This is a genomic window from Saccharopolyspora sp. NPDC003752, from assembly GCF_053605825.1.
The window spans coordinates 1-115343 of the sequence record NZ_JBSGJZ010000004.1 but is presented as its reverse complement, the minus strand read 5'-3'; the positions used below and the strand labels follow the sequence as shown (position 1 = coordinate 115343).

At 70.9% G+C, this 115343-nt stretch carries 97 protein-coding genes and 1 pseudogene (1 of these 98 running past the window's edge); 45 read left to right on the top strand and 53 right to left on the bottom strand.

Annotation, left to right across the window (positions count from 1 at the left end; all coding sequences use genetic code 11):
- The 18 genes from ACWEV3_RS07485 to ACWEV3_RS07400 form a co-directional block, all read right to left on the bottom strand.
- On the bottom strand, positions 1–1357 hold the beginning of the coding sequence (locus ACWEV3_RS07485) for a MupA/Atu3671 family FMN-dependent luciferase-like monooxygenase (RefSeq protein ID WP_452613074.1). Its footprint begins 2153 nt before the window's first position; the window shows 1357 of its 3510 coding nt (coding positions 1–1357); its start codon is at positions 1355–1357; its stop codon lies beyond the left edge, outside the window.
- Positions 1358–1384: 27 nt separating this feature from the next.
- Entirely contained in the window at positions 1385–2944 is a 1560-nt protein-coding gene (locus ACWEV3_RS07480; protein ID WP_452613073.1) for an acyl-CoA synthetase, read from the bottom strand.
- Between the two features lie 30 nt (positions 2945–2974).
- A complete protein-coding gene (locus tag ACWEV3_RS07475) occupies positions 2975–3676 on the bottom strand; it encodes a DsbA family protein (protein ID WP_452613072.1) in 702 nt (233 codons plus the stop codon).
- A gap of 26 nt (positions 3677–3702) precedes the next feature.
- On the bottom strand, positions 3703–4443 hold the full coding sequence (gene fabG, locus ACWEV3_RS07470; protein WP_452613071.1) for a 3-oxoacyl-[acyl-carrier-protein] reductase: 741 nt from the start codon (positions 4441–4443) through the stop codon (positions 3703–3705).
- Entirely contained in the window at positions 4440–5321 is an 882-nt protein-coding gene (locus ACWEV3_RS07465; protein ID WP_452613070.1) for a 3-hydroxyacyl-ACP dehydratase FabZ family protein, read from the bottom strand. The genes fabG and ACWEV3_RS07465 overlap by 4 nt, the downstream gene beginning before the upstream one ends.
- On the bottom strand, positions 5321–5581 hold the full coding sequence (locus tag ACWEV3_RS07460; protein WP_452613069.1) for an acyl carrier protein: 261 nt from the start codon (positions 5579–5581) through the stop codon (positions 5321–5323). The genes ACWEV3_RS07465 and ACWEV3_RS07460 overlap by 1 nt, the downstream gene beginning before the upstream one ends.
- A 42-nt stretch (positions 5582–5623) precedes the next feature.
- The gene (locus ACWEV3_RS07455) at positions 5624–6733 is read right to left on the bottom strand and encodes a beta-ketoacyl synthase N-terminal-like domain-containing protein (RefSeq protein WP_452613068.1); all 1110 of its coding nucleotides are present in this window, start codon (positions 6731–6733) and stop codon (positions 5624–5626) included.
- Positions 6734–6777: 44 nt separating this feature from the next.
- On the bottom strand, positions 6778–7170 hold the full coding sequence (locus ACWEV3_RS07450) for a hypothetical protein (protein WP_452613067.1): 393 nt from the start codon (positions 7168–7170) through the stop codon (positions 6778–6780).
- Positions 7171–7172: 2 nt separating this feature from the next.
- Positions 7173–7580 (bottom strand): hypothetical protein, encoded by a 408-nt coding sequence (locus tag ACWEV3_RS07445; RefSeq protein WP_452613066.1) that lies wholly within the window; start codon positions 7578–7580, stop codon positions 7173–7175.
- A gap of 1 nt (position 7581) precedes the next feature.
- A complete protein-coding gene (locus tag ACWEV3_RS07440; protein WP_452613065.1) occupies positions 7582–7908 on the bottom strand; it encodes a hypothetical protein in 327 nt (108 codons plus the stop codon).
- A 30-nt stretch (positions 7909–7938) separates the two neighbouring features.
- Complete coding sequence (locus ACWEV3_RS07435; RefSeq protein ID WP_452613064.1) at positions 7939–8943, bottom strand: hypothetical protein; 1005 nt, start codon at positions 8941–8943, stop codon at positions 7939–7941.
- 41 nt (positions 8944–8984) lie between these two features.
- On the bottom strand, positions 8985–9743 hold the full coding sequence (locus ACWEV3_RS07430) for an alpha/beta fold hydrolase (RefSeq protein ID WP_452613063.1): 759 nt from the start codon (positions 9741–9743) through the stop codon (positions 8985–8987).
- Between the two features lie 86 nt (positions 9744–9829).
- Complete coding sequence (locus ACWEV3_RS07425; protein ID WP_452613062.1) at positions 9830–10774, bottom strand: beta-ketoacyl synthase N-terminal-like domain-containing protein; 945 nt, start codon at positions 10772–10774, stop codon at positions 9830–9832.
- On the bottom strand, positions 10774–11916 hold the full coding sequence (locus tag ACWEV3_RS07420) for a beta-ketoacyl-[acyl-carrier-protein] synthase family protein (protein ID WP_452613061.1): 1143 nt from the start codon (positions 11914–11916) through the stop codon (positions 10774–10776). The genes ACWEV3_RS07425 and ACWEV3_RS07420 overlap by 1 nt, the downstream gene beginning before the upstream one ends.
- Positions 11917–11947: 31 nt before the next feature.
- On the bottom strand, positions 11948–13183 hold the full coding sequence (locus tag ACWEV3_RS07415; RefSeq protein WP_452613060.1) for a beta-ketoacyl-[acyl-carrier-protein] synthase family protein: 1236 nt from the start codon (positions 13181–13183) through the stop codon (positions 11948–11950).
- Between the two features lie 96 nt (positions 13184–13279).
- A complete protein-coding gene (locus ACWEV3_RS07410) occupies positions 13280–13531 on the bottom strand; it encodes an acyl carrier protein (protein ID WP_452613059.1) in 252 nt (83 codons plus the stop codon).
- 194 nt (positions 13532–13725) lie between these two features.
- Positions 13726–14520, bottom strand: a complete 795-nt coding sequence (locus tag ACWEV3_RS07405) for a hypothetical protein (protein WP_452613058.1) — start codon at positions 14518–14520, stop codon at positions 13726–13728.
- 47 nt (positions 14521–14567) lie between these two features.
- Positions 14568–15398: a hypothetical protein gene (locus tag ACWEV3_RS07400; RefSeq protein WP_452613057.1), complete on the bottom strand. Its 831-nt coding sequence runs from the start codon at positions 15396–15398 to the stop codon at positions 14568–14570.
- Positions 15399–17127: 1729 nt separating this feature from the next.
- Between ACWEV3_RS07400 and ACWEV3_RS07395 the strand changes: the two genes are divergently transcribed.
- The gene (locus ACWEV3_RS07395) at positions 17128–18687 is read left to right on the top strand and encodes an FAD-dependent monooxygenase (RefSeq protein WP_452613056.1); all 1560 of its coding nucleotides are present in this window, start codon (positions 17128–17130) and stop codon (positions 18685–18687) included.
- 160 nt (positions 18688–18847) lie between these two features.
- On the opposite strand, the gene ACWEV3_RS07390 is transcribed toward ACWEV3_RS07395, so the two are convergent.
- Together ACWEV3_RS07390 and ACWEV3_RS07385 are read right to left on the bottom strand one after the other, a co-directional pair.
- On the bottom strand, positions 18848–19600 hold the full coding sequence (locus tag ACWEV3_RS07390) for an amino acid ABC transporter ATP-binding protein (RefSeq protein WP_452613055.1): 753 nt from the start codon (positions 19598–19600) through the stop codon (positions 18848–18850).
- Positions 19600–20517 (bottom strand): amino acid ABC transporter permease, encoded by a 918-nt coding sequence (locus tag ACWEV3_RS07385; protein WP_452613054.1) that lies wholly within the window; start codon positions 20515–20517, stop codon positions 19600–19602. The genes ACWEV3_RS07390 and ACWEV3_RS07385 overlap by 1 nt, the downstream gene beginning before the upstream one ends.
- A 507-nt stretch (positions 20518–21024) precedes the next feature.
- Here ACWEV3_RS07385 and ACWEV3_RS07380 point away from each other — a divergent pair.
- Entirely contained in the window at positions 21025–21942 is a 918-nt protein-coding gene (locus ACWEV3_RS07380; protein ID WP_452613053.1) for an ABC transporter substrate-binding protein, read from the top strand.
- Between the two features lie 70 nt (positions 21943–22012).
- Here ACWEV3_RS07380 and ssuE read toward each other — a convergent pair whose 3' ends face one another.
- Both ssuE and ACWEV3_RS07370 read right to left on the bottom strand, forming a co-directional pair.
- The gene (gene ssuE, locus ACWEV3_RS07375; protein ID WP_397527927.1) at positions 22013–22573 is read right to left on the bottom strand and encodes an NADPH-dependent FMN reductase; all 561 of its coding nucleotides are present in this window, start codon (positions 22571–22573) and stop codon (positions 22013–22015) included.
- Between the two features lie 292 nt (positions 22574–22865).
- Positions 22866–23852, bottom strand: coding sequence for an Acg family FMN-binding oxidoreductase (locus ACWEV3_RS07370; protein ID WP_452613052.1), 987 nt, complete (start codon positions 23850–23852; stop codon positions 22866–22868).
- A gap of 324 nt (positions 23853–24176) precedes the next feature.
- Between ACWEV3_RS07370 and ACWEV3_RS07365 the strand changes: the two genes are divergently transcribed.
- The 4 genes from ACWEV3_RS07365 to ACWEV3_RS07350 all read left to right on the top strand — a co-directional run bounded on the left by ACWEV3_RS07365 (position 24177) and on the right by ACWEV3_RS07350 (position 29191).
- Complete coding sequence (locus tag ACWEV3_RS07365; RefSeq protein WP_452613051.1) at positions 24177–25439, top strand: aminotransferase family protein; 1263 nt, start codon at positions 24177–24179, stop codon at positions 25437–25439.
- A 456-nt stretch (positions 25440–25895) separates the two neighbouring features.
- Positions 25896–26405, top strand: coding sequence for an ATP-binding protein (locus ACWEV3_RS07360; RefSeq protein WP_452613206.1), 510 nt, complete (start codon positions 25896–25898; stop codon positions 26403–26405).
- Between the two features lie 661 nt (positions 26406–27066).
- The gene (locus tag ACWEV3_RS07355) at positions 27067–28890 is read left to right on the top strand and encodes a transketolase (RefSeq protein ID WP_452613050.1); all 1824 of its coding nucleotides are present in this window, start codon (positions 27067–27069) and stop codon (positions 28888–28890) included.
- Between the two features lie 103 nt (positions 28891–28993).
- Positions 28994–29191: a DUF2795 domain-containing protein gene (locus ACWEV3_RS07350; RefSeq protein ID WP_358493869.1), complete on the top strand. Its 198-nt coding sequence runs from the start codon at positions 28994–28996 to the stop codon at positions 29189–29191.
- 26 nt (positions 29192–29217) lie between these two features.
- On the opposite strand, the gene ACWEV3_RS07345 is transcribed toward ACWEV3_RS07350, so the two are convergent.
- A complete protein-coding gene (locus ACWEV3_RS07345; protein WP_452613049.1) occupies positions 29218–29496 on the bottom strand; it encodes a DUF3040 domain-containing protein in 279 nt (92 codons plus the stop codon).
- Positions 29497–29722: 226 nt separating this feature from the next.
- Entirely contained in the window at positions 29723–31588 is a 1866-nt protein-coding gene (locus tag ACWEV3_RS07340) for a collagenase (protein WP_452613048.1), read from the bottom strand.
- A gap of 199 nt (positions 31589–31787) precedes the next feature.
- Here ACWEV3_RS07340 and ACWEV3_RS07335 point away from each other — a divergent pair, with 199 nt between their 5' ends.
- Together ACWEV3_RS07335 and ACWEV3_RS07330 are read left to right on the top strand one after the other, a co-directional pair.
- A complete protein-coding gene (locus ACWEV3_RS07335) occupies positions 31788–32744 on the top strand; it encodes a LysR family transcriptional regulator (protein WP_452613047.1) in 957 nt (318 codons plus the stop codon).
- A gap of 147 nt (positions 32745–32891) precedes the next feature.
- Positions 32892–34136, top strand: a complete 1245-nt coding sequence (locus ACWEV3_RS07330) for an MFS transporter (RefSeq protein WP_452613046.1) — start codon at positions 32892–32894, stop codon at positions 34134–34136.
- On the opposite strand, the gene ACWEV3_RS07325 is transcribed toward ACWEV3_RS07330, so the two are convergent.
- Positions 34121–35149: an MBL fold metallo-hydrolase gene (locus tag ACWEV3_RS07325; protein ID WP_452613045.1), complete on the bottom strand. Its 1029-nt coding sequence runs from the start codon at positions 35147–35149 to the stop codon at positions 34121–34123. The genes ACWEV3_RS07330 and ACWEV3_RS07325 overlap by 16 nt on opposite strands.
- Before the next feature lie 576 nt (positions 35150–35725).
- Here ACWEV3_RS07325 and ACWEV3_RS07320 point away from each other — a divergent pair.
- Genes ACWEV3_RS07320 through ACWEV3_RS07305 form a run of 4 tightly spaced genes read left to right on the top strand, consistent with a single transcriptional unit; the run spans position 35726 to position 40692 of the window.
- Positions 35726–37168, top strand: a complete 1443-nt coding sequence (locus tag ACWEV3_RS07320) for an APC family permease (protein ID WP_452613044.1) — start codon at positions 35726–35728, stop codon at positions 37166–37168.
- Positions 37165–38442: a glutamine synthetase family protein gene (locus ACWEV3_RS07315; protein WP_452613043.1), complete on the top strand. Its 1278-nt coding sequence runs from the start codon at positions 37165–37167 to the stop codon at positions 38440–38442. Before ACWEV3_RS07320 ends, ACWEV3_RS07315 begins: the two co-directional genes overlap by 4 nt.
- The gene (locus ACWEV3_RS07310; RefSeq protein WP_452613042.1) at positions 38432–39565 is read left to right on the top strand and encodes an amidohydrolase family protein; all 1134 of its coding nucleotides are present in this window, start codon (positions 38432–38434) and stop codon (positions 39563–39565) included. Before ACWEV3_RS07315 ends, ACWEV3_RS07310 begins: the two co-directional genes overlap by 11 nt.
- Entirely contained in the window at positions 39562–40692 is a 1131-nt protein-coding gene (locus ACWEV3_RS07305; RefSeq protein ID WP_452613041.1) for a M20 metallopeptidase family protein, read from the top strand. Before ACWEV3_RS07310 ends, ACWEV3_RS07305 begins: the two co-directional genes overlap by 4 nt.
- A 38-nt stretch (positions 40693–40730) precedes the next feature.
- Here ACWEV3_RS07305 and ACWEV3_RS07300 read toward each other — a convergent pair whose 3' ends face one another.
- Positions 40731–41582, bottom strand: a complete 852-nt coding sequence (locus ACWEV3_RS07300) for a MurR/RpiR family transcriptional regulator (protein WP_452613040.1) — start codon at positions 41580–41582, stop codon at positions 40731–40733.
- Positions 41583–41739: 157 nt separating this feature from the next.
- On the opposite strand from ACWEV3_RS07300, the gene ACWEV3_RS07295 reads away from it, so the two are divergent.
- Entirely contained in the window at positions 41740–42438 is a 699-nt protein-coding gene (locus ACWEV3_RS07295; RefSeq protein WP_452613039.1) for a FadR/GntR family transcriptional regulator, read from the top strand.
- A 12-nt stretch (positions 42439–42450) separates the two neighbouring features.
- On the opposite strand, the gene ACWEV3_RS07290 is transcribed toward ACWEV3_RS07295, so the two are convergent.
- Positions 42451–43476 (bottom strand): Lrp/AsnC family transcriptional regulator, encoded by a 1026-nt coding sequence (locus ACWEV3_RS07290; RefSeq protein ID WP_452613038.1) that lies wholly within the window; start codon positions 43474–43476, stop codon positions 42451–42453.
- Between the two features lie 117 nt (positions 43477–43593).
- Between ACWEV3_RS07290 and ACWEV3_RS07285 the strand changes: the two genes are divergently transcribed.
- Both ACWEV3_RS07285 and ACWEV3_RS07280 read left to right on the top strand, forming a co-directional pair.
- The gene (locus ACWEV3_RS07285) at positions 43594–45117 is read left to right on the top strand and encodes an AbgT family transporter (RefSeq protein WP_452613037.1); all 1524 of its coding nucleotides are present in this window, start codon (positions 43594–43596) and stop codon (positions 45115–45117) included.
- Positions 45118–45134: 17 nt separating this feature from the next.
- Positions 45135–46391 (top strand): amidohydrolase, encoded by a 1257-nt coding sequence (locus ACWEV3_RS07280; protein ID WP_452613036.1) that lies wholly within the window; start codon positions 45135–45137, stop codon positions 46389–46391.
- 73 nt (positions 46392–46464) lie between these two features.
- Here ACWEV3_RS07280 and ACWEV3_RS07275 read toward each other — a convergent pair whose 3' ends face one another.
- A complete protein-coding gene (locus ACWEV3_RS07275; RefSeq protein ID WP_452613035.1) occupies positions 46465–47097 on the bottom strand; it encodes a TetR/AcrR family transcriptional regulator in 633 nt (210 codons plus the stop codon).
- A 66-nt stretch (positions 47098–47163) separates the two neighbouring features.
- Here ACWEV3_RS07275 and ACWEV3_RS07270 point away from each other — a divergent pair, with 66 nt between their 5' ends.
- The 4 genes from ACWEV3_RS07270 to ACWEV3_RS07255 all read left to right on the top strand — a co-directional run bounded on the left by ACWEV3_RS07270 (position 47164) and on the right by ACWEV3_RS07255 (position 51535).
- Complete coding sequence (locus tag ACWEV3_RS07270; protein WP_452613034.1) at positions 47164–47985, top strand: class I SAM-dependent methyltransferase; 822 nt, start codon at positions 47164–47166, stop codon at positions 47983–47985.
- A gap of 13 nt (positions 47986–47998) precedes the next feature.
- The gene (locus ACWEV3_RS07265; RefSeq protein ID WP_452613033.1) at positions 47999–48832 is read left to right on the top strand and encodes a class I SAM-dependent methyltransferase; all 834 of its coding nucleotides are present in this window, start codon (positions 47999–48001) and stop codon (positions 48830–48832) included.
- An 86-nt stretch (positions 48833–48918) separates the two neighbouring features.
- The gene (locus ACWEV3_RS07260) at positions 48919–50679 is read left to right on the top strand and encodes a WXG100 family type VII secretion target (protein WP_452613032.1); all 1761 of its coding nucleotides are present in this window, start codon (positions 48919–48921) and stop codon (positions 50677–50679) included.
- 13 nt (positions 50680–50692) lie between these two features.
- On the top strand, positions 50693–51535 hold the full coding sequence (locus tag ACWEV3_RS07255; protein ID WP_452613031.1) for a hypothetical protein: 843 nt from the start codon (positions 50693–50695) through the stop codon (positions 51533–51535).
- A gap of 4 nt (positions 51536–51539) precedes the next feature.
- On the opposite strand, the gene ACWEV3_RS07250 is transcribed toward ACWEV3_RS07255, so the two are convergent.
- A complete protein-coding gene (locus ACWEV3_RS07250; protein WP_452613030.1) occupies positions 51540–51764 on the bottom strand; it encodes a hypothetical protein in 225 nt (74 codons plus the stop codon).
- Between the two features lie 42 nt (positions 51765–51806).
- On the opposite strand from ACWEV3_RS07250, the gene ACWEV3_RS07245 reads away from it, so the two are divergent.
- Positions 51807–51983 (top strand): DUF397 domain-containing protein, encoded by a 177-nt coding sequence (locus ACWEV3_RS07245; RefSeq protein ID WP_452613029.1) that lies wholly within the window; start codon positions 51807–51809, stop codon positions 51981–51983.
- An 80-nt stretch (positions 51984–52063) separates the two neighbouring features.
- On the opposite strand, the gene ACWEV3_RS07240 is transcribed toward ACWEV3_RS07245, so the two are convergent.
- Both ACWEV3_RS07240 and ACWEV3_RS07235 read right to left on the bottom strand, forming a co-directional pair.
- Complete coding sequence (locus ACWEV3_RS07240; RefSeq protein ID WP_452613028.1) at positions 52064–52243, bottom strand: hypothetical protein; 180 nt, start codon at positions 52241–52243, stop codon at positions 52064–52066.
- Positions 52244–52298: 55 nt separating this feature from the next.
- Positions 52299–54425, bottom strand: coding sequence for an ATP-binding protein (locus tag ACWEV3_RS07235; RefSeq protein WP_452613027.1), 2127 nt, complete (start codon positions 54423–54425; stop codon positions 52299–52301).
- A gap of 323 nt (positions 54426–54748) precedes the next feature.
- On the opposite strand from ACWEV3_RS07235, the gene ACWEV3_RS07230 reads away from it, so the two are divergent.
- The 3 genes from ACWEV3_RS07230 to ACWEV3_RS07220 all read left to right on the top strand — a co-directional run bounded on the left by ACWEV3_RS07230 (position 54749) and on the right by ACWEV3_RS07220 (position 58491).
- Positions 54749–56446 (top strand): CocE/NonD family hydrolase, encoded by a 1698-nt coding sequence (locus ACWEV3_RS07230; RefSeq protein ID WP_452613026.1) that lies wholly within the window; start codon positions 54749–54751, stop codon positions 56444–56446.
- A gap of 219 nt (positions 56447–56665) precedes the next feature.
- Complete coding sequence (locus tag ACWEV3_RS07225; RefSeq protein WP_452613025.1) at positions 56666–57727, top strand: pyridoxal phosphate-dependent aminotransferase; 1062 nt, start codon at positions 56666–56668, stop codon at positions 57725–57727.
- Positions 57724–58491, top strand: a complete 768-nt coding sequence (locus ACWEV3_RS07220; RefSeq protein ID WP_452613024.1) for a serine hydrolase — start codon at positions 57724–57726, stop codon at positions 58489–58491. The genes ACWEV3_RS07225 and ACWEV3_RS07220 overlap by 4 nt, the downstream gene beginning before the upstream one ends.
- A 274-nt stretch (positions 58492–58765) precedes the next feature.
- Here the strand turns inward: ACWEV3_RS07220 and ACWEV3_RS07215 are convergent, their stop codons facing one another.
- The 6 genes from ACWEV3_RS07215 to ACWEV3_RS07190 all read right to left on the bottom strand — a co-directional run bounded on the left by ACWEV3_RS07215 (position 58766) and on the right by ACWEV3_RS07190 (position 66463).
- Positions 58766–60529, bottom strand: coding sequence for an acetyl/propionyl/methylcrotonyl-CoA carboxylase subunit alpha (locus tag ACWEV3_RS07215; protein ID WP_452613205.1), 1764 nt, complete (start codon positions 60527–60529; stop codon positions 58766–58768).
- A gap of 70 nt (positions 60530–60599) precedes the next feature.
- A complete protein-coding gene (locus ACWEV3_RS07210; protein WP_358582816.1) occupies positions 60600–60848 on the bottom strand; it encodes an acyl-CoA carboxylase subunit epsilon in 249 nt (82 codons plus the stop codon).
- A gap of 28 nt (positions 60849–60876) precedes the next feature.
- Positions 60877–62517, bottom strand: coding sequence for an acyl-CoA carboxylase subunit beta (locus ACWEV3_RS07205; protein WP_452613023.1), 1641 nt, complete (start codon positions 62515–62517; stop codon positions 60877–60879).
- A gap of 292 nt (positions 62518–62809) precedes the next feature.
- The gene (locus ACWEV3_RS07200; protein WP_452613022.1) at positions 62810–64003 is read right to left on the bottom strand and encodes a TetR/AcrR family transcriptional regulator; all 1194 of its coding nucleotides are present in this window, start codon (positions 64001–64003) and stop codon (positions 62810–62812) included.
- A gap of 103 nt (positions 64004–64106) precedes the next feature.
- A complete protein-coding gene (locus tag ACWEV3_RS07195) occupies positions 64107–64970 on the bottom strand; it encodes a class I SAM-dependent methyltransferase (RefSeq protein WP_452613021.1) in 864 nt (287 codons plus the stop codon).
- 116 nt (positions 64971–65086) lie between these two features.
- Positions 65087–66463: a glutamine synthetase gene (locus tag ACWEV3_RS07190; RefSeq protein WP_452613020.1), complete on the bottom strand. Its 1377-nt coding sequence runs from the start codon at positions 66461–66463 to the stop codon at positions 65087–65089.
- A 200-nt stretch (positions 66464–66663) separates the two neighbouring features.
- On the opposite strand from ACWEV3_RS07190, the gene ACWEV3_RS07185 reads away from it, so the two are divergent.
- Positions 66664–67392: a DUF899 family protein gene (locus ACWEV3_RS07185; protein WP_452613019.1), complete on the top strand. Its 729-nt coding sequence runs from the start codon at positions 66664–66666 to the stop codon at positions 67390–67392.
- Here ACWEV3_RS07185 and ACWEV3_RS07180 read toward each other — a convergent pair.
- Both ACWEV3_RS07180 and ACWEV3_RS07175 read right to left on the bottom strand, forming a co-directional pair.
- Complete coding sequence (locus ACWEV3_RS07180; RefSeq protein WP_452613018.1) at positions 67389–68000, bottom strand: FMN reductase; 612 nt, start codon at positions 67998–68000, stop codon at positions 67389–67391. The two genes, ACWEV3_RS07185 and ACWEV3_RS07180, sit on opposite strands and share 4 nt — an antisense overlap.
- Positions 67997–69094 (bottom strand): LLM class flavin-dependent oxidoreductase, encoded by a 1098-nt coding sequence (locus ACWEV3_RS07175; RefSeq protein ID WP_452613017.1) that lies wholly within the window; start codon positions 69092–69094, stop codon positions 67997–67999. Before ACWEV3_RS07175 ends, ACWEV3_RS07180 begins: the two co-directional genes overlap by 4 nt.
- 397 nt (positions 69095–69491) lie before the next feature.
- Here ACWEV3_RS07175 and recQ point away from each other — a divergent pair, with 397 nt between their 5' ends.
- Positions 69492–71342 carry a DNA helicase RecQ gene (recQ, locus tag ACWEV3_RS07170; protein ID WP_452613016.1) on the top strand — a complete coding sequence of 617 codons (1851 nt, stop codon included), beginning with the start codon at positions 69492–69494 and terminating at the stop codon, positions 71340–71342.
- A 50-nt stretch (positions 71343–71392) separates the two neighbouring features.
- On the opposite strand, the pseudogene ACWEV3_RS07165 reads toward recQ, so the two are convergent.
- The 5 genes and pseudogenes from ACWEV3_RS07165 to ACWEV3_RS07145 all read right to left on the bottom strand — a co-directional run.
- A pseudogene (locus ACWEV3_RS07165) lies at positions 71393–72256 on the bottom strand (DUF445 domain-containing protein); the annotation flags it as partial.
- A 124-nt stretch (positions 72257–72380) separates the two neighbouring features.
- On the bottom strand, positions 72381–73916 hold the full coding sequence (locus tag ACWEV3_RS07160) for an acyl--CoA ligase family protein (protein WP_452613015.1): 1536 nt from the start codon (positions 73914–73916) through the stop codon (positions 72381–72383).
- 141 nt (positions 73917–74057) lie between these two features.
- Entirely contained in the window at positions 74058–74555 is a 498-nt protein-coding gene (locus ACWEV3_RS07155) for an XdhC family protein (protein WP_452613014.1), read from the bottom strand.
- A gap of 61 nt (positions 74556–74616) precedes the next feature.
- Positions 74617–75246 (bottom strand): class I SAM-dependent methyltransferase, encoded by a 630-nt coding sequence (locus tag ACWEV3_RS07150; protein ID WP_452613013.1) that lies wholly within the window; start codon positions 75244–75246, stop codon positions 74617–74619.
- A 63-nt stretch (positions 75247–75309) separates the two neighbouring features.
- Positions 75310–76776 carry an MFS transporter gene (locus ACWEV3_RS07145; protein ID WP_452613012.1) on the bottom strand — a complete coding sequence of 489 codons (1467 nt, stop codon included), beginning with the start codon at positions 76774–76776 and terminating at the stop codon, positions 75310–75312.
- A gap of 86 nt (positions 76777–76862) precedes the next feature.
- On the opposite strand from ACWEV3_RS07145, the gene ACWEV3_RS07140 reads away from it, so the two are divergent.
- Both ACWEV3_RS07140 and ACWEV3_RS07135 read left to right on the top strand, forming a co-directional pair.
- Positions 76863–77300, top strand: coding sequence for a MerR family transcriptional regulator (locus ACWEV3_RS07140; protein WP_452613011.1), 438 nt, complete (start codon positions 76863–76865; stop codon positions 77298–77300).
- A gap of 144 nt (positions 77301–77444) precedes the next feature.
- Positions 77445–79931, top strand: a complete 2487-nt coding sequence (locus ACWEV3_RS07135) for an ATP-dependent Clp protease ATP-binding subunit (protein ID WP_452613010.1) — start codon at positions 77445–77447, stop codon at positions 79929–79931.
- Between the two features lie 93 nt (positions 79932–80024).
- Here the strand turns inward: ACWEV3_RS07135 and ACWEV3_RS07130 are convergent, their stop codons facing one another.
- Positions 80025–80390: an arsenate reductase family protein gene (locus ACWEV3_RS07130; RefSeq protein ID WP_452613009.1), complete on the bottom strand. Its 366-nt coding sequence runs from the start codon at positions 80388–80390 to the stop codon at positions 80025–80027.
- Between the two features lie 135 nt (positions 80391–80525).
- On the opposite strand from ACWEV3_RS07130, the gene ACWEV3_RS07125 reads away from it, so the two are divergent.
- The 6 genes from ACWEV3_RS07125 to ACWEV3_RS07100 all read left to right on the top strand — a co-directional run bounded on the left by ACWEV3_RS07125 (position 80526) and on the right by ACWEV3_RS07100 (position 86231).
- Positions 80526–80792: a DUF3040 domain-containing protein gene (locus tag ACWEV3_RS07125; RefSeq protein WP_452613008.1), complete on the top strand. Its 267-nt coding sequence runs from the start codon at positions 80526–80528 to the stop codon at positions 80790–80792.
- Between the two features lie 289 nt (positions 80793–81081).
- Positions 81082–82095 (top strand): ABC transporter substrate-binding protein, encoded by a 1014-nt coding sequence (locus tag ACWEV3_RS07120; RefSeq protein WP_452613007.1) that lies wholly within the window; start codon positions 81082–81084, stop codon positions 82093–82095.
- Between the two features lie 159 nt (positions 82096–82254).
- Positions 82255–83394, top strand: coding sequence for an LLM class flavin-dependent oxidoreductase (locus ACWEV3_RS07115; RefSeq protein ID WP_452613006.1), 1140 nt, complete (start codon positions 82255–82257; stop codon positions 83392–83394).
- Between the two features lie 499 nt (positions 83395–83893).
- Positions 83894–85069: a thiolase family protein gene (locus ACWEV3_RS07110; RefSeq protein ID WP_452613005.1), complete on the top strand. Its 1176-nt coding sequence runs from the start codon at positions 83894–83896 to the stop codon at positions 85067–85069.
- 13 nt (positions 85070–85082) lie between these two features.
- Positions 85083–85454 (top strand): Zn-ribbon domain-containing OB-fold protein, encoded by a 372-nt coding sequence (locus ACWEV3_RS07105; RefSeq protein ID WP_452613004.1) that lies wholly within the window; start codon positions 85083–85085, stop codon positions 85452–85454.
- Between the two features lie 9 nt (positions 85455–85463).
- On the top strand, positions 85464–86231 hold the full coding sequence (locus ACWEV3_RS07100) for a TIGR03084 family metal-binding protein (RefSeq protein WP_452613003.1): 768 nt from the start codon (positions 85464–85466) through the stop codon (positions 86229–86231).
- 16 nt (positions 86232–86247) lie between these two features.
- On the opposite strand, the gene pucD is transcribed toward ACWEV3_RS07100, so the two are convergent.
- On the bottom strand, positions 86248–88599 hold the full coding sequence (pucD, locus tag ACWEV3_RS07095) for a xanthine dehydrogenase subunit D (protein ID WP_452613002.1): 2352 nt from the start codon (positions 88597–88599) through the stop codon (positions 86248–86250).
- A gap of 270 nt (positions 88600–88869) precedes the next feature.
- Between pucD and ACWEV3_RS07090 the strand changes: the two genes are divergently transcribed.
- Positions 88870–89577, top strand: coding sequence for a GntR family transcriptional regulator (locus ACWEV3_RS07090; RefSeq protein ID WP_452613001.1), 708 nt, complete (start codon positions 88870–88872; stop codon positions 89575–89577).
- Between the two features lie 95 nt (positions 89578–89672).
- On the opposite strand, the gene ACWEV3_RS07085 is transcribed toward ACWEV3_RS07090, so the two are convergent.
- A complete protein-coding gene (locus ACWEV3_RS07085; protein ID WP_452613000.1) occupies positions 89673–90662 on the bottom strand; it encodes an amidohydrolase family protein in 990 nt (329 codons plus the stop codon).
- Between the two features lie 374 nt (positions 90663–91036).
- On the opposite strand from ACWEV3_RS07085, the gene ACWEV3_RS07080 reads away from it, so the two are divergent.
- From ACWEV3_RS07080 to ACWEV3_RS07055, 6 genes are read left to right on the top strand one after another with little or no spacing between them, the layout of a single operon-like run.
- Positions 91037–92431: an amidohydrolase family protein gene (locus ACWEV3_RS07080; protein WP_452612999.1), complete on the top strand. Its 1395-nt coding sequence runs from the start codon at positions 91037–91039 to the stop codon at positions 92429–92431.
- 37 nt (positions 92432–92468) lie between these two features.
- Positions 92469–93812, top strand: a complete 1344-nt coding sequence (locus ACWEV3_RS07075) for a nucleobase:cation symporter-2 family protein (RefSeq protein ID WP_452612998.1) — start codon at positions 92469–92471, stop codon at positions 93810–93812.
- A gap of 12 nt (positions 93813–93824) precedes the next feature.
- Positions 93825–95150, top strand: a complete 1326-nt coding sequence (locus ACWEV3_RS07070; RefSeq protein WP_452612997.1) for a nucleobase:cation symporter-2 family protein — start codon at positions 93825–93827, stop codon at positions 95148–95150.
- The gene (locus ACWEV3_RS07065) at positions 95143–95733 is read left to right on the top strand and encodes a UbiX family flavin prenyltransferase (RefSeq protein WP_452612996.1); all 591 of its coding nucleotides are present in this window, start codon (positions 95143–95145) and stop codon (positions 95731–95733) included. The genes ACWEV3_RS07070 and ACWEV3_RS07065 overlap by 8 nt, the downstream gene beginning before the upstream one ends.
- The gene (locus tag ACWEV3_RS07060; RefSeq protein ID WP_452612995.1) at positions 95730–97106 is read left to right on the top strand and encodes a UbiD family decarboxylase; all 1377 of its coding nucleotides are present in this window, start codon (positions 95730–95732) and stop codon (positions 97104–97106) included. The genes ACWEV3_RS07065 and ACWEV3_RS07060 overlap by 4 nt, the downstream gene beginning before the upstream one ends.
- Positions 97103–98086 (top strand): CobW family GTP-binding protein, encoded by a 984-nt coding sequence (locus ACWEV3_RS07055; RefSeq protein WP_452612994.1) that lies wholly within the window; start codon positions 97103–97105, stop codon positions 98084–98086. The genes ACWEV3_RS07060 and ACWEV3_RS07055 overlap by 4 nt, the downstream gene beginning before the upstream one ends.
- 54 nt (positions 98087–98140) lie before the next feature.
- Here the strand turns inward: ACWEV3_RS07055 and ACWEV3_RS07050 are convergent, their stop codons facing one another.
- The gene (locus ACWEV3_RS07050; protein ID WP_452612993.1) at positions 98141–99229 is read right to left on the bottom strand and encodes an alpha/beta hydrolase; all 1089 of its coding nucleotides are present in this window, start codon (positions 99227–99229) and stop codon (positions 98141–98143) included.
- A 157-nt stretch (positions 99230–99386) separates the two neighbouring features.
- Here ACWEV3_RS07050 and ACWEV3_RS07045 point away from each other — a divergent pair, with 157 nt between their 5' ends.
- Complete coding sequence (locus tag ACWEV3_RS07045) at positions 99387–100514, top strand: alpha/beta hydrolase (RefSeq protein ID WP_452612991.1); 1128 nt, start codon at positions 99387–99389, stop codon at positions 100512–100514.
- Here ACWEV3_RS07045 and lysX read toward each other — a convergent pair.
- The 3 genes from lysX to ACWEV3_RS07030 form a co-directional block, all read right to left on the bottom strand.
- Positions 100486–103740, bottom strand: coding sequence for a bifunctional lysylphosphatidylglycerol synthetase/lysine--tRNA ligase LysX (lysX, locus tag ACWEV3_RS07040; protein ID WP_452613204.1), 3255 nt, complete (start codon positions 103738–103740; stop codon positions 100486–100488). The genes ACWEV3_RS07045 and lysX overlap by 29 nt on opposite strands.
- 234 nt (positions 103741–103974) lie before the next feature.
- Positions 103975–104829, bottom strand: coding sequence for a MauE/DoxX family redox-associated membrane protein (locus ACWEV3_RS07035; RefSeq protein WP_452612990.1), 855 nt, complete (start codon positions 104827–104829; stop codon positions 103975–103977).
- Positions 104830–104886: 57 nt separating this feature from the next.
- The gene (locus tag ACWEV3_RS07030) at positions 104887–106779 is read right to left on the bottom strand and encodes an ABC transporter ATP-binding protein (RefSeq protein ID WP_452612989.1); all 1893 of its coding nucleotides are present in this window, start codon (positions 106777–106779) and stop codon (positions 104887–104889) included.
- Between the two features lie 297 nt (positions 106780–107076).
- On the opposite strand from ACWEV3_RS07030, the gene ACWEV3_RS07025 reads away from it, so the two are divergent.
- Positions 107077–107247, top strand: a complete 171-nt coding sequence (locus tag ACWEV3_RS07025; RefSeq protein ID WP_165968588.1) for a hypothetical protein — start codon at positions 107077–107079, stop codon at positions 107245–107247.
- A gap of 354 nt (positions 107248–107601) precedes the next feature.
- Positions 107602–110175: a class IV lanthionine synthetase LanL gene (gene lanL, locus ACWEV3_RS07020; RefSeq protein WP_452612988.1), complete on the top strand. Its 2574-nt coding sequence runs from the start codon at positions 107602–107604 to the stop codon at positions 110173–110175.
- Between the two features lie 38 nt (positions 110176–110213).
- Here the strand turns inward: lanL and ACWEV3_RS07015 are convergent, their stop codons facing one another.
- Both ACWEV3_RS07015 and ACWEV3_RS07010 read right to left on the bottom strand, forming a co-directional pair.
- The gene (locus ACWEV3_RS07015) at positions 110214–112034 is read right to left on the bottom strand and encodes a bifunctional sugar phosphate isomerase/epimerase/4-hydroxyphenylpyruvate dioxygenase family protein (RefSeq protein ID WP_452612987.1); all 1821 of its coding nucleotides are present in this window, start codon (positions 112032–112034) and stop codon (positions 110214–110216) included.
- Positions 112021–112899, bottom strand: coding sequence for a shikimate dehydrogenase (locus ACWEV3_RS07010; RefSeq protein ID WP_452612986.1), 879 nt, complete (start codon positions 112897–112899; stop codon positions 112021–112023). Before ACWEV3_RS07010 ends, ACWEV3_RS07015 begins: the two co-directional genes overlap by 14 nt.
- Positions 112900–113011: 112 nt before the next feature.
- Between ACWEV3_RS07010 and ACWEV3_RS07005 the strand changes: the two genes are divergently transcribed.
- Entirely contained in the window at positions 113012–113662 is a 651-nt protein-coding gene (locus tag ACWEV3_RS07005) for a TetR/AcrR family transcriptional regulator (RefSeq protein ID WP_452612985.1), read from the top strand.
- Positions 113663–113792: 130 nt separating this feature from the next.
- Entirely contained in the window at positions 113793–115145 is a 1353-nt protein-coding gene (locus ACWEV3_RS07000; protein WP_452612984.1) for an MFS transporter, read from the top strand.
- The last annotated feature ends 198 nt before the right edge of the window (positions 115146–115343 follow it).

The window sequence follows — 115343 nt, the reverse complement described above, 5'->3', positions numbered from 1 at the left end:
TCTTCACCGCCAGCTCGTCGAGGTCCTGCCCGAGCAGGTGGGTGAGCACGTTCACCCCGGCCGCCCCTGCGCGCTCGAAGGTCTCCACCGAGCCCGCCGAGGTGAGCCAGATCGGCGGCTCGTCCTGCACCGGCGACGGGAAGACCCGCACGTCGACCTCCGCGCCGTCGCCGCCCCGCCGCCGAACCGGCTCCCCTCGCCAGAGCCGCCGGAACTCGTCCAGCTGCTCGGCCATCCGCTGCTTGCGGCGCGGGAAGTGGTCCGGGAAGAACACGAAGTCGTTGGTGTTCCAGCCGGATGCGAACGCGAGGCCGACCCGGCCATCGGAGAGGTTGTCCACCAAGGACCACTCCTCGGCGATGCGGACCGTGTCGTGCAGCGGCGCGACCACGCTGCCGCACCGCAGTCCGATCCGCTCGGTCACCGTCGCCAGCGCCGCGGCCATGACCGCCGGGTTCGGGTACAGGCCGCCGAAGGAGTGGAAGTGCCGTTCGGGGGTCCACACGGCCTCGAACCCGTGGGCGTCGCCGAACTTCGCGGCCTCCAGCACCAGGCGGTACCCGTCGCGCCGCTGCTCGTCGGCCGTGGCGGCGGCGAAGAAGAACAGGCTGAAGCCGAGCGGGTGCTCGGCGGCGGGAGCCGGGTTCTCGATCAGCCGGTCCCCGGCGATGACGACCTTCGCGCCGCAGGTCAGCGGCCACAGCACGTCCAGCACCCCGGAGTCGAAGGAGATGCTGGTCAACGCGAGGACGACGTCCGATTCCGCGCAACCGATGCGGTCGCGCATCCCGGCGAAGCGGCCGAGCGCGTCGCGGTGCCGGACCACGATTCCCAGCGGGCGGCCGTGCGGTCCCGATGTGTACGTGACGTACGCCGGGCACTCACCGTCCACAACGGACTCCAGTGGCGCGGTGGGCCGCCGGGCGATCTCCGCGGCGTGCGCGTCGATGCGCACGAGGTGGCGGGCGGGAAGCCCCGATGGGCCGGCGCCGCCGGTGATCAGGCAGTGCAGGTCGGCGTCGGATGCGATGAGCGCCAGCCGCTTCGCCGGTTCGGCGGGGTCGAGGGCCACGAACGAGCCACCGGCCTTGAGCACGGCCAACAGCGCCACGACCAGGTCCGGCCCGCGGCGCAGGCCCACGCCGACCGGGGAACCCGGCCCCGTGCCCAGCGCGCGCAGGTGGTGCGCGAGCTGGTTCGCCCTGGCGTCGAGCGCCGCGTAGCTCAGCTCGGACCAGCGGTGCGCGATCGCCACCGCAGCCGGGTTCCGCCGCGCCATTTCCTCGATGACGCCGTGGATCGTGGCCGCAGTTTCAATTGAAACTGCGGTCTCGGTGCCATCACGAACGCCGACCACGTCGCACCCCTCCCGACCTGGCTCGCATCATCGGTCTGCGGCGACCAGTTCGAGCTCGCCGGCCAGCCGCGCCCGCAACCCCGCCTTGTCGACCTTCCCGGTGCCGTTGCGCGGCAGGACGTCGCAGTGGTGCACCGCGGTGGGGAGCTTGAACCGCGCCAACCGCTCCCCGAGGAACGCGCGGATCTCCTCCAGGGTGGCCGCGCCGTCCTGGCACACGACCACGACGGGGGTCTCGTCCCACTTCGGGTGCGGCACGCCCACCACGGCCACCTCGCGGACGCCCGGGAACTCGGCCATCAGCCGCTCGATCTCGGCGGGATAGATGTTCTCCCCACCGCTGATGATCACGTCCTTGAGCCGGTCGACGACGTAGAGGTGGCCCTGCTCGTCCAAGTGCCCGATGTCGCCGGAGCGGAACCAGCCGGCGTCGTCCACCGCCTTGCGAGTCGCGTCCGGGTCGTTCCAGTACCCGGAGATCACGTTCGGCCCGCGGACGCAGATCTCGCCGGCCTCGCCCGGTTCGGTCACCACGGCCCCGGTCGTCGGATCGATCAGCCTGATCTCGGTGTGCGGCATGGGGAAACCCGCCGATCCGGGGTTGCCGTCCACCAACTGCGGAGGCAGGTAGGTCGCCAGCGGCGCGGTCTCGGTCAGGCCCCACGCCTGCTGCAGCTTCACCCCCCGCGCCGAGTAGTCGCGGACGAGCTGGTCCGGGACCGGCGCGCCACCGACGATCGCGGCGCGCAACGCCGACAGGTCGGCCCGCTCGAAACCGGGGGTCCGGGCGATGGCGTCGAACATCGTCGGCACCGCGATCAGATTGGCCACCCGGTGTGCCACCAGGTCTTCCAGGCACTGCTCGGCGTTGAACGCGCGCCGGACCACCAAGGTGCCGCCGTGCGCGAAGGTGCCCATGGTGAAGCCGCTGAGCCCGGCGATGTGGAACATGGGCGCGATGACCAGGGCCGGGTCGCGGAACCGGGTTTCGATCGCGGTCGCCGTGTTCACCTGGTTCCACCACAGGTTCCCGTGGGTCAGCAGCGCGCCCTTGGGCCGCCCGGTCGTCCCGGACGTGTACATGAGCAGGGCGACGTCCGCCTCCCGGACGTGCACCGGTTCGTCGTCCCGGTCCGGCGAAGCCGCCGCCGACAAGCTCTCCCAGCGCGGGTGAGCGGGTCCGGCCGCCGAGTCGAGCAGGAAGCGGCGCACCGGGACCGAGTCGGCGATGCCGTCGACCAACGCCCGCTGCTCGTCCTCGACGACGAGCGTGTGCGCACCGGAATCGCCGAGCAGGAAAGCCACTTCGTCGCTGGACAGCCGGAAGCTCAGCGGCAGGAAGATCACGCCGAGGTGCGCCGCGGCAAGCGCGGTCTCCAGCAGCAGCGCGCTGTTCCGACCGAGGTAGGCGACCCGGTCACCGCGGCGGAGCCCGCCATCGGAGAGCACCGCCGCCAACCGCCGCACCCGGGCGGACAGCTGCGCATAGCTGATCTCGGTGTCCTCGTAGACGATCGCCGTGGTGCTGCCGGCGACCCGAGCCCACCGGTGCACGGCCGCGGCCGAACTTATGTTGCCTTCCCTCATCTCGCCCTCCAGGTCGCGCGGAACGGTCGGTCAGCCGCAGCCACCGGCATGCCCCTGGTCACCACCGAGGCCCGGGTCCAGCTCCGCGGCCGCGACGGGCACCGGTGCGACGGCCGTGCCGGCCACCGACCGGACGAAGGCCGGCAGCCGGTCCACGCCCCAGAACTTGTTGAAGCGGTCCACGAAGAACGGGACCCCGAACACGCCGTCCTCGTCGATGTCGAGCAGTGCCGCGGTCCCCCGCCGACGCAGGTCCTCGTCGTCGACCGCGTTCGAGACGCGGTCCGGCGGCAGCCCGAGCTCGGCGGCGAGCTCCGCCATGGTGGCGCGGTCGCAGATGTCACGCCCTTCCTGCCAGCGGGCGCGGTAGGCGCGGTCCACGAACTCCCGCCCCAGTCCCCCGTCCAGCGCGACGAAGTACGCCAGGTGCGGCACTTCCCACACCGGGTCCCGGTCGACCGGCCAGGTCGGTTCGAGACCGCGCTCCTGGGTGAGCCGGCGCACGTCCTGGAGGATGTAGAGGCTCTTGGCGCGGGACATCGCCACGTACGGGAAGCTGCCGCCCGCATCGGCCAGCATCCGCTCGCTGCGGGCGTCCGGTTCCCAGAACGGTCGCCACTCGACCGCTGCCGCCACCTCGGGGTGCCGGTCCACCAGGTCTCGGTAGGCGAGCCAGGAGTACGGGCTGCGCAACGAGAAGTACCACCTGGGGACGCTGTTCTTCCTGGGCATGACGGGTTCTCCGCTCCTCGGCCGGCTCAGATGACGATGCCGCCATCGATCTGCAGCACGCTGCCGGTCACGTACTCGGCGGACACCAGGTAACCGACCATGTCGGCCACCTCTTCCGGTCGGCCGAACCGCCCCAGCGCGATGTTCGCCGCCGCGGCCGCGCGGGTGCTCTCGGACAGCCCGGCGGTCATGTCGGTCTCGACGAAGCCCGGCGCCACCACGTTCGCGCGGATGCCGTACTTCCCGACCTCCTTGGCGAGCGCCTTGGTGAAGCCGATGATCCCGGCCTTGGACGCCGAGTAGTTGGTCTGCGTGGCGTTGCCGTGGACCCCGGCCACCGACGAGATGTTGACGATGCAACCCCGCTTGCGCTTCATCATCTCGAAGACGACGGCGCGGCAGACGTGGTAGGTGCCGCCGAGGTTGGTGTCCAGGACCTGGTGCCAGTCCTCGTCCTTCATCAGCAGCAGCGGGTTGTCCCGGACGATGCCCGCCGAGGTCACCGCGACGTCGATGGGCCCGAGTTCTTCCTGGGCGTCGGCGACCAGCGCGCGCACCGCATCCGCCCGCGACACGTCCGCCTGCTTGGCGACCACCCGCGCCCCCAGGTCGCCGGCTTCCTTCTCCAGCAGCGCGGCCGCTTCGGGGTTCGACGCGTAGCAGAACGCCACGTCGAACCCGCCCCGCGCCAACCGCAGCACGGTCGCCCTGCCGATCCCCCGCGATCCGCCCGTGACCAGGGCGACCCGCCTGTCCGACTCCGTCATCCGCCCGTCCCCTCCGCTCCGGCCGCCGCCGCGCCGGTCAGTTCGGATGCCGGTCGCAGCGCCATCACCACCTGGTCGATCTCCATCACGACCTCGCCGCCGACCGCGCTCTCCCCTTCGAAGATCGCCGTGTCGGTGAACGTCCGCGCCAAGCGGACCCGGTGCTCCACGACGTCGCCGGGGCGGACCCGCCCGGTGCGGCGCACGCCGGCGATCCCACCGAAGAGCATCACCGTTCCGGTACGCACGTCGGGGTTCGGTTTCGCCCCCGCGATGAGCAATCCCGCCGCCTGGCACCAGGATTCGAGCAGCAGCACGCCCGGGTAGTCGTAGTCCTCGTCGTCGGCGTCGTCCGCGAGCTCCCGGTACCACGGCTCGTTGCAGGTGACCGCCTTCAGCGCGGTGAGCCGCTCGCCGGGGACGAGATCGACGACCCGGTCGACGAGCAGCATCGGGTACCGGTGCGGCAGGATCCGCTTGATCCCGTCGATTCCGCCGCCCCCCGCGGTCGCCGCGCCCGCCTCCGCGAAGCTGATCCGGACCTGCGCGGCGGGCCCGCGCTCGGTGGCGACCGAGGCGGTGCAGGCCCAGCCGGCACTGCGCCGCCGCCATCGGAGGTCCGCGGTCAGCGAGTCACCCGGGAAGACGGGGCTGGTGAAGCGGACCTTGTCGATGCCCGAGAGTTCCCACCGCTGCTGGGGTTCCGGGATGGCGGCCAGCGCACCGCGGTGGACGAACTCGACGATGCTCACCCCGGGGAAGATCGGGAATCCCGGGTAGTGGCCGGCGAAAACGGGTTCGCAGGGCTCGATGACCATCGCGAGCTCCTGGCCCGCGACCTCGATCGCGCCCGCGATCGGGCTGCACGCCGCGCGCATCAGGCGCCCCCCAACTTGGCCGCGAGCAGGTCGTGGGTCTTCGGCAGGGACGTCAGGCCCTGCACCTCGGGCTCGGTGAACTTCACCCCGTACTTCTTCTCCAGCACGACGATGACCTCCAACGCCAGCAGCGAATCGCCGCCGAGGTCCTCCACGAACCGGGCGTCGTCGGTCACGTCGGACACCTCGACGTCGAGCACCTCTGCGACGATGCGCCGCAGGTCCTCCAGGTCGATGGGCGTCGCGTTGGTGTCGGGCATCGTGTGCATCCCTTTCGTGGCGGTACTGCGCTACTTCCCGGATCAGGCGGGGTCGACCAGCTTCAGCAGGGCCGCTCCGACGACGCCGTTCGATTCCGCCGAGGTGACCAGGACCGTCCGGGCACCGCCTGCCCCGCCGTCCTCCGCAAGTGCGAGAACAGCAGCGATCTGGAACGCCGCGGACGCCGCGGAGGTGTCCCCGATGGACTCCGCGCACGGCACGCGCCGGGGCGTGGCGGTGCCGAGCACGTCCGCGATGGCCGCGCGTTCCTCCTCCCCGTCGGCGCCGGGCGCCTGCGAGTCGGCGACCGCCCAGATCTCCTCCGGCGCTACCCCGGACCGATCCAGCAGGCGGCGCAGGCCCGCCCCGAGGACCGGGCGGATCTCCTGCCCGTCCTTGGCGAATCCGAACTCCAGGCCGATGACTTCGGCGATGCCCGGCCTGCCGTTGTCCCGGGCTGTACCGGCGCGCTCCAGCAACCACACCGCGGCGCCCTCGCCCAGCACGTTGTCCCGGCGATCGGTGGCGTGCCATTCGAGCCAAGCGCGCGCGGTCGAGAACTCCTCGACCGCCCCGCACAGCAAGGTCTCCGCCCGCCCGGCCCGCTGCAGCCGCAGCGCGTACTGGAGGGCCAGCAGTCCGGTGGCCCGCCCGCCGGCGATGGTGGTGTTGGGTCCTTTGAGGCGGTGCCAGATGGCGGACTGACCGGCGGCGCAGTTCATCACCGTGTTCGGGAAGCGCGCCGGGTCGACCAGGTAGGGCCGCTCGCCGACCAGCGAGTCCCGGGTGAAGTCCATCATGCTCTGGGCGCTCCCGGTGCTGGTCCCCAGCGCCAGCCCGGTGTCCTCGCCAACGCCCGGCAGCCGCTCGCCGCCGGCGCCGTCCAGCAGCCGGCCGACCGCGGCGACGGCCAGCCCGCTCGCCCGGTCCATCGAGCGGGTGCCGCGCCTGCCCAGCACCGACCTGATGTCGAAGCCGGGCACCAGGTGCGCCTCTTCGAACGGCACTCGCCACTCGCCGCGGTCGAGACGGCCCGCGGGCTTGCGTCCCGAGCGCAGCCCTGCGGCGAACTCGGCGCTGCTCAACCCGAAGGGGGAAATGGTGGACCACGCGGAGATGACCGGGTTGCCGACGGCGGCGGTGGGGGCCATTCGTGTTTCCTCCGGCTGTGACGGGCGGATCGGGGCAGTCGGGCTCAGAAGAACCAGACCCGTTCGTAGTCGGGCCAGCGCGAGGCCGGCTCGTTCGCGGGAACGACGTGCACGCCGGGAACCAGGCGGTCCCGCGCGCTGGGGCCGAGGGCCGCCAGGTCCGGCTCCTCGACCCGGACCCCGACGCCGTCGTCGAGCAGCTGCCGCAGCGAGTGGCGGGGGTCGGGCAGCGAGTCGAGCACCCGGCCGGCGATGCGGATGGCGGGTTCGAACTCGGTGTCCACCGCAAACCCCGCCGCCGGCCCGCGCAGCTCGATGTCGACACCGCCGCTCTGGCGGTGCAGTTCGCGGACGAAGTAGAGGACGTCGGCGAACTGCGACTCGACCGATCCCCGGTAGGCGCGCTCGATGATCATCAGGGTGCTTCTGCTCGCCACGCTCAGCACACCCCCATCGCCAGGACCTTGTCGGTCGCCTGCACGTGCTCCCAGAACCTGGCCGGCGGGCGCTTGCGCACCTCCGGGATCTGCTCGGCCGCGCCGCGGTCCGCGCAGCAGAAGCGGCAGACGTACCAGTCGAGCCGATCCGGGTGCGCGCTCAGCAGCTCGCGCACGAGCCGCGCCGTCGACGGGTGGTCGGCGTGCCGATCGGCGAAGTTGATCGGCTTGCTGTCGCCGAGGCTGACCCGGGTCAGGCCGGTGGCGTCGCCGCACGTCCAGACCTGCACGGATGCGCCGCGGTCGAGCAGCGCATCCGCCAACCGGAACACGCTGGTCACCAGCTCGGTCTGATGCGGCGCGCCGAGTACCTTCAGCAGCACGTCAGTGTGCGGAACCGCGAACACCATCTCAGTGCCACACCGCCCGCAGTCCCGTCTCCAGCAGTTTCCCGGCGACGTCGGCCATTTCCACGACCCGGACGCCGGGGACCAGATCTTCGGCTCGCACGGCCCGCTGCCGCAGGGAGAACGAATCCACCCAGAGTTCGCCGCCGTTGCGCAGGAATCCGTCGATGCTCGGCAACGCATCCCGCACCGCGGCCGGCGCGGCGTCCTCGATGAGCAGGAGCGACACCGCGCAGCCGCCTTCGAGCAACCGGACCGCGTCGCCGACGAACCGGTCGCACCCGGCGCCCGCGCCGGGGCCGCCGCTCTCGATCAGCAAGTACTCGTGCATGGGTCTCCGTTCCCGCGCCGTGTGGACCCGTCAGCCGCCCAGTGCGCGCACCACGCGCTCGTCGAAGTTGACCAGCCGCCAGTCGCTGCGGCTCTCGATCAGGGCGTAGCCGTGGGTGATCCGCCCGGTGGCGGTCTGCACGAGCCGGCCGTCGCGGACGACGTAGCAGTCCATCCGCGAGGTGTAGGTGAAGTCCTTGAAGATGCCCTCGACGGTGTAGATGGTGTAGAGGTCCTCCTCCATCAGGGCCTCGTCCAGGATCTGGATGTTCGAGTGCGGGACGACCGGGATCCACCGCCGGTCGGCCAGCAGCTCGCGGATGGAGATGCCGCGATCGGCGAGGAACAGGTCGACGACCTCCTCCATCTGCCGCAGGTAGCCCGACATCTGCAGCCGCTCGGTGAAGTGGCAGTACGGGTAGGGGATGCGCCACTTCCAGCCGAAGGCGTTCTCCCCGGCGGTGAGCCGCTCCAGCACCGGGTCGCCGCCGGTGGTCCCGCGCCCCTGCTGGAGCGCGGTGTTGTCGGCGGGCTCGACGGTCGCGGTGGGGCGCGCGGCGGGCAGGTGCGCGCCGAGCTTCGGCACCACGAAACCGGCCAGTTCCGCGGGTGGTTCACCTGCGGCGGGCAGGTAGTCGGTGGGGCGCAGCGAAACCTTGACCTTGGCGACCACCGCCTTGGTCGGCTGCCCGGCGCGCTCCAGGCTCAGCGTGACGCGGAAGCCGAGCACCGGATCGCCCGGCTTCGTGACCGAGACGACCTCCGCATCGGCGAGGTCGTCCATGTGCAGCGCGTGCAGGATGCGGGTGTCCAGGTCGACGATGTCCAGCCCCAGGCCGTATGCCTCGAACAGGCCCCGGGCGCCCAGGCCCGCGCTGCGGAAGTGCTCCAGCACGGCCTCCTCGACGAGGTAGTTGACGTGCTTGAAGCCGATCCACGTGCAGATGTTGGAGCCCTCGTAGCGGGGCCGCAGCGCCACGTGGGTGGTGTTGGCGAACAAGGACTTCGTCAGTACCGGCTCGGTGTCGGCGGTCATCGGTTGCGCTCCATGTTGGGTGGACGGGCTCCTGGCGGTGATCAGGCCGACAGGGTGCGGAGGAACGTGTTTGCCAGGTCGGCGAACGACTCCGCCGACGCGACCATCGGGAAGTGCTCGCTGCCCGGGAGGATGTGCACCGAAGCGTCCGGCAGCGCCTTGCCGAGGGCTTCCGAGTCGGCGGGGAACGCGATGGAATCCGACTCGCCGCCGACGACGAGGAACGGCATCAGCAGCCGTTCGGTGCGCACCTCCGGCATCCGCAGGTAGGTGTCGAGGAACCGGATCCAGCCGTAGGGCCCGATGAGGTCGCGCACCTTCACCGCGATGGCCAGCCGCTGCTCGGGCGAGAGGCGCCTGCTGCCCGGCCGCACGCGCATGCCCGCGGCCAGGATCTGGTCGAAGTTGTGCAGGTAGTAGCCGATCGAATCCCAGTCGAAGTCCTCCGGTTCGGCGCGGTAGAGCGGCGAGACGAGGACGACGCCGCGCAGTTCCCGATTCCCGACCGCGATCCGGCCGCTGGGCCCGGTGTCCTGCCGGTCGAGCCAACTGAGCACGGCGTTGGTCCCGAAGGAATGCGCGATGACCACGTCCGGACCACCCGGCAGCTGGGCGACCGCCTGGCCGATCCACTCCTCGACCGGCAGCGATGTCCATCCGGCGATTCCCGTGCCGCGCCAGGGAAGTTCGGCGACCCAGAGCTCGCACCTGGGGTCGGCCAGCGCGACGAACGCGTCCCAGATCGCGGCGTTGCTGCACAGCCCGTGCACCAGGAGGACGCGAATCGGGTCGTCGGGCACCTCCGCCTTCCTAGCGCACCGCACTGCGACCGGTTCTTGGCCGCCGAGAAGGGCTACCTGGCTCGGCGAAGCCGACGTGTCAGCACTCATCGCTCCCCTTTCCCCGCTGACCACAACACCATTCCGGCGACCCCGTCGGCCGCGTCGTCGCCCGCGGTGACCAGCGCGGAACCGGCGCCACCGGTGCCGAGCCAGCCGATCGCGGCGGCGCACTGCAGCACACCGAGCGCACCGGACGCGAGCCCGAAGGCACCCGTGACGTCGTGGCGCGGTGTTCCCGGCGTGACCTCCGGCCGTTCGGCGGCGTCCGGGGTGAACCAGATGCCGGGCGAACCGCCGCCGGCGAGCACCCTGTCGACGCACGCGGCGACGCTGCCTTCCCGGGTGTACTGCCCGAGTTCGGCGACCGCCCGCGCACCGCGCGCTCGCGCCGCCTCGTCGCTCTCCACCACCAGCGCGACCGCGCCGTCCAGCAGGTCGACCTCGCCGGTGAGGGCCTCGACCACGTGGTTGCGCGTCTCCACCCCGACGACGAGGGCGCGCTCGCACCGGCCGGCGGCGACCAGCGCCGCACCCCAGTGCACGGCGTCCAGGCCGGCGGTCGGACCGTTGCAGAGCATCAGGTTCGGGCCGCGCAGGCCGAACTTCATGGCGACCGACGACGCGACGACGTTGCTCGAAGCATTGGGCAGGGCCATCGGGCTGATGCGATCAGTCGACTCCTCGGCGATGGCCGACGCGATCTCGCAGACGGTGTCCAGGTTGCCGAGGTTCGAGCTCGCCACGACGGCGACCGATTCACCGGCGACGGTCAACTCGCCGTCCGCCGCGCGCAAACCGGCGTCGGTCAGCACCTCCGCCGCCGCGCACAGGGCGAGTTGCGAGGCGCGATCCTTGTAGCGCAGGCCGCGGCGCCCGATCCGGGCCCCGGGGTCGACCGGCTCGCCGCGCTGCCCGTCGGTGCGCAGCAGCGCCGCGAGGTCTTCAGCGCCGGGCAGTGCCAGGCCGACACCCGTCACGACGATCCGCATCAGCCGTCCATCCCTTCCACGACGGCGACCGCGTTGACACCGCCGAAGCCGAAGGCGTTGACCTGGGCCAGCCCGAGGTCCGGGTACCGGCGACGGTCGCGGACGAACCGGAAGCGCTCGGCATCGGACGTCGGGTCGGTCAGGCCGGTGGCGGGCGGGATCCGGCCGGATGCCAGCGCCAGCACCGCGACGATCAGGCTCAGCAGCCCCGACCCGCCCGAGGTGTGGCCGGTCATCGACTTCAGCGCCGTCAGCAGCGGCAGCTCGACGTCGGCGCCGAAGACCTCGCTGAGCGCGGTCGCCTCCGCCTCGTCGTTGAGCGGGGTTCCCGTGCCGTGCAACAGGATCAGGTCGATGTCACGCGCTTTGACACCGGCGAGCTCGTGCGCGGCGCGAATGGCGCCGGCGATGCTGTGCGCGTCGGGCGCGGTCGCGTGGCCCGCGTCGCAGTTCATGCTCACGGCGCGCAGCCGGCCCCTGGCCCCGGCCAGTGCCGCGGGATCGTCCCGGCGCAGCACCACGGCCGCCGCTCCGTCGCCCATGAGCGTGCCCTTGCGGGCCCGGTCGAACGGCCGCACGCGGTCCGGTGGATCGAGCTGGACCCGGTCGAGCAGCCCGAACATGCTTTCCGTGACGGTGTCCACGCCGGCGACGACGACGGTGTCGGCGAGCCCGGTGGCGATCATGTCGCTGCCCATCGCCAACGTGTGCAGGGAAGCCGAGCAGGCGTTGGAGAGCGTGTAGGTCCGGGTGGCTCCGAAGCGTTCCCGCAGCGCCGTGCCGAAGTGCAACCGGTCGAGGTCGAACTCGGCGCCGTCGCGCCACTTCAGCTCGACGGACCGCAGTTCGCGCAGCCCGGTTCCGACGAGCACGGGAACGTCGGAGAGGTCTTCGCCGAGACCGGCGTCCCGCAACGCCTCGGCAACCGCTCGCAGCAGCCAGTCCGTGGCGCGCGACGGCACGTCACCTCCCGACGCCGGGCGGTCATCGATCTCGTAGGCGTTCTTGGCGCGGAACTTGTCGCTGTCGAAGCCGCGCAGCGGCGCCAGTCCGCTGCGGCCCGCGCAGAGCGCGTCGAAGACCTCGGCCGCGGTGTTCCCGACGCTCGCCACCGCTCCGGTGCCGGTGATCAGACAGCTCATCGGGAACGCCTCTTGTGCGCGCAAAGTCTTGTCACACCCGCTCCTCTTCGTACTTGCCGTAGATCACGACGGCGTTGTTCCCGCCGAACGCGAGCCCGTTGTTCTGGACGATCCGCGGTTGCGCCTCGACCGCCTCGTTGGGCACGCAGTCGACACCGCACTCCGGGTCGGTCTCGACGTGGTTGATCGTCGGCGGGATGAAGTTCTCGGTGATCGCGAGCACGCAGGCGATCGAGGCGAGCGCGCTCGCAGCGCCCATGGTGTGCCCGAGCATCGATTTGATGGAGATCGTGCGCGGCGCGGTGTCCGCGCCGAACACCCGCCGGATCGCCGAGGCCTCGGTGACGTCGTTGGCCTTGGTCCCGGTGCCGTGCGCGGAGATGAAGTCGACCTCGCCCGGCTTGACGCCCGCGTCGTCGAGGGCGAGCCGCATGCACCTGGCCACGCTGTCCTCGTTCGGCGCGACCGGGTGGAACGCATCGCAGTTGAGCCCGAACCCCAGCACCTCGGCGTGGATGCGGGCCCCGCGGGCCAGGGCGGACTCCAGGCTCTCCAGCACGAGGACGCCCGCGCCCTCTCCGGTGAGGATCCCCTTGCGGTCCTTGTCGAAGGGCTGGCACCGCTCCGGGGCGATGGTCCCGATGCGGTAGAATCCGGTGAACGTCTTGCGGCACAAGGCATCCGCGCCGCCGCAGAGGGCGAAGTCCACGTCGCCGGCCCGGATGGCGTCAAAGCCGTAGCCGATGGCGTAGTTCCCGGCAGCGCACGCGGTCGGAAGCGTCACCGCCTCGACATCGCGCAGCCCGAACTCGTCGGCGACCGCGGTCGAGAGCCGGCCCGCCGGGACTCGCGCGGCCACGGCCGGGTCCATGTCCCCCGGCCCGGACCGCAGTTCGGTCTCGACCAGCTGGTCCAGATCGCGAGCCTCGCCGTCGGTCGTGCCGATCACGCTCAGGCAGCGCCGCTCGCGCAGATCCTCTTCGCCGAGCCCGGCGTCGTCGACGGCCATGCGGGCCGCGGCGACGGAGAACTGGCTCGCCCTGCCGAGATCGTCGGGCGCGATGTTGCGAATCCACCGATGCGGTTCGAAATCATCGATCTCGCAACCCAAGGAGTGCTCGTACCCGCGGGTGTCGAACGCGCTGATCGGTTTGACCGCGCTGTCGCCCGCGCGCAGCCCTGCCAGGAAGTCCGGTACCCCGATGCCGATGCTGGAAACCGCACCGATACCGGTGATGACAACGCGATGGGTCGCGGCGTCGCGCATGGCTTCCTCGCCTCCTGGGCGTCATTGCGTGGGCGTTCGGCAGGAGATTTCCAAGCCGGGAGGAGGATCCCGGCGATCCGGGCACCGCCGGACCCGCTACTTCTCGGCCGCCTCGACGAATACCGAGTACACGCCGTCGAGGTTCACCATCCGGCCCAGCTCGGACTGGTCGATGACGACGCCGAACTTCTTCTCCAGGGCCGCGAGGATCTCGATCGCGCGCAGGGAGTCCGCGTCGTGCTCCTCCTTGAAGAGGCTCACGTCCGTCAGCTCGTCGGGATCGATCTCCAGGATGTCGCAGACGATGTCCTTGATCTCTTCCTTGCGTTCTTCCAAAAGCGCAGCCATAACGCCCCTTTCCGCACCAACTCGTGGTTCGCGACCTCCGCGCGAGCGTGGTTCGACGCTATTGCCGGCCCCGATCGAACAACAAGGCCTGCGGCCACAAGCTGCCACCGGCCGTCGGCCGCGCGCTGCCGGACCACCTGGTTGGCAACCAGCTGTCACTCGATTCCTTTGGTGCACAAGAAGAAATCGAGCAGTCACGACGCGGGCAGCAAGCCGATCTCGGCGGCCCGCACGCCGGCTTGGAAGCGCGAGTTCGCCCCCAGCAACTCCACGATTTCGGCGACGTAGCGCCGGTACGTCCGGACCGACACGGCGAGTTCCCGCGCGGCCACCGCATCGGTGTGGCCGTCGTAGAGCATCTTCAACACCCGCTGCGCGAACTCGGTGTGCGCCCGGCCGCCGAAGTCGACGGGATTCGCCACGGGACGCGCATTGCGCCAGACATCGGCGAAGAGGTCCTCCAGCGCACGGATCACCGGCGCGGCGCGGACGACGACCGCCTGCCCGTCGCACGTCGCGTCCGAACGCACTAGCGCGGTCCGCCCGTCGACGACGACGGCCACCAGCGAACTGATCCGGCCGAACCGGGCCTCGAACGGCGCCCGTTGCTCGTCACCGGCCCGCAAGAGCGAAAGATCGAGAACCGCGGGGGCGCAGAGCAACCTGACCCGCACCTGGTCGCCCGCGAAGCGGGCCAGGTTGCGCAGCACCGAACGCGCCGACATGCGCCACTCCGAGTTCGAGGCGAGCACCACTTCGACGTTGTTCCGCGCCCGGCCGACCAGGTTCGCCATCGCCTCCAGCGCCGCGTCGACGTCCCGGCCCACGACCCGGAACGCCAGGTCCGATGCGGATTTCTCGCGGTGCTCGGCGACTGTGGCCCCGATGAGCGCACGCACTTCCAGCAACGCCTGCTCGATCCCATCCCCCAGGTTCCCGAACGCCGCCTGCTCGCTGGCACGCCCGTGCTCCGCCTGGTCCCCGACCATCGAATGCTCCACCGCGTTCGCCTCTCCTCCCACCCGACCCGAGATGTTCACGAATCCTGCGCCGTGCCCCGCGCGTCCAGCAGGCCCGCTTCGACCGCCAGGGCACCGGCCTGGAACCTCGATTTGGCCCCGAGCTCCTGCATGATGCAGGCCACCTGGCGGCGGTAGGTCCGAAGCGAGATGCCGAGCTTCTTCGCCGACTGGCTGTCGGTGTGGCCGGCCCGCAGGTGCTCCAAGATCCGCCGCACCGGCTCCGCGCTCCGGCGTTCAAGGGGAAGCAGGTGGTCCGGCAGCGGCCTGCCGGTCTCCCAGGAGGCGACGAACAGCGATTCCAGTGCCCGGACCACCGCGGGCAGGCGGATGATCGACGCCTGCCGGTCGGCGGCTCCCGGATTCGACCGCAGCAACGCGAGCCGGCCGTCCACCAGGACGACTCCCTGCAGGGGGCTCCGGGAGAGCTTGATCTCGCATTCCGGCCGACGCATCATCTCCACCGCGCGGTCCACCCGCAAAGCTTGCGGAGCGCTCAGCACCCGGACGCCCACCGCCGGACCGATTCCTGTTGTCCGGCAGAGGAGTTCCGCATCGGAGGGGAGTGAGACCGCGATGAACACGGATCTCTCGGCCCGCGCTACCATCTGTTCCACCGTGCACCGCAGGTCCTCGTCGAGCCCGACCATCACGAAGGAGCTCTGCGACGATCTCCGGCGGTGTTCGTGCACCGCGGTCTCGATCAGCTCGTTCGCCCGCAGCAGCGAACGTTCCAGCCCGTCGTCGACAGCGCCGACGTCGTCGACAGCGCCCCGCCGCGCCCTGGCGGCTATCTCGCGCAGGCCTCCTACCGAACCTTCAGAAGCGAAAGCCAACTCGAACACCATTCGACTCCTGGCCCATCCAAGTCGCATTCGATCAGCACGAACTGCCAACAAGCCCACCCGACCTCCCCGCGAGCAGCAGGAAGGAACCGCTTCGCCGGACCGGCGAAACCACAGAACCGAAAAACCGCCGAACACGCGGGAGAACGGCGCCCGCCGCACACTCCGAGAAGCGGACTACGCCGTCTTGGCCGAGATCTTCAGCCACCCACCTGGGCCAACACTAGCCAGCGAGCGAGAAGCTCACCAACCATCTTTCGCCCCAGGGTGAATCGTCACCGCGCTACCGCTTTCCGGTGCCCATCCTCAAAACCGAACACGAACCGAGGAGCGCGACCGGAACGCGTGCGGGCCGCGCGGCGCCCACCGGGGAGCCGGTCTCGCGGCAGGCTCCTCGGCCGCTCCCACGACGGACGACGCCCCGCTCCCCGCCGCCTGCCGCCCGCCGCACGATGCCGCGGCGGGCGGCGAATTCCTCGCGCGCACGAACATGATCCGCATTCGGAACAGGCGCACCTCCACCGTCCGAATGACACGATCGCCGCCGGAGCGGAAGCTCTTCGGCCGGACGAGCCGACGGCCGCCCGGCGCGCCGGCACCGACGGGATTGCTCATCTGCACACCCCCGACGAATGTGTTTGCGGCCTCAGTGCCGCAAGCGCGATGGTGCTGGCGCTTCTCAAGCAAAAGCACTTGATTGTGATCTGGCACACACACCGCGACCGTCACCTTTCACACTGCCTCGAAAGGATTGCCGGAGCCCGTTCGAGTGATCCAAGCTCGCGTGACCTGGCACTCGGGCAACCGGCGAAAAGACGAGATCACCGGATGAGAGGAATTGACGAGGGGGGACCAAGCGCTGGCGCGATGCGGACCCGGCCGATGCCGCCGCACCTCCGCCATCTCGTCCCGAAACGGCCACGCCGCGCCCGGATCCGATCGCTCCGGCGGATGCACCCTTGCCGCATGTTCCGACCTCCGGTGCAGCGCCCCCGCTTCGGTCAGCCACGCGTCGACGGCTCCGAGCCCTGTCTTCCTCGACCGCCCAGTGCTGCGACGAAACCACCAGCCCTCGGCCACGGCCCTCGGGTCCTTTCCGCTCCGCCGTTCACACCGGTTCACTGTGGACTGCCACGACCCGTGCATTCCGGCAGATCGCACCAACAGGCACCCGGCCATCGAGGCCGAATTGGTGCCGCGATCACCGCGAGGGAGTCGATCGCATCAGTGCACGCCGCCGGCTGAACACCTCGTCCACCATGAACGTCCCCTGCGGTCACCCGCGGCGGCACCGGGGCCGGTGGCAGGTAACTGCCACCCCTCCGAAGCGCCGTCCGCCGGCACTCGCGGCGGTGGCAACTTGGTGTCCCAACGCTTGTGCACAAGATCGCGATCTCCCTACATTCTGCTCATTCTCGCAGGAAATCCGGAAGGAGTGAGTACAGCGGCAGCCGAAGACGGCGCGGAGGACGGACCGAGAACCACCGGCCCCGGCGCGGAGCCCGGCACGCCGATCAGGATCGTCCGGCCGTCAGCGGGACCCGAATCCGGACCCGCCCAGGGCACTCGCCCGAACGGCATGTGAAAAGCGTGACCAACAGCCCTCACCACCGCCCTCCCCGGGCCACCCCCGGGGACGGCCGGCGTCCTCGCGCTGGATCCAGGCCTGGACTAGGTGACGCGAGGGCGATCGTCGCAAGGTCCCGATAAATCACCCCCCGTGGAGCCCAGAATGAGCAGTGAATCAACGACAGACGTGCTGGTGATCGGCGCCGGACCGGCGGGCCTGACGCTCGCCAACTACCTGGCGCTCCAGGGCGTTTCGGTACGACTGATGGACCGGGCCCCCAGCCCGCCCGTGCGGTTGTCGAGCTCGGTGCACGGTCCGGGATCCGAAGTGATGCAGCGGATGGGTTCGCTGGGCAACCTGCCCAACGAGACGCCGCTGCTCACGAGGGCCACCGCCCACCTCGGGCTCCAGCCGATCCGGCTGCGCTACACCACGCCGGGCAAGGAGAACCTGGCTCCCCCGATGCTGATCAACCAGGGCAAGATCGAGGCGGCCATCCGGGAGCACTGGGCCGAACTCGGCGGAGCCGTCGAATGGGACTGCGGACTGGTCGACATCGAGCAGGACCCGAACGGCGTGACCGCGGTGCTCGCCAACGGCGAGCAGGTCCGCGCCCGCTGGCTGGTCGGCTGCGACGGTGCCGAGAGCATGGTCCGGAAGGCCGCCGGGATCGGCTACATCGGCCGCAGCAAGCGCTACCTGCTGGTCGACGCGCACATCGACTGGGACCTCGACCGGGGCGGGCTGACGAGCTGGATCCACCCCGACGGGCGGGTCGGCGCGATGCCGATGATCGACCCGGATGGCGCCAACAACCTGTGGCGCCTCCTGGCCCTCGACCCCGACCAGGGAACCGAGAAGCCCACCGACGACGAGATCGTTTCGCGGGTGCGGACCGTGCTGGCCGAGCGTTCCCCCTACGGCGGCATCGAGTTCCGCGACACGACCACGAAGCTCACGTTCGTCTCGCACGCCAGGATCGTGGACAACTACCGCGAAGGCCGCGTCCTGGTGGCCGGTGACGCCGCCCACCCGCACGTGCCGTTCGGCGGGCCCGCGATCCACACCGGCATGGGCGACGCGGAGAACCTGGCCTGGAAGCTCGCCCTCGTCATCCAGGGCAAGGCGAGCGAGGCGCTGCTGGAGACCTACCAGGGCGAGCGCCGCCCGATCGCGGCCGAGATCGTCCTCGGCAAGACCGCGCCCAGCCAGATCGAGAAGATGCGCAACCCGATCGTGCGGTTCGTGCGGGATCGCGTGGTGGCACCGATCGTCAAGATCCCCGGATTCGAGCAGCTGACCACGTTCTCGCATTCCGAGCTTTGGGAGACCTATCGGGACGGCCCGCTGGGCGGCGGATCCCGGTTCGACGCCAAGCCACGGCCCGGCGACATGGTGGGCGACTTCGAATGCGTTCGCTCGGCGGACCGCCGCCGCACCCGGCTGTACGACGAGTTCCGCGGGCGTTGGGTGCTGCTCGTGCCCGCGGGCGGCGCGGACCCGTGCGTCGACGTGGTCCGGAAGCGGCTGGGCGAGAAGCACTTCGAGGTGCTGGAGCGCAAGGCGTCGAACACCGCCAACAAGAAGGCCCGCGCGGAGGCCGACGAGGTCTGGTTGGTGCGCCCGGACGGTCACCTGGCGTGGCGCGGCGAACCGCAGTCTGCGGGCCTCGACGAGTGGCTGGAAGGCATGCTGCGGTACGGCCGGGCGAAGAAGAAGTGACGCTGCTCCGCGGAAGGGCCGTTGAGCTGACCTTCGCGGCGCGCGACGTCCCCGGGGACACCGCCCCGCGGGGCCGGCTCCTCGCCTGACCGAGGCGCGGCGAATCGAGAAGGGCCTTCGCAGGACCAGTCCTGCGAAGGCCCTTTCGCCATCACTGCCTTCACAGCACGCGTTGCAGGAAGTCCTTGGTCCGGGGCAGCTCGGGGTCGTCGAGGACTCGACTCGGCGGCCCGGTTTCCAGCACCTCGCCGCCGTCCAGGAACACGACGGTGTCGGCGACCTCCCGGGCGAAGCCGATCTCGTGCGTCACCACGACCATCGTCTGGCCCGCCGCCGCGAGGTCGCGCATCACCGCCAGCACCTCCCCCACCAGCTCCGGGTCCAGGGCGCTGGTCGGTTCGTCGAACAGCAGGAGCTTCGGTTCCATCGCCAGCGCGCGGGCGATGGCGATGCGCTGCTGCTGGCCGCCGGAGAGCTGGCGCGGGTAGGCGTCCTCGCGGTCCGCCAGGCCGACTCGGCGCAGCTTCTCCCGCGCCCGCACCAACGCGTCCTTCTTGGACAGACCGAGAACGCCGACCGGCGCCTCGATCAGGTTCTCCAGGACCGTCAGGTGCCCGAACAGGTTGAAGCTCTGGAACACCATGCCGATCCCGGCGCGCTGGCGGGCGATCGCGCGGTCGCCGAGCTCGTGCAGCCGGCCCGCCGACTCGCGGTAACCGATCAGCACGTCGTCCACCTCGATGCTCCCGGCGTCCACCTTCTCCAGGTGGTTGATGCAGCGCAGCAGCGTGCTCTTGCCCGAGCCGGACGGGCCTATCACGCAGGTCACCTCGCCCTGCCGCACCGCCAGATCGACGCCGCGCAGCACCGGCGTGGTGCCGAAGCTCTTGTGCAGACCGGAAATCCGGAGCATCAGCGGGCTCCCTTCAGCACGGCGCGCAACCGCTGCAGCGGCGTCGGCGGGAGCTCGCGGTGGGCACCGCGGGCGTAGTGGCGTTCGACGTAGTACTGACCCGCGGTCAGGATCGACGTGATCACGAGGTACCAGACGGTCGCCACCAGCAGCAGCGGGATCACCAGGTAGTTCCGGTTGTAGATCAGCTGCACCGAGTACAGCAGGTCGTGCACCGCGATGACGCTGACGATCGAGGTGCCCTTCAACGTGCCGATGAGCATGTTGCCCGCCGGCGGGATGATCGCGCGCATCGCCTGCGGGAGCACGATCCGGCGCAGCACGCGCATCCTGGTCATGCCGAGCGCCTGCGCGGCCTCGCTCTGGCCCGCGTCGACCGACAGGATGCCGGCGCGCACCACTTCCCCGGCGAACGCGGCCTCGTGCAGCACCAGGCCGATCACCGCCGTCGTGGTGCCGCCGAGCAGGTTCACGGTGTCCACCGCGAACCACGGGCCGATGCTCAGCGTCGGGTACAGCGCGCCGATGTTGAACCAGAACAGGAGTTGGACCAGCAGCGGGATGGACCGGAACAGCCAGGTGTAGGTCCAGCTCAGCCAGTTCAGGACGGCGTTCCCGGACAGCCGCATGACGGCCAGCACGGCGCCCAGCGCGAAGCCGAGGACCATGGTGACGGCGGTCAGCCACAGCGTGAGCCAGAGGCCGTTGAGCACGGCCGGGAGCGTGAAGTAGGCGGCGACGACGGGCCACTGGAAGTTCGGGTTCGTGGCCATCGAATGCACCACGAGCGCGAACACGACCAGCGCCGCGACGGCGGCGATCCACCTGCCGGGATGCCGAGCGGGCACCACGGGCGGCGGGGCGACGGTGGCGGTCCCGGCATCGGGCACCGCCTGCAGATGCGTTGATCGGGTCATCGGGACTTCCCTGTCGTGCGGCGAATCCACGGAGATCGGCACGTGACTTCCGCTGAAATCGCGCTGCTCGGACGAAGAGGAGAGGAACGCCTCGCAGGAAACGGCCGCCGATCGACGTCGGCGGGGTCCACCACCGCCTGACACGCTAGCCGCCCCGAACGCCGGGTCAAGGCCGTCCCACAGGTTGATCGTCGTTGACACCCACCCGGCCCCAGGCGATTCTCGTTTCGTGACCAGGCAACTGCGTTTGGTGAAACGCGCCCACATCGACCTCGCCCTGGTGTGGTCGGCCGCTTGTCGCGGCTGACGTCGTCCCTCCTTCGCGCCCTCAGCCGCTGCAGAGCCCTATTTCCAAACTCTTCTCGCGTGGCGGCGCGGACAGCGGCCCCCTTTCGGGAGTTGCGGCCGCCGCTGGCTGTGGGATCCCCGACTTGCGCATGACCACACCTCGCACGGGCCGTCCACCACCACCGCGCCCGTTCGCCCCCCTCGAAGGGTTCACACCGAATGCTGCCCCGTTTCAGAACGATCGTCGTGATGCTGGCCGCGGCCGGGTTGCTCGCCGGATGCGCGCCCGGCGCGATCCCGACCGAAGCCGCGCCCGGTCTCGATGCGACCGCCGACGTTGTCTCGGCGGTTCCCAAGGACGATGCGATCGCGGCGTTGCTGCCGCCGGACGTCAGGCAGGCCGGGGCGCTGACCTTCGGCAGCTCGCTCGACGGCAGCCCGCCCGGCGCGTTCTACCTGCCCGACAACCGAACCGCGGTCGGCGTGGACATCGACATCGCCGAGGCCGTCGCCCGCGTGCTCGGCGTGCGGATCGACCGGCAGGACGCCGCGTTCGACACCATCCTGCCCGCGCTGGGCAGCGGCAAGTTCCAGGTCGGCACCGGCAACTTCGGGGTCACCGAGGAGCGCAAGAAGACCGTCGACTTCGTGACCTACCTCAACGACGGTCAGGGCCTCGCGGTCCGCCAGGACAGCGATCTCGCCCCGGTCACCGACGTCACGCAGCTGTGCGGGCGCACCATCGGCACCGGCGCGGGCACGACGTTCGAGACGACGCTCAACGCCCACCAGCACCGCTGCGGCGAGCTGGGCCGGCCGGCCTACCAGGTGCTGGTCTTCAAGGAGATGAGCGCGCAGTACTCCGCCCTGCAGCAGGGCAAGGTCGACGTGCTGATGAGCACGATCAACGGCCTGCGCTACACCGTGAGCCAGCAACCGAACCTGCGGTTCCTCAACGAGTTCCGGCGCCTGAACGTCGGATTCGCGCTGCCGAAGGACTCGCCGCTGGCGCCCGCGTTGCAGGCGGCGGTGAACAAGCTGATCCAGGACGGCACCTACGAGCGGATCGTGCGCAAGTGGGGCGTCGAGGCCTCGGCGATCGGCACGTCCGAGACCAATCCGCCGGAACTGCACTGAGCCGGTAGGAAGAAGGGCGCCTCCCGCCGGATGCGGCGGGAGGCGCCCTTCTTCCAAGGGTCTTCCAGGACTACGCCGTGCGGCCGAGGACGGTGGAGTGCGGGACACCGTCGAGGGCCTTGGTGAACTGCTCGATGACGTCGGCCAGCGGTCCTGCGCTGTCCGGGTGGACGCTGAGCTGGTCCTCGACCACCGAGATGTGCTTGTCGAGCAAGAAGAAGCTCTGCACCGCGTGGCGGGCGCCCAGCGAGTGCACCACCGGGCGCAGCGCGTAGTCGATGGCCAGGACGTGGGCGACCGTGCCGCCGGTCGCCAGCGGCAGCACCGCCTTGCCGGCGAAGCCGAACTGCGGCAGCAGGTCGAGGAATGCCTTCAGCAGGCCGGAATACGCCGCCTTGTAGGTCGGGGTGGCCAGCACGACGCCGTCGGCCTCGGCGACCTTGCCGATGGCTTCGGCGATCGCCGGGGCGTGGGTGTCGGCGCCGAGCAGCGCGTCCGCGGGCAGGCCGCGGACGCGCAGGTGGTCGGCGCTGCGGCCGGACGCCGCGATGCGCTGGGCGATGTGCTCACCGATCCGTTCGGTCTTCGAGGTGCGCGACGGGCTGCCGGAAATGACGAGGACGCTGGACACACGTGCTCCCTGGGTCCGAAATTTCAGTCCGATGTGGACTACCTGCTGATCCGGATCTCCACCACGGCGCGGAGCCCGGGCTGGCGGAACGCTAGAGACGACACGCTTGGGCCGACACGCGGCGGAAATCCACGTGCCGCCGCTTCGTGAGCACCGGGAACATCACGAATCAATCGCAACAGAGCACCACCGGCATGTCAATGCGGGCATCCACCCGTCCCACCAGCCGGACGCGAGGCGACCCACCGGGCGGGATCGACCCGCCGGTCGACCTAATGGACACAGTGGACGGTCAGTCGGCGAACAGGTCAGGGAGCGGGCGACGACCGGCGCGCGGCACCGGGATCGCCGGCGGGTAGCCGATCCGCATCAGCAGCTGCGGCATCCCGCCGAGCCCGAGCTCGACGCTCAGCCCGGCGCGGACCTCCGACAGCCGCAGCGGTTGCGTCATCACCGACGCGACCAGGCCCAGCCGCGTCGCCTCCAGCCAGGCCCGCTCCGCGGCCTCCCCGGCCATCAGCTGGTCCCGCGGGCCGTCGGTGATCGTGCTGAAGACCAGCACCGATTCCTGCGCCAGCGACCGGGCGATCTGCGCCTGGTCCGGCAGGCGGGTGGCGCCGGTCGCCAGGCCGGTCGCGGGCACGCCGCGCACGGGCAGCACCTCCGTCGGCAGCCCCTCGTCCGAGACCGGGCCGATCCAGGCGCCCAGCTCGCGCTGGTAGGTCTTGTCCGCGTGGTTGGTGCGCGCGGCGTAGGCGAGCAGGCGCGCCAGCGCGTGCTCCTCGGCGGGCCCGTCCACCCAGGTGGCCTGCGTGGTCGCCGCGGCCGCCACGGCGGTGCGCGCCAGGTGCGGGACCGGGCGCCCGGCGAAGGCGCGCCGGCAGCTCGCCCGGCGGCCGATGGCCTTGCGGCGCTCCCGGTCGATCGCGGTCGCCGGCCGCCGGCGCGTGCCGATCACCGCCGCCTCGCCCTCGTCGGCGTGCCAGCGGACGTCGGTCGCCCAGCCCAGCCCGCGCATCGCGATCGCCAGGTTGGCGACCGCCGCGCCGCACGACATCCGCCGGTCGCGGCCGTCCGGGTCGTGGTGGACGAGCTCCGGCGTCGAGCGCAGCCGCAGCACGGCGGAGCGCCCCTGCACCCGCAGCGACCAGGGCTGCGTGTTGTGCACGGAGGGCGCGCGGCGCACCGCCTCGGCCAGCACCGCCACCTCTTCCGGGGTCCACGGCCGCTCGTCGGCGGATTCGGGCGACTGGCGGCGGAGCATCGGGAGCCAGCTCATGACTGGTCCGCCTCTCCGCGATTCGCAGTTTCTCGTGGCTGGTTCGCGTCACGTTCCCCTGAGGTGCGGTTGAGGAGGACTCGGGTTGGCACAGGGCTGCTCATGCGTTGATCACCTCCACGGGTCGGCAAACACCACGACAGTGCCGTCGGCGGCGGGCCGCGAGCAGAGGAGAAGGTCCCAGCTGTGACCGACCCCGCAGTCACAGCGCGTGATCACCGGTGGCGATCTGGCCAACTCGATCGGCGAATTTCGGCGTTTTGGCACTGGCGTACCGGCGGGTGCTGCGACCAAGCTGGGGGCGCGATACCGAAGGAGGACTGCATGTCGACAGCACCGCGCGACACCGCGTTGTGGCACCCGTTCGCGGACATGTTCCAGGTCAAGAAGAGCCAGTTCTGCGTGAGCAAGGCAGACGGGGTCTGGATCTACGACCAGGAGGGCCGCCGCTACCTCGACGGCACCGCGAGCCTGTGGTACGCCAACGTCGGCCACGGCCGCACCGAAATCGTCGAGGCCGCCGCCGCGCAGATGCGCGAGCTCGAGTCCTACTTCGTGTTCAACGACTTCACCAACCCGCCGGCCGAGGCGCTCGCCGACCGGCTCTCGCAGCTCGCCCCGATGGACGGCGCGAAGATCTTCCTGACCACCGGCGGCGGCGAGTCGATCGACACCGCCGCGAAGCTGGCCCGGCAGTACTGGGCGCAGCGCGGGCAGCCGCAGCGCACCCACATCCTCAGTCGCGGCAACGCCTACCACGGCACCAACGGCATGGGCACCAGCATCGGCGGGATCGAGGTCAACCAGGCCGGGTTCGGCCAGCTCGTGCCGGAGGTCGGCCGGGTCGCCCACGACGACGCCGAGAGCCTCCGGGAGGCCATCGACCGGCTCGGCGCCGACCGGGTGGCGGCGTTCTTCGCGGAGCCGGTGATGGGCGCCGGCGGGCTGTACCCGCCGGAGCCGGGCTACCTGGAGGCGGTCGCCAAGATCTGCGCCGAGCACGACATCCTGTTCGTCGCCGACGCGGTGATCTGCGGGTTCGGCCGGGTCGGCACCTGGTTCGGCGTCGAGCGGTGGGGCCTGCAGCCCGACATGATCACCTTCGCCAAGGGCGTGACCAGCGGATACCTGCCGCTGGGCGGCGTGGTGGTCGCCGAGCGGGTGGCCGAGCCGTTCTGGAACCACCCGGGCCGCCCGTTCCGGCACGGCGCGACCTACTCCGGGCACCCCACGGTGGCCGCCGCAGCGCTGGCCAACCTGGACATCCTGGAGCGCGAGAAGCTGCTGACCCAGGCCGACGAGCTGGAGCGCCCGCTGCACGACGCGCTGCAGCAGCTGGCCGACCACCCCGCCGTGGCCGAGGTGCGCGGCGGCACCGGCCTGCTCGGCGCGGTCGAGCTGGCGCCGGAGGTGCTGGCCGCCGACCCCGGCGCCGTGGGCCGCGCGCAGACCGCGATCCGCGACCTCGGGGTGATCGTGCGCCCGCTGGGCAAGGCGCTGGCGGTGTCTCCGCCACTGATCATCAGCGAGTCGGAGATCGACCTGATCGGCAAGGCGATGCGGGAGGGCCTGGACTCCCTCGTGTGACCCGATCGGGGTGCCCGCCGGCCGCGGGCACCCCGCCGGGGCGCCGGGCCACGGCACTGCCGTTGCGGAACCGATACGTACCGGTCTGTACCAACCGCGATTCGTCACGTACGTTTCTGGCCAGACCACTGTGCCCGGCCCGCCCGGCGCCGACGCGTTCCGCGCTCGGCATCGGAATTCGCTGCGCTGGAACGGGGTTCCCCGGAGATCGTCCACAACAGACAGTCAAGGGATGGCCAACAGATGCACCGAGCCACCTGAGGCACCGCACCGGGCGGGGCCGAGCGGTCGCCGCGTGGTGCGCACGCCGGAGAGATCGACAAGCCCGCCCGGAACCGAGCCGCGAGCGGTGACGCCACTAGTCCCGCCCCTGAAGACAAGCCACCCGCTCGAGTTGGCAAGATAAGGCTCACGGGTGAAGGCGCGCAGCGGACGCGGATGGAGGACGACAACCAGGTGAACACCCAGACCTCCCAAGTCGACGACCTACGGCTCATCGCACTGCCCAGCGCGGTGAACTGCGCCGAGATGTTCGTCCGGTTCACCCTCGCCGAGTGGTCCCTGCGGGAGCTGATCGACGAGACCTCGCAGCTCACGACCGCGCTGGTGACGGCGGCCGTCGACAGCGCGAACCCCGAGACCCCCGGGTTCATCACCGTCCGCCTGCGGCTCAGCGGCGAGAGCCTCGTCGCCGAGGTCGAGGACGAGCTGGCGAGCGTCCCACCGGCGCTGGCGCCCGGGTTCGCCGGCGGTCGCTGCGGCGCGACCGCCCTGCGCGGCGGCGGCACCCTCGTGTGGTGCGAGCTGCCGCTGCCGGGTGGTGTCTCGGCGAACGCCGTGCCGCTGCCGCGCCGCTCCCGCAGCAGGCGCGCCCAGGCCGAGCACCAGGTCGACGAAACGGCCGAGATCGATCCCGAGGTGATCAAGCGCCTCCTCACCGGCCTGAGCAACAGCGACCTGACCTGACCGACCAGGGCACGGGCACGGGCACGGGCACGGGCACGGATCCCAGTTTCAATTGAAACTGCTGCCCCACGGCACCCACACCGGCCGCAGTTCCAGTTGAGCGTTTTTCATCCTGGTTCTGCGGCGTCAGGCCAGGTCCCGAATGCGCAGGGGTCGTGAGTGCCTGTGGTCGCCCTAGCAGCCATGACCACTCACGACCCGACGCCCCTCAGTCGTGAGTGCCTATGGCCGCCACAACAGCCATAGGCACTCACGACCCGGAGACATGGGCCTTCCGCGTAGAGGACGGAAAAACCTCATCGAAACTGCGGATCCACGGCCCCCACACCCTTCCGCGGTTTCAATGAGCCTTTTTCATCCTGGTCGGCCCGCAACCGCGGGTCGCAAAGCCACACGTCGATGGGCTGCCGCATGCGCCGCAGGCGCATAGCCCACCTACGACACTGGCACCGCCGCGGGTTCTCAGAGGCTTCCTGGCGAGGACGGCCCCTCCGCCGTGTATTGGACATACATCAGGAGGGGCACCCACAGACCAGGGAGCCTCTGAGGTTCCGCCACCCGCACCGCCACGCAAAACGAGGTTGGAAAAACCTCAATTGAAACTGTGGTGGACCAGCCGGTGCTCGTTTGGTCGGCGGCGGTTGCGGGCATGTCCCCTGGCATGGACCATCTGACCTTCCGATTCGAGTTGGCGCAGCAGCTGCGGGTCGACTCCGTGCGGGCCAGCAGCGCCGCCGGGTCCGGGCACCCCACGTCGTCCATGTCGGCGGCCGACCTGATGGCCGCGCTGCTGGACGGGCACCTGCGGCTGGACTTCGACCACCCCGAGGACCCGCGCAACGACCACCTGATCTTCTCCAAGGGCCACGCGTCCCCGCTGTACTACTCGTGCCTGAAGGCGGTCGGCGCGATCGACGACGCCGAGCTGCTCACGTTCCGCGAGTTCGGCAGCCGCCTGGAGGGCCACCCGACGCCGGTGCTGCCCTGGGTCGACGTGGCGACCGGCTCGCTCGGCCAGGGCCTCCCGATCGGCGTCGGCCTGGCGCTGACGGCGCAGCGGCTCGACCGGCTGCCCTACCGGGTGTGGGTGCTCTGCGGCGACAGCGAGATGGCCGAGGGGTCGATCTGGGAAGCGCTGGAGCACGCCGGGCACGAGCAGCTCGACAACCTCATCGCGCTGATCGACGTCAACCGGCTCGGCCAGACCGGGCAGACGATGCACGGCTGGGATCTCGACGCCTACGCCGCCCGGGCGCACGCCGCCGGGTGGCGGGTGCTGCAGATCGACGGCCACGACCCGGAGCAGGTGGAGGCCGCGCTGAAGGACGCCGAGTCCGGCGACGGGCGACCGGTCGCCGTGCTGGCGGCCACCAAGAAGGGCAAGGGCGTCGCCGAGGTCGAGGACCGGCCGGGCTTCCACGGCAAGCCGCTGGTGCACCCGGAGGAGGCGATCCGCGAGCTCGGCGGCATCCGCGACCTGCGGGCGACCTGCGCGAAGCCGGCCGGCGACGAGGTGCCGCACGTCTTCGCGGCGCCCGGCGGCGGGCTGCCCGCGTTCGAGCCCGGCACCGAGGTCGCCACCCGCAAGGCCTACGGCGAGGCGCTGCGCGCGCTCGGCGACCGCCGCGGCGACGTCGTCGCGCTCGACGGCGAGGTGTCGAACTCGACCTTCACCGAGCTGTTCCGCGACGCCCACCCGGACCGCTACTTCGAGATGTACATCGCCGAGCAGCAGCTGGTCGCCGCGGCGATCGGCATGCAGGTGCGCGGGTGGGTGCCGTTCGCCTCGACGTTCGCCGCGTTCCTCAGCCGCGCCTACGACTTCATCCGGATGGCCGCGGTGAGCCGGGCGAACCTGCGCCTGATGGGCTCGCACGCCGGCGTGTCCATCGGCGAGGACGGGCCGTCGCAGATGGCGCTGGAGGACCTCGCCGAGTTCCGCGCGGTGCACGGCAGCACGGTGCTCTACCCGTGCGACGCGAACCAGACCGTGCAGCTCGTCGCGGAGATGGCCGACCGCGACGGCATCAACTACCTGCGGACGACCCGCGGCGCCACGCCGGTGATCTACGAGCCCGGCGAGGAGTTCCCGGTCGGCGGCTCGCGGGTGGTGCGCGACGGCGACGACGTCACGCTCGTCGGCGCGGGCATCACCCTGCACGAGGCGCTCGGGGCGGCGGAAACGCTTGCGCGGGAAGGCATCCAGGCCCGCGTCATCGACCTGTACTCGATCAAGCCGGTGGACGTCGACGCGCTGCGGCGGGCCGCCGCCGAGACCGGCGGGCTGGTCACCGCCGAGGACCACTGGCCGGAAGGCGGCCTCGGCGAGGCGGTGCTCAGCGCCCTCGCGGGCACCGGAGCGCCGGTGCGCGTGCTGGCGGTGCGCGGCATGCCGGGCTCGGGCACACCGGCCGAGCTGCTGGGGCAGGCGGGCATCGACGCTCCCGCCATCGCCCTCGCGGCCCGCGAGATGGTCGCCGTCTGACCCGCCAGCCCCATCCGCTCCGTCATCGCCGAGCCGCGTGTGCGCGCCGCGCCGGAGGGGTAGCCGGATGTCGACCCAACCGGCTCGACGGGCGGGGGGAACGATGCCCGTACCCGATCGCGGAGAACTCCTCAGGTTCCTCTGCCACGTGCGTTTCCCGGCCACCAAGCAGGAGATCTACCAGCAGTGCGTCGCGCTGGGCGCACCGGCGGCGCACCTGGAACGCCTCCGAAGCCTGCCCGACGGCGTCTTCGTCGAGCCCGACACCGTGCTGCAGGCGCTTCCCCATCCGACTCCGTGAATCGTCCATATAGGACAAATCGGCGGTCACTCCTCGTGCTTTCTCCTGGCGTGCCACCAAACGCCGAACGCGACGGCGGCGGTGCCGAGGACCAACGCGATCGCGGTCAGCACCAGCCCGCTCACCAGGCAGAGCACGGCCAGCAGCGCGACGAGGACGAGAACCAGGAACACCAGGATCCGGCGCATGCCACCCCAGCTCCGGCCGCTGTCGAACCGGGCGAACTTCTCCGCCAGCCGAGGATCGCCGGACACCAGCTCGGATTCGATCTCGGCGAGCCTGTCCCGCTCGTGCCTGCTCAACATGACGAGCTCCTAGCTACGTTCCCTTCGACCCCAACGAGGTACCCGCCCCCCACCTGCCTCAAGCCCTTCAAGCCTGGCACGCCGGAGTTCGCCGCCCTACGCGGCAGCCGGGTGATTTTCGGGCACGCACAGCGACGATGCCGATCACTGATCGTTGCCATTCGACGCGCGAAGGCGCGCGGTCGGCTCCACGCCGACCGCGCGCCCGCGGCTGGATCGCTATCGGTCAGGGCGTCGAGCAGGCGCCTGCGGCGCACTCGTTCAGCCAGTTCGACCAGTCCTGGTCGTAGCTCGTGCCGATGGTGCGGGTGAGGAAGTCGCGCGCGCCGTTCCAGTCACCCTGGCGGTAGTAGTTGAGCACGGTGCCGAGCTCGGCGCGGTGCCGGTCGAACATGTACCGGACCGCGAGATATCCCCACCGGTAGGTCCGGTTGGTGTCGCCGTTGTCGTAGGTGGTGTCCCACAACTCGCTCAGCCGGTAGGTCTGCTTGCCGGCCTCGTCGATCGCCTCCTGGTACGGCAGGTCGCGGTAGGAGTAGGAGATGTACTCGCCGACGCCCTCGATCCACCACACCGTGGGCGTGCTGGTCGACGCCGCGAAGTCACCGTGCATGTTGAAGCGCCCGTCGAGGTAGTGCGTGTACTCGTGGTTGAGGTTCCAGATCTCGAACGCGGGCCGCTGCCACTCGGCCTCGTAGGCGATGAACCGCGGCTGGTTGCCCGGCTGCGCGGGGTCGCCTTCGAGGTACATGCCGCCGTTGTTGGTGCTGATCCCGAAGATCGCGCCCGCGTAGGTCTGGTAGTCGGCGCTGGAGTCGAACACGACCACCTCGATGGTCGTGTTGTTGTCGTCCGCCACCGGCTGACCGCCGTCCTGGACCTTCTCGTGGAAGAACGCGTCCTGGCCGTTGAGGCTGGTGCAGCTGGCGTTCAGCTCCTCGGCCACCATCTGCTGGGCGCGGATGCGGATGCTGGGCGAGCAGGTGTGCTCGACGGTCAGCACCGCGTCGGTCAGCCGCTGCTGCAGGTCGCAGGTGCCGTATTCGCCGCAGTTCGGCTTGTCGTAGTAGTCGGTCATCTCGGCGATGCTCACCCACAGCGGCGCGGTCGGGCCGGTCATCTGGCTGCGGCCGAGCAGGTCCTTGAGCATCGGCCGGACCTTGTCGCGCAGCGCCTCGTGCTGCACGAAGCGCCCGAGCTCGCGGCCCGCGTTGGCGGTCAGGAAGCGGTTGTCGGTGCCGAGCAGGTCGAGGTGCTGCGTCGCGAAGGTGTGCACGGTGTCCAGCACGCTCGGGTCGGCGTGGACCGCGTCGACGAAGTCCGGGAACTGGTGCCCGCGGAACAGCACGGTGTAGACGTTGTTGACGGCGTTGACCATCCACCAGAACTGGTCGTAGGACGAGTCGTAGGCGGTGAGCAGCCGCTTGACGATCTCCAAGTAGCGGCCGTTCTCGGTGGAACTGTCGATCAGGATGACCGATTCGGCGAGTACCTGGCCGCTCTCGTCGCTGACCGTTCCGGACTTCGGGTTGCCGAAGAACGCGTCCAGCCCGCCCTGGATCGCCGCCTTGAGCGCCGGCCCGTACTCACCCACGCTTCCCGGGTCGCCCCACTGGACGTAGTACCCGGCGCGAAGGAAGAGCACCAGCTGCAGGGTGTTCGTGCTGTTGTCGCCGGGATAGGCGGCGGCGTTGTCCCGGAGCGCATTGGCGACTGTGACCATCTGCTCTTCCCGGAACGCCCCGTGGGCGTCACCGCCGGTAAGGCGGAACAGCGTGTTGATGCAGTCGGGGGTGGCGGACTGGATCTGACGGACGAGTTCACTTCCGGTATTGCCGGTGAACTGTGCCGGATCGCAGTCCGGCGCCTGCACCTCAGCCCGCATCGAGGGGCGCGGCCGGAACGGGAAGTCCTGCACTTCGAAGTACTTGCGCCGCTGGGCGGAGTCGTCCGCGGGCAGCGGCGGGCGGTCCTTGGCCTCCAGCGTGCGGACCGGGCTCTTTTCCGTTGGCGCGGTGGGCTTTTCGACCGGGCCCGGCGCCGACTGCGCGACGGCGGGCGAAATCAGGGCGAAGACCAGGCTGAGCAGCATGATCCGAAGCGCGGCAGGGCGCCGGCTCCGGGCGGCATGAGGCGGTCTTTTCGGCACGTTCGACCTCCTGGCGAGGAAGATTTCGATAAGGGGGCGGAGCGGGATACCGGTCTCCCGGCTCCTGGAACGTGCGCACGTTGCGGGAATTCTGTCATCAGAAGGACATCTGGCCCCATAAGCGGCGCTATACAGTTCGGCTATGACGATCGAGATCCGGCAGCTGCGGATGATCTGCGCGATCGCGGAGGCGGGCAGCATCACGCGCGCCGCCGCCAGGATGGAACTCACCCAACCGGCGCTGAGCAACCAGCTGCACGCGATCGAACGGATGCTGGGCCATGCGCTGTTCGTCCGGAGCAGGACCGGCGTCGTGCCGACGGAATTCGGGCGGCGGACCCTCGATCGCGCCCGGATCGTGCTGTCGGAGGTCGATTCCCTCTTCGGCGGCGCGGGCGGGCCGCAGGCGTCGACCGAGCCACTTCACCTGGGATGTGCCCACATAGCGTGCATTTCGAGCATCGTGGACCGCGTCCAGGCCGCCCCGCTGGGGCGTTCGGTGATGCTGCACGTCGAGTCTTCCGCCGCGGTGCTGGCGGATTCGCTCACCAGCGGCCGGCACGACGCGGCCCTGCTGGGCATCATGGCGGGTTTCGACGTTCCGCTGGAGCGGCCGGTCATCACCCGCGTGCTGATCCCGCGCTATCCGTGCTTCGTCGCGCTGGCCGCCGACCACCGGTTGGGCGGCCGCGAACAGGTGCGGCTGGGCGACCTGCGCGACGAGGCGTGGATCGGTCCGCCCGGCGCCGACGACGGCTCGCTGGCCGCGCTCCGCGCCGCGTGCCTGGAAGCCGGTTTCGAGCCCCGGATCCGCTTCGAGGCGCCCAGCGGCGGCGGCCGCGAGCTGGTCGCCAACGGCCACGGGATCCGCGTGGTGGAGCCCACGTTCGCCGCGCCGCCCGGCACCGTCGTCCTGCCCTTGGAAGGAGATCCGCTGGTCGCGCGGCTGGTGGTGGCCTGGCGACCGGACCGCATCACCCGGGAGCAGGCGGGCCTGCTCTACCGGGAGATCGCCCACGCCTACCTGCTGCACGTCGCGGACAATCCGCTGTTCCACCAGTGGTGGCAGGCCCATCCCGAGATGCACCCGGTGCTCTGAGCCGGAATTCCCGCTCACATGGCCGAAGGTTGCCCCGGCGCAACCGCGAGAGGTAGACAATGTGCATGATTGCGCCTCGCTCCTCATCTCCCTCGCGCGGAATTCCGCGGTGTCCGGCCACTTCCCGAACCGGCCGGTGAGCGGGGCGTGACCGTCGACGATGCGGTGAACTCCGATGCCACCCGGACCCGGCGGCTCGTGCAGCGCCGGACCATCCGCGCGCTGATCTGCTCGCAGGTCCTGGCCGGTGCCGGGCTGTCCTCCGGCGTGGTCGTCGGGGCGCTGCTGGCCGAGGACATGCTCGAATCCAAGCGCTGGGCCGGGATCACCAGCGCGCTGTTCACCCTCGGCGCAGCCGCCGCCGCACTGCTGATCGGCCGGTTGTCGCAGCGCGGCGGCCGCCGCCGCGGCCTTTCGGCCGGCTACGCCATCGGCGCGCTCGGGGCGCTCGGGATCGTGGCGGCGATCCTGCTGGACAACGCCGTCCTGCTGCTGATCGCGTTCCTGCCCTACGGCGCGGGCACGGCGACGAACCTGCAGGCCCGCTACGCGGGGGCGGATCTGGCAGATCCCGCGCACCGCGGGCGCGCCCTGAGCATCGTGCTGCTGGCGACCACCGGCGGCACGGTGCTCGGCCCGAACCTCACGGAAGTCACCGGCTCAGCGGCAGAATCCGTTGGCCTGCCTGCGTTGTCCGGGCCGTTCCTGCTCTCCGCCGTCGCCTACGGCGCGGCGGCCGTGCTGCTGACCGCGATGCTCCGGCCGGACCCGCTGCTGACCGCGCGAGAGCTCGCCGCCCAACAGGATTCCGGCCCGGCGCGGCCCGGCGGGAACGGGCCGCGCGGCGGCCTGGCGCTCGGCGCGGGGGCGATGGTGCTGACCCAGCTGGTCATGGTGGCGGTGATGACCATGACCCCGATCCACATGCGCGACCACGGTCACGGGCTCGCCGAGACCGGCTTGGTGATCGCCGTGCACATCGCGTGCATGTACCTGCCGTCGCCGCTGACCGGCGCGCTCGCCGACAAGTTCGGCCGGCGAGCGGTGATCGCCGCCGGCGGCGTCGTGCTGCTGGCCGCCGGGCTCGTCGCGGCATTCGCCCCGGAGCACTCCGTCGCCGGGCTCGCGATCGGCCTGGGCCTGCTCGGGCTCGGCTGGAACCTCGGCCTGCTGGGCGGGACCGCGATGGTCACCGACGCCGCCCCGCTCGCGAACCGGGCCCGCATCCAGGGTCGGGTCGACCTCGCGGTCTCGCTGGCCGGCGCGACGGCCGGGCTCTCCAGCGGGCTCGTGATGGCCTCGACGAGCTACAGCGCGCTGGCCATCGGCGGCGGCGTGCTCGCCGTGTGCGTGGTGCCGTTCCTGATCCGCATCGGTCAGGCCGCGGAGTAGTGCACGACCCCTTCGACCTCCTCCTTCACGAGCTTGCCCTGCAGGCTCAGCACGTCCAGGTGGGCGGCGGTTTCCAGCACCGCCATCATCTGGTTGAAGGGGTCGCCGAGCTCGTCGAAGCTGCGCTCGCGGCGGGTCCAGGTCAGCGCCCGCGCCGCCTCGTACGCGGTGCTCGCGCCGTTCACCACGACGGCCGCCATCGCGTCGAGGCGGGAGTCGTGGTGGTCGAGCAGTTCGTCGACGCGCTGGTGAACGCTGTCGGTGGCCGGGCCGTGCGCGGGCAGCAGCCGCATGTCGGGCAGCGCGCGGACGAGCCGCAGCGACGCCAGGTAGTCGCGCAGCGGGGTCTCGGTGGGGGCCTGCTCGAACCCGATCGACGGCGTGATGTGCGGCAGCACGTGGTCGCCGGCGAACATCAGCCCGGCGGCGTCGTCGATGAAGACCAGGTGGCCGCGGGTGTGGCCGGGCGTGGCCAGCGCGCGCAGCGGCCGGTCGGCGAGCGTGATGTCGGTGGACTCGCCGATCCACTCGTCGGGGTCTTCCCAGAAGTGCGGGCCACGCGGACCGTCGTCGCGGGCGGCGATGACCGCGTCGCGCACCGGCTTCGCGCCGCATTCGGCGAGCAGCTCGATCTGCTTGGCCAGCGGCCGGTGCCCGGGATCCTTCAGGACGTCGATGGTGTGGTGCTCGTCCTCGCCCAGCAGCACCTTGGAGCCGAACTCCCGCCGCAGCGCCACCGCCTGCGTGTAGTGGTCGCGGTGCGCGTGGGTGACCAGGAACCGGTTGATGTCGCCGAGCCCGGCGCCGATCTGGCGCAGCGCGGCGGCGAGCTGCTCGCGCGCCTCGTCCAGCGCCCAGCCGCCGTCGACGAGCGTCAGCGTGTCGCCGTCGGCGATCGCGTAGACGTTCACGGCGCGCAGGCCGTCGTTGGGAAGGGGCAGCGGGATCCGGTGCACGCCCGGCGCGACTTCGTACGCGCCCGGCTCGATCCACTCGTGCCGCGAGTCGCCCATGACCACACCTCCAAGCGCGCCCCCACCTGGGCGGTCCATCAGGAGTACCACACCCATACCAACCAGTCAGTACGCCTGTGACGACATCGCGGCGCCCGATTCCGGCCCCGCCCGGCCGCCGCGTCCGACCGCCGCCGGGTGCCGATGGGCGCGGGAATCGCGGCCGAGCTGGGAAATTTAGCCACGCGAACGGCCCGGCGGACCGCCGACCAGATCGTCCACACAGGACACCTGCCACGCGGGACGGCGCCGAATCGTGGCGTTCATCACGTTCGACCGATCACCGATCCGCGAACATCCGGCAGGACATGACGTTTCGGCTGGTCACGGGCCCGTGTGCACTTCGTGTCGCCATAGCAGCAGAAAGTACGCACGGGCATCTACCAGGGCAAACGCCTCGCCGGGCGGATCACCCGCCCCGGAGGCCGTCGGCGCCGGCGCCATCCGGCCGACGCAAAGCGTGGCATGTTCGTTCCAGAATGGGATGTTGACTGTCGATATGGAATGGATGTTTCATTCTGTGCCGATGGGTCGCCTGCCGGTGGCTCCGCCGTTCTCCGCCAGCTGGAGCAGCCGTTGCCTGATCGAACCCGCGCCCCGCGCAAGCTGCGCCTGTGGGAAGCCCTGGCCCTGTCCGTGGGCCTGATGGGCCCGACCCTCGCGATGGGCCTCAACGGCGCGGGCGTCGCGGCCACCGCCGGGAAGGCCGTGCCGCTCGTCTTCGTCCTCGGGCTGATCGGCGTCGCCCTGGTCGGCTACGGGTTCTGGCGGCTCACGCAGCACTTCAACCACGCCGGTTCGGTCTACGCCCTGGCCGGGGCGACGATCGGGCCGCGCGCCGGGTTCTTCGGCGGCTTCGCCCTGCTTGGCACCTACCTCTTCTTCCTGACCTGCACGCTCGCCGCGACCGGCGTCTTCGCGCACGCCTTCCTGCAGGCGCTGGGGATCCCGGCCGCGAAGCCGTGGCTGGTCGTGGCCCTGCTCGCCGCCGTCGCGGTCGGCCTGCTCAACTCGCGCGACACCCGCATCACCGCGCGCACCCTGCTGATCGTCGAAGGCGTCGGCATCGTCGCGATGGCGGTGCTGGCGTTCGTGGTCATCGGCCGGGTGGCGGGCGGCTCGGCCCCGCGCGGGCAGACCCTCGACCTGTCGGTCTTCACCGCGCAGGGAACGACGCTCGGCGCGGTCATGACCGCGACCGTGTTCGCGTTCGTGTCCTGGGCGGGCTTCGAGGCGTGCGCGTCGCTGGGCGAGGAAACCGACAACCCGCGCCGCAACATCCCGCGGGCGCTGGTCGGCAGCGTGCTGCTGACGGGCGTGCTGTACGTCTTCGTGATGTTCGCCCAGACCATCGGGTTCGGCACCGACGAGGCCGGCGTCGCGGAGTTCGCCGGCTCCGAGGCCGCCCTCGCGACGCTGTCCGAGCAGTACGTCGGGGCCTGGTTCGCGCTGGTCATCGCCTTCACCGCGGTGGCGTCGGCGTTCGCCTCCGCGCTGTCGTCGTCGGCCGCCGCCGCGCGGCTGGTCTACGCCCTGGCCCGTGACGGCTTCGGCCCCGCCCGGCTGGCCCGGACCAGCCCGCGCACCGGCGCGCCGACCGCCGCCTTGGCGTTCGTGTGCGCGGTGGCGGCGATCCTGGTGGCGATCGTCGCCGGGTTCGGGGTTTCCGCGTTCGACGCGTACTACTGGTTCGCGACCATCGGCGTGCTGTGCATCCTGGTCGCCTACGCCGTCGCCGGGGCCGGGGTCATCGCGTTCACGCTCTCCGGCCGCGCCTCGATCCCCAAGTACGAGATCGTGCTGCCGGTCGCGGGCATCGCCTACCTCGGCTTCGTGATCTTCACGCAGTCGGCCGGTCAACCCGCGCCGTTCTCCTACTTCCCGTGGATCGCCGGGGCCTGGTGCCTCGCCGGTGCCGTCGTGCTGCTGGCCGCCCCCGGGCTGGCCCAGCGCATCGGCGAGCGGCTGACCGCCGAACTCGCCGCCCAGGAACCGCAGGCCGAGAGGGGCACGCTGTGACCACCGTTTTCGTCGCCACCTGCGATCTCGCCGGGCTGACCCGCGGCCGGTCGGTGCCGGCCACCGAGCACGACGCGGTGCTGCGCAGCGGCGTCGGCTGGGTGCCCGCCGACCTGGCGGTGTCAGCGTTCGGCCCGATCGCCCCGGACAACGTCTTCGGCTCGCAGGGCGACCTGCGGCTGCGGCCCGACCCCGCCACCGGCATCGACATCCCGGCCGACGGCGAGCAGCCGGGCCTGCGGCTCTACCTGGCCGACCAGACGCTGCCCGACGGCAGTCCCTGGCCGTGCTGCCCGCGCACGTTCCTGCGCGACGCGGTGGACGAACTGCGCGCCCGCACCGGATTCGAGGTCGTCGCGTCGTTCGAGCACGAGTTCGTGCTCTCGGGGCTGCCCGCTTCGGCGCCGTTCTCGCTGCACCGGTTCCGGACCGCCGAGCCGTTCGGCTCGGACCTGGTGCGGCTGCTGGCGGACGCCGGGCTGCGCCCCGAGACGTGGCTGCCCGAGTACGGCGACGGGCAGTTCGAGATCACCCTGCACCCGGATTCCGCGCTGGTCGCGGCGGATCGCGCGGTGCTGCTCAAGGAGCTCGTCCGAGACCTGGCCCGGCGGCGCGGGCTCGGCGCGAGCTTCGCGCCACTGCTGGATCCGGCCGGGGTCGGCAACGGCGTGCACATCCACCTGAGCCTGCGCGACGCCGATGGCCGCCCGGTGTTCTTCGACGCCGGACGGCCCGGCCGGCTGTCCACAGTGGGCAGCCGGTTCGCGGCGGGTGTCCTGCGGCACGCGGCGGCGCTGACCGCCTGGACCGCGCCGAGCCCGGTGTCGTTCCTGCGGCTGACCCCGCACCGGTGGAGCGTCGGCGGCGCGTTCCTCGCCGAGCGCAACCGCGAGGCGATGCTGCGGATCTGCCCGACCTCCGGGCCCGACCCGGCGGCGCAGTTCAACCTGGAGTTCCGGGCCGCCGACGCCACCGCCAACCCGTGGCTCGCGCTCGGCGTGCTGATCCGGGCCGGGCTGGCGGGCCTGGCCTCGGACCACGACGAGCCGGTGGTGTGGCCGGAGGACGCCACCGAGGCCGATCTCGCCGGGGTGCCCGCGCTGCCCGACTCGCTCGAATCGGCGCTGAAAGCACTGGAATCCGATGATGTGGTGCGATCGTGGTTCGACCCGAAGCTGCTGGCCACGCAGCTCTCGGTGAAGCGCACCGAACTCGCGCACCTCGACGGACTCGACGACGCGGAACGCACCCGGAGGATCGCGGATGTCTACTGAGGACCTCGCGGCGGCCGTCGACGGCCTGCCGCTGGTGGACCACCACGTGCACGGCGCGCTGGCCGGTGAGGTGGACCGCCCGGCGCTGGAACTGATGCTCACCGAATCCGACCGGCCGGTGCCGGCGTGGATGACCCAGTTCGACTCGCAGCTGGGCTTCGCCATCCGCCGCTGGTGCGCCCCGGTCCTCGGCCTGCTCGCGCACGCCGACGCGGCCGACTACGTGGCGCGGCGGGAAGAGCTCGGTGCCGAGGAGGTCACCCGGCGGCTGCTGGCGGCCAGCGGCATCGGGCACTACCTGGTCGAAACCGGCTACAAGGGCGACGAGATCCTCTCCCCCGGCGGAATGGCGTCGGCCTCCGGCGTCCCGGCCGACGAGGTGGTGCGCCTGGAGGCGGTGCTGGAGGACCTCGCGCGCAGCGGAGTGGGCGCGGCCGAGCTGCCGTCGCGGTTCCCGGAGGTGCTCGCGGAGCGCACGGTCGATGCGGTCGGGCTCAAGAGCATCGTCGCCTACCGCTACGGCTTCGACTTCGATCCGCAGCGCCCGTCGGAGGCGGAAGTCGTTGCGGCCGCTGGCAATTGGCTGCGGTCCGGCTCCACGCGGGTCGACGATCCGGTGCTGCTGCGCTTCCTGCTGTGGTCAGGCGTCGACCGGGGCCTGCCGTTGCAGCTGCACGCCGGGTACGGCGACCCCGACGTCGAGTTGCACCGCTGCGACCCGCTGCTGCTGACGCGGTTCATCAAGCTGGTCGAGCCCTCCGGTGTCGACCTGATGCTGTTGCACTGCTACCCGTTCCACCGCAACGCCGGATACCTGGCCCAGGTGTTCCCGCACGTGTACTTCGACGTGGGGCTCGGGGTGAACTACAGCGGCGTCCGCTCCGCAGCGGTGGTCGCCGAGTCGCTGGAGCTCGCGCCGTTCGCGAAGATCCTGTTCTCCTCCGACGCCTGGGGCCCGCCGGAACTGCACCACCTCGGCGCGTTGCTGTGGCGGCGGGGAATGCTCAAGGCGCTGTCGGAGTGGGTCGAGGCCGGCGAGTGGTCCGAGCCGGACGCGATCCGGGTGTTCCGCATGATCGGCCAGGACAACGCGCGCCGCGTCTACCGGCTGGACCAGCGGTGAAGCGGCTGCTGGCGGAGCTGGAGCGACAGCTGGAGTCCGCAGTGGACATCCGCCACCAGATCCACGCCCGGCCGTGCGTGTCCGGCGCCGAGGGCCCCACCCTGGACCTGGCGCTGGCGAACCTGCCGGGAGCGGTGACCAGGATCGGCGACACCGCCGCGGTCGTGCGGATCGGCGGCGAGGGCCCGGCCGTCGCAGTGCGAGCGGAGCTCGACGCGCTCGCGATCACCGAGCGGACCGGCGTCGACTGGGCATCGCGGCATCCGGGTGCGATGCACGCGTGCGGCCACGACGTGCACCTCGCCGCGTTGATCGCGCTGGCGCGCGCCGTCGACGAGGTCGGTGGCCCGGCGCCGCTGCTCGCGGTGCTGCAACCGCGCGAGGAGACCTACCCTTCGGGGGCGGCGGAGATCGCGGAAAGCGGTGTCCTGCAAGCAGAGCAGTGCCGTTCGGTGATCGGTGCGCACGTGCAGCCGCTGCTGCCCGCAGGGACGGTGGCGTGCACGCCGGGCGTGGTCAACGGCTCATCGGATGAGTTCACGCTGACCGTGCGCGGCGAGGGCGGGCACGCCGCGTACCCGCACCGCACGCGCGACCCGGTGATGGCGCTCGCGCACGTGATCGTCGCGCTGCAGAGCATGATCAGCCGGACCATCGACCCGATGGCGTCGGTCGTGCTCAGCGTGACGACCCTGTCGGCGGGCACGGCCGCGAACGTCGTTCCGGGGCAAGCCGTTGCGCGCGGCACGGTGCGCGCGATGACGACCGCCGATCGCACGGACGTCCACAAGAGACTGGTCGAGGTCGCCGACCTGACCGCCCGCGCGCACGGCTGCTGCGCCGAGGTCGACTTCGTGCACGGCGAGCCGGTCCTGGACAACGACGCGGAGCTGGTGGAGGCGACCGCCCCGCTGCTCGGCGAGCTGGGCCTGCGGGTCTCCGACGACCTGCGCTCGGCCGGATCGGACGACTTCTCCTACTTCTCCGAGCTGCTCCCGTCCCTGATGATGTTCGTCGGCACCCACGGCGGCGCGGAACAGCTCCACTCCCCCACGTTCCTCCCGCCGGACGACCGGATCCGCGACGTCGCCCACGCCATGCTCGCGGGCTACCTCGCCGCCACCTGACGCCACCCCCCGGGTCAGGGCCGCTAACAGCGGAAACGCTACTCCGCGACGTCGTCGGCCAGGTCGTCGTAGCGGGCCAGACGCTTGCGCGGTTCGTCGCCGAGCTCGTCGACCAGCGCCGCCACCACCGCCTCGACCAGGGCGAGGGCTGGGACCAGGGAGTCGAACGGGGACGGCGCCTGCACGCTGGCGGGCAGCACGATGTCGGCCGAGCTCGCCAGCGGCGACAGCCACGGGTCGGTGAACAGGATCAGCGCCGCGCCCTGCTTCTTGGCGAGGTCGCCGAACCGGATGGTCGCCTTCTCGTACCGCCGGTAGTCGAACGCCACCACCACGTCGCGGCGACCCATGTCGAGCAGCGCGGCTGCGCGGTCGCCGCCGCCTTCGGGCACGTGCGAGGTGCGCGGCCGCAGCTCGCGGAGGTGCCCGGCGAGGTACTGCGCCAGGATCCCGCTGAAGCGGCCGCCGATGGTCGTCACCGGGCGGCGCGCGTCGGCGAGCAGGGCCACCGCCGCGTCCACCTCGGCGGCGGGCACCGCCTCCAGGCTCGACCGGATGCCCTGCGTGAAGGTCTCCACCGACCGGTCGAGGGCGTGATCGCCGCCCCGGCCCGCGGTCCTGGCGTACATGTCCAGCGGCGAGGACAGCCGCTCGCCCAGCTCGTCCTTGAGCGCCTGCTGGAACTCCGGGTACCCGACGAAACCCAGCTTGCCGACCAGCCGGAGCACGGTCGGGGCGCTGACCCCGGCCCGGGCCGCCAGCCGGGCCACCGGCTCCAGCCCGGCGAGCGGGTAGTCGGCCAGCAACAACCGGCAGACCTTCCGCTCCCCGGCGGTGGCGGTGTCCTGCTGCTGCCGGAGCAACTCCACCACGGGAGCTCGACCACTCATGAAGAACCCCACCAAGTCCGCGAAACCCCACCACATCGGACTATACCCATCCGGCGGTCGCGGGCGGTCCTCAGTGGACCGCGGACTTGACCGGGCGCGGACAGGACGTTTAAGGTCGCTGGGTTCTGGGCATCTGATGTCGCGCGAGGGGGTCCGGGTGTCGCTGCCGGAAGAGCTCGCCGAGCGGCTGCTCGGGGCGATCATCGACGGCACCCACCCGCCCGGGGTCGCGCTGCCGTCCGAGAGCGAGCTCGCCGAGCAGTTCTCGGTGAGCCGGCTGACCGTCCGCGAGGCCGTCAAGGCCCTCCGGGTGCAGAACGTCGTGCGCATCCAGCGGGGTCGCGGAACCTACGTGAACCCGCCCGCGCAGTGGACCGCGCTGGATCCGATGATCCGGGCCGCCACGGCGCCCCGGTCGAGCCGGGTGGTGTCGGAGAGCCTGATCGACGCGCGCCGGCTGCTGGAGGTCGGGGCCGCCGAGCTCGCCGCCGTCAAGCGGACCGCGGCCGACCTGGCGCAGCTGCGCGAACAGCTGCAGGACATGCAGTCCGCCGCCGACACCGACGACGTGGAGCTGTTCGTCGCGGCCGACATCGCCTTCCACAACACCGTGATGCAGGCGACGGGGAACGCGTTCATCCCGCTGATGTTCGAGCCGTTCGGGCGGCTGCTGGTGGAGGGCCGGCGGGAGACCTCGTCCGTCCGCGAGATCCGCGCCAACGCGATCGAGCACCACACCAAGATCCTGCACGCGCTGGAGGCGGGAGATCCGGCGACGGCCAGGCAGGCGATGATCGACCACCTCGCGCAGACCTCCGAAGACCTCCGCACCCACGTGATCGACAAGCGCCCCTGACGCTCCGCGGTTTCAGGCGAGGTGGAGGTCGGACCAGGGGTCGGTGGGGACCACCTCGGTGCTGCGGCCGAGGTCGTCCAGCAGCCGGGACTGGCGCTTCAGCTGGTGCAGGGTGATCGCGCGCTCCGCCAGGGACAGCGACGGCAGGCGGGCCGCCAGGCGTTCCTCCAGGTGCTGGCTATCCTCCGGTGACCGCAGCCAGACGATCATCACCAGGTTGTGCCGTCCCGTCACCGCCGCGCAGAACCGGATCTCCGGCAGCGTCGCCAACGTCCGGCCCACCGCGGCCAGCTCGTCAGGCGGCACGTTCGCCCAGAAGATCGCCGAGATCGGCCAGCCGGTGAGGCTCTGCGCGACCTCGCAGCGGATCGACACCAGGCCGTGGTCCACGAGCCGCACCAGCCGCCGCCGCGCGGTGGACACGCTGGTGCCGGTCAGCTCGGCGAGCTCCGCCACGGAACGACGGCCGTCGACGCTCAGCGCGACGATCAGGTCGCGGTCCTGCTCGGTCAGCACGCCCTGGCGGGCGCGCGGCGGCGCGTGCTCCGCCAGCTCGGCGCGCTGTGCGGGGGTGAGCGCGTTCAGCCGCCAATGCGCGCCCTCGCCGTAGACCGTGGTGGCCGTGTGCACGCTGGTGCGCCGGACGCCGGGATGGTGGCTGAGCTCGTCCAGCACGAACCGGGACAACGCGGGCAGGCTCCGCGCGTTGATGATCACGAACAGGTCCCGCCCGCTGCCGACGTGGTGCACCGAAACGACCTGCGGCAGCCGCGCGAGCAGCATCGCCAGCCCGTCCCGCTCGGCCGGCAGGCAGTCGATCTCCACGCAGCCGAGCACGTGCGCCGACGGCGCGGTCAGCCGCGCGTACGCGGTCATCCACACCAGGCCTTGCTCGGTGATCCGCTGCCACCGGCGCGCCACCGTGCTCGGGTCGACGCCGAGCACCGCGCCCAGCACCTGCCAGGAGCCGCGCGGGGCGATCTGCACGGCGTTGACCAGGGCCAGGTCCAGCTCGTCGAGGTTGGACGAATCTTGCATGCACGAACCTTCATGTGACCGTTTCCGGCAATCCAAGCAGCGCGGCTGACGGCTTGTCCACCCTTGCCCCACTGCGGGTTCGAGCCCGCGACGAGTTCGACTGCGCCCGGAGATCACATGGACACAGCGCGTACCCGGCCCACCCGACTGGATCGGGTCTTCGCCGGGATCGAACGGCTCGGCAGCCGGATTCCCGAGCCGTTCTTCCTGTTCGTCTACCTGCTGACCGCACTGGCGGTGATCTCCACCGCGGTGGCGGCGTTCGGCGTCACCGTCGAGGTGCCGGGCAAGCCCGAGCCGATCCCGGTGCGCGCGGTGCTCAGCACCGAGGGCCTGGTGTGGTTCCTGACGAACTTCGTGGACAACTTCATCGGCTTCCCGCCGCTGGGCACGGTGCTGGCGATGATGCTCGTCGTCGGATTCGCCGAGCGGACCGGGTTCCTGACCGCCGCGGTCACGCTCGTCTTCGGCCGCGCGCCGCGCTGGCTGCTGCCCTACGTGGTGGCGTTCGTGGCGTGCCAGGCGCACGTGATGTCCGATCCGTCGCTGATCGTCATCCCGCCGCTGGCGGCGCTGATGTTCAAGGCCGCCGGGCGGCACCCGGTGGCCGGCCTGATCGGCGCTTTCGCCTGCGGCGCAACGGGTTACGCGGGCGGCATCCTGGTCGGTTCGCTGGACGGGCTGCTGGAGGGCATCACCCGCAAGGCGCTGCAGATCGCGCCGCTGGCCACCGAGGTGCACACCCACATCGCGATGAACTACTTCTTCGCCGCGACCGCGGGCCTGCTGCTCCCGCTGGTCGGCGGGTTCCTGATCGACCGGGTGCTGGAGCCGCGGCTCGGGCCGTGGACCGATCCCGACGGCGAGCAGGTGGCGGAACTGACCGCGCGGCAGCGCAAGGGCGTGTGGCGGGCGTTCGCGGTGCTCGCCGGCTACGTCGTGCTGGCGTTCGGCACCTGGCTGCTGCCCGGCAGCTTCCTGCGCGGCGACGGCGGCGCGCTGGTGCCCTCGCCGTTCCTGGAGAGCATCGTCCCGCTGATCATCATCGCCTTCCTGCTGGCCGGGCTGGTCTACGGGCGCACCGCGGGCACCGTCGCCGAGCGCGCGGACGTGCCGCGGATGATGACCGAGACGGTCAAGGACATGGCCGGCTACATCGTGTTCATCTTCGTCGCGGCGCAGTTCATCGCCCTGTTCACCTGGTCGAACCTGGGCACGCTGATCGCCGTCGGCGCCGCCGACGGGCTGCGGGCCGCGAACCTGACGGGCTTCCCGGCGATCATCGTGATGGTGCTGCTGGCGACGGTGGCGAACCTGTTCGTCACCTCGGGCTCGGCGCTGTGGTCGCTGCTGGCGCCGGTGATGATCCCGGCGTTCACCATCCTCGGCTACGACCCGGCGTTCATCCAGGCCGCGTACCGGATCGGCGACTCGACCACGCAGGCGGTCAGCCCGCTCAACGCCTACGTCTACATCCTGCTGAGCGTGAACCGGAAGTACCAGCCGGAGACGCAGCTGGGCACCCTGCTGGCCCGGTTGAGCGTCTTCGTGCTGCCGTTCTTCGCGGTGTGGCTGCTGATCCTCGCGGTGTTCTACTTCTTCGACCTGCCGGTGGGGCCTGGCGCCGGCATCCGGCTGTGACCGTCTACAAAGGAGAGATGATGCAGTTCGACGAGCTCGTGGCGCTGCGGCGCGACTTCCACCGGTACGCCGAGCCCGCGTTCCTGGAGATCCGCACGTCCAGCATCGTCGCGTCGCGGCTGCGGGCGCTGGGCCTGGAGCCGCTGACCGGCCGGGCCGCGATGCGGGCGGACACCGTGGTCGACTACCCGACCGCCGAGCGGCGCGAGCTGTTCGCGGAGCGGGCCGTGAACACCGGTGCCGACGCCGCGGGCGTCGAGCACGCCGCCGAGTTCGGCACGGCGGTGATCGCCGAGGTCGAGGGCAACCGGCCGGGTCCGGTGTGGGGCCTGCGGTTCGACATGGACGCCCTGCCGCTGGCGGAGTCCGACAGCCCGGAACACGCCCCGGCGGCAGGGGGATTCCGCTGCGACTACGGCGCGATGCACGCCTGCGCGCACGACAGCCACACCGCCATCGGCCTCGGCCTGGCGAGCCGATTGGTCGCGGACAACGACTTCGCGGGCACGGTCCGGTTCCTGTTCCAGCCCGCCGAAGAGGGCGGCCGCGGGGCCGCGTCGATGATCGCCGCCGGGGCGACCGAAGGCATCGACAGGTTCGTCGCGGTGCACCTCGGGCTCGACGAGCCGGCGGGGAAGGTCAGCGGCGGGATCCAGGGCCTGCTCGCGACCACCAAGATGCGCGCCAGGTTCACCGGCACGGCCGCGCACGCCGCGGGAGCGCCGGAGCAGGGCGCGAACGCGCTGGTCACGGCGGCGAGCGCGCTGCTCAACGTGATGGCGCTGCCGCGGTACTCCACCGCGGACACCCGGATCAACGTGGGCACGCTGCACGGCGGCGACAACGTCAACATCGTGCCGTCCTGGGCGGAAATGACGCTGGAAGCCCGGTCCACGGACTCCGACGTCAGCTCCGACCTGACCGAGCGCATCAAGACCACCCTGCGCGGCTCGGGCGCGATGCACGGGGTCGGCGTGGACGTGGTCGAAACCGGCGGATCGGCCACTATGGACTGCGACGCGGAGCTGGTGGAAGCCATCGACCGGATCGCGGCGGAGCTCCCCGACGCCGGAACCACCGACGGGTTCAAGCAGATGGGCGGCAGCGACGACGCCAGCCTGTTCGCCCGCGAGGTCCAGCGCGCAGGCGGCATCGCGACCTACATGACGGTCGGCGGCGGGAACACGGCGCCGCACCACAACCCGCTGTTCGACATCGACGAGTCGGCGATGCCGGTCGCCCTCGACGTCCTGGAACGCCTCATCCGCCGCTGATCGGGTGAACGCCCGCAATTTCAATGGAAATCGAAGGTCCGATTTCCATTGAAATTGCGGCACCCGGCGAACATCAGCTCCCGCAGAGCTGCGCGCGCAGGAGCTCGAAAACCCACTGCTCCCACTGCTCCGGCTTCCAGCCGCGATCGCGCACCACGAGCAGGTAGAGCTCGGGGCTGAGCAGCCCGAACAACACGTCGGCGGCCTGTTCCGCAGTCACGTCGGCGCGCGCTCCCGGCTTGGCGACGAGGGCGGCGGCAGCGGCGGCCTGGACGGTGTAGCGCGGGTCGGGTCCCTGCGGCCACAGCTCGGTGACCTCGGGTTCGGTCGCGGCGGCGATGCGCAGCACCTCGGCGATGGCCGCGACCCGCTCCATGATCGGCCGCGTACCCGCGACGTGCGCCCGCAGCTGGGCCTCCGCGGTCTCGGCTTCGAGGGCCTCTCGGAACCACGGCCGGTCCATCGTCGCGATCGGCTCGTCGTCGCCCGCGATGGCCGTGTCCACGACCTCCTTCAGCAGGTTCCGCTTGTTGCGGAAGGTGAAGTAGATGGTCTGCACCGCGACGCCGGCCCGGTCGGCGATGTCCTGCAGCGGCGTCGCGCCGTAACCGCGCTCGACGAACAGCTCCCCGGCGGCCTGCAGCATCCGCAGCCGCGTCTGCCTGGCCTTCTCGGCCCGCTTGCCGCCCTTGTTGACCGAACTCATGACCGGAGTCTATAACTAGAGTCGTTCTCTAGAGTTGAACTCTAGCTAATTCGGAAGGAGCCATCGATGCGATCCGTGGCCAACACCCAGCAGGCCGAGGCATGGAACGGCTGGGAAGGCGAGCTCTGGGCGGAGAACTCCAGCCGCTACGACGGGATGCTCGACGACTTCAACGGCCCGCTGTTCGCCGCCGCCGAGATCGGCGAGGCCCACCAGGTCCTCGACGTCGGATGCGGAACCGGGCACACCACGCGACTGGCGGCCGGACTCGCGGCACGAGCCGTCGGCGTGGACATCTCGGCCCCCATGCTGGCCCGCGCCCGCGCCGACGCGACGGGCATCCGGAACATCGAGTTCGTGCAGGGCGACGCCCAGGTCCACCCGTTCCCGGCCGGCGAGTTCGACGTCGCCATCAGCCGGGGCGGCGTGATGTTCTTCGCCGACCCGGTCGCCGGATTCGCCAACATCCGCCGCAGCCTCCGACCGGGCGGGCGGCTGGCGTTCATCACCCCGACCGCCCCCGACCCGGAAGGCGACTACGCCCGCGCGACCGCGGCCCTGGCCCAGTTCCTCCGCGGTCCGTCCCCGGCGGCGCGCGGCATGATGTCCCTGGTCGCCCCGGACCGCATCCGCGAGGTGCTCACCGAAGCCGGGTTCGGCGACATCACCATCGACCGGACCGAAGCCACCGAGACGCTGGGCGCGAATGCGGCCGACGCCGCCGAGTTCGTGTGCTCGCTGGGCCCGGTCCAGTTCAACCTGCAGGACGTTGACAAATCCACTGTGGACAGGATTCGGGACGAGGTGCGCGCCGGATTCGAGCCGTACGAAACCCCGCGGGGAGTCCAGGTCCGCGGCACGGTCTGGCTCGTCCGGGCTACCAGCTGATCGAGGAGAAATCGTGAATTCCATCGTGAACACCGGCCAAGCCGAAGCGTGGAACGGCTACGAAGGCGAGCACTGGGCCGAACACCAAGACCGCTACGACGCGGTGAACAGCGGCTTCAACGAGCCCCTGCTGAACGCCGCGAACATGGGAGAGCAGGACCGAGTGCTCGACATCGGCTGCGGCAACGGCCAAACGACCCGCCTGGCGGCAGCACGAGCAGCACACGCGGTCGGGCTCGATCTCTCGGCACCGATGCTGCAACGAGCACGGAACACCGCGACCCGGGAGGGCATCGCCAATGTGTCGTTCGTACAGGGCGACGCCCAGGTCCACCCGTTCCAGGACGGCGAATTCGACGTGGCCATAAGCAGGTTCGGAGTGATGTTCTTCGCCGACCCGGTCGCAGCATTCGCCAACATCCGCCGCGCCCTACGACCGGGCGGACGCCTGGCCTTCGTATGCCTGCGGGATCGAAGCGGCAACGACCTCGGGGCGGTGCTGGACGCAGCGGCGGAGCACTTACCGGCACCGGAGCCTGCCGCCCCGCACACCCCCGGTCCGATGTCGCTGGCCGATCCGAAACGCATCCGCGAAGTGCTGACCGGTGCGGGCTTCTCCGACGTGACCGCGATCCCGGTCGACGCACCGCAAACGTGGGGCCGCGACGCGGCGGACGCGGCCGATTTCCTCTTCGAATGGGGCCCCATCCAGGCGATGGTCCGCAACGCCGATCCGGCCGCCACCGAACGAGCCCGCGCCGCCCTCACGGCGGCGATGCAACAGCACCAGCGGCCCAACGGAGTCCGACTGCGCGGCACGGCATGGGAAGTCACCGCCACCCGGTGAGATCCCGGCCCAACTCGACGAGCAGCCTTCCTGATCACAGTTCGCCGAAACCGGTTGATCACCGGCTGCGCGTGCCCTAGGACTGCGTGGGGTGCTGCAGTTCTAGGGGGAGCGGGATGGACCGGTTCGCTGTCCGCTACGCCGCGATCGGCGAGGCGTGGGAAAGCGTCCGCGATGCCACCGGGCAGGTTCGGACCAAGCTGGCCGATCTCGACGGATCGCTCGGGCCGCTGCGGGCGTCCTGGACCGGGCAGGCCGCGGACAGCTTCGAGGTCGCGCGGGCGACGTGGGTTCGCGAAGCCGAGGAGATGACCGAGTTCCTCGACGGCATGGCGGACCTGCTGTCGCTGATCGACGAGAACTACCGCAGCGCGCACCAGGCGAACCTGGCGATCTGGGACGCCCCCGCAGGTTCATCGGGCGGCTCCTCCACCGTGCCGATGTCGGCAGGCTCGGCCGGCGGCGAGGTCGACGTCTCCATCGAGGAACTGCGCCGCGCCGCGCGATCGTTCCACGGGCTCCAGCAGCAACTGGCCGACAACATGAGCTGGATCAGCCGGAACCTGCACGGCAGCGCCACCGGCATGGCCGGAGCCGACCCGGTGCTGGCCCCGTGGCGCACCCTCTACGACGAAACAGCGCGGGCGGTGTGGGCGGTGCTCGGCGCGGCCACTGATCTGCTGGGCGGCATCGCGCAGGGCATGACCGACACCGGCAACAACTACGTCGACTCCGAGGAAGCCTCCACCGCCGGACACGGCGCGGCGCTACCGGAACGACTACCGCAGCTCCCGGTCGACACCGTCAGCCCCGGCCCCGAACCACCCCCCAGCGGTTCGGGAGCCCCGGCGCAGAGCCTGGAGGACTGGGGCTACGAGTACTGGCCCGACGGCGACCCTGCGGGGCTCAAATACGCGTTCAACGAGTGGCAGCACCTCACCGAGAAACTCGCGGAAATCTCCCAGTCAGGCGACTCCCTGATCGACAGATTGGTGGAGGCCAACCGTGGCGAGGTCTTCGACCACGTCCGCCAGTACTGGGCCTCCAAGTCCCAGCTCTGCGGAAGCTCGGAGATCCTGCCGGTGCTGACCGCGACATGCAGCGCACTGAGCGAGTCGTGCAAAGTGCTGTCCGATGCGGTGAAGCTCGCGCAAGAGCAGATAACGGATCTCAACCGGTTTCTCGAGAGCACCGACCTCTTCTCCGTCCTCGGGATCCTCCGGAACACCCCACACGTACGCGCTGCAGAACTCGGTATCGAAATCGGCCAGTTCATGGCGATCAAGAAACGCATCCCAGAGATCAAGAGCGTGTACGAGTACCAGCGGGCCGAAGCGGTCCGCGTCCTCTCGACCGGGGGCAGGCTGGGCTTGCTCCAAGCCTGGGCCGCAAGGGCGCAGGCAGTGACCGTCGAGTCCGAGCGGCATGCCTACGACCAGGCCGATAACGGACTCGAACGGCACATCGGCGTAGCGCCCTACAGCGCTTGGGATGACGCGCCCGAACCGCACCCCTCCCCCGCCGCCACGCACATCACCGCCGAACGCGCAACGCACATCCTCGACGGCGACCCGCCGCCAGGCCGCGGCGGTGGCCACATGCACGGGGTCGGAAAACCGGGCAAGACCGAGTTTCCGCCTGACTGGGGCCGCCCACAGATCCTGGGGCACGTCCAAGACATTGCGCGCAATCCAGACCAACCACCGGAGGAAGACGACGGACGCTGGGAGGTCTACGGCTCACGTGATGGAGTCCGAATCAAGGTCGTACTCGAAGCCGACGGCGAAGTGGTGACCGCTTATCCTGTGAGTGGCCCCGGCGTGCATGAGAACCCTCGACGGAAATGACGGATGCCTGATGATGGACGACATCGAGTTCATGGATCGAGTCGAAGCCCTGATCGAGGCAATCGACAAGCGGTCGCCTGGAAAGCTGAAAGCGTCGATTCATGAGGACACCCGCGCCGGGGAGCACACGTTGGCGCTCGATAGGCTGGCTCGGTCGCTCACCCACAAAAAGATTCCGATCTCACGGGCGGAAAGCGCGGAGCTCCGGGAGCTTCTGTACGACCATGAACTTCCGGTTCCATACATGCATTCGATCAACGACCGTGACAACGTCATGACGTCGCTGAACGTTGTCGACGATGAGCCGGAGCGCGACAAGCCTGAATCGCCGGTTGCGTCCGGGCCGCCGGTCATCGTGCACGAGAACCCCGACTTCGGTCGCACGCTGCGGACCCAGGTCGGGCTGCACGTCGATCTGCCGCCCCGGCTGTACGAGCCGTTCGTGGACCACTTCACCGCCGCAGTCGGAGTCGGTGTCGAGATCAACCTCGCCCGCACCAACCCCGACGAGTACCTGCGGAGCGGGAAGGTCCACAAACCCACCGAGGTGGAAGCGAACTTCGTTCCCCTGATGATCCAGGCGATCAGCGACGGCTCCATCTGGGGCGGCGGCATCCTGCTGCGCGGCTTCGAGCAGTGGTGGACCAAGAAGCGCTCCGACGCCGAGAACCTGATCCGGCAGCTCCCCACGGTCCTTGCCGCGGAGCAGCTCGGCGACGACAACTTCCACATCGCCCTCGCGGACATGTCATCGTCCACTGTGGATCAGATCATCTCCGTGCTGACCGAATCGAAGATCGAGGAAATCCTCGGCGCCGTCCCACCCGTCCCGGTGTTCAAGTACCCGCCGATGTGACCCGTCAGCCCCGCGCGGCCAACCAACCGAAGCGGCGCAAGGCACTTGCGAAGCGCTCGGTGTCGGCGGCCAGTCGACTCAGACGCGCCGTATCCACCTCACCGGCTGGGATGCGCCGCGCTTCGTCCGCTAGATCCTGCTGCAGGACCAGCATCGCGGACGCCATCTCACGCGGTGTGTCGATCCGCGCCGGGATCATCCCCTCCCCCAGTGGTCGGTTGATGAGCACCGGAAACTCCGCGGCCAAAAAGCAGTCCGTACATTCGCGTAAATGAACGCTGAAACGACCTTGCGCAAATCCAGCTACAGCGCCGCCGCCGGTACCTGTGTCGAACTCGCAAGTTCCTTAGACCTCATCCGCGACTCCAAGGATCCGCAGGGCCCCACGCTGCGGGTCGACGTCGCCGGATTCGTGCAGGCCGTCAAGAGCGGCCGGTTCGACCGCTGACGACTCGGGTCGGACCTGGTCGTGGCTGACCGTGAGTGGTTTGGGGCGCCATAGCACCCCAAACCACTCACGGAACGTATTCAGTCCTTCAGCTCGCAGAGGGTGGTGCCCTGGGACACCAAGTCGCCAGGCTGCGCCGACAGGCCCGTCACCGGATTCTCCATCTTCATCGCTTCTAGCACCGCGATCAGGTCGTCCACCCTGTTGGCCGAGTCGAAGGTGGAAGTCTTCGACTCGGCCCCACCCACCCTCGTGTTCAAGTACCCGCCGATGTGACGGTCACGGCCGGGACGCCCTCCTGAGCCGCCACGGTGCCTAATCCGGGGCTGCGGTGTCGAGCGCGTTGAGGTGGTTGCGGACGGTGTCGGCGTCGGTGTGGCCGAGTCGCTCGAGTATGGCGAGTGCGGACTGCCAGGCTTCGCGGGCTTCTCCCGCATCGCCACCTGCGTGCAGGGCTTCGCCGAGCTTGGTGAGGTTGCCCGCCGCGCCCAGCTCGTTCCCTATGGTCTGGCAGCTTTCGACTGCCCGGGAGTAGGAACGCACCGCTTCGTCGGTGTTTCCCGCTAGGAGGTGGGCTGCTCCGAGTCGGCTCAGGGTGAAACCCCGCAAGAACGGGTCGGAACTTGAGTCGAGGGCTTGGTGCAGATGATCGAAAGCTGCGGTGAAGTCACCCAGATGCGCCAACGCAAGCCCGAGAACGGAGTCGGCTACTCCGTCGCCCGCGACCTGATCGTCGGAGTTGGCCTGCATCTGCAGTGCTCGTCGAGCGGATGCCGCCGCATCCTCGAAGCGACCCGACTCGAGGAACCCCTCTCCCAGCTGGATTTGCATGGCGGCTTCCCACTGGTGTTCGCCCAGTTCCGCGAACAGTTCGGCGGCTGATTGCGCGTAGCGGCTCGCTCCATCGAATTCGCCATGAAAGAAGTGCGCGGTGGCAAGGTCTGCGAGCAGCCGTGCTTGTGCGTTGTGGTCTTCCCCGGCGAGCGCGCCCTTGACGCCTTCGGTGCTGCTGATCTTCAGTTCGTCGATCAATCCGCGCAGCTTGAACGGGTAGGTGGCCACGTGTGCCAGCCAGGGGCCACGGGGCATCTTGAGGACCACGGCCTGCCGGATGGTGGCCAGCACACTGGCGTGCTCGACGTCCCACCAGGCCAAGGCCTCGTCGTACGTGGCGAAGTCGCGGCGCAGCAGTTCGTCTGCGCGCTCGATTTCTGGCAACGCTCGGGTAGGTGCCAGTCGTTGGTTGGCGGCGTACGTGGTGTCGAGGTAGTGGTTCAGCAAGCGCTGCAACGCCTCGATGCGTTCCTTCTCCGTGTCGTCGTCATGCGCGCGCTCGCGAGCATAGGCTCGCAGGAGGTCGTGGAAGACATAGCGGTCTCCCGCGCGTCGGGTCAGCAGATGCGCCCGGCAAAGCTCCGCCAGCACCCGACGAGTGCTGCGCTGGTCTGCCCCGGCAAGTGCCGCAGCCGCGCCGAGACTGATATCGGGCGAGTTCGGCAAGCCCAGCAGGCGGAACAACCGAGCGGCTTGCGGGGAAAGCGCGCGGTAGGACCACGAGAACACCGCCCGGATGCCTGTGCGGCCGCCCAGGTCCAGAGCATCGAGCCGATCGCGCTCGTCACGGAGGTCAGCGGCGAGATCCTCCAGCGCCACGTCTGGATCGACCATTGCCTGTGCCGCGACCAGGGTCAGCGCCAACGGCAGCCCCGCGCAGTGCTCCACCAACGCAGCAACCGCCTCCGGGGCGTCGACCAGCCTTTCGTCGCCGAGAAAACTTGCCAGCAACCGATGGCCTTCGTCGCGGGTGAGCGTCACGAGGGCGAGCCGCTGCGCGCCGTGGTGGGCGACCAGCTCGTCCAGCCGCTGACGACTCGTCACGACGACCAGAGATCCCGGCGAGCCGGGCAGCAGCGGCAGCACCTGCTCGGCGTCGCGGGCGTTGTCCAACACGAGCAGCATCCGCCGCCCATGCGACAGCGTCCGGAATTGCGCTGCCCGAGCTTCCTCCGTCGCCGCTACCGCCTCTGGCGCTACTCCCAACGCAGTCAAGAATCCGGCCAACGCCTCCGCCGACGCCATCGGGTCGGCCGCCGGATCGAAACCACGCAAGTTCACGTACAACTCGCCGTCGGGGAACTGCTCCCGGACCTGGTGAGCCCACTGCACCACCAGCGCCGACTTGCCCACCCCGGCAAGCCCGTCGACGGTCGACACCAGAACCGTGCGGTCCCGGCCGTTGAGCAGCGTGGTCAGCGCATCCTGTTCCACAGTCCGGTTGACGAAGTGCCGCACAGTCGCCGGGAGCTGGCGCGGCACCAGCGACGGGCCGACCGGCGTACCGGCCGAACCATGAATGTGCACATCTCCCAGCACGTTCTGCGCCTGAACGACGTTCGCGGCCGACGACGCGCTGTTGCGCGTCCCCCCGTCCGGCGATCCCACACATCCCCCTCGAACGCGATCCGGAAAACGACCACCACGAGACCGGCACAGGCACCACCGAACCTGCACCACCGACCGCGCAAGCCCGTAAACCGAAGCAGCTCGATGCCACCAGCCCGCGTAACCCGGTGCGGATCTGATCGTTGATCTCCCGGATTCCCCGGGAGGTCTTCATGCGCCGCTCCGCGCTGGCTCTGCTTCTTGCCCTGGCTACCGTCTTCGCCGGGTTGACCACCGCCGAAACCAGTTCCGCTCGACCCGCTTGGGCTCCTCGCGGCGAGGATTATCCCGCCACAGCAACCGAAACCGACGTCTCCATCCCCATGTCAGACGGCGTCGTCCTGCGCGGTGACGTCCAGCGTCCCGCCGACGCCGACGGCCGGCCCGTCGACGGCCGCTTCCCCGTGCTGCTGACCATCACCGCCTACAACAAGGCCGTGCTCAACGGTCCTGCCTCCGCCGCGCTCGGCGACCCGGGTTACTTCGTCAAACGGGGCTACGTGCAGGTCACCGTCGATGCGCGCGGCACCGGCGGTTCCGGTGGTTCTTGGGCCGCTTTCAGCGCTCGGGAGAACACCGATGCCGGTGAGATCGTCGACTGGGCCGCCTCCTCAGAGCGTCCTTGGAGCAGCGGTTCGGTGGGCATGCACGGTGCTTCCTACATGGGCATCAGCCAGCTCTTCGCCGCCGCCGAACGGCCCGCCGGGCTCAAGGCGATCTTCCCGCAGGTCCCCGCCGCCGACACCTACCGGGACGTCGTCGCCTCCGGCGGCGCTCTCGACGTCGGGTTCATCCCGCTGTGGTTGGGCCTGGTCACCGGCACCGGGCTGATCCCACCCGCCTACGGCGCCGGCGAGCCGGACAACGCGCTGCAGATGTACCTCTCGCGGGTGCAGGGCGCCACCGGGTTCACCACGCCGATGCTGCTGTCCGCGACGCTGGGGCTGGACTCCGCCTTCGACGGGCCGTTCTACGCCGAGCGCTCGCCGATCAACGTGCTCGACCGCATCGACGTGCCCACCTTCCTAGTCGGCGGTGAGTACGACTTGTTCCAGCGCGGCACGCCGATGGTGTTCGACCGGCTCCGGGAGCGCGGCGTCCCGGCGAAGATGATCTTCGGCCCGTGGGACCACCTGCAGGGCAGCACCGGCGATGGGATCGCCGAAGCCGGGCACGGCACGCTGCAGGAACTCCAGCTGCGCTGGTTCGACCACTACGTGCGAGGACTACCCGACCCGGCCCTGGACGCCGACATCCCGCCGCTGACCTGGCACGAGATCAACTCCGGCGAATGGCATCACGCGCAGGGCTGGATCGACGAGCAGCGCGCCACGACGTTCCAGCTCTCCGGCACCTCTTTCCCCGGCGCACCAGGAAAACTCGTCGCCGAGGGCGCCGAGCAAGGGCAGAGCGCCGTCGCACCGGTCCCGGTCTCCGGGCTGTGCACCCGCTCGGCCAACCAGTGGACCGCCGGGCTGCCGGGCGCCGTCGGGATCTCGCGGCTGTGCGAGGACAACCGGTGGAACGACTTGTCCGGTGCGGTCTTCGAAACCGAACCGATGGCGCAGCCGCTGCGGATGCGCGGTCCGATCAACGCGCGGCTGCACACCTCGACGCCGACCGGCAACGGCATGCTGTCGGTATCGGTGTCGTCGGTGTCGCCGACCGGCGAGGTCAACCGGCTCACCGGTGGCTGGCAGGTGCTGTCGCACCGGGCGCTGGACGAATCGCGCTCACGCTACCTCGACGGTCAGCTGATCCAGCCGTACCACCCGTTCACCAAGGACGCGGAGAACTTGTTGCAGCCAGGGGAGATCGCGCCGATCGACGTGGAGGTCTTCCCCACCGGCGGGGTGATCCCACCCGGCCACCGGCTGCGGATCGCCGTGCAGGCCTTCGACGTGCCGCACCTATTGCCGACGCTGCGCGACCTACCAACATCGGTGGCACCGCTGACCATCCACACCTCGCAAGAGCACCCATCACAGCTCATCCTGCCCACGATCCCGGCGAACCGGTGAACCACTGCGCAACGCCCACAAGGCCCCGAAACAAGAAGCAGTACCGGTGACCGGTCAGCGATTCCGCAGCGCTTTGTGTTCTTGGTCATGGCGGGGCTCGCATCACCCGGTGAGCGGTAGGTGGACTACTTCAGGTCGACTACAACGACCAGATGTTCGGTGTGTTCACGACTCTTCGATCGCCTCCTCCGTTGGAGCCCGAGGAAATGTGGAGGGATAGTGCAGGACCGCTTGTTCGGCATCATTCCAGGGTACGAGGCACTCGATGCGGCGCGGCGTGATCCGGGAGACCGGCTTTTCGTTTCCGACTACCACGGCGGCCATCCGTTCGTCGAGGAGTATCTGGGTGATCTCGCTTTGACGGCCTTGCCGGATCTGGGAGACATCACGCGGTACGCCGCGGTGGACGAGGACCTGGCGCTGCGCAGCCGGATCGCGGAGTTCCACGCCCGATACGACGGCGTGGAACGGGACGCCGACGAGATCCTCGTCGGGGGCGGATCCAGCATGCTGATCAGCTCGTTCTGCACGTGGCTGGCGTTGTCCGGGGTGAAGGCGGTGCACTACGTGCCGCCGGTCTACTACAAGTTCGCTTATCTGTTCCGGCAATTCGGCATCCGGGCGAAGCCCGTCGCGGACGTGCATGCGTTCCGGCCCGATTTCAGGCTGAACCTGCCCGATGAGAAGACTGTGCTACTGCTGACCGATCCGATCTGGTACACGGGCAGAACCGTGCCGCTCTCGGTGCTCGATGTGATCCACGACTGGCAAGCCGCCACCGATTCGCTGGTGTTCGTGGACAACACCTTCGCGTACATGCGATGGGACGGCACGCTCGCCGAAGCGGCCGCTCGGCTCGATCGCGACCGCACGATCCGGATGGTCTGCCCCACCAAGTTCCTATCCTTGCACGGATATCGGTGCGCCTGGTTGCTGACGCCGCGGGAGCTGCGCGCGCCGCTGTCACACCTGCACCTCAACCTGCACGGCGAGATCTCGCTCGCGGACCGGGTGTTCGCGCGCCGCGCGTGCGAAGTGATGATCGAGAGCGGTGGCAATGCCAAGCTGCTGCGCTACGTGCAGGACAACTACCGGTACCTGCTGGACAAGGGCGCGTTGTCGGACACCTTCGAGGTGCAGACGGGCTACTTCGTGTTCGGGCGGACCCGCGTACCGCGAGAGCGGCTGCTCACCATGGGCCAGGACTTCTTCGAACTGACTGGATATCCGGAGCACGTGCGCATCAACCTGCTCAACACCACCGCGCTTGAGGCACTATGAGCACGTTGTCCGTCCACCTGGCGCGATGGGACGACGCCGAGCCCGCCTTCTCGGCACACGCGCACGTTCCGCACGACGCCGCCAGTACCATCAAGATCGCCGTCCTCGCCGCCCTGCGCGGCTGCGATCCGAGCACACCGATTCCGGTGACAGACACCTTCCCGTCGCTGCTCCCCGGCCGCGTTTTCGCAGTCGACGCAGGCATGGACTCCGATCCGCTGCCCTGGCGGTACCTCGGCGACCGGGCATCGCTGGGCTGGCTCGCCGAGCGCATGATCACCCATTCGTCGAACCTCGCCACCAACCTGTGCGCGCACCACGTGGGCTTGTCCGCCGTGGGCGATGCCTGGCAGGCGGCCGCCCCGACCAGCCCAGGGATGCAACGACTCATCGAGGACTACGAAGCGAAACGGGCGGGCATCGACAACACCGTCACCGCCGCCGATCTCGCCGCCATGCTGCGCACGCTCCGGCCACCGGAACTCGCGCTCCTGGCCCGAAACGCCTACCGAGACGACCTCGCCTCCGGGGTCCCCGCAGAAACCTGCGTCGGGTTCAAGAACGGCTGGTTCCCGGGCCTGCGGCACAGCGTCGGCGTGATCCGGCCCGGCGACGCTCCGGCCTACGTGCTGTCCATCTGCTACACGGGCCCGCTGGCCAACGGGAACGACCACCACGACCCCGCGGCCGGACTCCTCGCCCGTCTGTCCACAACAGCCTGGAAGCATCGTCACCGAATCCCCGGCTTGGCCGGGACCTCTTGATCACATCGTCGAGTAACACTCGCGCCGCAAACGGCGGCACATCAAGCGGACTGGGGAAGTTCGGGAACAATCGTGCGGTGAAGCATGTCCGTCAGCGCTGCGCGGCCAGCCAACCGATACGGCGCAGGGCACTGGCGAAGCGCTCGGTCTCACGAGCCAATCTGCCGCGCACGATCCCTGACCAGGCAATCCTGTGCCCTCGTCCCAGGATTGCCGCTGAAATGCAGATCGGCCCCGCCCGAAGCCGGGCGGAGCCGATGTTCGCTCAGACTCTTCAGTCCTTCAGCTCGCAGAGCGTGGTGCCCTGGGACACCGAGTCGCCCGGCTGCGCCGACAGGCCCGTCACCGTGCCCGCCTTGTGGGCCGTCACCGGGTTCTCCATCTTCATCGCTTCCAGCACCGCGATCAGGTCGCCCGCCGCGACCTCCTGGCCGTCGGCCACCGCGACCTTCACGATCGTGCCCTGCATCGGCGCGGTCACCGCGTCGCCGGACACCGCCGCACCGGCCTTGCCCGCGGAACGCTTGCGCGGCTTCGCCTTCGCCGCCGGGGATGCCGACGAGACCGCCAGCTCCGCAGGCAGCGAGACCTCCAGGCGGCGGCCACCGACCTCGACGGTGATCGTCTGCCGCGCCTCCGGCTCCTCCGCCTCGACGCCGCCGGTGAACGGCTCGATGTTGTTGTCGAACTCCGTCTCGATCCACCGGGTGTGCACGGTGAAGCCGTCGGCTCCGACGAACGCCGGGTCGCGGACGATCTCGCGGTGGAACGGCAGCACCGTGGCCATGCCCTCCACGACCATCTCGTCCAGCACCCGCCGCGAGCGCTCCAGCGCCTGCTGCCGGTCCGCGCCGGTGACGATCACCTTCGCCAGCAGCGAGTCGAACTGGCCGCCGATCACGCTGCCCGACTCGACGCCGGCGTCCACCCGGACGCCCGGTCCGTGCGGCGCGACGAAGCGGGTCACGGTGCCCGGTGCGGGCAGGAAGTTGCGGCCCGCGTCCTCGCCGTTGATCCGGAACTCGATGGAGTGGCCGCGCGGCTCGGGGTCGGCCGTGATCCGCAGCTTCTCGCCGGCGGCGATGCGGAACTGCTCGCGCACCAGGTCCAGGCCCGTGGTCTCCTCCGACACCGGGTGCTCCACCTGCAGGCGGGTGTTGACCTCCAGGAACGAGATCGTCCCGTCCAGGCCCACCAGGAACTCCACGGTGCCCGCGCCGTAGTAGCCGGCCTCGGCGCAGATGGCGCGCGCCGCCTCGTGGATGGTGCGGTGCTGATCGTCGCTGAGGAACGGCGCCGGGGCCTCCTCGACGAGCTTCTGGTGTCGCCGCTGCAGCGAGCAGTCGCGGGTGCCCACGACCACCACGTTGCCGTGCTGGTCGGCGAGGACCTGCGCCTCGACGTGCCGCGGCCGGTCCAGGTAGCGCTCCACGAAGCACTCGCCGCGGCCGAACGCCGTCTCGGCCTCGCGCACCGCCGAGGCGTACAGCTCGGGGATCTCCTCCAGCGTCCGGGCGACCTTCAGGCCCCGGCCGCCGCCGCCGAACGCGGCCTTGATGGCCACCGGCAGCCCGTGCTCCTCGGCGAAGGCGACGACCTCGTCCGCGCCGTTGACCGGGTCCTTCGTCCCCGGCACCAGCGGCGCGCCCGCGCGGGTCGCGATGTGCCGGGCGGTGACCTTGTCGCCGAGGTCGCGGATCGACTGCGGCGACGGCCCGATCCAGATCAGGCCCGCGTCGAGCACCGCCTGGGCGAACTCGGCGTTCTCCGACAGGAAGCCGTAGCCGGGGTGCACGGCGTCGGCCTCGGCGCGCTTGGCGACGTCGATGATCTTGTCGATGTTCAGGTACGACTCGCCGGGCGTCGAACCGCCCAGCGCGAAGGCCTCGTCGGCCAGCCGCACGAACACCGCGTCGGCGTCCGGCTCGGCGTACACGGCGACGGAGGCGATGCCCTCGTCCTTGCAGGCGCGGATCACCCGCACCGCGATCTCACCGCGGTTGGCGATCAGGACCTTGCTGATCGGCGTCACGTCCACAGTGGTCAACTCCTCATTTCCCGGCGCGACGCCGGACGGCTGGCGAAAATCTTGTTGGCGGGCAACGACATCAGCCCGGGAGGGCCGACGCGCGCCAAGCGTGCGGGCCGGGGCGCAGCGGCCGGCGGCCCGCCGGGTGGCGCAGCGCGGCGGACCGGTCGCCCCACAGCGACATCGGCCGCTGCTGCGGCTCGGCCGCGGCGTTCGCGGCGGCCAGGCCGCTCAGCGCCGCGGTCAGCGCGGCGATCTCGGCGTCGTCGGGATTGCCGCGCACGATGCGCAGCACCGGACGCTCCTCCGGCGTCGCGTCCTGGCTCATCTGGCACCTCCTCGCGGGTGGGACGACGTCACAGCGGGATGTTGCCGTGCTTCTTCGCTGGCAGGCTGGCGCGCTTGTCGCGCAGCATCCGCAGCGACCGCGCCACGTACCCGCGGGTGTAGGACGGCGGGATCACCGAGTCGACGTAGCCGCGTTCGGCGGCCACGTACGGGTTGCAGAGGGTGTCCTCGTACTCCTGCTGCAGCTGCGCCCGCGTGGCCTCGACGTCCTCGCCGTTCTCGGCCGCTTCGGCGAGCTGCCGCCGGTAGAGGATGTTCACCGCGCCCTGCGCGCCCATGACCGCGATCTGCGCGGTCGGCCACGCCAGGTTGACGTCCGCGCCCAGGTGCTTGGAGCCCATCACGTCGTAGGCGCCGCCGTAGGCCTTGCGGGTGATCACGGTGACCAGCGGGACGGTGGCCTCGGCGTAGGCGTACAGCAGCTTCGCGCCGCGCCGGATGATGCCGTTCCACTCCTGGTCGGTGCCCGGCAGGAAGCCCGGCACGTCCACGAAGGTCAGCACCGGGATGTTGAAGGCGTCGCAGGTGCGGACGAACCGCGCGGCCTTCTCGCTGGCGTCGATGTCGAGGGTGCCGGCGAACTGGGTGGGCTGGTTGGCGACCACGCCCACCGGGTGGCCCTCGATGCGCCCGTAGCCGGTGATGATGTTCGGCGCGAACAGCGCCCCGACCTCCAGGAACTCCTCGTCGTCGACGACGCGGGAGATGACCTCGAGCATGTCGTAGGGCTGGTTCGGCGAGTCCGGGACCAGCGCGTCCAGCTCGCGGTCGGCGTCGGTGATCGATTCGGCGATCGAGCCGGCTCCGGTGTCGGGACCGTCGAACACCGGCGCCTCGGCCAGGTTGTTGCTGGGCAGGTACGACAGCAGCTCCTTGACGTAGGCGATGGCGTCCGCCTCGTCGGTGGCCAGGTAGTGCGCGTTGCCGGAGCGCGAGTTGTGGGTGCGCGCGCCACCGAGCTCCTCGAAGGTCACGTCCTCGCCGGTGACCGTCTTGATGACATCGGGGCCGGTGATGAACATGTGCGAGGTCTGGTCGACCATCACCGTGAAGTCGGTGATCGCCGGCGAGTACACCGCGCCGCCCGCGCACGGGCCCATGATCAGCGAGATCTGCGGGATCACGCCGGAGGCGTGGGTGTTGCGCTTGAAGATCTCGGCGTACAGGCCGAGCGCCGCCACACCCTCCTGGATGCGCGCGCCGCCGGAGTCGTTGATGCCGATCAGCGGGCAGCCGGTCTTCAGCGCCAGGTCCATGACCTTGACGATCTTCTCGCCGAACACCTCGCCCAGCGACCCGCCGAAGACGGTGAAGTCCTGGGAGAACACGCACACCTTGCGGCCGTCGACGGTGCCGTAACCGGTCACCACGCCGTCACCGTAGGGGCGGTTCGCGTCCATGCCGAAGTTCGTGGAGCGGTGCCGCGCGTGCTCGTCGAGCTCCACGAACGAACCCGGGTCCAGCAGCATGTCGATGCGCTCGCGGGCGGTGTTCTTGCCCTTCGCGTGCTGCTTGGCCACCGCGCGCGCCGAGCCGGCGTGCACCGCCTCGTCATTCCGCCGGTACAGATCCGCCAGCTTGCCGGCGGTCGTGTGGATGTCCGGCACGTCCACCGGCGGCTGACCGACCGGCTCCGTCGCGCTGCTCATGCAACCAACCTGTCCTCGTTACCTGCTCGGCTCCAGTGTCTGCCGCCCGCCCGCGACGTTCCAGGTCCGGAACCCGGCGACGCGCCTCGGCGCGTGGCAGCCGGTTCGTCACCCCAAGGCCGGGCGCGGCGTGCGTGCTGGCAGACCTGGTCAACGCGGAGCCTAATCCGGCGCGACGGCCGAAGTCAATTTCGAAGTGAGCTGCCCCTAGTTCACCCAGGCCAGGAAATCGAGCCTTCTCCTGCGGGGATGATGCTTAAGTGAATGTATAGTAGTAGTCATCCGTGACTGGTCACACGGTCTCGACGGGCGTGTCCAGCATCAGCGCCGAGCCGATCCGCGACAGCGCGTCGACGTCGCGCACCGAGCCGGTGCGCACCATGTCGTTGGCAACCGTCAACGCCGCCTGCACCAGGATCCGGGCGCGCACCGGGTCTACCCCCGGCCGCGCCTCGCACAGCAGCCCGACCCACTCGGCCACGTAGGCGTGCTGGGTCTGCCGCGCCCGGTGCCGTTCCGCGTCCGGCAGGTGGTTGACCTCGCTGACCAGGATGTCGATGAACCGTCCGTGGTCGAAGGCGAAGCCGATGTAGGAGCTCAGCAGCTCGCGCAGCGCGTCGTCGGCGGCCGGCGTGCTGGCCAGGGTCCGTTCGAGCTCGACCTCCAACCACGCGTTGCCGCGGGTGATCACGGCGCCGAGCAGCTCCTGCTTGCTGGCGAAGTAGTTGTACAGGCTGGGCCCGGCGATCCCGGCCGCCGCGCCGACGTCCTCGGTGGTCACCTCGGTGTAGCCGGCGTCGGAGAACAGCCGCATCGCCGCGGCCAGCAGCAGCCGCCGCCGGGAGGCGCGCCCGGCGAACAGCGCGGCCCGCTGGTCGGCGTCGGGCTCGTGGTGGTCGGCGAACCGCTGCGGCGGCTGCGTCCCGATGACGACCACCATGGCCCGCAGCAGCTGCTCGAACTGGCGCCGCGGCAGGTCCACCTGGTGGTAGGACGGGCTGGTCAGGACGCTGAACATGCACCAGGCGCGGAACCGGGCGTCCTCGCCGGTCAGCTCGGGCCGGAAGGCGCGCGCCACCTCGGCGAGCCCGGTGGCGACACCGCGCAGCTCCTCGCGCAGCACATCGCGCTGCCCGGCGGGCAGGTGCCGGGCTTCGCGCTGCCAGAGCACGCCGAGCTGGCGGTGGTCCAGCGCGGCGGCGGCGAGCTGCGCGACCACGTCGTCCAGGTCCCGGTCGGCCACCTGCGCGGCGATCGCGTTGAACGGCTGGAGCTCGTCGAGGACGACCCGGGTCAGCAGCTGCTGCTTGCCCGCGAAGTGCCGGTACAGCGCCGACGAGCCGACCCCGACCGCCTCGGCGATGTCGCTCATCCCGACCCGCGCGTAGCCGAGCCGGTAGAACAGGTCCGCGGCGGCGGCGGTGATCAACGCCCGGCGGTTGCGCGGCCGCGTGTTGCGGGCAGGTGGATTGGTCACCTCAGCCATCGCCGCCTCCCCTGCTCGCCCGGCACAGCGAGCATACTTGCGCGCCGTGCCGGACGACGCTGCCGAGGACTCTCCACATGAGATCGTCGGCAGCGCTGGGGTTCTACGCGCTCACCCCGCGCCAGGTGGCGGTGACCAACCAACCGGAGGTCTTCGCCACGACGGAGCCACCTCGCTCCAGGGTCCGCAGCGCGGCGGTGGCCTCCTCACGCGCCCGGCCGACGGACGCGTCGTCGGCACCGGACAGCCAGAACCGCGTCGGGCCCCAGCCGAAGATGAACTCGGCGGCATCGGCCGCGTTCTCGCCCAGCACCATCTCGGACTCGGCTTCCCGGAGGAGGACGTCCGCGAAGCCGGCGCCGGTCAGGATCTCGCGGATGCGCCCGGGATCGGTGAACGTGGCCGGGCCGGGCGCGGTGTCCTCGGCCGGATCGGGCAGGGCGACGTGCGCGCCGATCGCCGCCCACACGGCGCCGAAGTCGGCGTCGGAGGCGTCCCGGCCGCACCCGAAGACCAGCCGCCCGGACGGCTTCAGCGCCGCGCCGATGTTGGCGAACGCGGCCACCGGATCGGCGAAGTACATGATCCCGCCGCGGCTGATGGCCACGTCGAACCGGGCGGCCGGGAAGTCGTGGACCTGCGCGTCGCCCTGCTCGAACGCCACGTTGCCGATGCCTTCGGCCGCGGCCATGCGCCGGGCTCGTTCGAGCATCGGCCCGGACAGGTCGACGCCGAGGGCGTGCCCGTCGGCCGCCTTGCGCGCGGCGATCCGGGTCGTCTGCCCGTTGCCGCACCCGATGTCGAGCACGTGGTGGTCGCTCTCGATGCTCGCGGCCTCGAACAGCTGGACATCGTTGCGGCCGCCGCGCCCGCCGACCATCGCTTCGTACCGCTCCTGGTTCTCCGCCCAGTGCGTGCCTTCGTAGCCGTTCCAGGCTTCCGCCTGATGAGTGTTGACGATCTTCATGCGGCCAACCCTGGCCCGACGCGCTCACAACTCCCTCGCAGAACGCACACACCACCCGTGGTCCGCAATTTCCATTGAAATCGAACCTTCGATTTCAATGGAAATTGCGGGCCAGATCACCAGCACCAGCGGGTTCGGGCGGCGAGCTGCTCGGGCGTGGCGTCCGCGCATCGCTTCGCTTCCGCTCGGCGAACCGTGAGCATCGCGTCGTGCAGTTCCTTGCCCAGGGCTTCGCCCAGCACGTCGGAGGACTCCAATGCATCAGCCGCCTCGGCCGCGTTCGTCGGCAGGCGGTGGATTCCCGCCGCCGCGCGCTCGTCGACGGTCAGCGCCGCCGGGTCGCCGGTGATCTCCGCGGGCAGCCGCAGCTCCTCGCGCACGCCCGCGAGGCCCGCCGCCAGCACCGCGCCCACCGCCAGGTACGGGTTCGCGGTGGCGTCGAAGCACTTCACCTCCGCGTTGGCGGCCCACCGCTCGGTGCCGATCGTGCCGGTGATCAGCCGCATCGCGGCCTCCCGCGCCTCCCGGCCCCACACCTGCCACACCCCGGCCCACCGGGACGGCTCCAGCCGCAGGAAGCTCGCCGGGTTGCCGCCACCGATCGCTTGCAGCGCGGGAAGTTCTCGCAACACACCGGCCAGGAACGCCTCGCCGACGGGCTGCAAGCCGTAGCGTCCCGAGCCGCCCGCGAAGAGGTTGCCGTCCGAGTCGTGCACGGACAGGTGCAGGTGCCCACCTGAGCCCGCGCCGCCGGGCGCGAGGCAGGGCGCGAAGCTGGCCCGCCAGCCGTGGCGGCGCGAGACCGCGCGCACGGTGTGCCGCACCAGCAGGGCATCGTCGGCCGCGCCGAGCGGATCCTTCGCGGCCACCGACAGTTCGACCTGCCCGAGCGCGTACTCGGGGTGGAACTGCTGCACTTCGAGCCCCTGCTCGCGCAGCGCGGAGACGAGTCCGAGCGCGTAGTCCGCCGTCGCCTCCAGCCGCACCTGGCCGTAGGCGGGGCCGGTGAACGCCGGGACGAACTCGTCTGTGCCGGGCTCCCCCAACGCCCATTCGTGTTCGAAGGCGGCGAGGACGGTCAGCCCGGCGTCGGCGGCGGCCTGCGCCTGGCGCGCGGCGAACGCGCGCTGGCAGGCGGCGAACCGCTGCCCGTCCTGGCCGAACTTGTCGGCGGGCGCCCACGCCCAGCCCGGCAACGCCGCCAGGCGCACCAACCGCCCGAGGTCGGGCACCAGCCGCAGATCGCCGTCCGGCCCGCCGAGGTAGCGGCCCGGCACCATCACATCGTCGAAGGTGAACGTCTCGAAGCACGGCGAGGCCCCGACGCCGAACCGGGCCGCGGCCGACAACCGTTCCAGCGGAACCGATTTCACCCGCACGATCCCAGCGTTGTCCACAAAGGACATCTCAACCAGCTCGACGCCCTCGTCGCGCAGCCGCGCGATGACATCCGCCGAACCGGCCGGCTCGTCCCGGGGAATCCGCTCGCTCATACCTGCCACGTTATCCAGCGGCGCAAGCGGAAGCGCACCACCGGCAGCACGCCCCGGCGCCGGATCTTGTGCAAAGTTGCCGCTTGATCATCTAGCGTGACGGCGGGGTGCTGGGGGCACCCGGAAGGCGCGATGAGTTTCGGCCGTCCGGCGAGTCATCACTTTCGAGGCCACCGATGCACGACCGGAGAGGGAAACCGATGGAAGCGAACAGCACGCACCCGTTGCCCCACATCGTCGACCGGGCTTCCTGGCAGGCGGAGCTCGACGGGTTGCGGGCCCGGGAGAAGGCGCACACCCGAGAGGGCGATGCGATCGCGGCCGCCCGGCGGCGGCTGCCGATGACCGAGGTGGACGCGCAGGTCCCGCTGGTCGGAGCGCAGGGCGAGGTGCCCCTGGTCGACGTGTTCGAGGGACGCCGGCAACTGATCGCCTACCTGCACATGTGGCACGACGGCAAGCCCGCCGCCGAGCAGTGCGAGGGCTGCACGTTCTTCACCGGGCACGCGCGCGAGCTGTCCTACCTGCACAGCCGCGACGTCACCTACGCGACGTTCTGCCAGGGCCCGTACGACGAGAGCGCCCGGTACCGGGACTTCATGGGCTGGGAGATGCCCTGGTACTCGGCCCGCGACTCGGGAGACGCGCTGCTCGCCAGGCGCGGCTTCGGCGGCTACCTCTGCTACCTGCGCGACGGCGACCGGGTGTTCGAGACTTACTGGACGACCAACCGCGGCGCCGAGGCCGGCGCCACCAGCTACCACCTGCTCGATCTCACGACCTACGGCAGGCAGGAGACCTGGGAGGACTCGCCGGAGGGCTGGCCGCAGCCCTACGCGACCGCCGGCGAGCAGTTCCGGACCGACGGTCGGCCCACGGCGCAGTGGTCCCGGCTCGCCGCGGGCCGGTCCGACGACATCTCCGGCTAGTTCCGGTTCTGGGACAGGAGTTGTTCGAAGGGGACCGGTTCTTCGAACGCGTCGGCGCGGGCGGGCGCCGGCCGGTGGTCGACGAGGGCCGCGAACTCGCCCGCCGCGCGGTCGACGCGGTCGGCCAGCGCCGCTCCGTCGCCCGCCGAACCCCAGTCCTCCGACGCCGCGTACACCGCGGTCGGCACCACCACCGCCCGCAGGTAGCTGAACATCGGGCGCATCGCGTGTTCCAGCGCCAGCGAGTGGCGCGGCGATCCGCCGGTGGCACCGATCAGCACCGGCTTGCCGACCAGCGAATCGGTCTCCACCACGTCGAAGAACGACTTGAACAGCCCGCTGTAGGACGCCTGGAAGATCGGCGTCACCGCGATCAGGCCATCGGCGGCGGCCACCTGGTCGAGCACCTTCCGCAGCTCCGCGCCGGGAAAGCCGGTGACCAGGTTGTTCGCCACCTCCTTGGCGTGGTCGCGCAGCTCGACGACCTCGATGTCCGGCGGCTGCGCCAACGCGCGGCCGGTCGCCGCGGCGAGCTGGTCGGCCAGCAGCCGGGTCGACGACGGCTGGCTCAGGCCCGCCGAGATCACGACCAGGTTCCGCTCGCTCACTTCGCCACCTCCGCCTTCTTCGCTTCCTTCGCGGCCAGCAGCGACGCGTGCGTCGGGGAGTCCGGCACGTGCGCGGGCCGCTTCGACTCGAATTCCTTGCGCAGCACCGGGACGACCTCCTCGCCGAGCAGGTCGAGCTGCTCCAGGACGGTCTTCAGCGGCAGCCCGGCGTGGTCCATCAGGAACAGCTGGCGCTGGTAGTCGCCGACGTACTCGCGGAAGCCCAGCGTCCGGTCGATGACCTCCTGCGGGCTGCCGACCGTCAGCGGCGTCTGCTCGGTGAACTCCTCCAGCGACGGCCCGCCGCCGTACACCGGCGCGTGGTCGAAGTACGGCCGGAACTCGCGGACCGCGTCCTGGGAGTTCTTGCGCATGAACACCTGGCCGCCGAGGCCGACGATCGCCTGGTCCGCCGCGCCGTGCCCGTAGTGCTCGAACCGGCGGCGGTACAGGTCGACCATCCGCCGGGTGTGCTCCTTGGGCCAGAAGATGTGGTTGTGGAAGAAGCCGTCACCGTAGTAGGCGGCCTGCTCGGCGATCTCCGGGCTGCGGATGGAGCCGTGCCAGACGAACGGCGGGACGCCGTCCAGCGGCCGCGGGGTCGAGGTGAACGACTGCAGCGGCGTGCGGAACTTGCCCTCCCAGTCGACCACGTCCTCCCGCCACAACCGGCGCAGCAGGTCGTAGTTCTCGATGGCCAGCGGGATGCCCTGGCGGATGTCCTGGCCGAACCACGGGTACACCGGGCCGGTGTTGCCGCGGCCCATCATCAGGTCGACTCGACCGTCGGCGAGGTGCTGCAGCATCGCGAAGTCCTCGGCGATCTTCACCGGGTCGTTCGTAGTGATCAGCGTGGTCGAGGTGGACAGGACCAGCCGCTCGGTCCGGGCCGCGACGTAGCCGAGCATGGTCGTCGGCGAGGACGGCACGAAGGGCGGGTTGTGGTGCTCGCCGGTGGCGAAGACGTCGAGTCCGACCTCCTCCGCCTTGAGCGCGATCCGCACCATGGCCTTGATCCGCTCGGCCTCGGAGGGCGTGCGGCCGTTGGTCGGGTCGGTGGTGACGTCACCGACCGTGAAGATCCCGAACTGCATGTGAACTCCCTCGCTGGCCAGATCCCGATCATTTAGTACGAGATTCAACTATTTCCACGAACGATTCTGCCCTGCGAGTTGTTCCCGCCGAAGACCCGGCCGCCCCGACGGGACGCACATCACAGGCGGCCCGACACACCCCCGCATGTCGGAACGCAGGGGCCCGGGCCCAGTCGTGGGTGCTGCTAGAACTGACTTGTCTTTGTCTTTGAAGCGGCGCAGCCGCTTAGCCCACCTACGCAACTCGCACCGCCGCGGGTTCTCAGGCGTCTTCTCGCGAGGACAGCCCCGACGTGGTGAATTGGCATTCATGAGGTCGGGGATCCCACAGCGAGAAGGCGCCTGAGGTTCCGCCACCCGCACCGCTACGCAAAACGAGTCGGAGACAGGATCTAAGATGCGCGCCGTGGCTTCCCCCGGTCTTGAGGTGTCCGACGCCCGGCAGGTCCTGCAGCGCGTGTTCGGTTACGACTCCTTCCGCGGTTCCCAGCAGGAGATCGTCGACCACGTGATCGGCGGCGGCGATGCGCTGGTGCTGATGCCCACCGGCGGCGGCAAGTCGCTCTGCTACCAGATCCCGTCGCTGGTGCGGCCCGGCGTGGGCGTCGTCATCTCGCCGCTGATCGCCCTGATGCAGGACCAGGTGGACGCGCTCAACGAGCTCGGCGTGCGGGCGGGCTTCCTCAACTCGACGCAGAACTACGAGCAGCGCCGCCAGACCGAGGCCGCGTTCGCCTCCGGCGAGCTCGACCTGCTCTACCTGGCGCCGGAGCGGCTGCGGCTGGATTCGACGCTGGACCTGCTCGGCCGCGGCGAGGTCTCGGTGTTCGCCATCGACGAGGCGCACTGCGTGGCGCAGTGGGGCCACGACTTCCGCCCCGACTACCTGGCGCTTTCGGTGCTGCACGAGCGCTGGCCCGCGGTGCCGCGCATCGCGCTGACCGCCACCGCCACCCAGGCGACCCGCCGCGAGATCGCGACCCGGCTGGAGCTGACCGAGGCCCGGCACTTCGTCGCCGACTTCGATCGCCCGAACATCCAGTACCGGATCGCGCCGAAGAACGATCCGCGGAAGCAGCTGCTGCAGCTGCTGCGCACCGAGCACGCCGGGGACGCGGGCATCGTGTACCGGCTCTCCCGCGCCGAGGTGGAGCGGACCGCGGAGTTCCTGGTGGCCAACGGGATCGACGCGCTGCCCTACCACGCCGGCCTGGACAAGGAGGTCCGCGCCGCGCACCAGTCCCGGTTCCTGCGCGAGGACGGCCTGGTCATGGTCGCCACCATCGCCTTCGGCATGGGCATCGACAAGCCCGACGTGCGCTTCGTCGCGCACCTCGACCTGCCGAAGTCGGTAGAGGGCTACTACCAGGAGACCGGCCGCGCGGGCCGCGACGGGCAGCCGTCGACGGCCTGGATGGCCTACGGCCTGCAGGACGTGGTGCAGCAGCGCAAGCTGATCGAGCTCTCCGAGGGCGACGACGCGCACCGCCGGACGCTGTCCCGGCACCTGGACGCGATGCTGGCGCTGTGCGAGACCGTCGAGTGCCGCCGCACGCAGCTGCTCGCCTACTTCGGCCAGGACGCCGCGATGGCCTGCCAGAACTGCGACACGTGCCTGGCGCCGCCGGAATCGTGGGACGGCACGGTCGCCGCGCAGAAACTGCTGTCGACCGTGGTGCGGCTGGACCGCGAGCGCAACCAGAAGTTCGGCGCGGGCCAGGTCATCGACATCCTGCGCGGCAAGAAGACCGCGAAGGTCGAGCAGTTCCGGCACGACTCGCTGAGCGTGTTCGGCGTCGGCGCCGACCTGAGCGACAACGAGTGGCGCGGCGTGATCCGCCAGCTGCTGGCCCAGCGCCTGCTCTCCGTGGAGGGCGACTACGGCACGCTGGTGCTCACCGAGTCCAGCGGCGAGGTCCTGCGCCGCGAGGACCCGCGGCAGGTGCTGCTGCGCACCGAGCCCAAGCGCGCCGCCGCGTCGACCGCCAAGTCCAAGACGGCCAAGCAGGCCGCGCAGGACATGCCGCCGGAGGCGGAGCCGGTCTTCCAGCGACTGCGGGCCTGGCGCGCGGCCACCGCCCGCGAGGAGAACAAGGCGCCGTTCATCATCTTCCACGACTCGACGCTCCGCCAGATCGCGGCGGCCCAACCGTCCACTCTGGACGAGCTGGCGGGGATCAGCGGGGTCGGCGAGCAGAAGCTCGCCAAGTACGGCCAGGCCGTCCTCGACGCCCTGGCCGACGAGTGACCTCAGGATGTTCTTTCAGAATGCGGCGTCAGCCGCGTGCGGTGAAGGACTCAGCCCGCACCGCTACGCAAAACCCATCCTGAAGTCACTTCCCAGGAGGCGAGCTGTTCCAGGACTAGGACCTGGGCTTCGCCCACAACGAAGCCCAGGGCCGCTCCGGTGGCGATGAGGATCCACTCCTCCTCGCGGAAGGCGGGGCGCAGGAGTTCTTCGAACTCCTCGGCGTCGAGCTCCTTCATCTTGGCGACCAGGGTGTTGCGGATGTCCATCGCGTCGGCCGCGTAGTCCTCCACGTAGCCCATCGTCTCCGGGAGCTTGGTCATCAGCAGTTCGGAGATCCGCTGCTTCAGTTCCTGGTAGCGCCGGCCGCCGAAGGCGAGCACGACCAGCGGTTTGGCGATGCTCGTGCGGCGGCTCAGCTCCTCGTCCACCTTGCGCTGCACCAGGGCCAGCACCTTGTCGGCCATCGGGCCGCGCAGCACCGCCTCGATGACGTTGCGCGGCGTGATGATCTCGGCGGCGATGAGCTCGCAGTAGGCCTCGGCCACCTCGCCCCGGCGCTTGAGGAACAGCCCCTGCCACTCGAACAGCCCGAAGTACCGCTTCGGCAGCCGCGGGTGGAAGATCATCTTCAGCGCGAGCCAGTCCGTGAACCAGCCGGTGAACAGGCCGAACAGCGGCATCATGATCGGCGCCTTGAACAGCACCCAGGCCGACATCTGCACCACGCCGATCAGCGCCCCGAACACCGCGCCGGAGCGGCGGATGAACCGGAACTCCTTGTGCCCCGCCTCCAGGAAGATCCGGTTGAGCAGCTCCTTGTCCCGGACCAGGCTGGTGACGACCATGTCCTTGAGGTCGAAGACGTTGTCCACATCGGACTTGATCTCGGCCAGCACGTCGGCCGGAACCCGCGCTCGAAGTCCTCGCCGCCCGGCAGCTCGCGGACCAGGCCCAGCCCGGTGCGCGCGACGTCGCGGCCGGCCCGCGCCGCCCAGCCGGCGAGGACACCGAGCACGTCCGGCTTCGGCTCCTCCGTCACTGCCGTCCCGTCCTGGCCCGCTCGCGGAGGACGTTCTTCTGCAGCTTGCCGGTGGACGTCTTGGGGAGGTCGCCGAAGATGATCCGCTTCGGCGCCTTGAAGCGCGCGATGCGGGCGCGGACGAAGTCGATCAGGTCGGCCTCGGCGGCGGTCGCCCCGTCGCGCAGGGTCACGTAGGCGATCGGGACCTCGCCCCACTTCGGGTCCGGGGCGCCGACCACGGCCGCTTCGAGGACGTCCGGGTGCGCGGTGAGCGCGTTCTCCACCTCGATCGACGTGATGTTCTCGCCGCCGGAGATGATCACGTCCTTGATCCGGTCGCGCAGCTCGACGTAGCCGTCCGGATGCCGGACACCGAGGTCACCGCTGCGGAACCAGCCGTCCAGCGTGGCCGCGGCGGTCGCCGCCTCGTCCCGGTAGTAGCCGAGCATGACATCGTTGCCGCGCAGCAGGATCTCGCCGGTCGTCAGCCCGTCGGCGGGCACGTCGCGCCCCTCGGCGTCGACCACCCGCAGCGGCTCGGCGATCACGTTCGCGATGCCCTGCCGCGCGACCAGCCGGGCCCGTTCGTCGCCGGCCGCCTCGTCCCACTCCGGCTGCCACTCGCACACCACCGCCGGGCCGAAGGTCTCGGTCAGGCCGTAGAGGTGCCGGATGTCGATGCCGAGCTCGGTCATCCGCTCCAGCAGCGCGGGCCACGGCGGGGCGCCGCCGGCGAACACCCGCACCGGCCGGGGTGCCGGGCGCGCGGCCTCGGGATGGTCGGCCAGCATCGCCAGCACGGTCGGCGCGGCGCAGAAGTGCGTGACGCCGTCGGCCCGGATCGCGCGCCAGATCCCGGCGGGGTCGGCCTTGCGCAGGCAGTGGTGCACGCCCCCGGCCGCCGTCACCGCCCACGGGAAGCACCAGCCGTTGGTGTGGAACATCGGCAGCGTCCACAGGTAGCGCGAGGAAGTGTCGAGCCGCGCGTGGTAGGCCATCGCCAGCGCCTGCAGGTAGGCGCCGCGGTGGTGGTACATCACGCCCTTCGGGCGCCCGGTCGTCCCGCTGGTGTAGTTGATCGACAGCAGCGACCGCTCGTCGGCGACCTCGACCCGGTGCGGCTCGGCGGCGTCGCGGAGCTCGTCGTACCGGCCGGAGTCGATCACCGGGAGGCCCGCGCCGGACTCGTCGAGCACCCGCCGGTACTCGGAGTCCACAATGGCCAGCCTCGCGCCGCTGTGCTCCAGGATGTAGCCGATCTCGGACGCGGCCAGGCGGGTGTTCAGCGCGACCAGCACCGCACCGGCCAGCGGCACCCCGTAATGCGCCTCCAGCAGCACGTGCGTGTTGGGTGACAGGACCGCGACGCGGTCGCCCGGCCGAACTCCTTGCGCGGCAAGCATTCCCGCGAGCCGCTGGGCCCGGTCCCAGAACTGCGCGTAGGTGTAGCGCTGCGTTCCGTCGACGACCGCCGGGCGATCGGCGAACACCGCCGCCGCGCGCTCCAAAAAGGACACCGGCGACAGTTCCCGAAACGCGATACCGCTCACCACGCGCCCCTCCCGCCCGGCTCCCGGAACACTTGGCACCGGGCCATGATCCCGGCGCTGGGTGACCGGAGCATAACCACATCGCCCCGGCAAAAGCGAGAGTCCGCGCACCTCACCCGGCCGGGCGGGCACCCGGCGGGCTCAGAAGGCGAAGCCGCCGGGCTTGCCGTTGCGGTCGGCCAGCAGGCCCGCGAGGGTCGCGATGGCGATCTCCGGCGGCGTGCGGGAGCCGATGTTCAGCCCGATCGGCCGGTGCACCCGCTCGATCTCGGCATCCGGGACGCCGAGCTCCCGGAGCGCGGCCACGTGCGGCCCGGGGTGGCGCGGGTTGCCCATGACGCCCACCCAGCGGACGTCGTGCTTGAGCACGTCGCGCAGCAGCGGGCCGAGTTCCGGGCGGTGGTGGTCGGTCACCACGACGTCCGCCTCCGGGCCCAGCACCGGCACCGCCGGGACCGCATCGGCCCCGGCCCGCTCGGCGTCCGGTTCGACCAGGATCGTCCGGAAACCGAGGTCCCGGCCGTAGCGCAGCAGCAATTCCGCCACCGGCGAGGCGAACACCGCCACCAGCACGCGGCCACCGGACGACGCCGACGGGACTTCACCGTGCGCCACCGCGCACGCAGCATCCTCGGTCATCAGCCCAGTGTGCCAGCCGCGCCCGGCCGGGACCACACCCCCAGTCAGTCCAATGTGGACTTCAGAGGCGGGTGGCGGTGGCCAGCCAGGCGGCCAGGTCGACGAGCGCGCCGTCCTCGACGCCGAGCGCCTCGGCCTGCTCGCCCCGCGCGACGCCCCGGTAGCGGCTCAGCCGGACCTCCTCCAGCCGCCAGCCCTCGCCCGCGAATGCCTCGCGGATCGCCGACTCGGGAATGCGCGGGCCGAAGCCGGGCTCGATGTCGGCCAGCGCCAAGACGTGCACGGTAGCGCCAGGCCGGCACACGCCGTGCAAGCTGTGCACGTACTTCGCCCGGTCCTCCGGACCGAACACGTGGAACAGCGCGCTGTCCACGACGGTGTCGTACGGCCCGCCGGTCAGCTGCAGCGCATCGGCGACGTCGAAGCGGGCGGCGACGTGCTGCGCGGCGGCGTTGGCCCGGGCGTGCTCGATCGCCGGGCGCGAGAAGTCCACGCCGCGGACGTCGTAACCCAGCTTGGTGAGCAGGATCGTGTGCTCCCCAGCGCCGCAGCCGGGATCGAGCACCGCGCCCCGGATGCCACCGGCCTGCTCCAGCCCGACGATGGCCGGCTGCGGCTCACCGATCACCCACGGAGCGCTGTTCTCCTCGTAGGCGGAGTCGAACACCGTGCGTTCCACCGAAGTCCCCATTCCACACCCCTTCGAAGCCGTCGATCTGCTGGAGACAGCTTCGAACTTCGACCTAGCTAGAAGTCAATCCCCCATCGCAGGAGTCTTCGCCGCCGGCGCCTCCTCGCCCGGCGCGGGCTCCGGCGACTTCGCGCGCGGCAGGGCGACGATGAGCGCCGCGACCAGCAGCGTCGCCACGCCCGCGACCACCAGGCTCAGGTGCAGGCCGGCGGTGAAACCGGCGCCGAACAGGCCGTCCGCGCCGCCGCTGGACATGGCCCGCTGCGCGGCCGGTCCGCCGTTGCCATCGGCCAGCACCGCGACGCCCCGGGCGGTGACGAGCATGCCCAGGACCGCGATGCCCAGGGCGGCGCCGGCCTGGCGCAGCGCGTTGACCGTCGCTGCCGCGATGCCCGAGCGATGCGGGGCCACTGCCGACATCGCGGCCGCGTTGGTAGCGGCGATCGCCAGCCCCATCCCGCTGCCCAGCACCGCGAACAGCACGCCGATGACCAGGTACGACGTGTCCGGGCGGAAGACCAGCATCGCCAGCAGCGCGGCACCGGTGATGGCGTAGCCGACGAACATCGGAACCCGGTGCCCGCGGCGGCCCACCCACCTGCCGGACACGACCGTGCCCAGCGCGATCGCCAGCGAGTACGGCACAAACTGCAACCCGGCCGCGGTGGCGCCCGCACCCCGCACCTGCTGCAGGAACAGGGAGAACAGGTAGAAGCAGCCGTAGGACCCGAAGCCCATGACGAACGAGGCCGCTGTGGTGACGGCGAACTGCCGCTGCCGGAACAGCCCGACCGGCAACATCGGATTCGGGCTGCGAGCCTCCACGACGATGAACGCCACGAGGCTGCCGAGCCCCACCAGCAGCGGCAGCAGCACTCCGACCGAACCCCAGGAAGCCTGCGCGCTCTCGATCACCGCGTAGGCCACGCCCGCGAGGCCGAACACGGCCAGCACCTGGCCGAGCGGGTCGGTGGCCGCGTGCCCGGGGCTGGCCGATTCCCGGATGCCGCGCAACCCCAGCACCAGCGCGACCACGGCCAGCGGCAGGTTGATCAGGAACAGCGCGGGCCAGCCGAAGCGGTCGGTGAGCAGCCCGCCCACCAGCGGACCCAGCACCGTCGCCAAGCCGCTGAAGCCGCCCCAGATCCCGATCATGCGGGCCCGCGCGGCCGGGTCCGGGTAGGCGTGGGTCAGCAGGGACAGCGCGCCCGGCGTCAGCACGGAAGCGCCCGCGCCCTGCACCAGCCGGCCCGCGATCAGCAGTTCGATCGTCGGGGCGAACGCGCACCAGGCCGAACCGGCGGTGAAGATGCCCAGGCCGACGAGGAAGACCTTCTTGCGCCCGAACCTGTCCCCCAGCGCGCCGCCGGTGAGCATGAACGCCGACAGGCACAACGTGTAGCCGTCGACGACCCACTGGGCGCCGGTCGCCGTCGCACCCAGTCCCGCCTGGATCGCGGGCAGTGCGACGTTGACGATGCTCATGTCGAGCAGGGCCATGAACGTTGCGAGGAAAACCGACGCGAGCAACCTGGAACCTCCCGTTGATCGGCGGGCGTGCGCCCGCAGGGAAGATCACGATGCGTGCTCAAGTCGGCTTGAGGTCAAATGATCGGGTGAGCGAGGACCTGACTCCCATCGGGGTGGCTGCCGAGCGATGCGGGCTGGCGGTGTCGGCACTGCGCTACTGGGAGGAACGCGGCCTGATCCGTTCGGCGCGCAACAGTTCCGGGCACCGCTGCTACGACGCGGGCCAGCTGCGCCGCATCGCGCTGGTCCGGATCCTGCGGGACACCTGCCTGCTCCGTCTCGACGAGATCGCGGCGATCCTGCACGGCAATGCGCCCGAACGGCGCTGGCAGGAGGTCGTGGAGCAGCGGATGGCCGCGATCCGCGCCGAGCAGGAGCGGCTGGCCAGGGCCGAGCGGTGCTTGGGGCCGTTCCTGACCTGCACCCGGGACCACCCGGCCGAGGAATGCCCGTGCCTGCGCGACGAGATCGACCGGCAGCTCGACGAGGGCGCCTGGACTTCCGATCCGCTGTGGACCGCCTAGGGACCCGCGAGATGTGACGACAGGTGACGCGCGCCACTTGTGGGACTGGTTGGAATTACCCGGACCCGACTGACGTTGGTTGATAGCAACGGACTCAAGTAGATGGCGGCGGAAGCCAGCAACACCCTCGCGAGGAGGTCAGGAATGGCGACGTTCTTCGGACCGGCAGGCGGCCCGTTCGACGAGTACTTCGCGCGCTTCTTCGGTGCCGACGACGCTGCGCCCGGCTCGCGCCGGATCGACATCACCGAGCTGATGACCGAGCAGGCGCAACAGCTGCTGAGCGGGGCCGCGCGCTTCGCCCGCGACCGCGGGCAGACCGACCTGGACGCGCTGCACCTGCTGTGGTCGGCCGCGCACGAGACCCCGACCCGCGAGCAGCTGGCGCAGCTCGGCGTGGACACCGACACCTTCGCCGCGCAGATCGAGGAGCACCTCCCGGCTGCCGGTGAAGCCGCCGGCGACCGGCCGGTGACGCTGACGCTGGCGGCCCGGACGGTGCTCGCCGACGCGCACCGGGTGGCCCGCGCGCTCGGCTCCACCTACATCGGCCCGCACCACGTCCTGCTCGCCATGTCGGCGAGCCCGGACTCCGAGACCGGGCGGCTGCTCGGCTCCGCAGGCGCCGGGCCCGAGCAGTTGCGCGCCGCGAGCCAGCGGCCCCGCGCCGAGCAGGAGGCGCCGCCCAAGGACAGCGACACGCCCACGCTCGACCAGTACGGCCGGGACCTCACCGCCCGTGCCCGCGACGGCGAGCTGGACCCGGTGATCGGCCGCGCCGACGAGATCGAGCAGACCGTCGAGATCCTGTCCCGCCGCACCAAGAACAACCCGGTGCTCATCGGCGAGGCCGGCGTCGGCAAGACCGCGATCGTGGAGGGCCTGGCCCAGCGCATCGCGGCCGGGAACGTGCCGCGGGTGCTGACCGGCAAGCGCGTGATCCAGCTGGACCTGTCCGGGATGCTGGCCGGCACCCGGTACCGCGGCGACTTCGAGGAGCGGATGACCAAGGTCATCGACGAGATCTCGCAGCACCGCGGCGAGCTGATCGTGTTCATCGACGAGCTGCACACCGTCGTCGGCGCCGGCGGCGCCGAGGGCGCGATGGACGCGGGCAACATGCTCAAGCCCCGGCTGGCCCGCGGCGAACTGCACGTGGTCGGCGCGACGACGCTGGACGAGTACCGCAAGCACATCGAGAAGGACCCTGCCCTGGAACGCCGCTTCCAGCCGGTCCAGGTGCCGGAGCCGAGCGTGGCGGACACCGTCTCGATCCTGCAGGGCCTGCGCGAGCACTACGAGGCGCACCACCAGGTCCGCTACACCGAGGACGCGGTGGAGGCCGCGGCCAGGCTGTCCGACCAGTACATCAACGACCGGTTCCTGCCGGACAAGGCGATCGACCTGATCGACCAGGCCGGCGCGCGCAAGCGGCTGTCGGCGGCGCCGGACGGCGCCGAGCTGCGCAGCCGCATCGAGCGGCTGGAGCAGGAGAAGGACGCGGCGGTCGCCGCGGAGGACTACGAGCGGGCCTCGGCGTTGCGCGACGAGATCGGCAAGGCGCAGGGCGAGCTCGGCGACGCCGGCGAGGCCGTTGTCCTGGAGGTCACGGCCGAGGACATCGCCGAGGTGGTCGCGCGGGCGACCGGGGTGCCGGTCAGCCGCCTGACCGCCGCCGAGAAGGTCCGGCTGCAGGGGCTGGAGCAGGAGCTGCACGAGCGCGTGGTCGGCCAGGACGACGCGGTGCGGGCGCTGGCCCGCGCGGTGCGGCGGTCGCGCAGCGGACTGGGCGACCCCGATCGGCCGGTCGGCAGCTTCCTGTTCCTCGGTCCGACCGGCGTCGGCAAGACCGAGCTGGCCAAGGCGCTGGCCGAGTCGCTGTTCGGCGACGAGCAGCGGATGGTGCGGCTGGACATGAGCGAGTTCCAGGAGCGGCACACGGCCAGCCGTCTCGTCGGCGCGCCCCCCGGCTACGTCGGGCACGGCGAGGCCGGTGAGCTGACCGAGGCGGTGCGGCGGCACCCGTACTCGGTGATCCTGCTGGACGAGGTCGAGAAGGCGCACCCGGACGTGTTCAACACGCTGCTGCAGGTGCTCGACGACGGCCGCCTGACCGATGGCCAGGGCCGCACCGTCGACTTCACCAACACGGTGCTGATCATGACGAGCAACCTCGGCTCGGAGGTCATCTCCAGCGCCGGTGGCAAGATCGGCTTCACCGCCGGGGACGCCGACCCGGCGCTGGACGAGCGGATCATGCCGCGGCTGCGCGAGGCGTTCCGGCCGGAATTCCTCAACCGCATCAACGAGATCGTGGTCTTCAAGCGGCTCGACGGCGAGCAGCTGCACACGATCACCCGGATGCTGCTGGAGCAGACCGTGCGCCGGCTGCAGGCGATGGGCATCGGCGTCGAGTTCGACGCGGCGGCGGTGGCCTGGATCGCCGAGCGCGGCTACCGGCCCGAGTTCGGGGCCCGGCCGTTGCGGCGGGCGATCGAGCGGGAGGTCGACGACCGGATCAGCGACCTGATCCTGGACGGCGAACTGGCCGAGGGAGCCCGGCTGCGGGTGTCCGCGGCCGACGGCGAGCTGACCCTCCAGATCGGCGAGCCGGCCGCGACAGCTGCCTGATCAGGCAAAACGGGGGCGGGCGCGACGAGCGCCCGCCCCCGTCCTCGTATCCGCTGGAGGCGTCCGGCGGGAAGGACCGACCTCCTCCGCCGGTCAGTCGGTCCCCGGCAGCACCGATCGCACGGCTTCCGGGGTCCGGGCGACGACCGTGGTGCCGTCGTCGGCCGTGATGATCGGGCGCTGGATGAGCTTCGGGTTCGCCACCAGCGCTTCGATCCACCGGTCCCGGTCCGACGGCTCCCGGCCCCAGGTCTTCAGGTCGAGTTCCTTCGCCACCGGCTCGGCCGTCCGGGCGATGTCCCACGGCTCCAGCCCGAGCCGGTCCAGCACCTCGGCCAGCTCCGCGGCCGTCGGCGGCTCGTCGAGGTACCGGCGCACGGTGTACTCCGCGCCCGCCTCGTCCAGCAGCGACACCGCCGAACGGCATTTCGAACATGCCGGATTGACCCAGATCTCCATCGGAAGCTCCCTGCCGCGACGACTGCGGACACAGGCTATCCGCAGGGACCGGCAACCGTGCCAATGGACCCTTCACAGCGGAGGGCATCGTTGCAATACTTGTTCAACGAGGCGGATGAACCGTTGGAGGTGGCCATGCTACCGAGGGACGAGCGGCGCCGCCTGAGGGAGATCGAGCAGCAGCTCATCGGTGACGACCCCAAGTTGGCCCGCCGCTTGACGGAGACCAGCGCGTGGCGGCGGATCTGGGCCCTGATGTCGCCGCGGATGACGCTGGTGGTGTTCGCGGCGCTCGTCGCCGTGGTGTGCCTCTTCCTCGGCGAGGGCGGCGGCGTGCTGTCCGCCGGGGCGCTGGCCGCGATCGTGTTCTTCTCCCGCAACTGGCACGTCCGGCTCGAATGAGCAGCCGGCTCCGATCACCATCCACAGTGGCCGGACGAAGGCCACCGCGCTCCCGGACGCCCGGCGTTCTCGATCCGTGGGAGCCTTCCGCTCGTCGTTGACTCCTCCGCCGGCCGGCTGACAGCATCGTGATCGTGTCCGGATGCTTCGCGTTGACCTGGCGCCTGCACGTCGATCTGCGACGGCAGGCCAGTTCCGCATGTCGTCCCTGCTGACCTCTTCGCGCTGATCCCCGCCCTCGCCGGGCCGCTTCGCGCTGCCCGCCGGCGTGCCACTCCCCCCTGCAACGATGGAGCAATCGACCGTGCGTCGTCGTGAATTCCTTGCTGCCCTTGCCCTTTCCGCCACCTCCGCCGGGCTGCTCAGCGCCTGCGCGGGCGGCCGCGGCGACCCGGCCCAGGCGCCGGTGCCCGCGCCGGTCGACGCCGGGCAGCTGGCGCGGGTGACCCTGCGCGTCGGCGACCAGAAGGGCAATTCCCGTTCCCTGCTGCGGTCGGCCGGCCTGGACGACTTCCCGTACACCGTGCAGTGGGCGACCTTCCCGTCCGGCCCGCCGCTGCTGGAAGCCGTGTCGGCGGACGCCATCGACCTCGGTGGCGTCGGCAACACTCCGCCGCTGTTCGCCGCCGCGGCCGGGGCGAAGATCAAGATCATCGCCGCGTCGAAGGGCAACGTCGCGAGCGATGCCCTGGTGGTGCTGCCGGACTCCCCGCTGCGGGGCCGCGATCAGCTCCGGGGCCGCAAGATCGCGGTCGCCAAGGGCAGTTCGGCGCACGGCCAGATCCTCCTGACGCTGCGCGCGGCCGGCCTCACGCCCGACGACGTCGAGCTGGTGTTCCTGCAGCCCTCCGACGCGCTCGGCGCGTTCAAGCAGGGCGCCGTGGACGCGTGGGCGATCTGGGACCCGTACTACTCGCAGATCCAGCTGGAATCGGGCGCCAGGACCATCGCCGACGGGCAGGGCACCGCCAACGGCCTGAGCTTCCAGGTAGCCGGCACGGCCGCGCTGGCCGATGCGGGCCGCAACACCGCCATCGCCGACTACCTGGTGCGGCTGGCGAAGGCGCAGCGCTTCGCCGACGGCAACCGCGAGCAGCGCGCGCAGGCCTGGTCCGCGGACACCGGGCTGCCGATCGAGGTGACGCGGCGCGCCACCGGACTGGGGCCGGACGTGCCGATCGCGCTGGACGACGCGGTGATCCGTTCGGAGCAGGAACTCGCGGACGCGTTCGTGACGGCCAAGGAGATCCCGCGCCGCTTCGAGTTCGCCGAATTCGTCGACACCCGTTTCGCCGCCGCCTGACCCACCGGGAGAACAACGCATGAGTAGCCCTGTGTCAACCCGAGTCCTCCTCAACCGCGCCTCAGGGGAACGTGACGCGAACCAGCCACGAGAAACCGCGGAACGCGAGACTGAGCCGGACGCAGCCACGACTGTGAATCGCGGAGAGGCGGAACTGGCATGAGCGTCACCACGCACTGGTTCCTGCCCACCCACGGCGACGGACGGTCCATCGTGGACAGACCGCACGTCACCCCGACCGGCGCCGACACGCCGCGCCAGCCGGACATCGACTACCTGGCGCAGGTCGCGCAGGCCGCCGAGCACCTCGGGTTCACCGGGATGCTCACCCCCACCGGCAGCTGGTGCCAGGACGCCTGGGTCACCACCGCGGCGCTGCTCGCCCGCACCCGGCGCATCAAGTTCCTGGTCGCGTTCCGGCCCGGCGCGCTGACCCCGACCCTGGCCGCCCAGCTCGCCGCCACCTACCAGCGGGTCTCCGGTGGGCGACTGCTGCTGAACATCGTCACCGGCGGCGAATCCGTCGAGCAGCAGCGCTTCGGCGACTGGCTGGACCACGACCAGCGGTACGCGCGCACCGACGAGTTCCTCGCCGTGCTGCGCGGCATCTTCGCCGGTGAGCCGTTCGACTTCGACGGCGAGCACTACCAGATCCGCGGCGCCGTCGCGTTCGAGAAGCCGGACCCGCAGCCGCCGCTGTACTTCGGCGGCTCCTCCGACGCCGCCCTGCCGGTGGCCGCGCGCCGCGCGGACGTGCACCTGACCTGGGGCGAGCCGCCGGGCGCGGTGGCCCAGAAGGTGCAGCGGCTGCGCGAGCTCGCCGCCGAAGAGGGCCGCACCCTGCGCTTCGGCATCCGCGCGCACATCATCACCCGGGACACCAGCGCCGAGGCCTGGGCCACCGCGCAGAAGTTCGTCGACCAGATGGACCCCGCCGACGTGGCCGCCTCCCAGGCGAAGTTCGCGGCCACCGAATCCACCGGCCAGCGCAGCATGGCCGCCCTGCACGGCGGCGTGCTGCGCAGCGACGCGCGCGAGCTGGAGATCCACCCGGGGCTCTGGGCGGGCGTGGGGCTGCTGCGCGGTGGCGCGGGCACCGCGTTCGTCGGCAGCCACGCGGAGGTCGCGGACCTGATCGAGGAGTACCACGCGGTGGGCATCGAGGAGTTCGTGCTCTCCGGCTACCCGCACCTGGAAGAGGCCTACTGGTTCGGCGAAGGGGTGCACCCGGAACTAGCCCGCCGCGGCCTGCTGACCCCGGCCGGAACCCCCGCGCCGGAACTGGTGACCACCCGGTGACCAAGCCGCAATTTCCATTGAGGTTTTTCCAGCCTCGTTCTGCGTGGCGGTGCGGGTAGCGGAACCTCAGAGGCTCCCTGGACTGTGGGTGCCCCTCCTGATGTATGCCCAAATACACGGCGGAGGGGCCGTCCTCGCCGAGGGAACCCCGGAGGGGTGGGCACCGTGAACCCGCGGCGGTGCGAGCTGCGTAGGTGGGCTATGCGCCTGCGGCGCATGCGACACCTCATCGACGTGCAGCTTTGCGACCCGCGGTTGCGGGCCAACCAGGATGAAAAAGGCTCATTGAAATCGCGGGAGTAGTCCACAACCTCCGGCGTGTCGTGCTGCCGACACGCCGGAGGTCCGCAATTTCAATGGAAATCGAAGGTCTGATTTCCATTGAAATTGCGGCCGGGTCGGTGTCTTGCGCGGCGGGGGCGGGCGAGTCATCATGGCGGGGGGAATTTTGGACCGAAGCAGTCCGAAATGATCCGGGCGCCGCGCAGAGGAGGCAGCGTTGACGGGCTCCGCAGGACGCCGGCCGGTGATCGCCGGCCTGGGCATGACCGACCTGGGCAAGGTCTACGGCCGCACCGCGGGGCAGTTCGCCGCCGACGCCGTCCGCCTCGCGGTCGCCGACGCCGGCCTCCAACTGTCCGATGTGGACGGAATCCTGGCCAACTCCGGGGTCTCCGGCGGCGTCGACATCTGGACGTTGCAGCAGGAACTCCAGGTCCGCGACCTCCGGCTGCTGACCGAGATGCAGGCGTTCGGCTCGTCGGCCGGCTCGATGCTCGCCTACGCCTCGATGGCCGTGCAGGCCGGCATGGCCGACAACGTGGTGTGCGTGTTCGCCGACGCGCCCCGCCTGCCCGACAAGGGCAGCGCCGCGGCCTACACCGGGCGGCGCAAGGCCACCGGCTTCGAAGGTCTGCTCGGCGCGAGCGGGCTGACCAGCGTGAACGCCATGTACGCGCAGGCCGCCCGGCGGCACATGAACGCCTACGGCACCACCTCCGAGCAGCTCGGCGCGATCGCCGTGGCGCAGCGGGCGTGGGCCGCGCGGAACCCGCTGGCGCAGATGCGGGAGCCGATCACGCTCGCCGACCACCAGGAATCGCGGATGATCGCCGATCCGCTGCGGCTGCTGGACTGCTGCCTGGTCAGCAACGGCGGCATCGCGATCCTCGTGACCTCCGCCGACCGCGCCGCCGACCTGCGGCAACCGCCCGTGCACGTACTCGGCTTCGCGCAGTCGCACCCCAACTACCCGGCCGCGCGCGGCAGCGAGTTCGGCCTGCGCAGCGGCGCGGCGCAGGCCGGCCCGGCGGCGCTGAAGATGGCCGGTGCGTCCATCGCCGACGTCGACGTCCTCGAACTGTACGACTGCTACACCTTCACCGTGCTGATCACCTTGGAGGACTACGGCTTCTGCGCCAAGGGCGAGGGCGGCGAGTTCGTCGCCTCCGGCGCGCTGGCGCCCGGCGGGACGCTGCCGGTCAACACCGGCGGCGGCCAGCTGTCCGCCTACTACATGTGGGGCATGACGCCGCTGTCCGAGGCGGTGATCCAGGCCCGCGGCCACGGCGGCGAGCGGCAGGCGCCGCGCAACGACGTGGTCATGGTCAGCGGCAACGGCGGCATCCTGGCGCACCACTCCACGACCGTGCTCGGCCCGAACGCCCCCAGCTGACCCGGGAGGACCCGTGATCTCCGTTGCCCGCAACGAGGCGTCCGCCGAGTTCTTCGACGGCACCGCCCGCGGCGAACTGCTCATCCGGCGCTGCCCGCGGTGCTCGCCGCTCATCGCGCCGAACGTGCCGCAGTGCCCGGCCTGCGGCTCCACCGAACTCGCGTGGGTGCCGGCGAGCGGCCGGGCCGCCCTGGTGACCTGGACCGTGGTCCCCGTCCCGGACGGCGGGCACGTCGTCGCCGGTATCGTCGAACTCGCCGAGGGCCCCTGGCTGCACGCGCGGATCCTCGGCGTCGCGCCCGAGGACCTCGCCGAAGGCATCGCCCTCGAAGTCGGCTTCGAGCGGCACGCCGACGGCGAGACCGTGCCGGTGTTCCACGCCTGAAGGACGAGCATGCTCACCGAACTGCTGGCCGATCTGCGCGCCGAGAGCGCCGACCTGGATTCGCTCGTCGCGGACCTGGACGCGGCGGGTTGGGCGACGCCCACCCCCGCGCCGGGCTGGACCATCGCCCACCAGATCGCGCACCTGGCCTGGACCGACGACCGGTCCAACCTGGCCATCGACGATCCCGACGAGTTCGTCCGGCAGCGCCGGGAATCCGAGGACATCGGGGTCGACGCCGGAGCCGCCGAAGGCGCCCGCGCCGAGCCCGGCGAGCTGCTCGCGCGCTGGCGCGCTGGCCGCGAGCGGCTGCAGGCCGCGCTGGCCGCGGCGCCGGCCGACGGCCGCCTGGTCTGGTACGGGCCGCCGATGAAGCCCGCGTCGATGGCGACCGCGCGGATCATGGAGACCTGGGCGCACGGCCAGGACGTGGCCGACGCACTCGGCGTCCAGCGCGAACCCACCGCCCGGCTGCGCCACATCGCGCACCTGGGCGTGCGCACCTTCGGTTTTTCCTTCGCCGCCAACGAATTGCCCGTCCCGGACGTCCCGCTGCGCGTGGAACTCCGCGCCCCGGACGGTGGGGAATGGGCCTGGGGACCGGAGAACGCCGCCAACCGGGTCAGCGGCTCGGCGCTGGACTTCTGCCTGCTGGTCACGCAGCGCCGGCACCGCGACGACCTGGCGATCACCGCTGTCGGCGACGACGCGCGCCGGTGGCTGACGATCGCGCAGGCCTTCGCCGGCGCTCCCGGCCCCGGGCGGGCCCCGCGGTAAGAACCGGAACCATCGCTCAGGAGGGTTGGGCCGCCAGCGCGATGTCGTCCGGGCGCACCGGGACCCGGCCGAGCGCCAGGCCGGTCGCGTCGCGCAGGGCGTTGACGATCGCCGGGGTCGACGACAGGGTGGGCGGCTCGCCGACGCCGTTGAGGCCGTAGGGCGAATCCGGGTGCGGGAACTCGAACACCGAGATCGGCATCGGCGGCACGTCGAGGATGGTCGGGATCAGGTAGTCGGTGAACGACGGGTTGCGCACCCTGCCCTGCTCGTCGAGCAGGATCTCCTCCATCAGCGCCAGGCCGAGGCCCTGCGCGCTGCCGCCCTCGATCTGCCCCTCGACGGACAGCGGGTTCATCGCCTTGCCGACGTCCTGCGCGGTGGCCAGCTCCACCACCTTGACCAGGCCGAGCTCGACGTCGACGTCCACCACGGCGCGGTGCGCGGCGAACGCGAAGGCGATGTGGGCGTCGCCCTGGCCGGTCTCGGGATCGATGGTCTCGGTCTTGCGGTGGTGGTACTCGAAGACCCGCTCCAGCACGTCGTCCCCGACGATGTCCGAAATGGACACCAGCGGCGAGCCGCCGGGATCGACCACGTGGTCGTCCAGCAGCGCCAGGGATTCCGCCGGCCTGCCGGTGCGTTCGGCCGCACGGCGCAACAACTCTCGTGAGAGCTCGCGGCAGGCGCCCTGCACCGCGCCGCTGGACATCCACGTCAACCGGGACGCCGAGGCCGAGCCCGCGTCGCCGATCCTGGTGTCCGCGGGCAGCACCACCACCCGCGAGACGCCCAGTTCGGTGGCGGCGATCTGGGACTGCACCGTGGTGATGCCCTGCCCGCACTCAGCCGCCGCGGTGTGCACCGACACCGAGGGCCGGCCCCCGGTGACCGACACCGCCACCCGCGCCGTCGAGATGTCGTCCACGCCGCCGGAGTAGCCGATCGCCTTGACGCCGATCGCGTAGCCGACTCCCCGGCGGACGCCCTCGCCGCGGGTGGTGTTGGACAGCCCGCCCGGCAGCAGGTCCGCCCCCGCCGGCGGTAACGGCCGGTTCCGCAGGTCGGCGAGCAGTTCGGCGACCGGCGCCGGGCCGTCCACGGCCTGCCCGGTCGGCAGCACGGTGCCGGTGGTCATCGCGTTGCGCAGCCGGAGTTCCAGCGGATCGATGCCCAGCTCGCGGGCGAGCTTGTCCATGTTGGACTCGCAGCCGTAGGCGGACTGGACCGCGCCGAAGCCGCGCATCGCGCCGCAGGGCGGATTGTTGCTGAACACCGCGAAGCCGTCGATCTCGGCGTGCGGGACCTCGTAGGCGCCGGTGACGAAGTAGCACGCGTTGGCGATCACGACCGGCGAGGTGGAGGTGTACGCGCCACCGTCCATGACGAGCTTCGCCTTGACGTAGAGCAGCTTCCCGTCCCGCGTGGCGCCGTGCTCGTAGTGCATCTTCGCCGGATGGCGGTGCACGTGACCGAAGAACGACTCCTCGCGGTTGTAGACCATCTTCACCGGCCTGCCCAGCCGCAGCGCGAGCATGCAGGCGTGCACGTGCACGGACAGGTCCTCGCGGCCGCCGAACGCGCCACCGACCCCGGCCAGCGTGAGGCGGACCTTGTCGGCGGGCAGCCCCAGGCACGGCGCGATCTGCTCCAGGTCCTTGTGCAGCCACTGCGACGACACGTACAGCTCGACGCCGCCGTCCTCGGCGGGCAGCGCCAGGCCCGACTCCGGGCCGAGGAACGCCTGGTCCTGCATGCCGACCTCGTACTCGCCGGTCACCACCACGTCGGCCCGCTCGCGCGCGGCAGCGAGATCGCCGTGGCGGATCTTGACGTGCCGGACCAGGTTGCCGCCCGGGTGCACGTCGCGCGCGGTGCCGTCCAGCGCGCGCTCCGGGTCGGTCACCGGCTCCAGGAGCTCGTAGTCGACCTGCACCAGCTTCGCCGCCCGCCGCGCCGTCTCCGGATCGTCGGCGGCGATCAACGCGACCGGCTCGCCCTGGTAGCGGACCTCGTCGATGGCCAGCACCGGCTGGTCGGCCACCTTCATCCCGTAGGTCTTGGCGCCCGGCACGTCCTCGTGGGTGAGCACCGCGTGCACCCCGTCCAGCGCCAGGGCTTTCCGCGCGTCGATGGACCGGATGCGGGCCGAGGCGTGCGGGCTGCGCAGCGTCGTCGCCCACACCATGCCCGAAACCCACAGGTCCGAGGAGTAGGCGAACTGGCCGGTCACCTTCAGCGCGCCGTCCGGCCGCGGCGTGCTCCGGCCGATCCCGGCGGCGCGTTCCGTCTCGGCGCTGGGGTGCGGGGTTCGCACGTCGCCGGCCGCGGCCCGGGTGTCCGGTCGGTGCAGTGACTTGTCGCGCATGCCGCCTCCAGGGGCTCAGGTGACACCGGCATCGCACAGCTCGTGTGCCGCCACGGCATGTCGGGACTCGTACCCGGCCTTGTTCCGCAAGGGTTTTCGGGCTCGCGCGGCCGAAAACCCTTGGCCGCACAGAGTGAACCCAGCCGATCGCACGCTGTCAAGAGCGGCCGTCCGGCCCGCCGCGCCGCGCCGGACGGGTGTGCGGGGCGAGCGAGCCGGGTGATTGCATGTAATATCGAGCCGTCCCGCTTATCGAGTGAGGTTCCCGCGATGCCCCCGGCACCCCGTCTCGCACCGCTGACCGGCGAAGGCCTGCTGGCCGACCGCACGTACGCCGCGCTGAAGAAAGCCATCCTGGACAACACGCTGCCGCCCGGCACCTCGCTGAGCGTGCCGGAGCTGGCCCGCCAGCTCGACGTCAGCCGCAGCCCGGTCCGCGAGGCCGTGCAGCGGCTGATCCACGACGGCCTGGCCACCCACGCCCCGCACCGGGGCGCCGAGGTCAGCCGGGTCGACATCGACGACCTGCGCCAGCTCTACGTGGTGCGCGAGCAGCTGGAGGGCCTCGCGGCGCGGCTGGCCACCGAGCACCTCGACGGCGACGGGCTGGCGCAGCTGCGCGGGATCCTCGCCGAGCACGAGGCGGCGCTGGCCGCCGACGCCGACAACGCCGCGCAGATCGAGCTGGACATGCGCTTCCACCGGGCGGTCCGGGAACTCGCCGAGAACCCGCACCTGCTGGCGGCGCTGGAACCGATCGCCGGCCGCTCGCACTTCGCGCTGCACTCGCTGTGGCGCGGCGCGGAGGCGCCCCGGCTCGCGCTGGACGAGCACCGGGCGGTGGTGGACGCGATGGCCAGCGGCGACCCGGAGATGGCCGAGGCGGCGGCGCGCCGCCACATCTCCCGGCTGCGGGTCCGCCTCGGCCAGGCCACGGCCCGCGAAGCCACCCCCCGCCGCCTCCGCCCCAGCTCCTAGCGGCACCGCAGTTTCAATTGAAACTGCACCCCGGGAACCCCGGTGCCCGCAGTTTCAATTGAAACTGCGGGCATCTCGGGGTCGGTGCGCCCAAGTCAGCCGGCCAGTTCGCCCTCTTCGAGCCAGGAGTCCGGGGTGTAGCCCGCGTAGGTCTCCGCGTGGGAGTTCGTCGCCGACGCCTGCGTCACCTCTCCCCGCAGGTAGGCCTCGGCTTGCGCCTTGTCCTTCGGCGGCGGGGTCGGCTGCAGGCCGAGCAGCTTGGCCATGTTGTTGCCGAGATAGCCCTCCAGGTCGTCCTCGGAGAGGTTCAGGCCCTGCGGCGGCTCGTGGCACAGCACTTCCAGCTCGCGCGCCCACATGCCGGGCTCGTTCGGCGGCGAGTCGGTGCCGTAGACCATCTTGGTCTTCTTCATCTCCTTGGCGAACTCCACGATCCGCGACTGCAGCAGCCAGCCGGACTCGCCGATGACGTTGTGCGAGTCCTGGATCATCCAGAACGCCTCGAAGCAGTACACGCCGCCGGTCTGGATGCCGAAGTGGCCGAGGATGAACGTGACGCCCGGGAACTCCCGGATGATCGGGTAGAACTGCGTCGGGATGGAGTACGGGCCGTCGCCGGTGTGGATCAGCACGATCACGCCGAGCCGGTCGCAGACCCGCATCACCGGCCGCAGCCAGTCCAGCGCCCGGTCCGGCCGGTAGGCGTGCATGTTGGCGTGCAGCTTGAGCATCCGGTAGCCGTGCTCCTTGATGTGGAACTCCAGCTCCTTGGCGCCGTTCTCCGGCCCGAACCGCGGGTTGTAGATGAAGTTGCCGATGAAGCGGTCCGGATAGCGCTGCACCAGCTCGGTCACGTACGCCTGGTAGTCGCGGATGCCCTCGCGGCCACCCCGGTTGCCCTCCCGCCAGGCGGTGTTACCCGGTGGCGGCATGATGCAGCTGATGTCGACCCGGCGCGGCTTGCCGTTGATCCACATCGGACCGTCCATCATCTTCAGGGTCCGCTCGCCGGTGAACGGCTCACCGGTGTGCCGCCAGGCCTCGTCTACCAGGTTCGTCGGGTGCACGTGCGTGTCGATGATCAACGGATCTCTCCTGCAATGATCGGTCGCACCCCGGCCGCGATTCACCGCACCTACGGGTCGCCGCACTTCGACAGCGGCACGTTCGAGTGCAACACCGGTCTCGGCACCGTGTCAACAAGTTGCATGTAATTTTCCCGAAACCCGAGTTTCGAGCACGTAAAGGTGCACTCGGCCAACCAACGAGGTCGCCCGGAAGGGTTGACACGACACATGCACCTTGATTTACATGTTATCCGCGAACGGGCCTCAGCCTGACGGCATCGCGTTCGCTCCAGCGCCGGTGACCTCCCTGACCTCCTCGTCGTGGGCCAACCGCTCGGCGAATCCCTCCTCAGGATGGGGGCGGTCGCGCACCGCCCAGGAAGTGAGGCGGCATGCCTCCGACCGACCAGAAGCACTGCGACCTGCTGCTCACCGGGGCGACGGTGCTCACCGTCGACGACCACCGCACCATCCACCGCCCCGGCGCCGTCGCCGTGACCGGCAACCGGATCGCGGCGGTCGGTCCGCAGTCCGAAATGGCGTCCTGGCACGCCGAAACGGTGCTCGACTGCACCGGTCAGGCCGTGCTGCCCGGCCTCGTCGACGGGCACAACCACCTTTATCAAGCGCTGGCAAGGGGTTTGGGCGAGGGCATGTCGATCGTACCGTGGCTGTGCGACTTCATGTGGCCGTACTCCATCGCGGTCGACGGCGACGACGCGGTGGCCGCGGCCCGTCTCGCGGCGGCCGAAGCGCTGCGGCACGGCACGACGACGGTGGTGGACAACCACTACGCGCCCACCGACCTGGAGACCACCCTCGCCATCGCCGACGTCATCGAGCAGGCCGGGCTGCGCGGCGCGGTGGCGCGCGGAATCGTCGGCTCCCGCACCGAGATCGCCGCGCGGCGCGGCCAGCCCGAGGCCCTGTTCCGGTACTCCGCGGCCGACGAGATCGCCATCACCCGCGAGGCGATGCGGCACCGGCCGGCGGGATCGCGGGTCGAGATCTGGCCCGCGCCGCTCAACCTCACCTACGTCGACCAGGACCTCCTCCGGCGCAGCGTCGAGCTCGCCGGCGAGCTCGGCACCAGCTGGCACGCGCACTGCTGCGAAGGCAGATCCGATCCGCAGAGCTACCTGGACGCCTACCAGGCGCGTCCGGTGCAGTGGCTGGCGAAGGCCGGGTTGCTCGATGAGCGCGCCACGCTGGCGCACGCGATCTGGCTCGACGAAGCCGAATTCGACGTGGTCGCCGCCGCAGGCGCGCGCATCGCGCACAACCCCACGTCCAACGCCTACCTGGCGTCGGGCACCCTGCCGCTGGCCGAGCTGCGGGCCCGCGGGGTCGCCGTCGCGCTGGGCACCGACGGGCCGAGCTGCGGGCACCGGCAAGACCTGTTCGAGGTGATGAAGCAGTCCGTCTTCGCCCAGCGGCTGGCCACCCTCGACCCGGCCGCGATGCGCGCGCAGGACGCGCTGGACCTGGCGACCCGCGACGGCGCCCGCTACGCCGGGATCGACGCCGGGGCGCTCGAACCCGGCCGCCTGGCCGATCTGATCGTGGTCGATCTCGACCGGCCGCACCTGCAACCGCTGCACGACGTGGTGAGCTCGCTGGTCTACGCGGCCCGCGGCACCGACGTCGTGGCCACCGTCGTCGACGGCGAAATCGTCCAGCGGCACGGGCGTTGCCTGCGCGTCGACGAGCAGTCCGCCGTCCGGCAGGCCCGGGAACGGGCCGAACGCCTGCTGCACCGCGCCGGGATGACCGGCCTGCTGCGCTGAGCCCCCACGAATCGCGCTGACGGAACACGGAGGAACCATGCGCTTCCGCCCCAGACCTCGCGCCACCGCCCCGCCCGATGCCGTCGACACCGTTCCCCCGCTGCGCCAGCTGCTGCCGCTGGGCCTGCAGCACGTGCTGGTCGCCTACTCCGGGATGGCCACCGTCCCGCTGCTGATCGGGCTCGGCATCGGCATGTCCACCGAGCAGATCGCCGTGCTGGTGTCGGCCAACGTGCTGGTCAGCGGCCTCGCCACGCTGCTGCAGGCGCTCGGCGTGTTCAACATCGGCGTGCGGCTGCCGATCGTGATGGGCTCGACGTTCACCGGGATCACCCCGGCCATCCTGGTCGGCAAGGACGGCGGCCTGCCCGCGGTGTTCGGCGCGACCATCGTCGCCGGGCTGCTGACCTGGGTGGTCGCGCCGTGGTTCAGCCGCCTGATGCGGTTCTTCCCGCCGATCGTGACCGGCACGATCATCGCGATCATCGGCTTCTCGCTGCTGCCCTCCACGTCGAAGCTGATCGCGGGCACCGACCCGGCCGCCGCCGACTTCGCCTCGGCGACGCGGCTGCTGATGGCCCTGGGCACGATCGCGCTGGTGGTGCTGGTGGAGGCGTTCGCGCCGGCGGCGGTGGCCCGGTTCGCGATCCTGATCGCCCTGGTCGCCGGCACGCTGGTGGCGCTGCCGCTGGGCCTGGCCGACTTCTCCGCCGTCGGCGAGGCGTCGTGGTTCGGCGCGGTGCAGCCCTTCGCGTTCGGGCTGCCCGAGTTCACCATCGCGGCGATCCTGCCGATGATCATCATCCAGCTGGTCAACATGGTGGAGTCCACCGGGGACACCATCGCCATCGGGCAGATCGCGGGCCGCGACATCGGCCGCGACGAGCTGGCCCGCGCGCTGCGCGCCGACGGCGTGGGCACCGCGTTCGCCGGGGTCTTCAACTCCTTCACCATCGTCACCTTCGGCGAGAACGTCGGACTGGTCAGCATGACCCGCGTGCTCAGCCGGTTCGTAGTCGCCACCGCGGGCGCGCTGCTGGTGCTGATCGGACTGCTGCCGAAGCTCGGCGCCGCCGTCGCGTCGCTGCCCGGGCCGGTGCTCGGCGGCGTTGGGGTCGTCATGTTCGGCACCGTCGGCGCGATCGGGGTGAAGATCATGGCGCAGGCCGATCTCGGCCAGGCGCGCAACATCCTGATCGTCGCCATCTCCTTCGGCTTCGGGCTGCTGCCGGTGGGCGCGCCCGAGTTCTACGCGAACCTGCCCGGCGTGCTGCAGCCGGTGCTCTCCAGCGGCATCGCGGCCGGTGGCATCGCCGCGTTCCTGCTCAACCTGGTGCTGAATCGGAACGCGCCGGCGGCCGCCACCGCCGGGCCGCGGTGAGGACGGTCGGACATGGTGCGCAACGAACCGGAGCAGTCCACATCGGACATGGGTGTCGACGACCGGCCGCCGTGGGGGCACACGATCCTGCTGGGCCTGCAGCACGTGCTGGTGATGTACGCCGGGGTGGTCGTGGTGCCGATGGTCATCGGCGCGGCGCTCGGCCTGAGCCAGGACGAGATCGCCACGCTCGTGTGCATCGACCTGGTGCTGGCCGGGATCGGCACCGTCCTGCAGTCGCTGGGCCTGTGGAAGTTCGGCATCCGGATGCCGCTGGTCGTCGGCGCCGCCTCCAACGGCATCGTGCCGATGATCCTGATCGGCCAGGCCAAGGGCCTGCCGACGGTGTACGGGTCGCTGCTGGTGGCCGGGATCCTGTGGGTGCTGCTGGCGCCGTTCTTCGGCAGCCTGCTGCGGCTGTTCCCCGCCGTGGTCACCGGAACCGTCGTCACGCTGATCGGCCTGACGCTGATCCCCGTCGGACTGCGGCTGATCGCGGGCAAGGATCCCGACGCACCCGGCTACGGCGCACCGGGCAACCTCCTGCTCGCCGGGTTCACGGTGCTGCTGGTGGTGCTGTTCTCGCGGTTCCTGAAGGGCTTGCTGGGTCAGATCTCGCTGCTGCTGGCGCTGGTCGTCGCGGCGGCCGTCGGCTGGCTGTTCGGGGCCGGGAACCTGGCCGAGGTCGGCGCCGGGCCGGTGATCGGCGTGCCGCTGCCGTTCCACTACGGCCCGCTGCAGTTCGACATCCCGTCGATCCTGCTGTTCCTGATCGTCGTGCTGGTGCTGACCGTGGAGGCGTCCGGGCAGGGCCTGGCCGTCGGCCAGGTGATCGGCCGCGAGGTCGGGCCCGCCGAGATCAGCCGGCTGCTGCGGGTGGACGGGCTGCTGACCGCGCTCAGCGGCATCTTCAGCGGCTTCGCCTACACCACCTTCGGCCAGAACATCGGCCTGATCGCCCTGACGAAGGTGCGCAGCCGGTACCCGGTCGCCGTGGGCGGCGTGATCCTGGTGCTGCTGGGCGTGATCCAGCCGATCGGCCGGCTGGTCGCGGCGATCCCGCAACCCGTGATCGGCGCCGTCGCCGTGGTCACCTTCGCCGCGCTGACCGCATCCGGCATCGAACTTCTATCCAAAGTGGACTTCAAACGGTCGGGGAACCTGATCATCGTGATGGTGTCGCTGGGCATCGGCCTGGTGCCCACCGGCGCGCCGGAGTTCTACCACCAGCTGCCGTTCGTCGCGCAGGTCTTCCTGCACAGCGGAGTGGCCACCGGAACGGTGCTCGCGGTGGTGCTCAACGCCCTGTTCCACCTCCGGGAAGGCAAGCATGCGTGACCGACTCGTCGTGGGCGTGACCGGCGCCAGCGCGCCGCAGCTGGCGATCCACCTGCTCACCAGCCTGCGGCAGCTCGGCGCGGTCGAGACGCACCTGGTCGTCTCGCGCGCCGCGCACCGCACCATCGAGCTGGAGACCGGGCTGCGGCCCGCCGATGTCGCCGCGCTGGCCGACGTGTGCCACCAGCGCGGCGACATCGCCGACAGCATCGCCTCCGGCTCCTTCCCCACCATGGGCATGGTCGTGGTGCCGTGCTCGATGAAGACGCTGGCCGGCATCGCGCACGGCTACAGCGACGACCTGCTGACCCGCGCCGCCGACGTGTGCCTGAAGGAGCGCCGCCGACTGGTGCTGGTCACCCGCGAGACGCCGCTGAGCCTGGTGCACCTGCGCAACATGGTCGCGGCGACCGAGGCGGGCGCGGTGGTGCTGCCGCCGATGCCGGCGTTCTACCACCGGCCCGGCTCCGTCGACGACCTGCTGGCCCACATCACCGGCAAGATCCTCGACCAGTTCGGCATCAACCACGAGTTAATCCCCCGCTGGCACGGACCCGACAACAAGCTAGGAGCCCTCCGGTGAACCTCTCCCCGCGCCAGGACGCGCACGCCTTCCTCGCGGACTACCGCCGCGAGCATCCCGACGACGTCCTCGTCATCGACGAGCCGGTTTCCGCCGAGGAGGGCGTCACCGGGCTGATCTACGAGCTCATCGCGCGCGGCCGCGACGAGATGCTGGTGTGCAACAAGGTCGACGGCGTGGAGACGCCGGTGGTGAGCAACGTCTTCGCCTCCCGGCGGCGGATCTCCCGCTTCCTCGGCGTCGAACCCGCCGGGCTGCACGAGGCGTACCAGTCGCGCGCTTCCCGGCCGCTGGCGCCGCGCGTCGTGGACTCCGGTCCGGTCACCGAGCTCGCATCGTCCGATGTGGACCTCTCTGCGGTGCCGATGCTGCGGCACTTCGCCTCCGACCGCGCGCCCTACATCACCAGCGGCGTCGTGATCGCCGAGGACCCGGACACCGGGGTGGGCAACATGAGCTACCACCGGTCGATGGTGCACTCCCCCACCGAGCTCGCCACCAGCCTGCACTCGCGCGGCGACCTGTGGCGGCTGCTGTCCGAGTACGCCGCGCTCGGCAGGCCGATGCCGGTCGCGATGGTCATCGGCGGGCACCCGCTGTTCATGCTCGCCGCCTCGGCCCGCGTTCCGTCCGATGTGGACGAGCGCGCGGTGGCGGGCGGGCTGTTCGGCGAGCCGCTGGAGGTGGTGCGCACGCCTCGGCACGGCATCGGCGTCCCGGCGTGGGCGGACTTCGTGCTGGAAGGCACCATCGACCCGCAGCTGCACGCCGAAGAAGGCCCGTTCGGCGAGTTCTCCGGCTATTCCTCGCACCGCTCCACCAACAACGTGCTGCGCGTGGAGACCGTGCTGCGCCGCCGGGACGCGATGCTCATCGACGTCGAGGGCGGCAACACCGCCGATCACCTGAACCTGGCGCGCATCCCGCGCGAATCCGAACTCGCCGAGAAGCTCAAGGACCGCTTCCCCGACGTCACCGCAGTGCACTACCCGACCTCGGGCACGCACTTCCACTGCTACGTCGCCCTGCGCCCGTCGCGCCCCGGCCAGGCCCGGCAGGTGCTGCTCGGGCTGCTCGGCTGGGACCCGTACGTGAAGACGGCCGTCGCCGTGGACGCCGACGTGGACGTCACCTCCGACGCCGAGGTGCTCTGGGCGCTGGCCACGCACTTCCAACCGCACCGCGACGTGTTCGTGGTGGACGGACTTCCGGGATCGCCGCTGGATCCCTCGTCGGACCCCAGCGGCACCACCTCCCGGATGGGGCTGGACGCCACCCGCGGCCCCGACTTCGCCGGCGACCGCATCGTGGTCTCCGAATCCGCCCGCACCAACGCCCGGCGACTGCTGGGCACCACCGGAGGAGCGCAATGAGCAAGATTCCCGTGACCGTGCTGACCGGCTTCCTCGGCGCCGGGAAGACGACGCTGGTCAACCACATCCTCACCGCCGACCACGGGCACCGCATCGCGGTCATCGAGAACGAGTTCGGCGAGATCCCGATCGACGATGCGCTGGTGCTGCGCTCCGACGAGCAGTTCTTCGAACTCAGCAACGGGTGCTGCATCTGCTGCACGGCCCGCACCGACCTCGTCGAGACGCTGCGGAAGCTGGTGGAGCGCAAGGAGAAGATCGACCGGGTGCTGATCGAGACGACCGGCCTGGCCGATCCGAACCCGGTGGCGCAGACCTTCTACGTCGACGACGAGATCAGCGAGCACTTCGCGCTGGACGCGATCGTGACGCTGGTCGACGCCAAGCACATCGACCGGCACCTCGACGAGGCCGGGCCCGACGGCGTCGGCCACCAGGCGGTCGACCAGATCGCGTTCGCCGACCGGCTGGTGCTCAACAAGGTCGACCTGGTCGACGAGGCCGGCGTGGCGGCGCTGCGGGAGCGGCTGCGCGGCATCAACGCCACCGCCGAGATCATCACGTCCAGCTACTCGCGGGTCGACCTCGACGACATCCTCGGCGTCGGCGCGTTCAACCGCATCGTGCACCCGGCCTGGCTGGACGAGCAGGAGCACTTCCACGACCCGGCCGTGACCTCGGTCGGCGTGGAGCTGGCGGAGGACTTCGACGAGACCGCGCTGCGCGCCTGGCTGGCCGAACTGACAGCCGAGCACGGCGACGACCTGTACCGGCTCAAGGGCGTCGTCGCGGTCCGCGGCGACGCGCGGCGCCACGTCCTGCAGGGCATCCACCGGATCTTCGAGCTCCGCCCGGCCGACCCCTGGGGCCGGGACGCGCGGGGCAGCAAGCTCGTGTTCATCGGCCGCAACCTGGACCGCGAGCTGCTCACCGAGGGGCTTCGGGCCTGCACGGGCGTTCCGGCTGCCCAGGTCCCGTGAGTACTTTCTGCTGCTATAGCGACAAAAAGTACGCACGGGATCTCTAGCGGCGGATCATCCGGGGCGCAGGCGGCCGGAGATCCAGGGCAGGGCGTCGGCGAAGGCCGTGCGCCAGACGTCGAAGGTGTGCTCGCCGCCGGGAATCACCACCAGTTCGGTGTCGATCCCGGCCAGGCGGGACAGCTCGGCGAGCCGGAGCGCGGCCGCTCGCGGCTCCGGGTCGTCGTCGCCGACCGCGAAGAAGCCGTGCAGCCCGGGGAACCGGCCGTGGGTCAGCAGCCAGGACGGCTCGTGGGCGTCGAACTCCCGCTGCGAGCCGCCGAACAGCGCGGCCGCGGTGCCTGCGGGATCGTTGGTGTCGCCGTCGCGCGGGCCGAGCAGCCCGCCGAAGTCCGCGAACGTCCCGAACAGCCCGGGATGGCGCAACGCGAGCATGATCGCGCAGCTGCCGCCTTCGCTGAGCCCCGCCACCGCCCAGTCCGGCCCGGGATCCCGGGCGAGGAACCGGTTGCCCACGAAGCGGGGCACATCGGTGGTCAGGTAGGTCTCGGCGTTGCCGCGGACGCCGTCGACGCATTCGGTGTCGTCGAACGCGCCGCCGTTGACGTCCGGGATCACCACGATCGGCGCCGCGCCGCCGTGCTGGGCCGCCCAGCGGTCGGCGGTCTGCTGCGCCTCGCCGCCGTCCAGCCAGTCCGCCGGGCCGCCGGGAGTGCCGTGCAGCAGGACGATCACCGGCAGCCTCGGCCGGGGCCGGGCGAACCACGCGGGCGGCAGGTACACGTTCGCCGGGCGCGCCTGGAATCCCGAGTCGCGCCCGGGGATGTCGATGGTGACCACCATGCCGGACTCCGGCGGCGTCGCCTGGGCGTTGAGCATCGCCAGCGAACCCGTGCTCTCACCGGCCACTCCGAGCGCCTGGGAGAGCGTCAGGTAGTACCCGAAGTACGCGTTCACCCCGACCAGGGCGTTCACCGCGAACAACACCACCACGAGCGGGATGAGCACGGCGCGCATCGCCCGTTCGCGGAACCGCCACACCAGCAGCACGAGCAACAGCAGCGCCGCGGCGAGCAGCAGCGCGCGCAGGGGCCACCAGTCGACGAGTGAGAGATCCGCGCAGAAATCGGCGATCCACCGCATTCCCGGCAACCTCCCAGAAAACCGACACCGACCGAAGTGGACGTTCGTCAGCGTACCGGGGTTTTCCCGGCACGAAACGCAAAAACCGGACCATAGTGCCGAAAACACCGATCAGCACTGCGATTTCGCCCGGTGGGCAATAATCGAACTCGTGCGAGTGGCATTGACGAGTGGCATAGGCCCGGGACCGCAGCTGCCCGCTTCGGTCACCGAACAGGCGGGCGGGCGCAGCCCGCTGGAATCCGTGGTGCTGGTGGCGGCGCTCGCGCTGCTGACCGTCGGCGCGATCGTGGTCGTCAAGCGGCGGAGAATGCGCCGGATCGCCCTGATCGTCCCGGTTCTGCTCGCGGTGCTGACGTGCGCGGCGGGCGTCAACAGCTACGTCGGCTACGTGCGGTCGTTCGACGACTTCGGGCGGTTGCTGATGCTCGCCAGCGGCGGCAACGGCGACGCCGAACCGGCCGCGCCGGCGGAGCCGGACCCGGTGCCGGGCGGCGTGCGGATCGCCGACGTCTCGCTGCCCGATCCCGGGCTCGGCGTGCCGACCGGCAGGACCAGGGTGCTGCTCCCGCCGGGCTACGACGATCCGGCGCACTCCGGCGAGCGGTATCCGGCGGTGTACCTGGTCCACGGCTATCCCAGCGGCGGCCCGGACGACTGGCTCGGCCCGGGTGGCGCGGTGCAGACCCTGCAGGCGCTGGCGGACGCGCACGCCGCGCGGCCGATGATCGTCGTGGCGGTGGACGCCACCGCGGGCACCGGCACCGACTGGGAATGCCTGAACGTGCCGGGCGGCCCGCAGCTGGAGTCCTACCTCACGACGACCGTGCCGCGGGAGATCGATGCCCGGTTCCGCACCCTGCCCGACCGGGGTGACCGGGCGATCGGCGGCATGAGCGGCGGCGCGTTCTGCGCGCTGAACCTGGGGCTGCGCAACCAGAACACCTACTCGGTGGTCCTCGCGAGCGAACCCTACGACGATCCCGGCACGACGCTGCTCGACGGCCATCCCGACCTGCTGCGGGCGAACACGCCGCGCGACTACCTGCCGACGCTGCAGGTGACGCAGCCGCTCGCGGTGATGCTGCACGCCGGCGTCGTCGCGCACTCCGATGTCGACCTCGCCAACCGGCTCGGCGAGCAGCTCGCCGCGCGCGGCGCGACGGTCGCGGTGCGCGCCGAACCGGGCGAATGGCACACCTGGCGCACGGCCCGCATCGGCCTGCCGTACCTGCTGGCCTTCGCCGCCGAGAACTTCACCGCCGGCCCGCGAAGTCCGTCCTGACCAGCGGGAAGGCCAGGGTTTCCCGGATCGAGCCGCCGGTGAGCAGCATGATCAGCCGGTCCACGCCCAGCCCCAGGCCACCGGTGGGCGGCATCGCGTACTCAAGCGCCGCGAGGAAGTCCTCGTCCAGTTCCATCGCCTCCGGGTCGCCGCCCGCGGCGTGCAGCGACTGCTCGGTGAGCCGGCGGCGCTGCTCGATCGGGTCGACCAGCTCGGAGTAGCCGGTGCCGAGTTCGGTGCCGAACGCGACCAGGTCCCAGCGCTCCGCCAGCCGCGGATCGTCCCGGTGCGGCCGGGTCAGCGGCGACACGTCGGCCGGGAAGTCGGTGTAGAAGGTGGGTTCGGCGGTGCGCGACTCCACCAGCCGCTCGTACATCTCCAGCAGCACCGCGCCGCGCTCCCAGTGCGCCTCGTACGGCACCGACGCCGCATCGCAGAGCTCCTGCAGGCGCGGCAGCCCGGTGTCGGCGGTGATCTCCTCGCCGAGCGCCGCCGAGACCGCGTCGTTGACCGGCACGACCGGCCAGTCGCCGTCGAGGCCGAACTCGCCGTCCGGGCCGATCGCCGTGGGCGCCCCGCGCGCGGCGGTGGCGGCGGCGAGCACCAGGTCGCGGCACAGCTCGCGCATCGTCGTGTAGTCGCCGAAGGCCTGGTACGCCTCCAGCATCGTGAACTCGGGGTTGTGCTTGTGCGACACGCCTTCATTGCGGAAGTTGCGGCCGATCTCGAACAGCCGCTCCACGCCGCCCACGCACAGCCGCTTCAGGTACAGCTCGGGCGCGATCCGCAGGTACAGGCGCATGTCGTAGGCGTTGCTGTGGGTGGTGAACGGCCGCGCGTTGGCGCCGCCGTGCACCGGCTGCAGCATCGGGGTCTCGACTTCGAGGAAATCCGATCGCACCAGCGTTTCCCGCAGCGCGTGCACCGCGGCGCCACGGGCGCGCAGGGCGTCGCGGGCGCCCGGTCGCATGATCAGGTCCACGTGGCGCTGCCGGACCCGGGCCTCGGGGTCGACCAGGCCGCGGTGCTTGTCCGGCAGCGGGTGCAGGCACTTCGCCGCCAGCCGCCAGTCGGCCGCCAGCACCGACACCTCGCCGCGCCGCGACGCGACCACCTCGCCGGTCACCGACACCTGGTCGCCGATGTCCACCTGCTGCCGCCACGCCTCCTGCAGCTCGGCCCCGGAGTCCTTGGTGGTGAGCATGACCTGCAGGTCGCCGGAGAAGTCCCGCAGCGTCGCGAAGCACACGCCGCCGTGGTCGCGCAGCAGCACCACCCGCCCGGCCACCGAGACCTGCTCGCCGGTCCTGGCGTCCGGCAGGAGGTCCCGGTGGCGGGTGGCGACGGCCCGGCAGCGCTCGGTGCGCGGCACCGCCACCGGATACGGCTCGATGCCGGCGGCGCGCAGCGCGTCCAGCTTGCCCCGCCGCACCTGCTGCTGTTGCGATCCGATGCGCTGCGGCTCTTCGCTTTCCGCTTGCAGCACCGGAACTTCCACCAGATCGTCCGATGTGGACCTCCGTCGCGGCGCGGGCAGGAAGCCTTCCGCGATCGCCGAGGCGATGCCGACCCGCGCCAGATCGCGCCGTTCGGCGAACGCCACGTAGCGCGGGAACCAGTGCGGCCGGTACTTGACGTTCGACCGGTACAGCGACTCCAGCTGCCACCACCGGGAGAAGAACAGCAGCAGGCCCCGCCAGGCCCGCAGCACCGGCCCGGCCCCGATGCGCGCGCCCTCCTCGAACGCGGCGCGGAACATCGCGAAGTTCAGCGAGATCCGCTCGACCCCGAGCCGCGGCGCGGCCTGCGCCAGCGAGCTGACCATGAACTCGACGACGCCGTTGTCCGCGTCGCGGTCGCGGCGCATGAGGTCCAGCGACAGCCCGTTGCGGCCCCACGGCACCAGCGACAGCAGCGCCACGGGTTCGCCGCGGTCGCTCACCGCCTCGACCAGCACGCAGTCGCCGTCCTGCGGGTCGCCGACCCGCCCCAGCGCCATCGAGAAGCCGCGTTCGCTCTCGGTGTCGCGCCAGGCCTCGGCCAGCCGCGCGATCTCGGTCATCTCCGCCGCGGGCACCTCCCGGTGCCGCCGGATGCGCGCGGTGTGCCCGGCCCGCTGGACCCGGCTCACCGCCTGCCGCACCGGGCGCATGTCCCGGCCGTCCAGCCCGAACTCCGCGACGTGCACCACCGCCTCGTCGCCGAGCTGCAGCACCTTCATCCCGGCGCGGGCGTACGCCGTGGCGCCGGGTTCGCTGACGCCCATCACCGCCGGCGTCCAGGTGTACTCCCGGCACATCGCCAGCCACTTCTCGATCGCCGGCCGCCAGGCCTCCGCGTCGCCCAGCGGGTCGCCGCTGGCCAGGCAGACCCCCGCGACGACCCGGTAGGTGACCGCGGCCTTGCCGCTGTCTGAGAACAGCACCGCCTTGTCCCTGCGGGTGGCGAAGTAGCCCAGCGAATCGCGTTCGCCGTGCTCGGCGAGCAGCTGCCGGACCTGCCGCTCCTCCTCGGGGCGCAGGGCGGCGGCCAGCCGCTGCGCGCGCAGCAGCAGGAACAGCGCGGTGAACAGGGCTGCCGTGCCGAAGAGGCCGAGGACGAAGTTGACCCAGCCGGGCGCGTGCCCGAAGCCGGTGACGTCGAAGTCGATCGCGCCGCCCAGCACCCGCTCGACGGTCCACGTCAGCCGCGCCTGCGCGCCCCGCAGCGAACCCGGGAACAGCGACACCAGGACGTATCCGAGGCCCACGAACGCGGCGATGAGCAGCACGAACACCAGCGCCGCCTGGTAGCCGCTGCCGCGTTTGGCGCGGCCGTAGAACTCGCCGCGCGACAGCCACAGCGGCACGAACGCCAGCGCCGAGACGGCGATGTTGGTGCTGAAGATCCACACGTGGTCGATCGGCACGTGGTAGCGGGCGCCCAGCTCGTCCATCCACAGCGCCTCGATGTGGTCGCCCAGCACCACGAGCACCACGATGTCGCCGATCACCTGCATGACCAGGATGCCGATCAGGATCCACAGCGCGAGCCGCTTGCGGCGCTTCAGCGCGGCCGCAAGCACCGCCAGGAACGCTCCGTACGCGATGTTCGGCGGCGCCGGGAACAGCACGTTGTCGACGAACCTGCGCACCGGTTGCACGTTCCCGAAAAGCGCCAGCCCGACCGCCGAGCTCACGCACAGCACCGCCACCACGAGCACCGCGCCGGCGGTGATACTCGGCATCTTGCTGCGCCACCGGCGCTGCGCGGTCTCCTCCTGCTGGACCACCGTGTTCCTCCCCGGCCGTGGATCGGCATCGCGGCCCGTCGGGGGCCGCTCGCCGACACCCAATCTACGACCGGCGGGGCACCGCGCGCCGCCGCCCCGACCGCACGTCGGGGGAATTTCGGTGATCTTGCTACCCATTTCGGCGATGTCCGCCCACAGAGGACCAAACGGCCGATTCGGATCCGCCGGTCAATTCCCGGCTTCGGCGAGCAGGCTCGCCAGCTGCTCCGGCCGGTTCGCGCCGCCCTGCGAGAGCACCACGCCCGATCCGGTGGTGACGACGGCGTACGGCGGGCCCGGAACGTTGTTGGCGTCGAACACGTCCGGCCCGGTCACCAGCGGCAGCGAGACGTCCTGCCGGTCCAGGTAGTCACGGACCTCGTCCGGCGCACCGTTGCTCAGCAGCACCACGGGCAACTTCCGCGCCGCGGCGCCGAACTCCGGCAGCATCAGCCGGCAATGCCCGCAGAGCGGGGAGATGTAGGCGAAGAGGACGCGGTCGCCGCCATCGGCGAACGCGGCGACGTCGGCGCCGATCTCCAGCACGGCACCCCGCGCCGGACCGTGCGGCGGGGCCTTCAGCAGTCCGGACAACCCGAACACCGCGGCCACCAGTACCGCACCCACCAGCACGTGCGCCGGCCCGACCGGGGCGTCACCCGCGAGGCAGGCGAGCACGGCGAGCACGAACAGCAGCGCGGTCCGGGTGACCGAGCCCGCGCCGATCGCTTCCGCCGCCTGGAAGCAGCCGCAGTCCACCCGCATCCCGCGCCGCAGCACGCTGATCATGCCGATCAGGAAAGCCGCGAACAGCCCGGCGGCCAGCACCGCGCCCCACACCCGCAGCGGCGGGATGACCAGCAGAACCGCGCTCAGCAGCTCGGCCGCGATCACGACGGGCGCCAGCGCCGGGGCCAGCCGGTCCGGGAAGATCCGGTACCCGGCGATGGACCGGGCGAACCCGCCGACGCTGCGCAACTTGCTGATCGCGGCGAACGCCAGCACGCCGCACACCGCGAGCGCCGCCGACCCGAACCAGTGCATCCAGCCACCTCTTTTCCTCGAAGCGGCAAGGGGGCCGCCACACGAAACGAGCCTGCCTCACGCCGAGCTGGGTTGTTCCGCGCGGTAGGCGGCGGCTTGGAGTTCGTAGAGCTGCGCGTAACGGCCGTTCACCGACATCAGCTCCGGGTGCGTGCCCTGCTCGACGACCTCCCCCCGGTCCAGCACGTAGATCCGGTCCGCGTAGCGCACGCTGGAGAGCCGGTGCGAGATCAGCACGACCGTGCGGCCCTCGGCGTGCTGGCGGATGCGTTCGAACAGCGCGTGCTCGGCGCGCGGGTCCAGCGCCGAGGTCGGCTCGTCGAAGATCATCAGGTCCGCGTCGCGGTAGAAGGCGCGGGCGATCGCGATCCGCTGCCACTGCCCGCCGGAGAGGTCGTGCCCGCCGTGGAACCGGCGGTCCAGCAGCGTGTCGTAGCCGTCGGCGAGCCGGGCGACGACCTCGTCCGCCCCGGCGGCGCGGGCGGCCTCGGCCAGCTTCTCGCCGTCGCGTTCCCGGCCCATCACGATGTTCTGCTCGGCGGTCAGCGGCCAACGGGTGTGGTCCTGCGCGATGACCGAGATCCGCTCCCGCAGCACATCGCCTGCGATCCCGGTGATGTCCGCATCGTTCCAGCGGATCGCGCCGGAGTCCGGTGTGTACAGTCCGGCCAGCAGCTTGGCCAGCGTGGTCTTGCCGGAACCGTTCTCCCCCACCAGCGCGACGACCTCGCCGCGCTCGACCGCGACGCTCACCCCGGACAGCGCGGGCGAATCCGCGCCCGGGTACCCGAAATGCACGGAATCCGCCGCTATGCGCCGGAATTCGCCCGGTTCCGCCGAGGTGCGCTCCGGCGGCACCCGCCGCTCCGCCAGCTCGCAGAACTCCAGGTAGTCGCCGAAGTAGAGCCCGGCCTCGTAGAGCTTGTTCACCGACTGCACCAGGCTCGTCAGCGACGACTGGCTGGCCCGGATCGCCAGCACCGCGGTGCCGACCACCGCCAGCGGGATGAGTCCGAACGCGAGCATCGCACCCAGCACCGCGTACACCGCGCCGAGGGCGATGCCGCCCATCAGGTCGCCGGACACCCTGGTGGTGGCCCGCTGCCAGGCGACGTCGAGCTCGATCCGCTGCTCGTAGTCGGCGATCCGGTCGTACTCGGCGAGCAGGAAGCGGCGCAGCGTGAAGGCCCGCACCTCGGCCGCGGGCGGCCGCTCGGCCATCAGGTCGGAGAGCATGAACTTGCGCCGCCGCGCGGTGGAGATCCGGCGGAACGCGGCGTAGCGCATCCGCGCCGAACGCAGCGCCGCCCACCCGTCGGGCACCGCCGTGACCAGCAGCAGCGGCATCAGCGCGGGGTGCAGGAGGCCGAGCGTGATCGCGCCCGAGAGCACGCCGATCGCGCCGGTGAGGACGTTGACCGTCATCTCCACGACCGTCGCCGAGTCGGGCACGCCGTTGTCCCGCGCCCGCTGCATGGAGTTGTGGAACTCCTCGTCGTCGAACGCGGTCAGCTCCACCCGCGTGGTCAGCCGGAACAGCCGCGTCTCGGCCAGCCGCTCGACCTGCGGTTTCAACCGCTCCTGCGCCCAGCTCGCCACGGCCATCAGCCCGGCGCGCAGCCCGGCGGCCCCGGCCACCAGCAGCAGCGCCGGGATCGCCGCGGTGACCCGCTGCGCGGTCGGGCCCGCGGCGAACAACGACTCCAGCACGTCGTTGGTGGCCAGCAGGCCGAACGCCGTGAAGAACCCGGCGAGCACGTTCAGCCCGAGCGTCGCCGCCGTGTCGAGCCGGCTGGCCCGCCAGGCGACCGCGACCGCATTGCCCACCAAGCCGGGCAACCGCCGCGCGATCGCGCCCAGCCCGGCGGACAGCATCTCCGAATCGTGCGCCTGCCAGTACGGCGCGACGAGATCAACCGGTTCGGGTGTTTCCCGCCGCCACCACTTCATCGGCGCCGGCCGACGCTCGAACAGCGTGCCGCACAACGACTTCGCCCCATCACGTTCGAGAAGTTAGACGAGCGGACACCGATCCGCAATCTCGTCGTTGTTACCCCGTTTGGCCCTAGGTATGCGAAGTGTCCTGTGCCAACAATTCTGGGGATTGCGCCGCGGGCGTCAGCACCGGCGGATCTCGACCTTTCATCCATGCCTGAAGCGAACCCGTTGGCGTGCAACGACAATCCACCGTCGCACCGGGAATCCTCAGAACGTCCCGCCAGATCGGCGGACGAGTTAGGAGCGAACATGTCCACCTTGCTGCTGGAGCCCCGCGACGCGGGAACCGTTGAAATCGAAGACATTTCGGTGGACTTCGAGATCGACCTCAAGGAGGTCCTGCACGGAGCGCAGGCGTGCGTGAACACCTGCAAGCGCACCGTGTGCAGCAGCTTCCCCTGCTGTCCGTCGATCATCTGACGACTACCGGAGAGCAATTCCGGGGGGCGGTTTCCCGCCAACTGCGGGAAAAACGGTAATTCGGCGAATCGCCGAAATCCGACAGCCGCGAAAGGAGTCAGGCAGATGCCCGTACTCGGACTGGAACCCCGGGATGCCGGAATCATCGAAATCGAGGGAATCTCGGTCGCCTTCGAAGGCGACATGAAGGTTCTGCACGGCGCACAGGGATGCGCGGACACCTGCAAGCGCACGGTGTGCACCTTATGGCCCTGCTGTCAGACACTCGTCTGAGCCTCGGTGACCAGGCGGCGGGAGGACCTCCGGGTCCTCCCGCCGCCGCGCAAATCGGATTCGACCAGGGAGCGGCACAGCATGGAGACGACGGCGACCGATTCGGACACCACCGTGCGGGATCGGCTGGCGGAGGCGGCGGAGCGCGACGGCCGGGAGGTGGCCGTCGACGAAACCTGGGTGAGCGTGCGGAAACCCGGTATCGCGGTGCCGGACCAGGGCTGGAAGCTGCACATCTCCGCGCGCCCGGGCACGCTCGCCGAGACGCTCGACCGCGCGCTGCCGCTGCTGCTGGCCTGGGACTGCGACTTCAAGGTCGCGCGCTCCCGACGGGTGCTGCACGAGCTCAACTCCGGCGACGCCGACCCGGCGACGGTCGGCAAGGCGATGACCGTCTACCCGCCGCAGGACACCGTGGTGCGGCTGGGAAACCTGCTGGCCGAAACGCTCGCCGGGATGACCGGCCCGCGGATCACCAGCGACCGGCGCATCCGGCCGGACGCGCCGGTGTACTACCGCTTCGCGCCGTTCCGGCCGCAGTACCGCGTCGACGAGAACGGCGACTTCGAACTCGTGGTGATCGGCCCGGACGGCGAGGTGGAGCCGGGCGCCGCGGGCGCCGAGTTCACCTGCCCGCCGTGGGCGAGCGACCCGTTCCGCCCGGAACCGGACCCCGAGCCGGAACCGGCCGCGCAGCCGACGACCGCGCGGCCCAGCGTGCTCGGCGGGCGGTACCGGCTCACCTCGGGAGTCCTGCGCGGACCGCGCGGAAACGTCTACCGCGCCGTGGATCCCGACGGCCGCGCGGTGGTGGTCAAGGAGGCCCGCGCCTACGTCGGGGAGAACATCAACGGCATCGACCTGCGCATGCAGCTGCGCAACGAGCGGCGCATCCTGCAGGCCCTGGACGGGGTGGACGGCGTGCCCGGGCTGCTCGACCACTTCCGGCACGGCGAGGACGAGTACCTGGTCATCACCGACGCCGGCACCCTCGACCTGAACCGGTACGTCGGCGAGCGGACCCGGTTCTTCGACGACGCCACCAGCGCGGACCGCGACCTGGGCGGGCTCGCCGCGCGGCTGGCCGAGATCCTCGCCGCCGTGCACGAGCGGGGCGTGGTGATCCGGGACCTGTCGCCGAAGAACGTGGTGCTCGACGACGACGGCCGCTGCACGCTCATCGACTTCGGCAACAGCTACTACGACGGTTTCCAGCTGCACGGCTGGACCCGCGGCTACAGCGTGCCGGACCAGCACACCGACCGGCAGGCGGAACCGGCGGACGACTACTTCTCCCTGGGCGCCACCCTGTTCTTCGCCGCCACCGGCATCAACCCGATCGGCGTCGACCAGGACCCGGCCCGGAACCTCGAACGCTCGCTGCTGTGCCTGGAACGCCTGTACCCGAACGCGACCGGGGTGCGCGCCCTGCTGCCCGGGCTGATCAGCCTCGATCCGGCCGAGCGCACGGCGGCCTTCGCCGACCTCCGCGCCGGTCGCCGCACCCGGCGCGGCTCCCGCCCCGTGGCGCCGGAACTCACCGCGGACCTGCTCGAATCGGTGCTGGAGCACACGATCCAGGAGTGCATCGGCGCGGCGGAGCGGATGGCGGCGTCGCCGACCGACGTCGGCCGCTCGGAGCCGCCGAAGACGAACGTCTACAGCGGATCCGCAGGCCTCGGCCTGGAGCTGCTGCACCACCCGCGTGGTGTGGCCGCCGGGCTGGAGCTGGCACGCTGGACGATCGCCGCGACGCCACCGGCGAAGCTGCCGGCCGCGATGTACTTCGGCCGCACGGGAACGGAGATCTTCCTCTCGACCGCCCGCCGGGCGGCACCGGACCTGCCGGTGTCCAAACCGATCGAACTCGCCGCCGACGAGCGCGGCGACTACATCCACGGCGTCGCCGGGATCGGCGCGGGCCACCTGGTCCTGCACGCCCTGGAACCGGACGCCGGACATCTCGCACAAGTTGACGAATGCGCGCGGCGGCTGCTCAGCGGCGAGACGCGCGCCACAGAGGACGCGGTCCCGGCCGCGGCGGACACCGGTGTCGCGCTGGAAGCCGGATTCGCCCACGGCAGTGCGGGAATCGCGCAGTTCCTCCTCGCCTACCACCAGCACACCGGCCACCCGGAGGCGGAAGCAGAGGCGGCGCGGCGGTTCTCCTCGCTCGCGGACGAGGTGACGGGGCTGATCGAGGTCCTGCGACGCCCGCCGGCGCGGCCGATGGCTGCGTCGTGGTGCCAGGGCATGTCGGGCGTCGTCTCGGCGCTCGTGTCGGCGGCGCAGCACTGGGACGACGACCGGTACTGGGCGCTGGCGAAGGACGGCGCCCGAGCCTGCCTCGGCCTGGCGCCGCAAGCGTGGGTGGTGTCGCAGTGCTGCGGCCTGGCCGGGATCGGCGAGGCGCTGATCGACCTGGCGATCGCCACCGAGGACGATGAATTCTGGTTGGGAGCAAGAGAAATCGCGGTGCACATGCTGGCCCGCAGCGGCGGTGACTTCACCAAGCCCGACTTCCCGGACAACTCCCTGGAGGCGGCCAGCGCCCCGTGGTCGACCGGCACGTCGGGAGTCCTGTCGTTCCTGCGCCGCCTGCACCACCGCGAAGGCGCCCGCCTGTGGACCACGACCTGGACCCCACCGATGTGACCGGGCCCCGGCGCTACCGCTGGTCGGCCCTGCCGGTGTCAGCCGTCGATCGCGGCCATGCGCTGCCTGCGGTGCGCGGCCATCCGGACCGGCGCGTTCGCCACGCCGTATCCGGCGTAGCCTCCGATCCGCTGGACGAGCTCGAAGAAGATCCGCGAGCCGAACAGTTCCGTGAACAGGTGCAGGTACTCACCGTGCTCGTCCCGGTCGTAGAGCACCGAGTTCGCCCGCAGCTCGGCCAGCAGGCACGGGTCCAGCTCCAGGCGCGCGTCGAGGTCGTCGTAGTAGTTGTCCGGCATCCGCAGCACCGGTGCTCCCCGCTCGCGCAGGGTGCGCGCCGCTGCCAGCACGTCTTCGCAGGTGAAGGCGATGTGCTGCGGGTCCCGGACCGCCGGCGCCCACTCCCCGCGGCGCACCAGGGTGCCGTTCAACGCGATTCGCACCGTGCCGGACGGGTCGAGCACAGCCCGGCTGCGCACCATCCCGAACGGCGCCGCGTACTCCACGACCGGCTCCGGCTCCAGCCCGAGGACCGAGCGGTAGAACAGCGTCGCCTCGTCGAAGTGGTCGAACGGCTGGGTCAGCGCGACGTGGTCGATGCCGGTGATGCCCAGCCCCCGCTCCGCCGCGGCCTCCGTGCCGGGGAAGTCCGACAGCCAGCTCTCGGTGTCGCAGAAGAACACCTCAGTGCCGTCCGGCGCCGCCACCGACGCCAAGTTGGCTTCCTCCGGGCCTCGGGACCGCGGCAGGATCGGCGCCCCCATCGCGTCCGCCCGCTCCGCGGACCGGCCGGGATCCGCGCTTTCCACCGCCAGTGCACCGATCGCCGCCGAGTCCGATGTGGACGACGAAGCGTTCAGCAGCACCCGGGCGCCGCCCTGCTCCCACAGCTGCACCGGCTTGCTGCGGTGCTTCCCGGTGAGCGAGAAGCCGAGCGACGTGAGCGCGTCGGCGAGCCGCGCCGAGGCGATCTCGTCGACGGCGAGTTCCGCGAAGGCGCAGCCGCCGAGCTCCGGTGCCGGCGCGGCGACCGGCATCCCGAGCTGCTCCTCCAGCAGCCGCAGCGACCGCATCGCGTCCACCGCCGCCGGTCCCGGGTCGGCCTGCCGGAAGACGTCGTTGAACACCTCCAGCGACAGCGGCCCCGCGTAACCGGTGGACAGCACGTTGCCGACGAAGGTCGGCAGGTCGAACGAACCCTGCCCCGGGAACAGCCGGTGGTGCCGGCTCCACTGCAGCACATCCATGTCCAGCCGCGGCGCGTCGGCCAGTTGCAGGAAGAACAGCTTCTCGCCGGGGATGGTGCGGATCAGCGCCGGATCGCTGCCCCGCGACAGCACGTGGAAGCTGTCCAGGCACAACCCGAGCGCCGGGTGGTCGGCGCGGCGCACGATCCGCCAGGAGTGGTCGTAGGTGTTGACGAACCGGCCCCACGCCAACGCCTCGTAGGCGACGCGCATGCCCCGCGCGGCGGCGCGTTCGGCGAGCAGGCGCAGTTGTTCGGCAGCCAGCTCGTCGTCGTCGACCGCGTCCGGCGAGACCGTCGAGCACACCAGCACCAGGTCGGCGCCGAGCTGCTCCATCACGTCGAACTTGCGCTCGGCACGCCGCAGGTTGGCCCGCAGCACGTCCGGCGGGACCGCCTCGAAATCCCGGAACGGCTGGTAGAGATCGATGGTCAGCCCGAGGTCGGCGCAGCGCCGCCGGATCTCGGCGGGCGAGGCGGCGGAGGCGATCAGGTCGTTCTCGAAGATCTCGACGCCGTCGAACCCGGCCGCCGCGGCGGCGATCAGCTTGTCCTCCAGTGTGCCGGACAGGCAGACGGTGGCGATCACCCTGCGGGCATCAGCGGTGGACATGCACACCTCCGGCGAGTTCGGCGAAGTGGCGGAGCATCCGCGCGGCATCCGGCTCGACGCCGGTGAACAGGCGGAACGAGTCGGCGGCCTGGAACACGGCCATGCCCCCGCCGTCGAGGACCCGGCAGCCGTTCGCCCGCGCGGCGAGCACGAGTTCGGTCTCCAGCGGCCGGTAGACGACGTCGGCCACCCACAGCCCGGGGCGCAGCAGCTCGGCGGGCACCGGCAGGCCGGGGTGCGCGGCCATCCCGGTCGGCGTGGCGTGCACGAAGCCGTCCGCCCAGGCCAGCGCCTCGGCGGCGGACTCCAGCGGGGCGGCTTCCGCGCGGTCCGCGCCGAAGCGCGCACGCAGCGACTCGGCCAGCGACTCGCTGCGCCGCGGGTCGACGTCGAGCGCGCGGAGCACCCCGGCGCCCAAGGTCAGCATCGCGTGCGCCACTGCGGCGCCGGCGCCGCCGGCGCCGAGGAGCGCGACGCGCTCCACCGGGGCGTCCGGCAAGCCCCGGCTGAAGCTGCGGGCGAAGCCGGACCAGTCGGTGTTGTGGCCGATCGCGCGACCGCCGGTGAAGACGACCGTGTTGACGGCGCCCAGCTCTACGGCGTCCGGCGAGAGCTCGTCGAGGTGCTCGATCACCGCCTGCTTGCCCGGGTGCGTGATGTTGAGGCCGTCGTAGCCGGCGGTGCGGGCGGCCGCCACCAGCTCCCCGATCGCCGCCACCGGCTTGCCCAGCACGTCCAGGTCCCACCGGCGGTAGAGGTAGCGGAGCCCGAGCTCCTCGGCCTCGCGCTCGTGCAGCGGCGGGCTCAGCGACGGGCCGATGCCCGATCCGATGAGCCCGACGAGGTAGCCGTCCTGGTTGCGCACCTGAGCTCCTCCTAATTAACGAACCAGCTAGTTAATAGTAGGCCGGAAGGCCCGATCCGGGAAGGGCCGCTGCACTACAGTGGGCGTCCAGCCCAAACCGCGAGGGAGCGCCGTGGCAACACCGACGTCCGACACCAGGGAGATCCGGCACCGCGATGCCGAGCGGACGCGCGCGGAGATCCTCGAGGTGGCCACCGCGGAATTCGCCGACAAGGGCTACGCCGGCGCCCGCGTGGACGAGATCGCCGCCCGCACCAGCACCACCAAGCGGATGATCTACTACTACTTCGGCGGCAAGGAGCAGCTCTACCTCGCCGCGCTGGAGAACGCGTACTCCGTGATCCGCGGCATCGAGCGCGAGGTCGACGTCGACGACCTGGACCCGGTCGAGGCGATCCGGCGGCTCGCCGAGCTGACCTTCGACCACCACGAGTCGCACCCGGACTTCCTCCGCCTGGTCAGCATCGAGAACATCCACCGCGCCGAGCACCTGGCCAAGTCCGAGCTGCTGCCCGGCCTGGCCACCCCGGCGGTGGACGTGCTGGGCCGCATCCTGGAGCGCGGCCAGACGGCCGGGCAGTTCCGCGCGGACGCCGACGCCCTCGACGTGCACATGGTGATCAGCTCGTTCTGCGTCTTCCGCACCGCGAACCGCTACACGTTCCAGGCGATCTTCAAGCGCGACATGCTCGACCCGGCCCGCCGCGACCACTACCGCACGATGCTCGGCGACCTGGTGCTCGACTACCTCACCGCGCGCTGATCTCCAGCGCGGACACCCACTCGGAACGCACCCTTGACAGGTGATGCGCCACACCTCACCCTTTGGGACTAACTAGATGGTTCATAAGTCGCCGGTCTGAGCAACGGTGCACGGATCCTTGGAGTTACAAGTGACGGACCACTCCACCGCCACGCAGGGCAAACCGCGCAAGGCCGCCGTCGCCGCGTGGATCGGCAGCGCCCTGGAGTACTACGACTTCTTCATCTACGGCACCGCGGCCGCGCTGGTCTTCAACAAGATCTTCTTCCCGGCCTCCTCCCCCGCGACCGGCACGCTGCTCGCGCTCGCCACCTTCGGCGTCGGCTACCTCGCCAGGCCGGTCGGCGCCTTCGTGCTGGGCCACATCGGCGACGTCTTCGGCCGCAAGCGGGTGCTGGTCTCCACGGTGCTGCTGATGGGCGTGTCCACGGTGCTGGTCGGCTGCCTGCCGACGTACCACCAGATCGGTGTGGCCGCGCCGGCCCTGCTGGTGACACTGCGCCTGATGCAGGGCTTCTCGGCGGCCGGCGAACAGGCGGGCGCGAACTCGATGACGCTGGAGCACGCGCCGCCGGACCGGCGCGCGTACTACACCAGCTTCACCCTCAGCGGCACCCAAGCCGGGCAGATCCTCGCGACCGCGGTCTTCCTGCCGGTGGCCGCGCTGCCCGAACATCACCTGCTGACCTGGGGCTGGCGACTGCCGTTCTGGCTCAGCGCTGCGGTGGTCGTCGCCGGCCTGCTGATCCGCCGCAAGCTCGACGAAACCCCCGTCTTCCAACACGAAGTGGCCGCGGGCGAGACCAAGCGGGCCAAGACGCCGCTCGTCCCGCTGTTCCGCGACCACTGGGCCAGCGTGCTGCGCGTCGTGGTCGCCTCGATGATCGCCGCGGTGAGCACGATCTTCACCGTCTACGCGCTCAGCTACGCGGTGAACACCGTCGGCCTGGCGAAGGCGCCGATCCTGTGGGTCGGCGTGCTGGCCAACATCGCGGCGCTGTTCGCCATCCCGCTGTGGGCGAAGCTGGCGGACCGGATCGGGCGCAAGCCGGTGTTCATCGGCGGCTCCCTGGGATGCGCCGTGCTGATGGCGGCGTACCTGTGGTCGCTGTCGCTCGGCGACTACGCGCTGATCTTCACCACCGGGATCCTGATGTTCGGCGTGGTCTACAGCGCCACCAACGGGATCTGGCCCGCGTTCTACGGGGAGATGTTCCCGGCGCGGGTGCGGCTTTCCGGCATGGCGATCGGCACGCAGATCGGGTTCGCCCTGGCCGGGTTCGCGCCCAGCATCGCCGAAGCCATCGGCGGCGGCCGGGACGGGTGGGTGAACGTGGCGCTGTTCACCGCCGGTCTTTGCGTGCTGAACGCCCTTGCCGTAGCCACCGGGCGGGAGACCTATCGGGTTCCCACCGAGGATCTGGGGTTAGCTTCCGGGCGTTCGTCTTCCTTTGGGGTTGGGGCTGGGACTCCGGCCGTTTGAGGTTTGGCTATGGGCAGGCTCTCGGGTTGGTTCCCGGGGGCCTGTTCTTTTGGGGTTGGGGTTGGGGTTGGGGTTGGGACTTTTAGAGGTTCGGCATCTTTTGGGGCCATCCCCGCGATGGGTGGATTGTGGGGGCTGCGGGTCGGAGGTCAAGCCCGGCCTCGCGGCCGCCCCTTCGGGGTTTCAGGCTTGACATCC

Bases quoted from the DNA above. Each gene is read 5' to 3' on its own strand.
- ACWEV3_RS07395 (WP_452613056.1), top strand. From the start codon at position 17,128: ATGAGCAGTGAATCAACGACAGACGTGCTGGTGATCGGCGCCGGACCG.
- ACWEV3_RS07025 (WP_165968588.1), top strand. From the start codon at position 107,077: ATGTCCACCTTGCTGCTGGAGCCCCGCGACGCGGGAACCGTTGAAATC.
- ACWEV3_RS07455 (WP_452613068.1), bottom strand. From the start codon at position 6,733: ATGGCCCCCACCGCCGCCGTCGGCAACCCGGTCATCTCCGCGTGGTCC.
- ACWEV3_RS07390 (WP_452613055.1), bottom strand. From the start codon at position 19,600: ATGCTCCGGATTTCCGGTCTGCACAAGAGCTTCGGCACCACGCCGGTG.
- ACWEV3_RS07175 (WP_452613017.1), bottom strand. From the start codon at position 69,094: ATGCAGTTCGGGATCTTCACGGTCGGTGACGTCACCACCGACCCGACC.
- ACWEV3_RS07350 (WP_358493869.1), top strand. From the start codon at position 28,994: ATGCCCGTACCCGATCGCGGAGAACTCCTCAGGTTCCTCTGCCACGTG.
- ACWEV3_RS07030 (WP_452612989.1), bottom strand. From the start codon at position 106,779: ATGAAGTGGTGGCGGCGGGAAACACCCGAACCGGTTGATCTCGTCGCG.
- ACWEV3_RS07285 (WP_452613037.1), top strand. From the start codon at position 43,594: ATGGACACAGCGCGTACCCGGCCCACCCGACTGGATCGGGTCTTCGCC.
- ACWEV3_RS07465 (WP_452613070.1), bottom strand. From the start codon at position 5,321: ATGCGCGCGGCGTGCAGCCCGATCGCGGGCGCGATCGAGGTCGCGGGC.
- ACWEV3_RS07275 (WP_452613035.1), bottom strand. From the start codon at position 47,097: ATGAGTTCGGTCAACAAGGGCGGCAAGCGGGCCGAGAAGGCCAGGCAG.
- ACWEV3_RS07080 (WP_452612999.1), top strand. From the start codon at position 91,037: ATGCCTCCGACCGACCAGAAGCACTGCGACCTGCTGCTCACCGGGGCG.
- ACWEV3_RS07335 (WP_452613047.1), top strand. From the start codon at position 31,788: ATGACGATCGAGATCCGGCAGCTGCGGATGATCTGCGCGATCGCGGAG.
- ACWEV3_RS07055 (WP_452612994.1), top strand. From the start codon at position 97,103: ATGAGCAAGATTCCCGTGACCGTGCTGACCGGCTTCCTCGGCGCCGGG.
- ACWEV3_RS07300 (WP_452613040.1), bottom strand. From the start codon at position 41,582: ATGAGTGGTCGAGCTCCCGTGGTGGAGTTGCTCCGGCAGCAGCAGGAC.
- ACWEV3_RS07210 (WP_358582816.1), bottom strand. From the start codon at position 60,848: ATGAGCCAGGACGCGACGCCGGAGGAGCGTCCGGTGCTGCGCATCGTG.
- ACWEV3_RS07385 (WP_452613054.1), bottom strand. From the start codon at position 20,517: ATGACCCGATCAACGCATCTGCAGGCGGTGCCCGATGCCGGGACCGCC.
- ACWEV3_RS07420 (WP_452613061.1), bottom strand. From the start codon at position 11,916: ATGAGCTGTCTGATCACCGGCACCGGAGCGGTGGCGAGCGTCGGGAAC.
- ACWEV3_RS07355 (WP_452613050.1), top strand. From the start codon at position 27,067: ATGGACCATCTGACCTTCCGATTCGAGTTGGCGCAGCAGCTGCGGGTC.
- ACWEV3_RS07130 (WP_452613009.1), bottom strand. From the start codon at position 80,390: ATGGAGATCTGGGTCAATCCGGCATGTTCGAAATGCCGTTCGGCGGTG.
- ACWEV3_RS07135 (WP_452613010.1), top strand. From the start codon at position 77,445: ATGGCGACGTTCTTCGGACCGGCAGGCGGCCCGTTCGACGAGTACTTC.
- ACWEV3_RS07205 (WP_452613023.1), bottom strand. From the start codon at position 62,517: ATGAGCAGCGCGACGGAGCCGGTCGGTCAGCCGCCGGTGGACGTGCCG.
- ACWEV3_RS07325 (WP_452613045.1), bottom strand. From the start codon at position 35,149: ATGGGCGACTCGCGGCACGAGTGGATCGAGCCGGGCGCGTACGAAGTC.
- ACWEV3_RS07065 (WP_452612996.1), top strand. From the start codon at position 95,143: ATGCGTGACCGACTCGTCGTGGGCGTGACCGGCGCCAGCGCGCCGCAG.
- ACWEV3_RS07035 (WP_452612990.1), bottom strand. From the start codon at position 104,829: ATGCACTGGTTCGGGTCGGCGGCGCTCGCGGTGTGCGGCGTGCTGGCG.
- ACWEV3_RS07245 (WP_452613029.1), top strand. From the start codon at position 51,807: ATGAACGCTGAAACGACCTTGCGCAAATCCAGCTACAGCGCCGCCGCC.
- ACWEV3_RS07115 (WP_452613006.1), top strand. From the start codon at position 82,255: ATGAGCGTCACCACGCACTGGTTCCTGCCCACCCACGGCGACGGACGG.
- ACWEV3_RS07220 (WP_452613024.1), top strand. From the start codon at position 57,724: ATGAGCACGTTGTCCGTCCACCTGGCGCGATGGGACGACGCCGAGCCC.
- ACWEV3_RS07195 (WP_452613021.1), bottom strand. From the start codon at position 64,970: ATGAAGATCGTCAACACTCATCAGGCGGAAGCCTGGAACGGCTACGAA.
- ACWEV3_RS07185 (WP_452613019.1), top strand. From the start codon at position 66,664: ATGGAAGCGAACAGCACGCACCCGTTGCCCCACATCGTCGACCGGGCT.
- ACWEV3_RS07380 (WP_452613053.1), top strand. From the start codon at position 21,025: ATGCTGCCCCGTTTCAGAACGATCGTCGTGATGCTGGCCGCGGCCGGG.
- ACWEV3_RS07255 (WP_452613031.1), top strand. From the start codon at position 50,693: ATGGACGACATCGAGTTCATGGATCGAGTCGAAGCCCTGATCGAGGCA.
- ACWEV3_RS07445 (WP_452613066.1), bottom strand. From the start codon at position 7,580: ATGGTGTTCGCGGTTCCGCACACTGACGTGCTGCTGAAGGTACTCGGC.
- ACWEV3_RS07230 (WP_452613026.1), top strand. From the start codon at position 54,749: ATGTCAGACGGCGTCGTCCTGCGCGGTGACGTCCAGCGTCCCGCCGAC.
- ACWEV3_RS07290 (WP_452613038.1), bottom strand. From the start codon at position 43,476: ATGCAAGATTCGTCCAACCTCGACGAGCTGGACCTGGCCCTGGTCAAC.
- ACWEV3_RS07270 (WP_452613034.1), top strand. From the start codon at position 47,164: ATGCGATCCGTGGCCAACACCCAGCAGGCCGAGGCATGGAACGGCTGG.
- lysX (WP_452613204.1), bottom strand. From the start codon at position 103,740: ATGCCGAGTATCACCGCCGGCGCGGTGCTCGTGGTGGCGGTGCTGTGC.
- ACWEV3_RS07340 (WP_452613048.1), bottom strand. From the start codon at position 31,588: ATGCTGCTCAGCCTGGTCTTCGCCCTGATTTCGCCCGCCGTCGCGCAG.
- ACWEV3_RS07070 (WP_452612997.1), top strand. From the start codon at position 93,825: ATGGTGCGCAACGAACCGGAGCAGTCCACATCGGACATGGGTGTCGAC.
- ACWEV3_RS07460 (WP_452613069.1), bottom strand. From the start codon at position 5,581: ATGCCCGACACCAACGCGACGCCCATCGACCTGGAGGACCTGCGGCGC.
- fabG (WP_452613071.1), bottom strand. From the start codon at position 4,443: ATGACGGAGTCGGACAGGCGGGTCGCCCTGGTCACGGGCGGATCGCGG.
- ACWEV3_RS07100 (WP_452613003.1), top strand. From the start codon at position 85,464: ATGCTCACCGAACTGCTGGCCGATCTGCGCGCCGAGAGCGCCGACCTG.
- ACWEV3_RS07415 (WP_452613060.1), bottom strand. From the start codon at position 13,183: ATGCGCGACGCCGCGACCCATCGCGTTGTCATCACCGGTATCGGTGCG.
- recQ (WP_452613016.1), top strand. From the start codon at position 69,492: ATGCGCGCCGTGGCTTCCCCCGGTCTTGAGGTGTCCGACGCCCGGCAG.
- ACWEV3_RS07370 (WP_452613052.1), bottom strand. From the start codon at position 23,852: ATGAGCTGGCTCCCGATGCTCCGCCGCCAGTCGCCCGAATCCGCCGAC.
- ACWEV3_RS07075 (WP_452612998.1), top strand. From the start codon at position 92,469: ATGCGCTTCCGCCCCAGACCTCGCGCCACCGCCCCGCCCGATGCCGTC.
- ACWEV3_RS07365 (WP_452613051.1), top strand. From the start codon at position 24,177: ATGTCGACAGCACCGCGCGACACCGCGTTGTGGCACCCGTTCGCGGAC.
- ACWEV3_RS07435 (WP_452613064.1), bottom strand. From the start codon at position 8,943: ATGACCGCCGACACCGAGCCGGTACTGACGAAGTCCTTGTTCGCCAAC.
- ACWEV3_RS07150 (WP_452613013.1), bottom strand. From the start codon at position 75,246: ATGGGGACTTCGGTGGAACGCACGGTGTTCGACTCCGCCTACGAGGAG.
- ACWEV3_RS07090 (WP_452613001.1), top strand. From the start codon at position 88,870: ATGCCCCCGGCACCCCGTCTCGCACCGCTGACCGGCGAAGGCCTGCTG.
- lanL (WP_452612988.1), top strand. From the start codon at position 107,602: ATGGAGACGACGGCGACCGATTCGGACACCACCGTGCGGGATCGGCTG.
- ACWEV3_RS07345 (WP_452613049.1), bottom strand. From the start codon at position 29,496: ATGTTGAGCAGGCACGAGCGGGACAGGCTCGCCGAGATCGAATCCGAG.
- ACWEV3_RS07200 (WP_452613022.1), bottom strand. From the start codon at position 64,003: ATGGCTGAGGTGACCAATCCACCTGCCCGCAACACGCGGCCGCGCAAC.
- ACWEV3_RS07310 (WP_452613042.1), top strand. From the start codon at position 38,432: ATGTCTACTGAGGACCTCGCGGCGGCCGTCGACGGCCTGCCGCTGGTG.
- ACWEV3_RS07475 (WP_452613072.1), bottom strand. From the start codon at position 3,676: ATGCCCAGGAAGAACAGCGTCCCCAGGTGGTACTTCTCGTTGCGCAGC.
- ACWEV3_RS07405 (WP_452613058.1), bottom strand. From the start codon at position 14,520: ATGGTCGGGGACCAGGCGGAGCACGGGCGTGCCAGCGAGCAGGCGGCG.
- pucD (WP_452613002.1), bottom strand. From the start codon at position 88,599: ATGCGCGACAAGTCACTGCACCGACCGGACACCCGGGCCGCGGCCGGC.
- ACWEV3_RS07280 (WP_452613036.1), top strand. From the start codon at position 45,135: ATGATGCAGTTCGACGAGCTCGTGGCGCTGCGGCGCGACTTCCACCGG.
- ACWEV3_RS07125 (WP_452613008.1), top strand. From the start codon at position 80,526: ATGCTACCGAGGGACGAGCGGCGCCGCCTGAGGGAGATCGAGCAGCAG.
- ACWEV3_RS07155 (WP_452613014.1), bottom strand. From the start codon at position 74,555: ATGACCGAGGATGCTGCGTGCGCGGTGGCGCACGGTGAAGTCCCGTCG.
- ACWEV3_RS07440 (WP_452613065.1), bottom strand. From the start codon at position 7,908: ATGCACGAGTACTTGCTGATCGAGAGCGGCGGCCCCGGCGCGGGCGCC.
- ACWEV3_RS07050 (WP_452612993.1), bottom strand. From the start codon at position 99,229: ATGCGGTGGATCGCCGATTTCTGCGCGGATCTCTCACTCGTCGACTGG.
- ACWEV3_RS07190 (WP_452613020.1), bottom strand. From the start codon at position 66,463: ATGAGCGAGCGGATTCCCCGGGACGAGCCGGCCGGTTCGGCGGATGTC.
- ACWEV3_RS07425 (WP_452613062.1), bottom strand. From the start codon at position 10,774: ATGCGGATCGTCGTGACGGGTGTCGGCCTGGCACTGCCCGGCGCTGAA.
- ACWEV3_RS07400 (WP_452613057.1), bottom strand. From the start codon at position 15,398: ATGGTGTTCGAGTTGGCTTTCGCTTCTGAAGGTTCGGTAGGAGGCCTG.
- ACWEV3_RS07015 (WP_452612987.1), bottom strand. From the start codon at position 112,034: ATGTCCACCGCTGATGCCCGCAGGGTGATCGCCACCGTCTGCCTGTCC.
- ACWEV3_RS07410 (WP_452613059.1), bottom strand. From the start codon at position 13,531: ATGGCTGCGCTTTTGGAAGAACGCAAGGAAGAGATCAAGGACATCGTC.
- ACWEV3_RS07480 (WP_452613073.1), bottom strand. From the start codon at position 2,944: ATGAGGGAAGGCAACATAAGTTCGGCCGCGGCCGTGCACCGGTGGGCT.
- ACWEV3_RS07120 (WP_452613007.1), top strand. From the start codon at position 81,082: ATGGAGCAATCGACCGTGCGTCGTCGTGAATTCCTTGCTGCCCTTGCC.